This window comes from Microcella sp. (assembly GCF_019739195.1).
In the GTDB taxonomy this organism is placed as follows: Bacteria; Actinomycetota; Actinomycetes; order Actinomycetales; family Microbacteriaceae; genus Microcella.
This window is the reverse complement of the sequence record NZ_JAHHDS010000003.1, coordinates 2,275,620-2,390,962: the sequence shown is the minus strand read 5'-3', so window position 1 is coordinate 2,390,962 and position 115,343 is coordinate 2,275,620. Positions and strand designations below refer to the sequence as shown.

Annotated in this window: 105 protein-coding genes and 1 tRNA gene (2 of these 106 cut by a window edge); 35 read left to right on the top strand and 71 right to left on the bottom strand. The window is 68.3% G+C overall.

From position 1 onward, the window contains the following. The 8 genes from KL788_RS13245 to rpsB form a co-directional block, all read right to left on the bottom strand. A protein-coding gene (locus tag KL788_RS13245; protein ID WP_293172654.1) for a DivIVA domain-containing protein crosses the window boundary here: on the bottom strand, positions 1-287 show its 5' portion. It extends 268 nt beyond the left edge of the window; the window shows 287 of its 555 coding nt (coding positions 1-287); the start codon lies at positions 285-287; the stop codon falls past the left edge of the window. 67 nt (positions 288-354) lie between these two features. Beyond that, a complete protein-coding gene (locus KL788_RS13240; RefSeq protein WP_293172651.1) occupies positions 355-1,392 on the bottom strand; it encodes a phosphatidate cytidylyltransferase in 1,038 nt (345 codons plus the stop codon). Further along, positions 1,393-1,947: a ribosome recycling factor gene (frr, locus tag KL788_RS13235; RefSeq protein WP_293172648.1), complete on the bottom strand. Its 555-nt coding sequence runs from the start codon at positions 1,945-1,947 to the stop codon at positions 1,393-1,395. A 100-nt stretch (positions 1,948-2,047) separates the two neighbouring features. After that, complete coding sequence (locus KL788_RS13230; RefSeq protein WP_293172645.1) at positions 2,048-3,910, bottom strand: choice-of-anchor Q domain-containing protein; 1,863 nt, start codon at positions 3,908-3,910, stop codon at positions 2,048-2,050. 157 nt (positions 3,911-4,067) lie between these two features. Next, positions 4,068-4,967 carry an EamA family transporter gene (locus KL788_RS13225; protein ID WP_293172643.1) on the bottom strand — a complete coding sequence of 300 codons (900 nt, stop codon included), beginning with the start codon at positions 4,965-4,967 and terminating at the stop codon, positions 4,068-4,070. A gap of 44 nt (positions 4,968-5,011) precedes the next feature. Next, positions 5,012-5,722, bottom strand: coding sequence for a UMP kinase (pyrH, locus tag KL788_RS13220; RefSeq protein WP_293172640.1), 711 nt, complete (start codon positions 5,720-5,722; stop codon positions 5,012-5,014). Between the two features lie 107 nt (positions 5,723-5,829). Next, the gene (gene tsf / locus KL788_RS13215; protein ID WP_293172637.1) at positions 5,830-6,657 is read right to left on the bottom strand and encodes a translation elongation factor Ts; all 828 of its coding nucleotides are present in this window, start codon (positions 6,655-6,657) and stop codon (positions 5,830-5,832) included. Between the two features lie 11 nt (positions 6,658-6,668). After that, on the bottom strand, positions 6,669-7,808 hold the full coding sequence (gene rpsB / locus KL788_RS13210) for a 30S ribosomal protein S2 (protein ID WP_293172634.1): 1,140 nt from the start codon (positions 7,806-7,808) through the stop codon (positions 6,669-6,671). A 277-nt stretch (positions 7,809-8,085) separates the two neighbouring features. Between rpsB and KL788_RS13205 the strand changes: the two genes are divergently transcribed. After that, complete coding sequence (locus tag KL788_RS13205; RefSeq protein ID WP_293172631.1) at positions 8,086-8,634, top strand: murein hydrolase activator EnvC family protein; 549 nt, start codon at positions 8,086-8,088, stop codon at positions 8,632-8,634. Positions 8,635-8,686: 52 nt separating this feature from the next. Here KL788_RS13205 and KL788_RS13200 read toward each other — a convergent pair whose 3' ends face one another. Continuing rightward, the gene (locus KL788_RS13200) at positions 8,687-9,610 is read right to left on the bottom strand and encodes a tyrosine recombinase (RefSeq protein ID WP_293172628.1); all 924 of its coding nucleotides are present in this window, start codon (positions 9,608-9,610) and stop codon (positions 8,687-8,689) included. 195 nt (positions 9,611-9,805) lie between these two features. Next, entirely contained in the window at positions 9,806-11,941 is a 2,136-nt protein-coding gene (locus KL788_RS13195; protein WP_293172625.1) for an MMPL family transporter, read from the bottom strand. Positions 11,942-12,070: 129 nt separating this feature from the next. Between KL788_RS13195 and KL788_RS13190 the strand changes: the two genes are divergently transcribed. Further along, on the top strand, positions 12,071-12,583 hold the full coding sequence (locus tag KL788_RS13190; protein ID WP_293172622.1) for a MarR family winged helix-turn-helix transcriptional regulator: 513 nt from the start codon (positions 12,071-12,073) through the stop codon (positions 12,581-12,583). On the opposite strand, the gene KL788_RS13185 is transcribed toward KL788_RS13190, so the two are convergent. The 9 genes from KL788_RS13185 to rplS form a co-directional block, all read right to left on the bottom strand. Beyond that, positions 12,580-13,515: a metallophosphoesterase gene (locus KL788_RS13185; protein WP_293172619.1), complete on the bottom strand. Its 936-nt coding sequence runs from the start codon at positions 13,513-13,515 to the stop codon at positions 12,580-12,582. The genes KL788_RS13190 and KL788_RS13185 overlap by 4 nt on opposite strands. 32 nt (positions 13,516-13,547) lie before the next feature. After that, the gene (gene dprA / locus KL788_RS13180) at positions 13,548-14,909 is read right to left on the bottom strand and encodes a DNA-processing protein DprA (protein ID WP_293172616.1); all 1,362 of its coding nucleotides are present in this window, start codon (positions 14,907-14,909) and stop codon (positions 13,548-13,550) included. Continuing rightward, the gene (locus KL788_RS13175) at positions 14,910-16,430 is read right to left on the bottom strand and encodes a YifB family Mg chelatase-like AAA ATPase (protein ID WP_293172613.1); all 1,521 of its coding nucleotides are present in this window, start codon (positions 16,428-16,430) and stop codon (positions 14,910-14,912) included. It lies immediately after the preceding gene. Next, the gene (locus tag KL788_RS13170) at positions 16,430-16,795 is read right to left on the bottom strand and encodes a YraN family protein (protein WP_293172610.1); all 366 of its coding nucleotides are present in this window, start codon (positions 16,793-16,795) and stop codon (positions 16,430-16,432) included. Before KL788_RS13170 ends, KL788_RS13175 begins: the two co-directional genes overlap by 1 nt. Before the next feature lie 107 nt (positions 16,796-16,902). Then, positions 16,903-20,358 carry a hypothetical protein gene (locus KL788_RS13165; protein ID WP_293172607.1) on the bottom strand — a complete coding sequence of 1,152 codons (3,456 nt, stop codon included), beginning with the start codon at positions 20,356-20,358 and terminating at the stop codon, positions 16,903-16,905. Positions 20,359-20,465: 107 nt separating this feature from the next. Beyond that, positions 20,466-20,789, bottom strand: a complete 324-nt coding sequence (locus KL788_RS13160; protein ID WP_293172604.1) for a DUF2469 family protein — start codon at positions 20,787-20,789, stop codon at positions 20,466-20,468. Positions 20,790-20,802: 13 nt separating this feature from the next. Beyond that, positions 20,803-21,483 (bottom strand): ribonuclease HII, encoded by a 681-nt coding sequence (locus tag KL788_RS13155; protein WP_293172601.1) that lies wholly within the window; start codon positions 21,481-21,483, stop codon positions 20,803-20,805. Positions 21,484-21,493: 10 nt separating this feature from the next. Beyond that, complete coding sequence (lepB, locus tag KL788_RS13150) at positions 21,494-22,228, bottom strand: signal peptidase I (protein WP_293172598.1); 735 nt, start codon at positions 22,226-22,228, stop codon at positions 21,494-21,496. Positions 22,229-22,333: 105 nt separating this feature from the next. Continuing rightward, the gene (rplS, locus tag KL788_RS13145; protein WP_293172595.1) at positions 22,334-22,681 is read right to left on the bottom strand and encodes a 50S ribosomal protein L19; all 348 of its coding nucleotides are present in this window, start codon (positions 22,679-22,681) and stop codon (positions 22,334-22,336) included. A gap of 203 nt (positions 22,682-22,884) precedes the next feature. Between rplS and KL788_RS13140 the strand changes: the two genes are divergently transcribed. Together KL788_RS13140 and map are read left to right on the top strand one after the other, a co-directional pair. Beyond that, the gene (locus KL788_RS13140) at positions 22,885-23,529 is read left to right on the top strand and encodes a TetR family transcriptional regulator (protein WP_293172592.1); all 645 of its coding nucleotides are present in this window, start codon (positions 22,885-22,887) and stop codon (positions 23,527-23,529) included. Further along, the gene (gene map / locus KL788_RS13135) at positions 23,530-24,297 is read left to right on the top strand and encodes a type I methionyl aminopeptidase (protein ID WP_293172589.1); all 768 of its coding nucleotides are present in this window, start codon (positions 23,530-23,532) and stop codon (positions 24,295-24,297) included. Here map and KL788_RS13130 read toward each other — a convergent pair. The 9 genes from KL788_RS13130 to ffh all read right to left on the bottom strand — a co-directional run bounded on the left by KL788_RS13130 (position 24,281) and on the right by ffh (position 31,522). Continuing rightward, the gene (locus tag KL788_RS13130; RefSeq protein WP_293172586.1) at positions 24,281-24,928 is read right to left on the bottom strand and encodes a hypothetical protein; all 648 of its coding nucleotides are present in this window, start codon (positions 24,926-24,928) and stop codon (positions 24,281-24,283) included. The genes map and KL788_RS13130 overlap by 17 nt on opposite strands. 39 nt (positions 24,929-24,967) lie before the next feature. Beyond that, positions 24,968-25,423, bottom strand: a complete 456-nt coding sequence (locus KL788_RS13125) for a hypothetical protein (RefSeq protein WP_293172583.1) — start codon at positions 25,421-25,423, stop codon at positions 24,968-24,970. After that, on the bottom strand, positions 25,420-26,103 hold the full coding sequence (gene trmD / locus KL788_RS13120; protein WP_293172580.1) for a tRNA (guanosine(37)-N1)-methyltransferase TrmD: 684 nt from the start codon (positions 26,101-26,103) through the stop codon (positions 25,420-25,422). Before trmD ends, KL788_RS13125 begins: the two co-directional genes overlap by 4 nt. Before the next feature lie 10 nt (positions 26,104-26,113). Then, a complete protein-coding gene (rimM, locus tag KL788_RS13115; RefSeq protein ID WP_293172577.1) occupies positions 26,114-26,695 on the bottom strand; it encodes a ribosome maturation factor RimM in 582 nt (193 codons plus the stop codon). After that, a complete protein-coding gene (locus tag KL788_RS13110; RefSeq protein ID WP_293172574.1) occupies positions 26,692-26,931 on the bottom strand; it encodes an RNA-binding protein in 240 nt (79 codons plus the stop codon). The genes rimM and KL788_RS13110 overlap by 4 nt, the downstream gene beginning before the upstream one ends. 5 nt (positions 26,932-26,936) lie before the next feature. After that, a complete protein-coding gene (gene rpsP / locus KL788_RS13105; protein ID WP_293172571.1) occupies positions 26,937-27,515 on the bottom strand; it encodes a 30S ribosomal protein S16 in 579 nt (192 codons plus the stop codon). 187 nt (positions 27,516-27,702) lie between these two features. Then, complete coding sequence (locus KL788_RS13100; protein ID WP_293172568.1) at positions 27,703-28,494, bottom strand: LLM class F420-dependent oxidoreductase; 792 nt, start codon at positions 28,492-28,494, stop codon at positions 27,703-27,705. A gap of 5 nt (positions 28,495-28,499) precedes the next feature. Continuing rightward, positions 28,500-29,891: an amidase gene (locus KL788_RS13095; RefSeq protein ID WP_293172565.1), complete on the bottom strand. Its 1,392-nt coding sequence runs from the start codon at positions 29,889-29,891 to the stop codon at positions 28,500-28,502. A 38-nt stretch (positions 29,892-29,929) separates the two neighbouring features. Then, positions 29,930-31,522, bottom strand: a complete 1,593-nt coding sequence (gene ffh, locus KL788_RS13090; protein ID WP_293172562.1) for a signal recognition particle protein — start codon at positions 31,520-31,522, stop codon at positions 29,930-29,932. A gap of 62 nt (positions 31,523-31,584) precedes the next feature. On the opposite strand from ffh, the gene KL788_RS13085 reads away from it, so the two are divergent. Beyond that, entirely contained in the window at positions 31,585-32,100 is a 516-nt protein-coding gene (locus tag KL788_RS13085) for a gamma carbonic anhydrase family protein (RefSeq protein WP_293172559.1), read from the top strand. A 6-nt stretch (positions 32,101-32,106) separates the two neighbouring features. On the opposite strand, the gene KL788_RS13080 is transcribed toward KL788_RS13085, so the two are convergent. The 8 genes from KL788_RS13080 to KL788_RS13045 form a co-directional block, all read right to left on the bottom strand. After that, a complete protein-coding gene (locus KL788_RS13080; protein ID WP_367120437.1) occupies positions 32,107-33,309 on the bottom strand; it encodes a Dyp-type peroxidase in 1,203 nt (400 codons plus the stop codon). Between the two features lie 58 nt (positions 33,310-33,367). Further along, positions 33,368-33,934, bottom strand: a complete 567-nt coding sequence (locus KL788_RS13075) for a copper chaperone PCu(A)C (RefSeq protein WP_293172553.1) — start codon at positions 33,932-33,934, stop codon at positions 33,368-33,370. A gap of 146 nt (positions 33,935-34,080) precedes the next feature. Beyond that, positions 34,081-34,665: a hypothetical protein gene (locus KL788_RS13070; protein WP_293172550.1), complete on the bottom strand. Its 585-nt coding sequence runs from the start codon at positions 34,663-34,665 to the stop codon at positions 34,081-34,083. Between the two features lie 71 nt (positions 34,666-34,736). Then, complete coding sequence (gene ftsY / locus KL788_RS13065; protein ID WP_293172547.1) at positions 34,737-35,606, bottom strand: signal recognition particle-docking protein FtsY; 870 nt, start codon at positions 35,604-35,606, stop codon at positions 34,737-34,739. Positions 35,607-35,770: 164 nt separating this feature from the next. After that, positions 35,771-36,745, bottom strand: coding sequence for a hypothetical protein (locus KL788_RS13060; protein ID WP_293172544.1), 975 nt, complete (start codon positions 36,743-36,745; stop codon positions 35,771-35,773). A 129-nt stretch (positions 36,746-36,874) separates the two neighbouring features. Next, positions 36,875-37,153 (bottom strand): DUF3039 domain-containing protein, encoded by a 279-nt coding sequence (locus KL788_RS13055; protein ID WP_293172541.1) that lies wholly within the window; start codon positions 37,151-37,153, stop codon positions 36,875-36,877. A 65-nt stretch (positions 37,154-37,218) separates the two neighbouring features. After that, positions 37,219-38,775 (bottom strand): hypothetical protein, encoded by a 1,557-nt coding sequence (locus tag KL788_RS13050; protein ID WP_293172538.1) that lies wholly within the window; start codon positions 38,773-38,775, stop codon positions 37,219-37,221. Beyond that, entirely contained in the window at positions 38,751-39,647 is an 897-nt protein-coding gene (locus KL788_RS13045; protein ID WP_367120436.1) for an ABC transporter ATP-binding protein, read from the bottom strand. Before KL788_RS13045 ends, KL788_RS13050 begins: the two co-directional genes overlap by 25 nt. Before the next feature lie 181 nt (positions 39,648-39,828). On the opposite strand from KL788_RS13045, the gene KL788_RS13040 reads away from it, so the two are divergent. From KL788_RS13040 to KL788_RS13025, 4 genes are all read left to right on the top strand, one after another. Beyond that, entirely contained in the window at positions 39,829-40,521 is a 693-nt protein-coding gene (locus KL788_RS13040) for a phosphocholine cytidylyltransferase family protein (RefSeq protein WP_293172535.1), read from the top strand. An 80-nt stretch (positions 40,522-40,601) separates the two neighbouring features. Continuing rightward, positions 40,602-41,399 (top strand): ABC transporter permease, encoded by a 798-nt coding sequence (locus KL788_RS13035; protein WP_293172532.1) that lies wholly within the window; start codon positions 40,602-40,604, stop codon positions 41,397-41,399. Beyond that, positions 41,399-42,178, top strand: a complete 780-nt coding sequence (locus KL788_RS13030) for an ABC transporter ATP-binding protein (protein WP_293172529.1) — start codon at positions 41,399-41,401, stop codon at positions 42,176-42,178. The genes KL788_RS13035 and KL788_RS13030 overlap by 1 nt, the downstream gene beginning before the upstream one ends. After that, positions 42,178-42,960 (top strand): hypothetical protein, encoded by a 783-nt coding sequence (locus KL788_RS13025; RefSeq protein ID WP_293172526.1) that lies wholly within the window; start codon positions 42,178-42,180, stop codon positions 42,958-42,960. Before KL788_RS13030 ends, KL788_RS13025 begins: the two co-directional genes overlap by 1 nt. Here the strand turns inward: KL788_RS13025 and KL788_RS13020 are convergent. After that, a complete protein-coding gene (locus KL788_RS13020; protein WP_293172522.1) occupies positions 42,896-44,194 on the bottom strand; it encodes a CDP-glycerol glycerophosphotransferase family protein in 1,299 nt (432 codons plus the stop codon). The two genes, KL788_RS13025 and KL788_RS13020, sit on opposite strands and share 65 nt — an antisense overlap. Positions 44,195-44,359: 165 nt before the next feature. On the opposite strand from KL788_RS13020, the gene KL788_RS13015 reads away from it, so the two are divergent. Continuing rightward, on the top strand, positions 44,360-47,194 hold the full coding sequence (locus KL788_RS13015) for a CDP-glycerol glycerophosphotransferase family protein (RefSeq protein WP_293172519.1): 2,835 nt from the start codon (positions 44,360-44,362) through the stop codon (positions 47,192-47,194). Between the two features lie 39 nt (positions 47,195-47,233). Here KL788_RS13015 and KL788_RS13010 read toward each other — a convergent pair whose 3' ends face one another. The 4 genes from KL788_RS13010 to KL788_RS12995 form a co-directional block, all read right to left on the bottom strand. After that, entirely contained in the window at positions 47,234-48,283 is a 1,050-nt protein-coding gene (locus KL788_RS13010) for a glycosyltransferase (protein ID WP_293172516.1), read from the bottom strand. 43 nt (positions 48,284-48,326) lie between these two features. Continuing rightward, complete coding sequence (locus KL788_RS13005; protein WP_293172513.1) at positions 48,327-49,697, bottom strand: S1C family serine protease; 1,371 nt, start codon at positions 49,695-49,697, stop codon at positions 48,327-48,329. A gap of 97 nt (positions 49,698-49,794) precedes the next feature. After that, the gene (locus tag KL788_RS13000) at positions 49,795-50,496 is read right to left on the bottom strand and encodes a hypothetical protein (RefSeq protein WP_293172510.1); all 702 of its coding nucleotides are present in this window, start codon (positions 50,494-50,496) and stop codon (positions 49,795-49,797) included. 83 nt (positions 50,497-50,579) lie between these two features. Then, on the bottom strand, positions 50,580-51,143 hold the full coding sequence (locus KL788_RS12995; RefSeq protein ID WP_293172507.1) for a hypothetical protein: 564 nt from the start codon (positions 51,141-51,143) through the stop codon (positions 50,580-50,582). A gap of 153 nt (positions 51,144-51,296) precedes the next feature. On the opposite strand from KL788_RS12995, the gene KL788_RS12990 reads away from it, so the two are divergent. Further along, complete coding sequence (locus tag KL788_RS12990) at positions 51,297-51,944, top strand: TetR/AcrR family transcriptional regulator (protein WP_293172504.1); 648 nt, start codon at positions 51,297-51,299, stop codon at positions 51,942-51,944. Here KL788_RS12990 and KL788_RS12985 read toward each other — a convergent pair. Beyond that, entirely contained in the window at positions 51,941-52,393 is a 453-nt protein-coding gene (locus KL788_RS12985) for a hypothetical protein (protein ID WP_293172501.1), read from the bottom strand. The genes KL788_RS12990 and KL788_RS12985 overlap by 4 nt on opposite strands. A gap of 309 nt (positions 52,394-52,702) precedes the next feature. Between KL788_RS12985 and KL788_RS12980 the strand changes: the two genes are divergently transcribed. Continuing rightward, on the top strand, positions 52,703-54,958 hold the full coding sequence (locus tag KL788_RS12980) for a glycosyltransferase family 2 protein (RefSeq protein WP_293172498.1): 2,256 nt from the start codon (positions 52,703-52,705) through the stop codon (positions 54,956-54,958). Here the strand turns inward: KL788_RS12980 and KL788_RS12975 are convergent. From KL788_RS12975 to KL788_RS12955, 5 genes are read right to left on the bottom strand one after another with little or no spacing between them, the layout of a single operon-like run. Continuing rightward, positions 54,945-57,281: a putative bifunctional diguanylate cyclase/phosphodiesterase gene (locus KL788_RS12975; RefSeq protein ID WP_293172495.1), complete on the bottom strand. Its 2,337-nt coding sequence runs from the start codon at positions 57,279-57,281 to the stop codon at positions 54,945-54,947. The genes KL788_RS12980 and KL788_RS12975 overlap by 14 nt on opposite strands. Positions 57,282-57,290: 9 nt before the next feature. Next, positions 57,291-57,851, bottom strand: a complete 561-nt coding sequence (locus KL788_RS12970) for a molybdopterin-dependent oxidoreductase (RefSeq protein ID WP_293172492.1) — start codon at positions 57,849-57,851, stop codon at positions 57,291-57,293. Beyond that, positions 57,848-59,503 (bottom strand): GGDEF domain-containing protein, encoded by a 1,656-nt coding sequence (locus KL788_RS12965; protein ID WP_293172489.1) that lies wholly within the window; start codon positions 59,501-59,503, stop codon positions 57,848-57,850. Before KL788_RS12965 ends, KL788_RS12970 begins: the two co-directional genes overlap by 4 nt. After that, complete coding sequence (locus tag KL788_RS12960) at positions 59,493-60,179, bottom strand: response regulator (protein WP_293172486.1); 687 nt, start codon at positions 60,177-60,179, stop codon at positions 59,493-59,495. Before KL788_RS12960 ends, KL788_RS12965 begins: the two co-directional genes overlap by 11 nt. After that, positions 60,176-62,857: a hybrid sensor histidine kinase/response regulator gene (locus KL788_RS12955; RefSeq protein WP_293172483.1), complete on the bottom strand. Its 2,682-nt coding sequence runs from the start codon at positions 62,855-62,857 to the stop codon at positions 60,176-60,178. Before KL788_RS12955 ends, KL788_RS12960 begins: the two co-directional genes overlap by 4 nt. A gap of 236 nt (positions 62,858-63,093) precedes the next feature. Between KL788_RS12955 and KL788_RS12950 the strand changes: the two genes are divergently transcribed. Then, a complete protein-coding gene (locus tag KL788_RS12950; RefSeq protein WP_293172480.1) occupies positions 63,094-64,296 on the top strand; it encodes an aminotransferase class I/II-fold pyridoxal phosphate-dependent enzyme in 1,203 nt (400 codons plus the stop codon). On the opposite strand, the gene KL788_RS12945 is transcribed toward KL788_RS12950, so the two are convergent. Then, entirely contained in the window at positions 64,293-65,096 is an 804-nt protein-coding gene (locus tag KL788_RS12945) for a carbon-nitrogen hydrolase family protein (protein ID WP_367120435.1), read from the bottom strand. The two genes, KL788_RS12950 and KL788_RS12945, sit on opposite strands and share 4 nt — an antisense overlap. Positions 65,097-65,139: 43 nt before the next feature. Between KL788_RS12945 and KL788_RS12940 the strand changes: the two genes are divergently transcribed. Continuing rightward, positions 65,140-65,613, top strand: coding sequence for a DoxX family protein (locus KL788_RS12940; RefSeq protein WP_293172477.1), 474 nt, complete (start codon positions 65,140-65,142; stop codon positions 65,611-65,613). Further along, the gene (locus KL788_RS12935; protein WP_293172474.1) at positions 65,610-66,497 is read left to right on the top strand and encodes a ribokinase; all 888 of its coding nucleotides are present in this window, start codon (positions 65,610-65,612) and stop codon (positions 66,495-66,497) included. Before KL788_RS12940 ends, KL788_RS12935 begins: the two co-directional genes overlap by 4 nt. Position 66,498: 1 nt before the next feature. On the opposite strand, the gene KL788_RS12930 is transcribed toward KL788_RS12935, so the two are convergent. Next, positions 66,499-66,792, bottom strand: coding sequence for a DUF998 domain-containing protein (locus tag KL788_RS12930; protein ID WP_293172471.1), 294 nt, complete (start codon positions 66,790-66,792; stop codon positions 66,499-66,501). Positions 66,793-66,921: 129 nt separating this feature from the next. Between KL788_RS12930 and heR the strand changes: the two genes are divergently transcribed. Then, on the top strand, positions 66,922-67,725 hold the full coding sequence (gene heR / locus KL788_RS12925) for a heliorhodopsin HeR (RefSeq protein WP_293172468.1): 804 nt from the start codon (positions 66,922-66,924) through the stop codon (positions 67,723-67,725). Between the two features lie 142 nt (positions 67,726-67,867). Continuing rightward, positions 67,868-68,869, top strand: a complete 1,002-nt coding sequence (locus KL788_RS12920; protein ID WP_293172465.1) for a hypothetical protein — start codon at positions 67,868-67,870, stop codon at positions 68,867-68,869. 72 nt (positions 68,870-68,941) lie between these two features. On the opposite strand, the gene KL788_RS12915 is transcribed toward KL788_RS12920, so the two are convergent. Then, a complete protein-coding gene (locus KL788_RS12915; protein ID WP_293172462.1) occupies positions 68,942-70,618 on the bottom strand; it encodes a hypothetical protein in 1,677 nt (558 codons plus the stop codon). 50 nt (positions 70,619-70,668) lie between these two features. Beyond that, positions 70,669-71,304: a response regulator gene (locus tag KL788_RS12910; protein ID WP_293172459.1), complete on the bottom strand. Its 636-nt coding sequence runs from the start codon at positions 71,302-71,304 to the stop codon at positions 70,669-70,671. A 456-nt stretch (positions 71,305-71,760) separates the two neighbouring features. On the opposite strand from KL788_RS12910, the gene KL788_RS12905 reads away from it, so the two are divergent. Further along, complete coding sequence (locus KL788_RS12905) at positions 71,761-72,957, top strand: IS481 family transposase (protein WP_293172456.1); 1,197 nt, start codon at positions 71,761-71,763, stop codon at positions 72,955-72,957. 34 nt (positions 72,958-72,991) lie between these two features. On the opposite strand, the gene KL788_RS12900 is transcribed toward KL788_RS12905, so the two are convergent. From KL788_RS12900 to KL788_RS12880, 5 genes are all read right to left on the bottom strand, one after another. Continuing rightward, a tRNA-Met gene (locus tag KL788_RS12900) sits at positions 72,992-73,068 on the bottom strand. A 41-nt stretch (positions 73,069-73,109) separates the two neighbouring features. Further along, complete coding sequence (locus KL788_RS12895) at positions 73,110-74,438, bottom strand: GAF domain-containing protein (RefSeq protein ID WP_293172453.1); 1,329 nt, start codon at positions 74,436-74,438, stop codon at positions 73,110-73,112. Positions 74,439-74,565: 127 nt separating this feature from the next. Beyond that, positions 74,566-75,444, bottom strand: a complete 879-nt coding sequence (locus KL788_RS12890; RefSeq protein WP_293172450.1) for a class I SAM-dependent methyltransferase — start codon at positions 75,442-75,444, stop codon at positions 74,566-74,568. A 7-nt stretch (positions 75,445-75,451) separates the two neighbouring features. Beyond that, positions 75,452-78,328, bottom strand: a complete 2,877-nt coding sequence (locus KL788_RS12885; protein WP_293172447.1) for a UPF0182 family protein — start codon at positions 78,326-78,328, stop codon at positions 75,452-75,454. A 99-nt stretch (positions 78,329-78,427) separates the two neighbouring features. Next, a complete protein-coding gene (locus KL788_RS12880; protein WP_293172444.1) occupies positions 78,428-79,537 on the bottom strand; it encodes a YlbL family protein in 1,110 nt (369 codons plus the stop codon). A gap of 113 nt (positions 79,538-79,650) precedes the next feature. Here KL788_RS12880 and KL788_RS12875 point away from each other — a divergent pair, with 113 nt between their 5' ends. Together KL788_RS12875 and KL788_RS12870 are read left to right on the top strand one after the other, a co-directional pair. Next, a complete protein-coding gene (locus KL788_RS12875; protein WP_293172441.1) occupies positions 79,651-81,054 on the top strand; it encodes a zinc-dependent metalloprotease in 1,404 nt (467 codons plus the stop codon). A gap of 56 nt (positions 81,055-81,110) precedes the next feature. Next, positions 81,111-82,001, top strand: a complete 891-nt coding sequence (locus KL788_RS12870) for a hypothetical protein (RefSeq protein WP_293172438.1) — start codon at positions 81,111-81,113, stop codon at positions 81,999-82,001. Here KL788_RS12870 and KL788_RS12865 read toward each other — a convergent pair. Both KL788_RS12865 and nudC read right to left on the bottom strand, forming a co-directional pair. Further along, positions 81,886-83,634 carry an ATP-dependent helicase gene (locus tag KL788_RS12865; protein ID WP_293172435.1) on the bottom strand — a complete coding sequence of 583 codons (1,749 nt, stop codon included), beginning with the start codon at positions 83,632-83,634 and terminating at the stop codon, positions 81,886-81,888. The genes KL788_RS12870 and KL788_RS12865 overlap by 116 nt on opposite strands. Further along, positions 83,634-84,599, bottom strand: a complete 966-nt coding sequence (nudC, locus tag KL788_RS12860) for an NAD(+) diphosphatase (RefSeq protein WP_293172432.1) — start codon at positions 84,597-84,599, stop codon at positions 83,634-83,636. Before nudC ends, KL788_RS12865 begins: the two co-directional genes overlap by 1 nt. Positions 84,600-84,718: 119 nt before the next feature. On the opposite strand from nudC, the gene KL788_RS12855 reads away from it, so the two are divergent. Continuing rightward, a complete protein-coding gene (locus tag KL788_RS12855; RefSeq protein ID WP_293172429.1) occupies positions 84,719-85,726 on the top strand; it encodes a phosphotransferase in 1,008 nt (335 codons plus the stop codon). Positions 85,727-85,797: 71 nt separating this feature from the next. On the opposite strand, the gene KL788_RS12850 is transcribed toward KL788_RS12855, so the two are convergent. The 4 genes from KL788_RS12850 to KL788_RS12835 form a co-directional block, all read right to left on the bottom strand. Beyond that, positions 85,798-87,024, bottom strand: a complete 1,227-nt coding sequence (locus KL788_RS12850; RefSeq protein WP_293172426.1) for a nidogen-like domain-containing protein — start codon at positions 87,022-87,024, stop codon at positions 85,798-85,800. 173 nt (positions 87,025-87,197) lie between these two features. After that, entirely contained in the window at positions 87,198-87,905 is a 708-nt protein-coding gene (locus KL788_RS12845) for a gamma-glutamyl-gamma-aminobutyrate hydrolase family protein (RefSeq protein WP_293172423.1), read from the bottom strand. Next, positions 87,902-88,183 (bottom strand): hypothetical protein, encoded by a 282-nt coding sequence (locus KL788_RS12840; RefSeq protein ID WP_293172420.1) that lies wholly within the window; start codon positions 88,181-88,183, stop codon positions 87,902-87,904. The genes KL788_RS12845 and KL788_RS12840 overlap by 4 nt, the downstream gene beginning before the upstream one ends. Positions 88,184-88,249: 66 nt before the next feature. After that, positions 88,250-89,737: an APC family permease gene (locus KL788_RS12835; protein WP_293172417.1), complete on the bottom strand. Its 1,488-nt coding sequence runs from the start codon at positions 89,735-89,737 to the stop codon at positions 88,250-88,252. Between the two features lie 195 nt (positions 89,738-89,932). Here KL788_RS12835 and KL788_RS12830 point away from each other — a divergent pair, with 195 nt between their 5' ends. Further along, positions 89,933-90,745 (top strand): acetoacetate decarboxylase family protein, encoded by an 813-nt coding sequence (locus KL788_RS12830; protein WP_293172414.1) that lies wholly within the window; start codon positions 89,933-89,935, stop codon positions 90,743-90,745. A gap of 226 nt (positions 90,746-90,971) precedes the next feature. Here the strand turns inward: KL788_RS12830 and KL788_RS12825 are convergent, their stop codons facing one another. Continuing rightward, the gene (locus KL788_RS12825) at positions 90,972-91,283 is read right to left on the bottom strand and encodes a hypothetical protein (RefSeq protein WP_293172411.1); all 312 of its coding nucleotides are present in this window, start codon (positions 91,281-91,283) and stop codon (positions 90,972-90,974) included. 71 nt (positions 91,284-91,354) lie between these two features. Then, positions 91,355-92,704, bottom strand: a complete 1,350-nt coding sequence (locus KL788_RS12820; protein ID WP_293172408.1) for a glutamine synthetase family protein — start codon at positions 92,702-92,704, stop codon at positions 91,355-91,357. A 96-nt stretch (positions 92,705-92,800) separates the two neighbouring features. Between KL788_RS12820 and KL788_RS12815 the strand changes: the two genes are divergently transcribed. Beyond that, complete coding sequence (locus tag KL788_RS12815; protein WP_293172405.1) at positions 92,801-93,514, top strand: type 1 glutamine amidotransferase; 714 nt, start codon at positions 92,801-92,803, stop codon at positions 93,512-93,514. A gap of 243 nt (positions 93,515-93,757) precedes the next feature. Here KL788_RS12815 and KL788_RS12810 read toward each other — a convergent pair whose 3' ends face one another. Continuing rightward, positions 93,758-94,999 (bottom strand): cytochrome P450, encoded by a 1,242-nt coding sequence (locus tag KL788_RS12810; protein WP_293172402.1) that lies wholly within the window; start codon positions 94,997-94,999, stop codon positions 93,758-93,760. Positions 95,000-95,168: 169 nt separating this feature from the next. On the opposite strand from KL788_RS12810, the gene KL788_RS12805 reads away from it, so the two are divergent. From KL788_RS12805 to KL788_RS12780, 6 genes are all read left to right on the top strand, one after another. After that, the gene (locus KL788_RS12805) at positions 95,169-95,669 is read left to right on the top strand and encodes a MarR family winged helix-turn-helix transcriptional regulator (RefSeq protein ID WP_293172399.1); all 501 of its coding nucleotides are present in this window, start codon (positions 95,169-95,171) and stop codon (positions 95,667-95,669) included. Positions 95,670-95,759: 90 nt separating this feature from the next. Then, positions 95,760-97,235: an aldehyde dehydrogenase gene (locus KL788_RS12800; protein WP_293172396.1), complete on the top strand. Its 1,476-nt coding sequence runs from the start codon at positions 95,760-95,762 to the stop codon at positions 97,233-97,235. Between the two features lie 3 nt (positions 97,236-97,238). Further along, entirely contained in the window at positions 97,239-98,189 is a 951-nt protein-coding gene (locus KL788_RS12795; RefSeq protein WP_293172393.1) for a catechol 1,2-dioxygenase, read from the top strand. Beyond that, complete coding sequence (locus KL788_RS12790; protein WP_293172390.1) at positions 98,186-99,070, top strand: fumarylacetoacetate hydrolase family protein; 885 nt, start codon at positions 98,186-98,188, stop codon at positions 99,068-99,070. The genes KL788_RS12795 and KL788_RS12790 overlap by 4 nt, the downstream gene beginning before the upstream one ends. Next, positions 99,067-99,261, top strand: a complete 195-nt coding sequence (locus KL788_RS12785; protein ID WP_293172387.1) for a ferredoxin — start codon at positions 99,067-99,069, stop codon at positions 99,259-99,261. Before KL788_RS12790 ends, KL788_RS12785 begins: the two co-directional genes overlap by 4 nt. A gap of 6 nt (positions 99,262-99,267) precedes the next feature. Continuing rightward, positions 99,268-100,536, top strand: coding sequence for an NAD(P)/FAD-dependent oxidoreductase (locus KL788_RS12780; protein WP_293172385.1), 1,269 nt, complete (start codon positions 99,268-99,270; stop codon positions 100,534-100,536). Between the two features lie 408 nt (positions 100,537-100,944). Here the strand turns inward: KL788_RS12780 and KL788_RS12775 are convergent, their stop codons facing one another. Continuing rightward, positions 100,945-104,316, bottom strand: a complete 3,372-nt coding sequence (locus KL788_RS12775; RefSeq protein ID WP_293172382.1) for an ATP-dependent DNA helicase — start codon at positions 104,314-104,316, stop codon at positions 100,945-100,947. Next, on the bottom strand, positions 104,309-107,653 hold the full coding sequence (locus tag KL788_RS12770) for a UrvD/REP family ATP-dependent DNA helicase (RefSeq protein WP_293172379.1): 3,345 nt from the start codon (positions 107,651-107,653) through the stop codon (positions 104,309-104,311). The genes KL788_RS12775 and KL788_RS12770 overlap by 8 nt, the downstream gene beginning before the upstream one ends. Positions 107,654-107,766: 113 nt before the next feature. Here KL788_RS12770 and KL788_RS12765 point away from each other — a divergent pair, with 113 nt between their 5' ends. Together KL788_RS12765 and KL788_RS12760 are read left to right on the top strand one after the other, a co-directional pair. Then, complete coding sequence (locus KL788_RS12765; RefSeq protein ID WP_293172376.1) at positions 107,767-107,991, top strand: DUF3107 domain-containing protein; 225 nt, start codon at positions 107,767-107,769, stop codon at positions 107,989-107,991. A 31-nt stretch (positions 107,992-108,022) separates the two neighbouring features. Then, a complete protein-coding gene (locus KL788_RS12760) occupies positions 108,023-108,331 on the top strand; it encodes a hypothetical protein (RefSeq protein WP_293172373.1) in 309 nt (102 codons plus the stop codon). A 7-nt stretch (positions 108,332-108,338) separates the two neighbouring features. On the opposite strand, the gene KL788_RS12755 is transcribed toward KL788_RS12760, so the two are convergent. Next, entirely contained in the window at positions 108,339-109,055 is a 717-nt protein-coding gene (locus KL788_RS12755) for a ferritin-like fold-containing protein (RefSeq protein WP_293172370.1), read from the bottom strand. Positions 109,056-109,177: 122 nt separating this feature from the next. Between KL788_RS12755 and KL788_RS12750 the strand changes: the two genes are divergently transcribed. The 4 genes from KL788_RS12750 (at position 109,178) to KL788_RS12735 (ending at position 113,994) form a co-directional block, all read left to right on the top strand. Then, positions 109,178-110,599, top strand: a complete 1,422-nt coding sequence (locus KL788_RS12750; RefSeq protein WP_428846140.1) for a DEAD/DEAH box helicase — start codon at positions 109,178-109,180, stop codon at positions 110,597-110,599. Between the two features lie 88 nt (positions 110,600-110,687). Then, positions 110,688-111,299, top strand: a complete 612-nt coding sequence (locus KL788_RS12745; protein WP_293172364.1) for a hypothetical protein — start codon at positions 110,688-110,690, stop codon at positions 111,297-111,299. Positions 111,300-111,355: 56 nt separating this feature from the next. Further along, entirely contained in the window at positions 111,356-112,867 is a 1,512-nt protein-coding gene (locus tag KL788_RS12740; RefSeq protein WP_293172361.1) for a DHA2 family efflux MFS transporter permease subunit, read from the top strand. Next, a complete protein-coding gene (locus tag KL788_RS12735; RefSeq protein WP_293172358.1) occupies positions 112,864-113,994 on the top strand; it encodes a serine hydrolase domain-containing protein in 1,131 nt (376 codons plus the stop codon). Before KL788_RS12740 ends, KL788_RS12735 begins: the two co-directional genes overlap by 4 nt. A 24-nt stretch (positions 113,995-114,018) precedes the next feature. Here the strand turns inward: KL788_RS12735 and KL788_RS12730 are convergent, their stop codons facing one another. The 3 genes from KL788_RS12730 to KL788_RS12720 all read right to left on the bottom strand — a co-directional run. Further along, the gene (locus KL788_RS12730; protein WP_293172355.1) at positions 114,019-114,336 is read right to left on the bottom strand and encodes a hypothetical protein; all 318 of its coding nucleotides are present in this window, start codon (positions 114,334-114,336) and stop codon (positions 114,019-114,021) included. 138 nt (positions 114,337-114,474) lie between these two features. Continuing rightward, entirely contained in the window at positions 114,475-114,891 is a 417-nt protein-coding gene (locus KL788_RS12725) for a hypothetical protein (protein ID WP_293172352.1), read from the bottom strand. A gap of 304 nt (positions 114,892-115,195) precedes the next feature. Beyond that, a protein-coding gene (locus KL788_RS12720) for a DUF2283 domain-containing protein (protein WP_293172349.1) crosses the window boundary here: on the bottom strand, positions 115,196-115,343 show its 3' portion. 86 nt of this gene lie beyond the right edge of the window; only the last 148 of its 234 coding nucleotides appear in the window; its start codon lies beyond the right edge, outside the window; it ends in the stop codon at positions 115,196-115,198.

The window sequence follows — 115,343 nt, the reverse complement described above, 5'->3', positions numbered from 1 at the left end:
ATTCCGGCGTAGTAGGCCTCCGAGCCCTGCTGCGCGATCGCGTGCTCGCGTTCTCGCGCGGCGAAGGCCTCGTCGAGGCGCTCGAGCGCAGCATCCACGTGCCGGGCCGAATAGCCTTTCGAGCGCACGACCCGAAACGCCGTGCGTCTGATCTCACCGCTGCTGACGACGTCGTCGTGGCCGGGCGGCAGCGAATACGAGGCACGCGCGCGCTCGAGGAACGCATCGACCTCGGCAGTGTCATAGCCGGGAGACCCTTTGCGGGCGAGAGGAAAGGTCGACGTCACCGCCCTATTCTGCCCCAGGGCGGCGCATCGCGACGCCAATCCTTGCTCAGCCTCGCGGTGAGCAAACTCAGCCCGCGACGATGCTGAAGATCAGGTATGCCACGACGGTCGAGGGCAGCATCGAGTCGAGCCGGTCGAGAAACCCGCCGTGGCCCGGCAACCAGGTCGAGATGTCTTTGATGCCCAGGTCGCGCTTGATGAGCGACTCGGTGAGGTCGCCGAGGGTGGCTGCCCCGACAAGCGCCACGGCGAGGATGAGCCCCACCCACCAGGTCGTGCCGATCATGAAGATCGCGAGCAGCACTCCGGCGACCGTCGCCGCGACGACCGAGCCCGCGAAGCCCTCCCAGGTCTTCTTGGGGCTGATCTTCGGCGCCATCGGGTGCTTGCCGAAGAGCACCCCGGCGGCATAGGCACCCGTGTCGATCGCGATGACGATGATGAGGTAGGCCAGCACCCACCACTCGCCGCCCGGCTGGGCGCTCATGACGACCGCGAAGCCGGCGAGCAGCGGCACGTAGGCGAGCACGAACACGCCCGCGGCGAGGTCGGTCGGCAACGACACGCCCTCGGCCCGCATGGCAGGCCGTACGGTCTCGACGGTGCGCCACAGGCTGATGACGACGACGCCCGCGACGAAGGCCCACCAGAGGCCCGCGGCGCCGCCGTAGAAGGCCGCAGGCACCATCGCGACCGCCGCGACGACGAGCGGGATGCGCGGAATGTCGCGCCCGGCGAACCGCAGCGCGCTCGCGAGCTCGTAGACGGTGAATGCGACCAGTGCGGCCGCGAACAGCATGAAGACCTCTTTGACCACGATGAGGCTGAACAGCAGGGCGAACCCGAGCACGAGGCCGAAGAAGATGGCTTTGGGCAGGTTGCGACCGGCGCGCGCCTCGATGCGAGCATCCATCTCGCGCGCCTTCACCTCGAGATCGTGCACCTTCGACTCGATGTCGTGGAAGGCAGCTTCGACCTCTTCGCGGGCGGTGCCGGTGCGACGGCGCCGGAAGAAGCCCGAGCGTGCGGGCGCGGCGTCGACGTCGTCGACTGAGACGGTGTCGTCAGCGACGGCGTCGGCGGTGGGTTCGACTGGCTCGGCCATCTAGACCTCGAGCAGCTCGGCTTCCTTCTTCTTGAACGCGTCTTCAGCGGCGTCGGTAGCGCGCTTCGTGATCGCCTCGAGCTCTTTCTCGGCGCGCGCGACCTCGTCGTCGCCGACCTCGCTCTTGAGGGCGTCAAGGTCATCCTTGGCCTTGCGTCGCACGTTGCGAATCGCGATCTTGCAGTCTTCGGCCTTCTGCTTCACGATCTTGACGTACTCTTTGCGACGGTCTTCGGTCAGCTCGGGCATCGTCACGCGAATGATCTCGCCGTCGTTGTTGGGGCTCGCACCGAGGTTCGGAAAGTTCACGATCGCCCGCTCGATCTCTTTCAGCGCGCTCTTGTCGTAGGGCGTGATGAGAATCGTGCGGGCCTCGGGGTTCTGCAGACTCGCAAGCTGAGCGAGGGGCGTCGGCGTGCCGTAATACTCGACGAGGATCTTCTGGAACAGCTGCGGGTTGGCCCGCCCCGTGCGCACGGTCGCGAAGTCTTCTTTCGCGACCTCGACGGCCTTGGTCATCTTCTCGGTGGCTTCAGCCAGAACGTCGGCGATCACTTACGGCTCCTTCGGTGGGTCGCCCCCGAGTCTAGTGGGCCAGGTTCAGGGAGCGAGGGCGGCGCGAGCGCGCGGTCGAGCTGCAGAGCGGTGTGACAGCTCAGTGCGTGCGTCGGCGAGCGGGACGGGCCACGACGGCGGCTGTACCTAGCAGCAGCAACAGCACTCCCCCCACCAATGGGATCACCACAGAGAACTCGGCTCCGGTTGCGGCCAGCTCCGGGGTCGCCTCCACCGCACCGACGTCGATGCGCCCGCCGATCACCCGCGGGAAACCGGTGAAGCGCTGATCGAAGGTCGGCGGCGTACCACCCGGAAGCCCGCTGTCGATCGCCGGGCTGCCCGCGAGCGGCAGACGGGTGAGCGTGGGTCCACCATTGTTCTGAAGTGGGCCGAGCTTCGTGTCGGCTACCGAGAACTGGTTGCCACCCAGATCGTTCACATTGGCCGGAACCAGGGGCGACGTCATGATCGAGTACCAGACATCGGCCGGATCGCCGGCATCGACCACGAGAGCGGGGTCGAACCCGCCATCGAGGATGCTGCTGACGACCTCACTGGTGCCTGCGTTGCTGTCGATGAAGATCATGCCGTAGACCGTCGAATAGTGCACTCGGAGCTGACCCCCGCTCTCGGTCGCCGCATACACCGCGAAGTCAACGAGCTCGCGCTCGTCGAGGGTGCTGTTGATCACAGTGACCTCGCCGGCGATCGAGGGGATGGCCAGCGAAGCTCCGACGTCTCCGGCAAAGTTACCGAAGAACGCGGAGGAGTCGATCGTGACCGAGCCGTCTGACTCGACCTCGTCGACATAGATGGCGCCGCCGTCATCATCGGTCTCATTACCGTCGAAGGTGGTGCGCTCGATCGTCAGCGACCCGTCGGTTCCGAACTGACGGATCGCACCCCCGACGCCGCTCGACGTGTTCTCTCGGAACGTCGAGTCGGTGATCAGTACCTCGTTGCCCCCGTCGATCAGAAGACCGCCTGCGTCCAGTGCAGCGTTGAACGTGAACTGCACGGAGTCGAGGGAGACGGGCTGCAGGCTTTGCGCCACGTACAGGCCACCGCCCTCGTTGGCGGTCACCGTGTTGCGGGAGAACAGCGTGTCGGTCACCGTGAGGGAGGTGACGGAGAAGACGACCAGCCCACCGCCAGCGTTGTACGAGGTGTTCTCCTGGAAAGTGACGTCACCAACCGTCAAGTGGGTCGCAAACAAGACGAAAACTGCTCCGCCGGCGCCGCCGAAACCCGCCACATTCGACAAGAACTCGCTTCCCGAGATGTTCACGAACGCCGTGGGGCTGTTGATGTAGATCGCGCCCCCATCGGTGGTCGACGCATTGGCGGTGAAGAGACTGTCAGTGACGAAGATCGCGGTGCCGACATTCGTGGCAGAGATCGCACCGCCCGGCCCCGCGCCCGAGTTGTCAGCAAACTCAGAATCGGTGATGTTGAGCACACCGGTCATGCCGTCCACAATCACGGCGGGCCCGCCGATCGCACTCGTCACCATGTCTTCGATGGTGACGTCGTCGAGTGTCACGCTGCGCGGAGTGGCGACGTTGTCATTGATGACGACTCCGCTGCCGGTCTTGACGAGGTCGCCCGAAATCGTCAAGCCAGAGATCGTCAGGTCTTGGTCAGCCGCAGTGGGCTGGAACGCGAAGAAGTCGGAGGTGGGGTTGCCGCCCGAGCGCTCGATCGAGAGGTTCGCCGACCCCAGACCATCGATCACGAGACCTTCTGTGATCAGCAGAACCGAGTCGATGACGAGGGTGCCCCCCGAGAGGCCGGGCGCGAAGGCAATGGTGTCGACTCCTGCGCTGCCGTTGGCCGAGACGATGGCCTCGCGCAGAGTGACGCCCGCGCCGTCGTCAGTGAGGCTGTCGACGGTGAAGGTGGCGGCGTAGGCAGGCGCAGCGACAACGACCGCACCAGTGCCGCCAAACACCAGGCTCATGGCGGCCGCGAGTGCAACACGGCGGCGAGACGATGGTGCTGGTGGCATGCTGACTCTCCGGGTGCTTGAGTCACCGCTAAGGCGACAGCCGTTCAACTAGCCAGATAGTAGTGGACGGTGGGCATCCTGGATATAGTGCGCGGCACGCAGAGTGTTGTCAGCTGAGAGCCAGTAGCGCGATGCCGACGAGCACGACCACGCTGCCGAGAAGGCGGCGAACCGGGTGCGGCTCTCGGAAGAGCATCCACCCCGCCAGCGCGATGAGCACGACGCTCACCTCGCGTGCCGGTGCCACGATCGCGACGGGAGCCAGCTGGTAGGCGTAGAGCACGGCGATGTACGCGAGTGGCGAGAGCACTCCGACGAGCAATGCCGCGACGGGATGCGCCCGCACGGTCTCGGCCGCGATCGCTGGCGTACGCAGGGCGATGGCGCCGAGCACGAGCAGCTGCACCACCATGCTGGCCCAGTAGTACCCGACCGGATCGAGGTCGGCGAGTGTCACCGCAGCGGCATCCCAGAGCGTGTACGCCGCGATCACGACGCCGACGAGCGCTCCGTAGCGGATGCCCCGCGCGCGTCGGGCGGAAGCTGCCCGCTGCGCCGTGCCGTCACTGGTTGAGTCGTCGGTGCGCTGCTGCCGGGCGCCCGCGAGCCCGATGACCACCACCCCTGCGACGACGAGCAGCGCCCCCGCGAGCGCCACGGGGCCGGGCCGCTCGGCGAGCAGCACGATCGCGGCGATGACGCTCAACACGGGCCCGACTCCGCGCGCGACGGGGTAGACGACCCCGACATCGGCCAGACGGTAGCCGCGCTGCAGCAGCAAGAAGTAGGCGAGCTGCAGAGCGGCGCTGCCGATGATGAGCGCAAGCCATGCGGGTGCCGCGGGCGGTGCCGCCACGAGCGAGGCGATGCCGAATGGCGCGAAGGCTACGACGCCGATCATCAGCGTTGCGGCGATGAAGGGGGTGCCGCTCGTGCCAGCGCGCTTCATCGCGATGTTCCACGTCGCGTGCGCGATCGCGGCAGCGCCGATGAGCAGTGCGGCGATCACAAGGCGCGTCTCAACCGGTGCGCCGTCTCAGCCCGCCGCACCGGTCAGTTCGAGACGCGTGTGCCGATGTGCTCGCCGCGGATGGCCTTGGCGATGTTGCCGCTCGGCTCCATGCCGAACACGACCATCGGCATGCTGTTATCCATGCACAGCGAGAACGCGGTGGAATCGACCACCTTGAGCCCCTTGACCAGGGCTTCTTGATACGTGATCGTGTCGAGCTTTCGGGCGTCGGGGTTGTGCCGAGGGTCATCGCTGTAGACGCCGTCGACGCCGTTCTTCGCGACGAGCACCTCGAGGGCCCCGATCTCAAGCGCACGCTGCGCTGCAACGGTATCGGTCGAGAAGTAGGGCAGCCCTGCGCCGGCGCCGAAGATGACGACGCGGCCCTTCTCGAGGTGCCGCTCGGCGCGCAGCGGAATGTACGGTTCGGCGACCTGCGTCATCTGGATGGCCGATTGCACCCGTACACCTGCGCCGGCCTGTTCGAGGAAGTCTTGCAGCGCGAGTGCATTCATCACGGTGCCGAGCATGCCCATGTAGTCGGCGCGGCCGCGGTCCATGCCGCGCTGGCTGAGCTCGGCGCCGCGGAAGAAGTTGCCGCCGCCGACGACGATCGCGACCTCGACGTCTTTCGCGGCCTCGGCGATCTCGCGAGCGATCTCGCTGACGATGTCGGGGTTGACGCCGAGCGAACCACCCCCGAAGGCTTCACCCGAGAGCTTGAGCAGTACCCGACGCTTCTTCTCGACCACAACGTGCTCCTTCTCTCGTACGGCGACTCCAGCGTATTGCGTGGCGGCCGCCTCGACGACGAAAGCCCCGGGCCTGATGCAGACCCGGGGCTCTCGTGATGATGCGGCTAGGCGCCGACCTTGAAGCGGGCGAAGCCCGTCACGGTGAGGCCGGCATCTTTGAGCACGTTCGCGACCGTGAGCTTGTTGTCACGTGCGTAGTCCTGCTCGAGCAGGGCGACCTGCTTGAAGAACGCGCCCACACGACCTTCGACGATCTTCGGCAGGGCAGCCTCGGGCTTGCCCTCGTTGCGCGAGATCTCTTCGACGATGCGACGTTCGTTCTCGACCGTCTCGGCCGGAACCTCGTCGCGCGTCAAGAACTGCGGGTCGGCGAACGAGATGTGCTGCGCGATGCTGCGCGCCGTCTCAGCGTCAGAACCCTCGTAGGCCACGACCACACCGACCTGCGGAGGCAGGTCTTTGTTCGTGCGGTGCAGGTAGACGGCGAACTGCGAGCCGTCGATGCGCGCCACGCGGCGCAGCTCGAACTTCTCGCCGATGATCGCGGCTTCGGCGTCGATCGCCTCGGCGACCGTCGACCCGTCGAGCGGCGCGGCCAGAGCGGCCTCGACCGTCGCCGCGCCGGAAGCCACGACAGCGGCCAGCACGCGCTCGCCGAGGGCGACGAACTTGTCGCCCTTGGCCACGAAGTCGGTCTCGCAGGCGAGCTCGATCATCGTTGCGGCGTCGCTGCCCTCGTGCGCGGCGATGAGGCCCTCGCTCGTTGAGCGGTCGGCACGCTTCGCGTTGCCCTTCGCACCCTTGAGTCGCAGAATCTCGGTGGCCTTCTCGAGGTCACCCTCCGCCTCGACAAGCGCGTTCTTGGTGTCGACCATGCCCGTACCGAGACGGTCGCGCAGGGTCTTGATGTCTTCCAGGCTGACGTTCGCCATAGAGGGGTTCCTTACTCGGTCTCGGCAGCCGGGGCGTCAGCCTCGGCGGCGGTCTTCGTGGCGGCGGGCTTCTTCGCCGCCGGCTTCTTGGCCGCGGGAGCCTTCGCAGGCTCGTCGCCAGCGTCAGCGGCGTCCTTCTTGGGGGCAGCCTTCTTGGCGGGAGCTTTCTTCGCGGCGGGCGCCTTCTCGTCAGCGCTCGCCTCGGCCTCGATCTTCTCCTCGACGGCGGCCTTCGACTCCGGAGCGTGCTCGGGCTCGGCGTCGGTGGTCGGCTCGGTTGCGGCGACCTCGGCGTCAGCGTCGTTCTCTTCGACCGTCGCGCCCACACCCTCGGTCTGACCGGCCGGCGTCTCCGCCGACTCGGTCTTTGCCTCGGCCTCGGCCTGACCCTGCTCGAGCAGCTCGCGCTCCCACTCGGCGAGGGGCTCGACGGCAGAGACGTTGCCCTCTGCTTCGGGCTTCTGGTGCTTCTGGATAAGACCCTCGGCAGCAGCATCCGCGATGATGCGCGTCAACAGCGCGACCGAGCGGATCGCGTCGTCGTTGCCCGGAATCGGGTACGCGAGCTCGTCGGGGTCGGCGTTCGTGTCGAGGATTCCGATGACGGGAATGCCGAGCTTGCGGGCCTCGTCGATGGCGAGGTGCTCGCGCTTGGGGTCGACGACCCACATGGCGCTCGGGGTCTTCGTGAGGTTGCGGATTCCGCCGAGCGACTTGTGCAGCTTCGTCAGCTCGCGCTTCTTGATCAGCAGCTCTTTCTTGGTGAAGCCCTGCGTCGTGTCGTCGAAGTCGATCTCTTCGAGTTCTTTCATGCGCTGCAGTCGCTTCGACACCGTCTGGAAGTTGGTCAGCAGACCACCGAGCCAGCGCTGGTTGACGTAGGGCTGGCCGACGCGCGTGGCCTGCTCGGCGATCGACTCTTGCGCCTGCTTCTTGGTGCCGACGAAGAGAATGGTGCCGCCGTGGGCGACCGTCTCTTTGGCGAAGTCGTAGGCCTTGTCGATGTAGGCGAGCGACTGCTGCAGGTCGATGATGTGAATGCCGCTGCGCTCGGTGAGGATGAAGCGCTTGACTTTCGGGTTCCACCGGCGGGTCTGGTGCCCGAAGTGCACGCCGCTGTCGAGCAGCTGGCGAATAGTGACGACGGCCATGGCCGTACTCCTTTGTTCTCAGTTGTCGCCCCGCCCGACGGGAGGGGCCCTGGTGCCCGGCGCTGGCCCCGACCCGCTCGACTGCCGATTGCTCGGGAGACATGCGGGACTGACGGGGATATGCGCCACGAATGTGGACACGCGAAGTCAGCCGTGACGCGCACGACTGCGTCGGCCAGCATATCACCGCTCCTTCACTGCGCGGTCGCGCGGGCTGCGTCTCCCCCGTCTGACGCATTCGCGATCGGGATGCTGCGCCCTCGTCGATGCTGGAGCGATGCTGCTGCCCTCTCGAGTCGCCCTGGTCGCCCTGCTTGTGCTCGGTGGCGGAGGCAGCGCCGCACCGCTCCCGTCGGCGACCACCGCGGCGGCGGGCTGGGTCTGGCCGGTCGAGGGTCAGCGTCACGTCGTGCGCCCCTTTCTCGCGCCGCCGACCCCCTACGGCGTCGGGCACCGCGGGGTCGACCTCGCGGCGAGTGGCGCGGGGGTCGAGGTTCGCGCCGTGACGAGCGGCGTCGTGCACTTCGCCGGGGTCGTCGTCGATCGACCCGTCATCACGGTGCGGCACGGGCAGCTGCTCGCGACCGTCGAGCCGGTCGAGCCGCTCGTCGCGGCGGGCGATGTCGTGCAGGCCGGTGAGGTCATCGGCGTGCTGCTGCCGGGCCACTGCGCCCACCCGTGCGTGCATCTGGGCGTGCGCATCGCGGGCGAATACGTCTCGCCGCTCCTGTGGCTCGGGGGGCTGCAGCGCGCCGTGCTCCTGCCCATGGGCGTCTCTGCAGGCGGTGCGTACCGCGGCCCGCCACCGCATGTTGAGGTGTTCTGACGCGAACCCGCGCGGGCGTCGGTCGTGAGCGTGGCGTGCGCACGCGGGCGGCTCAGGCGCGGGGGTGAGCTGTGCGATACACCGAGGCGAGGCGCTCGGCGCTCACGTGCGTGTAGATCTGGGTCGTACCGAGGCTCGCGTGCCCCAGAATCTCTTGCACCGCCCGCAGATCGGCACCGCCGTCGAGCAAGTGGGTCGCGGCCGTGTGCCGCAGCGTGTGCGGGCCAGAAGGCCCGGTGCCCGGCAGCTCGGCGAGCAGCCCGGCGACGAGACCGTACACCGCGCGCGTCGAGAGGCGACGACCGCGAGGGCCCAGCAGCAGTGCCGAGGCCGACTCGGCCGCGACCAGTGCGGGTCGACCGCGCTCCAGATAGGCGCGCACCGCCCGTTGCGCCGGCAGGCCGAATGGCACGATGCGCTCTTTCGATCCTTTGCCCAGCACGCGCACGACGCGCCGCTGGTCGTCGACGTCGTTGACGTCGAGACCCACCAGCTCGCTCACGCGCAGGGCGCTCGCGTAGAGCAGCTCGATCGCCACGCGGTCACGAAGGGCGCTCGGGGCATCGCTCACGGCGCGCGCGTCGAGGTCGTCGAGCACCTCGTCGATCTGCGAGCGGGTGAGCACGCGCGGCAGGCGCCGCTCGCCGCGCGGAGCCCGCAGGCGCACGCCGATGTCGGCCGGCGTGCGGCCCGTGCGGGCCAGCCACGCCGTGAATCCGCGCACACTAGACGTGCGACGCGCGAGCGTCGAGGCGGCAAGCCCCTGCTCGTTCTGCTGCCAGACCCAGTCGCGCAGCAGCTCGAGATCCCACGCGTCGGGGTCGTCGGCAGCACCACGGGCCTCGGCAAAGTCGACGACCGTGTCGAGGTCGCCCGCGTAGGCGCGCAGCGTGTGCGCGCTCGCGCCGCGCTCGAGCTCGAGCGCGCGCAAGTGCAGCGTCACCGCCTCCCGCATCGCCGATGCCCGCTCGTGCATGCACCCAGCATGAGCCTTAGCGCTGGAGAATGCCGAGTTGACAGGCCGCGCGCTCGTGAGGTCGTAGTGACAGGCCGACCGCACGATACCCACGTGTTGCAGACCGCGCTCCGCAGGCGCACGGCACACACACGACCCGTCGGCGCGGGATGCGCGCCGACGGGTCGCGGGTGACTTCCCTAGAAGTCGAGCTCGTTAGGCAGCCGGAGCCGGCTCGGGCATCCGCTCGGTCACCTCGTCGGGCATGCGCTCGGCTTGGCCGTTCGCGCCGCGAGCGGCCGCGTCGGCGTCGGTGAGCTCGGGGCGGCGGGGCCACCAGAAGCGATCTTTCGCGATGAAGGTCATCGCCGGCACGATCACGGTGCGCACGAGCAGGGTGTCGATGAGCACACCGATGCAGACGATCACCCCGATCTGGGTCAGAGCGATGAGCGGCAAAACACCGAGCACCGCGAACACCGCCGCGAGCAGAATGCCCGCGCTCGTGATCACGCCACCCGTCGCGGCCAGCGCCCGGATCATGCCCTCTGAGGTGCCCAAGAGCGGCACCTCCTCTTTCGCGCGCGTGACGAGGAAGATCGAGTAGTCGACTCCGAGCGCGACGAGGAACAAGAAGCTAAAGAGCAGCACTGTGGTGTCGACGCCGGGGAATCCGAAGACCGTCGCGAAGATGATCGATCCGATGCCCACAGCGCTGAAGTAGCTCGCCACGACGGCGATGAGCAGCAGCACCGGCGCGAGCAGCGCTCGCAGCAGCACCACGAGCACGACGAACACCAGCACGAGGATCAACGGGATCACGAGGCTCTGGTCGCGCTGCTGAGCGTCGCGCAGATCGAGGCCTTCGGCGTCGATGCCGCCGACGAGACCGGTGCCGTCGCCGAGATCATCGAGCGCGAGGCGCAGCTCGGCCACGATCTCGAAGGCGCGCTCACTCTCGGGGTCGGCATCGAGCACGACGTTGATCTGCGCGATGTCATCGTTCGCGGGGCCGGGCACGGCGTCGTCGACGCCGTCGACGACGAGCAGCCCGTCGAGCACCTCGTCGACGTCGCGTGCCGGCACGACCACGGTCGCGGGTGCCGAGCTTCCGGCCGAGAAGGCCTCGGCGAGGCGCTCCTGACCGAGCACTGCCTCGGGTTTCACGATGAAGCGATCGTTCTGCGAAAGACCGACGTTCAGGGTCGTGAGACCGGTCGCCATCGCCCCGAGCACGACGAAGCCGACGATCGCGACGAGCACGGGCTTCTTGCTCACCGCGCGCCCGAGCTTGCCCCACGGGCTGCGCGAAATCGCATCGGGTGAGCCGTACTTCGGCACGATGGGCCAGAAGATCCAGCGACCAAAGACGACGAGAGCCGCCGGCAGCACGAGCAGGGCGTAGGCCATGGCGACGACGATGCCGACGGCACCGGCAAGGCCGAGCGACCGGTTGCCCGACAGCTCGCCGAACAGCAGCGTCGCGAGTGCGAGCGCCACGGTCGAGCCGCTCGCGATGATCGCGGGGCCGGCGCCGCGCAGGGCGATGGCCATCGCTTCGCGCCGATCGAGGTGCAGCCGCAGCTCGTCGCGGTAGCGAGCGATGAGCAGCAGGGCATAGTTCGTGCCCGCACCGAAGACGAGCACCGACAGGATTCCCGTGACCGAGCCGTCGAGCGTGATGTCGAGCGACTCAGCGACGAGGCGCGCGGCGATGCCGGCGATGAAGTCGGCGACGCCGACGACGGCGAGCGGCACGATCCAGAGCACCGGACTGCGGTAGGTGATGATGAGTAGCAGGGCTACGACGAGGGCCGTGATGCTCAGCAGCACGAAGTTGGCACCCTCGAACACGGCCGCGATGTCGACCGCGAAGCCTTCGGCACCCGTGAACCAGACAATGATGCCGTCGGGCAAACCGTCGGCGGCGATCGTGCGAATCTCGTCGGCTCGCTCGGCCTGCACCGAGACGCGCTCTTCGATCTCGAGCGGCACGACCACGAGGGCAGTCGTCCCGTCGTCGGAGACCGTGGGAGGCGGCACGAATCCGTCGAGCGAGAGGTCGGCGAGTTCTGCCGTGCGCTCGGTGATCGCGGCGAGGTCGTCGTCGCTCAGATCACCGCTCTCGCGTCCGAAGACGAGCAGGCCGCTCGTCGACTCGTCATCGGCGAACTGCTCGAGCAGCTCAGCGGCCTGCACCGACTCGGCAGACTCGGGAAGACCGACCGGCGGCGCGGCATCGGCGGTCTGATACCCCGCCGCGACGAAGAGTGCGACGGTCGCCGCGATGCCGACAACAAGCACGATCCACGAGGTCTTCGCGGCGGTGATGAAGCGCGTGAGCGCGATCATGAGTCTCCTAGGTACTGAGGGACGGGAGGGTGCAGTTCGAAAGGTCAGAACTCAGAAGAGCTGCTGTGAGTATCTATCTTGATGATCGAGATACATGACCTTCGAAGAAACTAGCGGTACTCTGGCCCCGTGAGCCAATCGGATCAGCAGACTCCCAGCTTCGGGGATACCCACCCCGCCACGCTGCTGCTACGCGAATTTCTCGACGTGACCTCCGACTTCGAGCGCGGACTCGGTTCTGAGCTCAACGTCAACGCCACAGATCTGACCGCTATGCAGCACCTCATCGTGGCCGGTTCACTGACGCCGACGGGTTTGGCCCAGCGACTCGGGCTCTCGTCGGGGGCCGTCACGACCGTCATCGACCGCCTCGAGAACCTTGGTCACGTGCATCGCACCCCGAACCCGGACGATCGACGTGGCACGCTCGTCGTGCCCGAGCCCGCATCGGTCGGCCGCGCCATGAGCCGCATCATCCCGATGGTCACCGAGGTCGACCGGGCGATCACCGACTTCGACGAGGACGAGCAGTCGGTCATCACGCGCTATCTGACGCGGGTCGTCGAGGCGTACCGCGGGCACTCCGAGGCTTCGGATCGACCGCGCACCTGGCGCGCGGATGCTCCTGCAGAGTCCACCTAGACGTCGCTCGCCGCAGCCTCATTGAGGTTGAGGTGCGAGGTCTTGCTCGAGAGCTGCTCGAGGCGGGCATCCGCCGGCATCGCCTCGATCATGGGGCGGTAGTCGGAGGAGAAGCCGGTGACCTCGGCAAAGCCCTCGAGCGGAATGGTCGACGTCACGACGCGATCGTCGTAGACGTGCACGAAGTCGAACGACTGCCCGCCGTCGACGCCGCTCAACAGTCGGGCGGCATCGGCACCGAGGTCGAGCGTGTAGCACGTGGCCGCCGCGACCGATACGGGGATGCCGGCGAACATGCTGTGCGTCGAGTAGTGCAGGTGGCCGCCCAGGATCATGCGCACATCAGTGCCCTGTAGCACCTCGGCGAGCGCCGGCTGATCGAGCAGCTCGAGCACCGCCATGACCTCAAGTGGCGTCGGCACCGGAGGGTGGTGCACTGCGATGATCGTGCCGTGCGGTGCGGGCTCGGCAAGCACCCCCGCGAGCCACTCGAGCTGCGCTGCGGTGAGCTCTCCGTGGTGGTAGCCCGGCACCGTCGTGTCGAGCGAGATGACCCGCAGGCCGCGAATGTCGTAGACGCGGTCTTGCGTGGCATCGGTCTCCGGCTCGTCGAACAGCAGCGAGGCGTAGGGCGCCCTTTCGTCGTGGTTGCCCATGACCCAGATCAACTCAGCACCGAGGCGCGCGGCGACCGGCTCAACGATGGCGCGCAACCGCACATACGCGTCGGGTTCTCCGAGGTCGGCGAGGTCGCCCGTGAAGACGAGAGCATCGGGCTTCACGGGGCCGGCTTCGAGGCGCGCGAGCGCGGCGGCGAGCCGTTCGTCGACGGGTACCTTGCCGTACAACGAGCGCCCCTGCCCGAGCAGGTGGGTGTCAGAGATGTGCACGAGCACGTGGCCGGCCGGTGGATACTGCCCCATCTGCGTCATGCGTTCAGGGTACCGGGCGCCCTGAACAGCCGTCAGGATGCTGCTGCCGCGTTCGTGCTGCCCACGGCACCCGCGATCCGGCGCCAGCGACCGTCGGCGCCGCGAGCCGCCTGACCGTCGAGGTCGAGACGGCCCAGCACCGATCGGATGCGTTCAGTGCCCTCGCCCACCGCTCGAGCTAGTTCGTCGACGGTCTGCCCTCGACGCGGTCGGAGGGCGTCGACGACTCTGATCACGAACGGATCCGTCGGTCGGGTGTCGGCAACGCTGCTCTCGACTCCGCTCTCATCGAACTCGAGAGCCATCGGGATGTCGAGCACGCCGTCGGCCTCGAACGCGAGTTGCATGACCTCCGCGGCACTCGTGACGCAGGTGACGGGCTCTGCGCGCAGGCTCGCGTGACAGCCGGCGCTCGCTGCGCTCGTGATCGGGCCCGGCACGATGCCGACCGGTCTCCCCATTCCCAGGGCGAGTCTTGCCGTGTTGAGCGCGCCGGAGCGTCGGCCCGCTTCGACAACGACGGTCGCGGCCGCGAGCGCGGCGATGAGCCTGTTGCGCTGCAAGAACCTCCACTTCGTGGGAGGGGTTCCGCACGGCACTTCGGAGAGCAGCAGCCCCTGCTCGGCCACCCGGGTGAGCAACGCTTCGTGCCCACTGGGGTAGAGGCGGTCGATGCCTCCAGCGAGCACGGCGATCGTCGCGCCGCCGCTCGCCAGGGCGGCACGATGCGCCATGCCGTCGATGCCATACGCGCCGCCCGATACGACCACGACGTCGCGCGCGCACAGCCCGGCGGCGAACTCCATGGCCACGTGCTCGCCGTAGCCGGTAGCCGCCCGCGCGCCGACGATCGCGATGCCCGGTCGCCTCAGCAGCTCGAGGTCGCCTTTCGCCCAGAGCAGCACGGGCTGGCTGTCGCCGAGCGCGGCGACCGCCTCGTGGGGCCAGTGGGCGTCGCCCGGCACGACCATGTGCGCGCCGCACCGGCCCGCGCTCTCCAGGCTGCGCAGCACATCCGACGCGCGCAACCGCTCTGTCCAGCGCTTCAGCCCCGACGTGGCATCCTCAGCGGTGACCTCACCCGCTGCCGCATCGCTCAGCACCGTTGCCGGCGCCCGGTCGAGGACGAGTTGAGCGGCGGTGACGACTCCGACTCGGCGAATGAGTATGCCGGCGACCGAGTCGCCCGGCTCGACGAGCACGCTCCAGATCGCTCGCGCGAACAGTTCATCGAGCACTCCGGGTTCATCGTGACCCACACCCTCGATCCCGTGTGAATGGTCGCCCCCTGGTGCATTCACAGAGTCGTCGAGCTCCCATTCCGCGGCGCCTCGTGGGCGCACGAGTGCCATCACCGATGCGATGCGGTGCTGATCGATAGCCCAGCGGCTCATTCAGATTCCCTTTCTCAAATACAGCGCCCGACCCACGTGGTCGGCCGAGGGTCGTTCGTCGCCATCGAGGTCGCACAAAGTCCAGGCGACGCGCAGCACACGGTCGTAGCCGCGCATGGTGAGAGCGCCGCGCTCGAGTGCACGATCGAGTGCGCCGCGATCGGCGGCTGGCAGCCGCCATCGGGGGCTCCGCAGGGCCGCACCCGGCACGTGGGCGGTCAGACCCCACCCTTCCGACCCCCAGCGAGCTCGAGCTCGGGCGCGGGCCGCGACGACCCGAGCGCGCGCCTCGACCGTGGTGACTGGCCCGGTTGCGCCTTCGGTCATCTGCGCAACGCTGACGCGGCGCACCGTGAGGTGCAGGTCGATGCGGTCGAGGAGCGGGCCGGAGAGCCGACCGAGGTAGCGCCGGCGCATCATGGGCGTGCACGTGCAGTCGTCACCACCACCCTGGCCGCACGGGCACGGGTTGGCGGCCAGCACGAGCTGAAACCGTGCGGGAAACCGCGCGACCGTGCGCGCACGGTGGATCGTGATCTCGCCCGTCTCGAGCGGCTGGCGCAAAGCGTCGAGCACCGCGCCAGAGAATTCGGGCGCCTCGTCGAGAAAGAGAACCCCGTGAGCGGCTCGCGAGATCGCGCCCGGTCGCACGAGGCCGCTGCCGCCCCCGACGAGCGAGGCCATCGTCGCGCTGTGATGCGGCGCCTCGAGCGGAGGGCGAGTGACGAGCGAGGCGCCGAGCGGCAGCCCGGCGAGAGAACGCACCGACGACACCTCGACGGCGGCGTCGGGCTCGAGGTCGGGCAATAGCCCGGGCAGGCGCGAAGCGAGCAGCGTCTTGCCCGCGCCCGGCGGGCCGAGCATGAGCATGTGGTGCCCGCCCGCTGCGGCCACCTGCAACGCTTCCACTGCCTCGGGGTGACCCACGACGTCAGCCAGATCACCGCTCTCGGGGCGAGGCCCGTCGACCTCGGAGGCGACGAGCGCCTCAACGGGCACAGAATCGAGCGCGGCCCCGTGACCGATGAGCACGTCACGCAGCGAGGCTGCAGCGATGATGCGGATGCCCGGCACGAGCCGCGCTTCGTCGGCATTGCCACTCGGCACGACGACGGCACGCGCACCGCCTCGACGAGCCGCGAGCACGGCGGGCAGTACGCCCGCGACGGGACGCAGCCGGCCGTCGAGCGACAGCTCGCCCAGATGAACTACCGACTCGATGGCCGCGTGGCTGACGATGCCGGTCGTGGCGAGCGCTGCGACAGCGATGCCGAGGTCGAACCCCGAACCGTGCTTGGGCACCGACGCGGGCGACAGATTGACGGTGACCTTGCGCGAGGGCAGATCGCAACCCGAATTCGCCGCGGCCGACCGAACCCGGTCTTTCGCCTCACCGAGGGCCGCGTCGGGCAGACCAATGATCGTGAAGGCCGGCAGCCCGTTGGCGAGGTCGGCCTCGATCTCGACGAGGGCGCCGTCGACGCCGCGCAGGGCTACCGACAGGGTGCGTGCAACAGGCATCAGCACACCTGCTGAAGGTGGTCGATCGCAATACCGTCGCGCCCGGCGACGACCCCGATGACATCGATGCGCAGATCTCGAGCGCCCCGGTCTGGGGCTGCCGACTGCGCCGCGCACCAGGCACCGGCGAGCCGACGCAGTCTCGCCAGCTTGCGCGGCGTGACGGCGTCGAGCGGGTGGCCGAAGCCCACACCCGATCTCGTCTTCACCTCGACCACGACGGTCGTGCGGCCCTGCTGCGCGACGATGTCGATCTCGCCGATCGCGCAGCGCCAGTTGCGCTCAAGGATCGTGTACCCCGCCGCGGACAGGTGCTCAGCGGCGAGCCTTTCGCCAGCCCGGCCGAGCTCGTCTTTGCGTGCCATGTCGCCTCCCGCAGAGCAGGATGGCGCGCGAGCACCGCGCGCAGAGCCAGAGGCCCGATCGGTGTGCGATCGGGCCCCTCACTCGCGACTGTGAGGGAGTGACGCGATCAGCGCGCGGCCGACGCCGGCTGCTCGACGAGCTCGTCGTCGTCGCTCTCGCCGCGGGCGGTGAAGTGCAGGATCGCCCAGAGCGTGAGGGTGACGGCGGCGAAGATCACCATGACGAGCATCCAGAACCCGACATTGGCGACGTCGTCCGTCTCGCCCGCCGCCGTGGGCAGCACGATGAGCGAGAACACGGTCGCGACGGCCGCGAACGACCCCGCCCACAGCAGCTTCGAGCGGCGGAACACCTCGTGGCCGTCGAGGAACCCGAGCGGCAGCAGCGCGGCGAGCGCTGCCGTGAGACCCTCGGCGGTGGTCGCCACGAGCGCGTCACTGACCAGCAGACCGACCACGGTCGGTTCGCCCGTCATGACCGCAGACATGATCGAGAAACCGATCCACGACGCCACGGCCAGCCCGACGATCACGCCAATGTTGGTGAGAATCGCCCGCACCCGGTGAGGCGCACCGACGCGGGTGACGAGGTCGAGACCGATCACGAGCCCGATCAGGAAGCCCGGCGAGAACTCGAGAATGCGGGCGACCACCACACCGATCACGGCGAACACCAGCGCTGCGGGTTGCAGGCTCACGCGGGTCTCGATGCTCCAGACCCGGCGAATAATCGCGCCGCTGATCCACGACGACACGTAGGTCACGATGAAGAGGCCGATCGCGAGCGATACCGTCATGCGCACCGACACCGGGTCGAACCCGTACTCAGGATCGACGAAGCCGAAGATCAGGCTCGTGAGCACGACCAGCAGTGCCGCAGCGAGAGCGCGCGTACGGGTCACCGAGGCGAACCATTCCGTCGCCCGATCGACACCGTTCTCGATAGCGGCGTACCAGCGCCCGAGCCGGCGTGAGTTCGATGCGAGCGTGCTGTTGAGCAGCTCGGCCGGGAAGGCGACGAGCAGCAGAATCGCGAGCGCGAGACCCCCCGAGACGATGATCGTCAGCGGCGAGCTGAAGATGCGCTCGATAGTCGGGATGCTGTCGCTGATGGCCGACGGTGTGGCAGGTTGCGACCGGTCGCCGGCACCGCCGGCACCGCCCGCCCCGCTCGAGCCGTCGTCGATCTCGGCCGCTTCGGGTTCTTCTGCCAGCGGCGCTTCGTCGATCGGCTGCACGGGCTCGAGCACGATGACGGGTATCGCGACGGCGGAGTCAACCCCGCCCGGCGGTGTCGCGATCGCGACAAGCGTGTGCTCACCCGGCTCCAGGTCATCGGGCACGACGACATCGAGCGCGAAGACGCCGGTGTCGCCCACCACCGTCGACCCGAGAACCTGCGGCGTCGAGCGGATCTCGACGACGACGACGGTGCCGACCGGAAGGCCGGTGGCCGACAGGCTCAACTGCTGACCCGGCGTGAGCGGCGAGCCGTCGTAACCCTCGAGCACCCACGGCAACGGGGTGGGCTCAGCGACGGGAGGGGCCGCGGGCGGTGGAGGTGCAGGAACGGCGGCAACGAACACGGTCGGCGTGAACGCCGAATAGCCGTCGAACGACTCGGTGAGCCCGAAGTAGACCGGCGGAGTAGCTTCGAAACCCTGCGACTGCTGCTGGGCGCGCAACAGCGTGTCGCCAGCAACGCCAGAGACAGCGCAACTCCAGTCTCCTCCGGTGTCGACGACGGCCGTGCACGAACCGGCGCCGCCGAGTTGTCGCACGTGCACGCGGTGGCCCGGCTCACCCGTTCCGCTCGCGGTGACCTGCCCGATGCCCGCCCGCGTCGCCACCAGCGTGGGGCTCGGGGGGATGAGAACGTAGTCGTCGCGATACTCGCTCTCTTCGAAGTAGTAGTTCTGCGAGGAGTACACGTTCCAGATGCCGGGAGCGAGGTTGCTGAAGAGGCAGTCGTCGACGAGCGAGGGCGTGGTGACGATGGAGCCGAACCCTTCGCCCTCGCCCTCGATGACGGCACCGCACGACGCGACCGCTTGGCCGTACTGGTAACCCTCGCCAGAGATCTCTTCAACCTGGTAAAGCCGCACGCCGACCGCGGAATTCTCGATGCCCTGCGCCGTGACGTCGATCGACGCGGCGCCGAGGCCGTAAGTCATGGTCGGCGCTGGGGGCGTGACGCTGGCCTGGATGGTCGCATCGACGGCCGGTGAGAGCGTCGCCCCCGTGCCGTAGCTGCCGTTCACCGCGCCTGCGACGTCGGGATCATCGCCGAAGCCCTGGACGAAGGTGTACGCGGCGAAGCTGTAATCACCTGGCTCGAGCGGAGCATCGCACGACCACGCGCCCGTGGTCAGGTCAACAGCACCGCCGCACACTTCGTTCACGCCCTCTTGAACGACGGCGAAGAGGTCACTCACGACGGTGCCGGATGCCGCGAGCTCGTTGGCGAGCGTGTCGACCGTTCCCGAGAACGTCGCGCCCCCGGGAAAGAGGTCGATCGCCAGCGTCGGCGCGGCAGCGACGTAGATCACATCGTCGCGGATGCTCGATGCTGCGCCGTTGAGGAACTGGGTCGAGCGAACGAGGTGGATGCCCGGCGTCACGTCGCTGACGACGCAGTTGACGCTCGGACCGTCGGCAGGAGGCCCGGCGGGGTTGCCGTCCCACGCCACAGGGCAGAAGCCACCGCTAGTCGGCGCGACGTACGCGTCGAGCACCACCGCGGCACCGACGTTCGAGCCCGCGAGCCCGGTGAGCTCGGCCGAGATCACCGAGAACGAGGTCGAGATGTCGACCGTCGGCGTTGGCGGGAAGACCTCGAGGCGCAGAGTGCTCTCGACGGCTTCAGGTTCGACAGCGAAACCGCCCTCAACATCTTGTGCAATGACCCGCACCTCCCAGATGCCGTACGACGGGAAGATCGCGGGGCACGAGAACGCGCCCGACGTCGGAACGCTCACGAGACAGAGGCTCGACTCGGTGCCGACGCCAAGATCGCTGCGGTAGCCGAGCACCTCAACGGTGCCCAGGGCGGGCGCGGTGCCTGAGATAGCCGGCTCCAGGGTTCCGATGCGGATAGGAAAATCTGGAACGTTCAACGGCGGCCCGAGCTCTAGGCTGCTGGGCGTCGCGGCGGCGCCGTAGCGCACTGACGAGATGGTGTTGCTCGGCGGGCTGTCGCCGTCGACATCGGTCGAGACGGCGACGAGGTCGTAGAAGCCGTACTGCCCGTCGGGCACGACCGCATCGCAGGGAAAGGTTGTGCCGTCAAGCGTGTCGGCGGGAACCACGACCTGGCACCCGACACCCACAGCGCCTGTCTCCTGAAGCTCCCACGAGACGGTGACGGTCTGCTCGAGAGCGCTCGGTGCGGGATCAACCTCGACCGTGAGCTGGTTGATCGTGCTGTCGAGCGGACCGAAGATCACCGGTGCATCGGGAACGGCCTGCGCGGCAGTCGTCGCCACCAGAGCGCCGGAGACTCCGAAAACGCCGACGACGGCGACCGCAAGCGCACGGCGAAGTCGGGAACGGGCAGCAGACACGGGAGACCGCCTTGGTCACGGGTTCGCGCGAGCGGGGGCATCGCACGTTGCGTCAGCATAACCCGACACTGTTTCGTACGTATGATGAATACGTCGAGGTGCCCGGCCTACTCGTCGAGCGCGAGCTCTTTCGGCAGCTTGAGCTCTTTCTTGCCGAGCTCTTCGACGTTGACGTCTTTGAAGGTCAGCACCTTGACGCTCTTGACGAAGCGGTCGGCCCGGTAGACGTCCCACACCCAGACATCGGTGAGGGTGAGCTCGAAGTAGAAGTCGCCGCCCATCTCGCGCACGACCTGCTCGACCTCGTTGGCAAGGTAGAAGCGGCGCTCGGTCTCGACTACGTACTGGAACTGCGACACCACATCGCGATACTCGCGGTAGAGAGCGAGCTCGACCTCGCGGTCGTAGTCCTCGAATTCGTCGTCGTCCATAGCGGTGTTGAGTCTAGACCGTCGAGCCGGGGCCCACATCGTCGGGGTCGAGCAGCGCGGGCTGGCGCAGCCAGGTCAGCCGATGCCGCGGCGACGCACCGTGGGCAGCGACAGCCGCCAGGTGACTGCTGCTGCCATAGCCCTTGTTGCCCGCCCACTCGTAGGCCGGCCAGCGGTCGTGATCGGCGACCATGAGCGCGTCGCGATGCTGCTTCGCGACCACGGAGGCGCCCGCCACCGAGGCGCAGTCGCGATCGGCTTTCACCCGGGTCAGGATGCGCGGTGGCGAGCTCAGCGCCGGCGTGAGCCAGTCGTGGCTGCCGTCGAGCACTACCGCGGCCCGCGCGACATCGATACCTGCCTCGTGCAGCAGGATGAGCGCGCGGCGCGCGGCGAGCCCGAGCGCCACGATGATGCCGTGCTCGTCGATCTCGTCGGGCCCCGCCTCCCCCACTGCCACGGCGGCCGCCCAGGCTCGCACCTGCGGTTCGACCTCGGCACGCCGCGCGGGCGAGAGCAGCTTCGAGTCGCGCAAGCGCCCGGGCGGAGCATCCACCGTCGGAAGCACGGCGCATGCACCGACCGCGACGATGCCCGCGATCGCGCCGCGACCGACCTCGTCGCACCCGATGACGACGGGGGCTCCGGCGGCGAACAGAGAGCGCTCGACCTCGAGCGTCGGTGCCGTGCTCATGGTCGCGCCGTCACTCGATGCGCTCGACCCCGTCGAACGTGAGCGGCGGGTTGTCGAGCCAGCGCCAGCGATCGATCGGCCAGCTGATGACAAAAGCGCGGCCGACGACGTCGTCGATCGGCACGACACCGTTGAAGCGCGAGTCTGACGAGTCGTAGCGGTTGTCGCCCATCACCCAGATGGTGCCCTCAGGAATGTCTTCTTGAAAGTCGCGCGAGCTGACATCGGTCGTGTCGGGCGGCAGCTGCACGTAGCGCTCGTCGATCGGCACTCCGTTGACGCTCAACTGACCGAGATCGTTGCAGCACACGACGCGGTCGCCCGGTAGGCCGATGACGCGCTTCACGAGGTGCTCGTCGCTATCAGATGTGCTGAGCCCGATGACCTGCAGTACCCAGTCACCGACGACGTCGATCGGTGCCTGCGGCTGCTCGATGCGCGGCGGCAACCAGCCGCCCGGGTCGCGGAAGACCACGATGTCGCCGCGCGAGATCGGCACGACGTCGGGTACGAGCTGGTTGACGATGATGCGGTCGTTGACCTGCAAGGTCGACTGCATCGACTCGCTCGGAATATAGAACGAGCGGATCAGGAACGTCTTGATGAGGAACGAGATGACGAGTGCCGCGGCCACGATGACGACGACGTCACGCAGGAACAGCAGCACGCTGCGGCCGGGCGATCGTGCCGGTCGCGACGCCGCGGTGGATGCTCCGCCGACGGCGGTCGCGTTCTGCTCAGTCATGACTCCCCTGGTGTTCTGAGCCAGTCTAGGCGGCGGCAGACCCGCGGACCGCGAAGGGCCCCGCCGAGAAATCGACGGGGCCCTTCGTGATGAGTGGCAGAGAGCTCAGCTCTCGCGCTTCTCCTTGATCTTGGCCTTCTTGCCGCGCAGATTGCGCAGGTAGTAGAGCTTGGCGCGGCGCACGTCACCACGGGTGACGATCTCGATGTGGTCGATGACCGGCGAGTGCACCGGGAAGGTGCGCTCGACGCCGACCTGGAAGCTCACCTTGCGCACGGTGAACGACTCGCGGATGCCCTCGTTCGAGCGGCCGATGACGACACCCTGAAAGACCTGGATGCGCGAGCGGGTGCCCTCGACGATGTTGACGTGAACCTTGACGGTGTCACCGGGGCGGAAGTCGGGAATGTCGCTGCGCAGTGAGGCGGCGTCGACGTGGTCGAGGATGTGCATGAGGATTCGCTCTCTGCGACCGCCACAGGTCGACCGCGGCTCAGGAAGATGATGAGTCGAGACGATGCGTCTCGCAGTAGCGCGGCTCCCCTGTGGCAGAACCGTGCCGAGACACAAAGGGAAATGATGCCATACTGTGCGGCTTGCCACCAACCAGTGGCACGATGGTACTGACACACAATGTTGAATCCGGGGGGATATCCATGAACGCACCGACCGCACTCGCCACCGACAAAGTGGCCATGCGCACTGAGCCCATCCAGCAGCGCAGCAGTGAGCGCATCACGCGCCTGCTCGACGCCGCCGCCTCGCTCATCGATGACGACGGCATCGACGGCGTCACCACGAGCGCGGTCGCGCAGCGCTCGTCGTCGTCAGTGGGCGTCGTCTACCGCTACTTTCCGAACATCCAGTCGCTGTTGCGCGCCCTCGCGGCCCGCAACATGGAGCGCTACCTCGAGATCGTCTGGAAGGGCGTCGAAGAGTCAGGCCCCGAGCCGTGGTCGTCGTTCGACAGCACGCTCAACGCCTTCATCACCATGACGCGCGATGAGCCCGGCTTTCGCGCTCTGCGTTTCGGTGACGTCATCGACCAGCGCTTCATCAGCCCCGAGCTCAGCAACAACGCCATTCTCGCCCGCGAGTTCGCCGCGCAGATCGGGCGCACCTACGACTTCGAGCCCGATGACGAGATCGTGTTTCATGTCGAGGTCGCCGTCGAGATTGCGAGCGGGCTGCTCTATCGCGCTTTTCAGCTCGACAAGCAGGGCGACGAGCGCTTCATCGAGACCACCCGGAAGCTCTGCGGCGACTACCTGCGCACCCACATTCCCCTGCCGAGGAGCTAGATGATCGAGTTGCTGAGCCCGGCCGAGATCGAGCAGATGCGACCGGCGGGCCGCTTCGTCGCGAGCGTGCTCACCGCCACGAGCACCGCCGCCGACGTCGGGGTCAACCTGCTCGAGCTCGACGCGCTCGCGCACGACATGATCAGAGCCGAGGGCGCGACCAGCTGCTACATCGACTACCACCCCTCGTTCGGCGGCTCGCCGTTCGGCAAGGTCATCTGCACCTCGGTGAACGACGCGGCCCTGCACGGGCTACCGCACGACTACCGCCTGCGCGATGGCGACTTGCTCACCCTCGACTTTGCGGCCTCGGTCGACGGCTGGGTGTGCGACTCGGCGGTATCGATCATCGTCGGCACGCCTCGACCCGACGACGTGCGGCTGATCGACTCAGTGGAGCGGGCGCTCGCGGCGGGCATCCGTCAGGCCACGGTCGGCAATCGCATGGGCGACATCTCTGCCGCGATCGGCGATGTCGCGGCCGACGACGGGTACCCCGTCAACCTCGACTTCGGCGGTCACGGCGTCGGGCGCACCATGCACGGCGACCCGCACGTGCCGAATGACGGCAGGCCCGGTCGCGGTCTCAAGCTGAAGGCCGGCCTCGTCATCGCGATCGAGCCGTGGTTCGTGCTCGACACCGACGAGATCTACACCGACGACGACGGCTGGACCCTGCGCAGCCGCACGGGCGCGCGCGCGGCCCATGCTGAGCACACGATCGCCCTGACGCCTCAGGGGCCGATCGTGCTCACGGCGCGGGAGTAGCGCCGCTCGGTTCTGACGGGGCCGCGGCGTTCCAGTCGATGACGATGTCACCCTGACCATCGCCGCGCTTGGCACTCAACCGGGAGCCTGGAAAGAGCACGGGCAGAGAGGCCGCGGGCACGGCATTGCCGACCTGAGTCTGGTACGGCGCCGCGGTTCCGTCGATGACGGTGAGCGTCAGCAGGTAGACATCGTCACCCGAGGGCGCCTTCATGCCCAAGGGCTGGGCCTGCACGAGCACGACCTCGACGGGTCGACCCGTCGCCAGAATCTCCTCGGCGCTCGACTGGCCCTCGACGGGCTTCACCTGCACCTCGGGCGGCGCCGTGGCGAAGTCGAGCGCGATGCGCGTCGGATTCGCGGGGTCGACGCGCACGGCCACCCAGGCGCGCCCTGAGGCGAACTGGGGAAGGTAGACCTCTTGCACTCTCTGCACCGCCGTGGCCTGGTAGGGCTCGTGCCCTTCGCGGTAGACCTGCACCGTGAAGGTGCACTTGCGCTCGCGCAGCCCGTTCATGACGCTCATCGACATCGAACTCGCAGCGACCCCGAGAATGTGACCCCGCGCGAGCTCACCGTGCGTGAGCAGGGCATCATCGGGCGAGCCGATCAGATCTGACAACCAGCGCATGAGCACAGCATCCCTTCTGCCGATTCGCCCCCGCGAGGGCTACACCCCGCTCACAGAGTCGTGGGCGACGAGCTCGTCGTGATGACCGTCGTGCGCCTCGCCGCGTCGAGAGCGGATCGTGTTCGAGGCCATTGAGGCGAACGCCGTCGCCGCGATCGCGATGAGCAGCGGCCACAGCAGGTAGCCGAGAACGAGCGCGTCGGGGCTCAACGAGATGGCGAGTATGGCGACGACCACGGTGTATTCGATGACGAGCAGCAGACGTTCGCCGATCGTGAGTCTCGGCGGGCGCCGCAGCATCACCGTCGCGTGGTTGATCGCGAGCGAGAGGGCCAGGCCCGGCAGCACGAACGACCCGGTGACGAGCGCCTGCAGCGTCGGTAGCGCGCTCACCTGACCACTCAGTTGAAGAAACCATGCGATCGCACCGGCCGCGGCGGCGAGCACCGCGATGACGGGCTGCGACCACAGCCAGAGGCGGTCAGCGGTCGTCATGAGCCGCTCAGCAGGTCGGGGCGGATGCGGCGCGTGCGGTCGACCTGCTGCTCGTGGCGCCATGCCGCGACGGCTCCGTGGTCGCCACTCAGCAGCACGGGCGGCACAGCGAGCTCTCGCCAAACGGCGGGCTTCGTGTAGGCGGGGTACTCGAGCAGACCGCTCTCATGGCTCTCTTCGACGAGGCTCTCGGGGTTGCCCACGACGCCGGGCACGAGGCGGCCGATCGCTTCGATCATCGCCATCGCCGCCACCTCTCCCCCGTTGAGCACATAGTCGCCGAGGCTCAGTGCGCGAACCTCGTAGCGCTCAGAGTAGTGCTCGATCACGCGGTGGTCGATGCCCTCGTAGCGACCGCACGCGATGACGAGGTGCGGGCGGGCGGCGAGCTCACGAGCGATGGACTGCGTGAACGGATGCCCAGCCGGGCTCGGCACGATGAGCACACTCTCAGGCCGCATCAGCTCGTCAAGCGCCTCGCCCCAGGGCTCGGGTTTCATGACCATGCCCGCGCCGCCGCCGTAGGGGGTGTCGTCGACCGTGCGGTGCCGGTCGTGCGTGTGCTCGCGCAGGTCGTGCACGGCGACGTCGACCAGGCCGGACTGGCGAGCCTTGCCCAGCAGCGAGATGTCGAGCCCGCCGAAGTACTCGGGAAAGATCGAGACGACATCGATGCGCACGGCTTCGAGTCTAGGCAGGGGCGGTGCCTGTCTGCGCAGGGTCAGCCGCTGCATCGTCGTCGAGGTCTTCGAAGAGGCCGGGGGGAGGAGTGAGAGTCACGGTTCCGGCGGTCATGTCGACAGCGGGCACCATGGCCGCGACGAAGGGCACGAGCACCTCGCGGTCGGCCGTGCGGATGACGAGCAGATCTTGCGCCGGAAAGTGCTCGACGCGCGCGATCGTGCCGACCTCGACGCCGTCGCGCAGCGCTCGCAGGCCCACCAGCTGAAAGTCGTACCAGGCGTCGGGCTCATCGGGCTCGTCGGCGACCGGCTCGATCCACAGAATCGCCTTCACGAGGCTCTCGGCGCCGGTGCGGTCGACGACGCCCTCGAAGAAGGCGACCGGCTGGCCGTTGTACCAGCGCAGCTCGACGAGCGTGAGTGTCTTGCCATGCCAGGGTGAGCTCGTCGGCACCTGCAGGGTGAAGACGGCGCCAGGGGTGAAGCGCCGGTCGGGCGCGTCGGTGTAGAGCTCGACCTTGAGGGCGCCCTTGAGGCCGTGGGCCTTGATGAGGCGACCGACCCGCAGCTGCTGTGGCGCAGGGCTCACAGTTGGTCAGTGTCGACGACGTCGACGCGCACGCGCTTACCATCGGCGAGCGACGAGATGACCGTGCGAAGGGCCTTGGCAGTGCGCCCGCCACGGCCGATCACGCGGCCGAGGTCCTCGGGGTGCACGCGCACCTCGAGGACCTCGCCGCGAGCAGAGCTCTGCGCGACGACGACGACATCGTCAGGGTGATCGACGATTCCCTTGACGAGATGTTCGAGCGTGTCAGCGAGCACTGTCGTCAGGCCTTCTCGGCCTCGGTGTCGTCAGCAGCCTCGTCAGCAGCGGGTGCCTCATCGGCAGCAGCCTCGGCAGCGGGTGCCTCGTCGGCCGGAGCCTCGGCAGCGGGTGCCTCGTCGGCCGGAGCCTCGGCAGCAGCCTCGACGGGGGCCTCGGCGGGAGCATCCTCAGCAGGCGCCTCGGCGGCAGGCGCTTCAGCGGCGGGGGCCTTCTCGGCCTCGGCGGGCTTCTCGGCCTTGGGCTTGAGCACCGGCTTCTTCTTCTCGTCCATGACGAAAGCGGCCTTGGGCTCGGCGGTGCGCACCGTGCTCACGGCGTTCTTGTCGCCCTTGAACTGGCCCCAGTCGCCCGTGAGCTTGAGAATGGCGAGCACCTGCGGGCTCGGCTGTGCGCCGACGCCGAGCCAGTACTGCGCGCGAGCCGAGTCGACCTCGATGAACGAGGGCTCTTCGGTGGGGTGGTACTTGCCGATCTCCTCGATGACACGACCATCGCGCTTGGTACGCGAGTCGGCGACGACGATGCGGTAGTACGGTGCACGGATCTTGCCCATGCGCTTGAGACGAATCTTGACAGCCACGTTTCTCCGAAATGTGTGAAGGAAGTGAGTCGCAGCCGGTTGCGTGGGGCACACTCGGCGCGAAAGCTCGTGAGGGATGCTGGCAACGCCTGATTAGAGGGTCGGGCGCGCAAGCTCTCGACCGCCTATTCTGGCAGACTTTCGCGGGCCGTGCCGCCGGGGCCGCCTCGGGAGGCCCTTCCGGGTCTCAGCCGTTGGCGCGATCGCGCCACGCGAGCCACTCGCGCACGACGCCCATGTCGAACTCGGGGCCGTCGAGGCCGAGGGTGAAGAGGGTCGCGCCGGCCTCGTGCAGCTCGTCGGCCTGCTGCATCGTGCGGTCGCGCAGCTCGACCGAGACCTCGATCTCGCTCACGTTGCGGCCCACCGCCTCGCCATGCTCGGCGAGGATGCCGAGCTTGCGGTGCAGCGTAGGCACGTCGGCAAACGAGTGCCAGATGTCGGCGTGCTCGGCGACGATGCGCAGCGTCTTCTTCTCGCCGCCGCCACCGATGAGGATGGGGATGCGGCGGGTCGGCGCGGGGTTCAGCTCGTCCCAGCGCGAGCGGATGATCGGCAGGTCGCGAGCCAGGTCGTTGAGCCTGCTGCCAACGGTGCCGAACTCGTAGCCGTACTCGACGTAGTCGCGCTCGAACCAGCCCGACCCCGTGCCGAAGACGAACCGGCCCGTACCGCCCTTTGCGCTGATGTGGTCGATCGTGCGGGCCATGTCGGCCTGCAGGTTCGGGTTGCGGTAGCTGTTGCAGTTGACGAGAGCGGCGAGCTCGGCGTGCGTGGTCTGCTCGGCAATCGCGGCGAGCATGGTCCACGACTCGAAGTGCAGGCCATCGGGCTCGCCGTAGAGCGGAAAGAAGTGATCCCAGTTGAAGATCACGTCGACGCCGAGAGCATCGAGCTCACCAGCCGCGTGCCGGATGCGGTCGTAGGGGCTGTGCTGGGGCCGCAGCTGCACACCGAGGCGCACGGGTCGAGTCGTCATGCCTCTCAGCCTACGTCGGCGGCCGTGCGCCGCCAGGGCGCGGCCGCCTCGAGCTGCGCGGCGACGCTCAGCAGCAGCGCTTCACCGGCTCCATTGGCGGTGGGATTCGCCACGAGCTGCACGGCGAGCGGCACCCGCGCGCCATCGTGCCACCCGGCAGGTACCACGGCGGCCGGCCACCCGAGCAGGTTCCACAGTGCCGCGTAGGGCGCATAGCCGATGTTGGCGCGAAGGTTCGCGACCCAGCCGCGACGGTGCCAGCCCTCGGCGAGCGGCCCGGCTTGGGCGAGCCCGGGGGTGAGGATCACATCGACGTCGGCCGTCGCGGCCTCGACGCGCGCGCGCAACTTCTCGACCGGACCGGGCCGCAGAGCGCCGACTCGCCGCAGCCGTCGCCCCGCCCGCACGTGAGCGCGCACGCGCGGCTCGAGGTCACGATCGGCGAGGCCTTCGTGCGCAGCATCGTCGGCCGCGCCAGCGAACCAGCGCGCGAGCACGGGCAGAGGGTCAGCCGGGTAGGGAATACGCAGCTCGACAACCTCGTGGCCAGCGGCCCGCAGTGTGTCGGCAGCGCGATCGGCGGCGGCCTTCCACTGCGGATCGAGCGTCGCGAGAGGGGTCGGGATGCCCGTCGCGAGTCCGACGCGCAGCACACGTTCGGGCATGCGCACCTCGGCGAGCTCGGGGCGGCCTGCCATGACCGAGAGCACGAGCGCAGCATCCGCCACGGTGGTCGCCAGCGGGCCGTTCTCGCTCATGCCGAACCAGCTGTGCGCGCCCATGCAGGCGGGCACGAGCCCCGAGCCAGGCTTCAGTCCCACGAGGCCGCAGTTGGCGGCGGGGATGCGGATCGACCCCATGCCGTCGGCGGCATGCGCGACCGCGACCATGCCGCTCGCGACCGCGGCGGCCGAGCCGCCTGACGAGCCGCCCGAGGTGCGCTCGGGGTTGTGCGGGTTGCGGGTCGTGCCGTAGACCGAGTCGGTCGTGCCGAAGACGCACAGCTCGGGCACGCGCGTGAGGCCGACGACCACGGCGCCCGCGGTGCGCAGGCGTGCGACCACCTCGTGGTCGGCCGGTCGCGGCTCAGCGCTCGTGGCCGCACTGCCCTCGCGCATGGGCTCGCCGGCGACGGGAATGTTGTCTTTGATGGCGATCGGCACGCCCGCGAGCGCGAGGTGCTCGCCCGCGGCAACCCGGGCATCCACCGCAGCAGCCTCGGCGAGCGCTTTCTCGGCCCGGACCAGTTGGAACGCCCCGAGTGCAGGGTCGAGAGCCTCGATGCGGGCGAGCGCTGCCCGGGTCTCGGCGACCGCGGTCGTCGTGCCGGCCCGCACGGCGGCGGCGGTCTCGACGGCGGTCTGGGTCAAGGCGGGCACGGCGTCGGGCGAGCTCATGGGCTCACCATACGGCCGCACACCGTGCGACAGCAGGCTCAGCGACCGAGGAACTTCTGCAGGGCTTCGAGCTCTTCGGCGGTCGGCTGCTTGTCGCCGGCCGGAGACGCTCCCCCACCGAGCCCGAAACCGCTACCGGATGCGCCCGATGCCGCCGGACGCACACCTTGCGCGCGAGCGGCTTCCTCTGCCGCGCGCTTCGCCGGGTTGCCCGACTTCGAGGCGCCCTTGCCCTTCTTCTTGGCCGCGGCCTTGCGGGCCGACGCGGCTCCCCCGCCTCCGCCCATGCCGGGCATCGGGCCCATGCCCGGAATCTGCGGCATGCCGCCCTTGGCCATGGTCTTCATCATCTTGGCGGCCTGCTCGAAGCGCGTGACGAGGGCGTTGACCTCGGTTACCGTGGTGCCCGATCCCTTCGCGATGCGCAGTCGGCGCGAGCCATTGAGCAGCTTCGGCACGCGGCGCTCGGCGACCGTCATCGACTGGATGATCGCCTCGGTGCGCACGAGCTCGCGCTCATCGAAGTTGTCGAGCTGCTCGCGCATGCCCCGCGCGCCCGGCAGCATGCCGAGCATGCCCTTGATCGAGCCCATGTTCTTGAGCTGCTGCATCTGCGCGAGAAAGTCTTCGAGGGTGAAGCTGTCGCTCGCGAACTTCTCGGCGGTCGCGCGCGCTTCTTCTTCAGTGAACGACTTCTGCGCCTGCTCGATGAGCGTGAGAATGTCGCCAAGATCGAGTATGCGGCTCGCCATGCGGTCGGGGTGAAAGGGCTCGAAGTCGTCGAGGCCCTCGCCGGTCGACGCGAACATGATGGGGCGCCCCGTAATGCTCGCAACGCTGAGCGCGGCACCACCGCGCGCGTCGCCGTCGAGCTTCGAGAGCACGACGCCCGTAAAGTCGACGCCCTCTTGGAAGGCCTTGGCGGTCGACACGGCGTCTTGACCGATCATCGCGTCGATGACGAACAACACCTCGTCGGGGTCGACGGCCTTGCGGATATCGGCAGCCTGCTTCATGAGCTCGGCATCGACACCGAGACGGCCGGCGGTGTCGACAATCACCACGTCGTGCTGCCGATCACGGGCATGCTTGATCGCGTCTTTGGCGACCTTCACGGGGTTGCCCACGCCGTTGCCCGGCTCGGGCGCGAACACCGCGACCCCGGCCTGCTCAGCCACGACCTGCAGCTGCTGCACGGCGTTGGGGCGCTGCAGGTCGGCGGCCACGAGCAGCGGAGTGTGGCCATCCGCCTTCAGCCACTTCGCCAGCTTGCCCGCGAGAGTCGTCTTTCCGGCACCCTGCAGGCCCGCGAGCATGATGACCGTCGGCGGGCTCTTCGCGAACTCGAGCCGGCGCTGCTGCCCGCCCAGAATGGCGATGAGCTCGTCGTTGACGATCTGCACGACCTGCTGCGCCGGGTTGAGCGCCTTGTTGACCTCGTCGCCGAGGGCCCGCTCGCGCACCGCGGCGGTGAAGTCTTTGACGACCGGCAGGGCGACGTCGGCGTCGAGCAGCGCGCGGCGGATCTCGCGCACCGTGCCGTCGACATCGGCGGGGCTGAGCTTGCCCTTCGTGCGCAGAGCGCTGAAGGTCGCGGTAAGCCGATCAGAGAGAGTGCCGAACGTCGCCATAGTGGCCCCATTCTAGGCGGGGCGGTCTGATTGACTGGGCGCACCGGCTTCGAGGAGGAACCATGCGACGCGCGATCTTCGGTCACGAACCCCACGTGGATGCTGCTGCCTGGGTCGCACCCAACGCCACGCTCATCGGGCAGGTGCGCATTCACCCGCGCGCCTCGGTGTTCTACGGGGCCGTGCTGCGCGGCGACCGCGACCTCATCGAGCTCGGCGAAGGCTCAAACCTGCAAGACAACGTGACCGTGCACGGCGACCCCGGCAAGCCGACCATCGTCGGTCGCGGTGTGAGCGTCGGCCACGCCGCGATGCTGCACGGCTGCGTCATCGACGACGACTGCCTCATCGGCATGAGCGCGACGGTGCTCAACGGGGCTGTGATTGGGCGCGAGTCACTCGTGGCCGCGGGCGCGGTCGTGCTCGAAGGCACCATCGTGCCGCCCCGGTCGCTCGTGGCCGGCGTGCCCGCGAAGGTGCGGCGCGAGTTGACAGACGACGAAGTGGAGGGCATCCGTCGCAATGCCGAGACGTACCTGATGCTCTCGGCCGAGCACGCGGCCCTCGACGCCAACTGAGCCGAGCTACACGAGGGTCTCTCCGAGATAGCCACCCGGTGCGCATCCGGGCGGAACGGCGAACACCGCCGAACCGATCGGCGTCGTCCAGATGTTGAGCAGGTCGACGTCGGCGAGGCGCTGCTGGATCGGCACGAACTGTCTCACCGGATCAGCTTGCAGCGAGCCGAAGATCAACCCGGCATCAGTGCCCTGCTGCGCCGTGAGATCGTAGTTGTAGCCGCGGCGAAAGATCTGCGGCGCTCCGTCGCCTGACCGCGCCCGTGCGACATGGGCGATCGGAGAGATGACCGGCAGCCCGTTCGAAGCGCGTGCCGCGAGGTCGGGAGCATCGAACTCGCTCACGCCCGAGAGCGGTGCCCCCGTATCGAGCCGACGACCGACCGCTTGCTCACGACTGCCACGGTCGAGTTCGTCCCACGTGTCGAGGTTCATGGCGATGCGCCTGATCACGTAGCTGGTGCCGCCCCTGAGCCATGCCGGCGACGAGGTCTCTCGCCAGACCACGCGGGCGAACGACTCAGAGGCGAAGGCTGGATTCGCCGTGCCATCGAGCTGGCCGAACAGGTTTCTCTGTGTCGAGCCGTGAGGCACGCTGCCAGCGGCATGACGAAAGCCGTCTTGTCGCCAGCGCACGGCGGCATAGCGACGGATGTCCTTCACGAGCATGCGCGATGCATGAGCGATCGTGATCGGGTCGTCGGCGGCCACTTCGAGCAGCAGATCGCCGCCCGACCAACGTGGCTCGAGCTGATCAATCGTGAACGCCGGCAGCGGGGCCAGCCAGTCAGGTCGCTGCACCGGGTCGACTCGGTCGACGAGATCTGGGCCGAAGGCCACCGTCACGGTGAGTCGGGCGGGTGTGAGGGCCAGCTCGGGCTCGGTATCGGCGAGCGCCGGTCGCCCCGCCGTCAATCGCTCGGCGTCGCTCGTGATGAGGCGGAGCATCCGTCGAATGCCGTCTCGATCGGCGCTCGGCGTCAGATCGAAGGCGATCATCGAGCTGTGGGCCTGAGGCTCGAGCTCGATGCCCGCTTGGTGCCGACCGTGAAAGGGAATGGTGAGCGAGCCGACCTCAGACGGGGTCTCGAGCGGTGTGACCGGAGCATCAGGGGCGGGCGCGGGACCGAGCGCGTAGCCCCCGACGGCTCCCAGCCCGGCAGCGCCGAGGCCAGCGGCGCCACCGAGGAGGAGGCGCCGCCGACTCACGCCCGCATCGTTACTGGTCGCGGCATCGGATGCCGCTGACGAGTGCGCGGGCATCGCTCTACTCGTCTTCCGTGTCGCCCACGTATTGCTCGTCGGCGCCCGTGAACTCTTTGACCGTGAACGCGTGCTCGAGAACCGAGCCGTCAGAGAACTCGAGCGTGATGACGACCTCGTCGCCGGGCATCAGCGGCTCGGCGACACCCATCATCATGAGGTGATCGTTTCCGGGGGCGAGCTCGTGACGGCTGCCCGCCGCGACGACGATGCCACCCTGCTTCTGCTGCATGACCATGACGCCGTCGCTCATGACGACCTCGTGCAGCTCGATCATGGGTGAGACGTCGGCACTCGCGGCGATCAGCGTGACGTCGGCGTCGCCCGCGTTCTCGAGCACACCGAAGGCGGCGGTCATGCCCTCGTCGACGGCTTTGACCCAGCCGTCGACGACCTGGATCGATTCGGCGGCCGTCGACGTGACCTCGGCGGAGGGGGAGGCGCCATCGACAGGAGCGCCGGCGCACGCGGTGAGCGCCAGCGCAGTTGCGAGGGCGAGGCCGCCGGCCACGCTCGTGCGGCGTCGCGTACGGCGAGTGATGGCGGTGCTGGTGGTCGTGGTGAAGGTCATGGACTTACTCCTTGCTGAGATGCTCAATCAGGTGGTCCGTGCTGCGGTGGGCAGGCGGACGGCTCCCGTGCCGTGCGGGCACACGGGGGAGGTCGAGGCGCGCGAGGGCGCCTCGACAACGCAGAGCGGCAGACGCCGCGGCGTGATCAGCCGAACGAGATCAGAGCAGGGGGCCCGCGTCGTAGCGGCGGCGGAAGACTCGAACGCCCGCGGGGGCGCACCGCGTCACGGTCGAGCGGCGCTGCGGCGCGCACGGCGCGAACCGGAGTGCTCACGAACGGACGCAGCCTGCGCAGCACGCGCGCGGTCAGGGCTACCAGGCCGTCGACGACTCGCTGCTCGACGAGAAGCACGACGAGGGCGAGCAGCCCTGCGACCACGTGGGCGAGAAGCATGGTCTCGGCGCCGTGCGCGTGCAGAGCATCCGCTGATGCCACGGTCACAGCGGCGTGGAGGTGAGGATCCACCGGCACTATTGCGGTGCCACCCCACGTGAAGACCGTATGGAAGACGAGCTGGCCTCCCGCGATGGTCGCCGCCGTTCGCCAGGGGGTGAGGCGTCCGTTCGACAGCAGAGCCGTGCCGAGCATTGAGCCCAGCACGATAGCCGTGACGAGGCCGATGAGACCCGGCGCGGCGCCGCCCGCCGCCATATGCGCAGCCGACGCGAGAGCGACAGCCGAGACAGTCACGGCGGTGGCCCGCAGCAGTCGCGCGGCCCGGGGGTTCATACCCCTCAGGGTATCGCTCCCTCGGGGGTGAGAGCTGACAGACGCGGGTCGTGCATCGACGGCGGTGTAGGTCAGGGCACCAGGCTCGCTGCGAAGACGTGGGGCGTGAAGCCCGTCAGGTCGCCGATGCCCTCGCCCTGCCCGATGAGCTTGATTGGGATGCCCGTCTGCTGCTGCACGCGCAGCACGAAGCCGCCCTTGGCCGAGCCGTCGAGCTTCGTCACGACGAGCCCGGTGACCCCCGCGCTCTCGATGAACGCCTCGGCCTGCGCGAGGCCGTTCTGGCCCGTCGTGCCGTCGAGTACGAGCAGCACTTCAGCGATCGGAGCGAGCTTCTCGATGACGCGCGTGACCTTGCCGAGCTCGTCCATGAGGCCCGACTTTGTCTGCAGGCGGCCGGCCGTGTCGACGATGGCGATGTCGACGTTGTTGTCGATGGCGAACTGCACCGTCTGGTAGGCGACGCTCGCGGGGTCTTGTCCCTGGTGCTGCGGGCGTACGACCTGCGCGCCCGCGCGCTCGGCCCAGGTCGCGAGCTGGTCGACCGCCGCGGCGCGGAACGTGTCGGCCGCGCCGACGACGACGGAGCGCCCGTATCCGGTCAAGAATTTTGCGAACTTGCCGATCGTGGTGGTCTTGCCGACGCCGTTGACGCCCACCACGAGCACGACCGCGGGCCGATTGCTGAGCGTCAAAGTCGGGTCGTGGGCCGCGAGGCGCTCTTCGAGAGACTCGCGCAGCATGCGCTTGAGGTCGCGCGGGTCGGTCGTCTTGTACTTGGCGACCTTTGCCCGCAGCTCGTCGAGCAGCGCCTCGGTGATGTCGGGGCCGAAGTCGGCGCCGAGCAGAGCGGTCTCGAGGTCGTCCCAGGTGTCGTCGTCGATCGTCGGGCTCGTGAACAGCCCTTTGAGTGCTCCCCCGAGTCTCCACCCCTCAGCCATGCCTCCAGCCTAGTTGCGCGCACCCCTCACGCGACCTGCGTCAGATCTGGGGCAAACAGGCGCATCGCGGCAGGAGTATCGCCGATCTGGGGCGAATCTGGGACCCACTGCGTCGGCTGGGGCGAGCAAGGCCAGCACTCGGGGCGAGCGCAGCGCGCGCGTACTCACGGCTTCGCCAGGGGTGGGATGCTCGACCTGAGTCGCGACCGCGTACGCCAGCCACGCGCGCGCAAGCGCCGCGCCGCCGAGCCGAGCACTCGGCTGGGGTCTGAGTACAACTCCTCCCGCGTGCACCGGATCGCGCTCCACTCGGCATCGGCGAATGCGTCGAAGCGACTCAAATCACGCGCGAACACTCGAGGGTTGGTGCGATGTCCGTCGCCCTCATACTCGACCAGCACCCGATAGGAGGGCCAGGCGAGATCGGGGTGGAGCGGACCGATCGGCGTCGAAACCTCGGGCGCTACCTCCGGCTCGGGCAAGCCGGCGCGCGTGAGCAGCAATCTCAGGTGCGATTCTGGTCGGGAGCGCACGCCGGCTCGCGAGAGAGCAGTTGCACGGCGAAGTGCCGCAGCCCCGGCGCGTCGCGAGCTGCGCGCGAGCATCCGTTCGATTTCGGCGAGTGCGGAAAGGTCGTCTGCGAATCGCGCCGCGTCAACGAGGGCGACGAGATCGGGCAACCCGAGATCGGTCGCCGCGGTGAGCAGCGTCGTGCCGATGGTCGCCACCCGCAAAGGCACGAGCTCACCTGTTGAGCAAGGCAGCAGCAACTGCTCGAAGGTGGGATCGGCGAGATCGCGCTGGTGACCGATGACGCCCGTCGCGCGAGGCGTGTGGGCGCCGCGAGGGACCGTGACGTGCAGGGGGCCTTGCTCGAGCGCGGACGGAAGCGGCAGCCCCCGAAGCGCCGCGGCAGTCGTGTTCGAGAACCACGCGAGCTGCGACATGACCTGCGCATAGGCCCACGCGCGGTCGGCAAGCGTCTCGAGCGGGGCGCAGAAGGCGGCGACCCCGTGGAACGGATGGAGGACATCCGCGCGCCGCTGTCGATCCGGCAGCACTCCGAGTCGGCGGGCTTCGGCGGTGGAGAGCACCTCACCGTGAACCGCGAGCGGGAGTTGGCTGGGAGCACGGGACATGCCCGAGAGGATCTCGCTAACGACGAGTTGAGAGCCCTGGCCGTTCGAAATCGGTCAGATTCACCTAAAAACAGTTGAACTGTGAGGGAGAAGCGCCCGTTTGCCCCAGATCTGGGGAAGGACAGCGGGTTACTCGTCGCGCATGCGCTCGTAGATCTTCTTGCAGTCGGGGCAAATCGGAAACTTCTCGGGGTCGCGCCCCGGAGTCCACTTCTTGCCGCACAGGGCGCGCACGGGCTTACCCGTGAGGGCGCTCTCGATGATCTTGTTCTTGGGCACGTAGTGCGAGAAGCGTTCGTGGTCGCCGTCTTCGAGCTGCTCTTCGTTGAGCAGCTTCTCGAGCTCGCGGTCGAGCACATCGGTGCCGCCGCCCTGCCCCGCACCGCCCGGTTCGTCCAGTGTCGCCATGCGGCCAGTCTACGACCGGTCGCTTCGCAGGACTCCGGATGCTGCGCCGCAGCCGCGCGCCCGCCTCAGGTGCGCAGCATGAGGTCAAGCAGTTCGGGCGCTCGACGTCGAAACGCGCGCCCGCCAGCGGCGATGCCGAGCACGAGCATGCCGACGCCGGTCGCGATGCCCGCGATGCCTGCCACCGTGAACCACTGGGCATCGCTGAACCCCCACCACACCAGCAGCAGGGTGGGAGCCATGAAAGCGATGATGGCGAGTAGCGACAGCGCCTGACTCCAGCCGGCGCGGGCCTCGAGGCTCGGTGGCTGGTCGAACGGCCCGGCGCCGGGCCGCGCGGCGGGGTATGCGCCGATCGCCGACGAGACGCTTGAGATGCCGAGGCCCGTGAGCAGCAGACCGATGCTCGTGCCGATGAGCGCCGGCAGCACCTCGTCGACACCCGACCAGACGGCGAGCAGCGGCGATAGGGCGAGGATGATCGGCACGCCGAGCAGCAGGGGCGGCACGGCGCGGCCCCAACGGTCGGACGAGCCCCGGAACGACGCGGCGACGTGCAGCCAGATCGCACTGTGGTCGTAGGCGACATCGTTGTGGCTGAACCATCCGAGGAAGAGCGCGAGCACCGGCAGCGGCAGAAGCCACAGCGGGGGCAGAGGCGCTCCCGCCACGGCGAAAGCCAGCATCATGATGACGGGAGCGAGGGGAAGGCCGAGCAGCACGAAGCGGTAGCGCGGATCGCGAGTCCAGTAGAGCAGGCTGCGAGCAGCGATGACCCCAGAGGGAGTCGCCGGCACGAGATCGAACCAGCCGAGGCTCGACCTCGGGGCATCGGCTCGCGCGCGTTGCGGCGACTCGAGCAGGCGAGCAACGATGACTCCCCAGCCGAGCGCGAGCACCACCACCATGACGACGCCCGCGACAAGGCGAGCCGCCATTGGCGCGAGCTCGCTGCCCGGCGCCGCCCACAGCATGCCCATCGGAGTGTGGGCGAGCACGCCAGCCGTCGCCACGAGCTGCTGCGCCGCGCTGTCGCTCGAGTCGACGACCACGACGGCGACAGTCACGATCGCACTCGCGAGGGCGACGACGATCACGGTGCGAGCGATGGCGGTGACCGTGCGACGCGCCGCGGTCGACACCGAGAGCTGGTCGCCCACGACGACCAGGTATTGCGACACGATGACGATCGAGATAGCACCGAGCACCGCGGCGACGACCGCGGCCACCGCCGCCGTTTCACCGGCCCAGGCGCGCTCGAGAGAGATTCCGAGCAGGGCGGCGAGTACGGCAGGCAGGCCGATGGCGGCCGCGGCTCCGAGTGCGAGCGCCAGCTCTCGCGGGGCGATCGGGAAGGCGGCGAAGCGCCGCGGTTCGAGCGCTGATCCGAGCCCGGCACTGAGCGGCGCCACGGCGATACCGATCGACACCGCCGTCGCGACGATCACGAGGGCGGCGCGATGGGTCTCGAGCGACACATCGACCTGCGTCGAGAGCCAGATGAGACCAGTGCCGACCGATCCGGCGAGCAGCAGCACACCGATCGTGCGGGCGAGTGCGACTCCAGGGCGGAAGGCCGAGGCGAGCAGGGCGAGCTTCAGTCGGAGAACGTGGTCAACCACTCCAGCCCCTCCACCGCTACGCGGCCGCCGGCGAGCTCGACGAAACGCTCTTCGAGGCTCTGAGCCCCGCGCACGTCGTCGAGAGTGCCCGAGGCGAGAATACGACCGCCGACGATGACGGCCACCGCGTCGCAGACCCGCTCGACGAGGTTCATGTTGTGGCTCGAGAGCACGACGGTGCCGCCCGCGGCGGCGAAGCGCTTGAGCAGCTCGACAGCCTGCGCGGTCGAGACGGGGTCGACAGACTCGAAAGGCTCGTCGAGCACGAGAACGGCGGGCGAGTGGATGAGCGCGGCGGCGAGCGAGACCTTCTTGACCATGCCGATCGAGTAGTCGCGCACCGGGCGATCGAGCGAGCCGTCGAGGCCCAGCGCCACGGCGAGGTCGTCGGTGCGGCTGCGCGCCGTCTCGCGGTCGAGGCCGTGCAGCACTGCGCAGTAGTAGAGTATCTGCGCACCGGTGAGGCGATCGAACAAGCGCATGCGGTCAGGTAGCACGCCGATCGAGCGCTTGGCGGTGGTCGGGTCTCGCCACACATCGGCGCCCGCGACGACCACCGTGCCCGCGTCGGGCCGCAGAAGCCCCGTGATCATCGACAGCGTGGTCGTCTTGCCCGCTCCGTTCGGCCCGACGAACCCGAAGATCGAGCCTTTGCGCACCTCGAGATCGACGGAGTCGACGGCACGGCTCTGACCGAAGCTCTTGCTGAGCGCCGAGACCGTGAGCACGACCGGCGGGGGCGGGGGCGTCGCTGCGGGGCGCTTCGCCCGGGGCTTCTTGGCTGTGGGGCGGGCCGTCGGCTTGCTCACCCGCCCGGTCGCCGTCTGTCGAGCGGGCTTGGCCGGGCGATTCGACGACGGCGAGGATTCCACGGTTCAACGCTACCAACCCTGGCGCGTGCCGTGAGTCGCTCTGGGTCCGCGCGCGGTGCCGCATCACGTTTGGGAAACGATGGGTGAACAGCGCATGGCCATTCGACTGACGAGCCGGTAAACTTCGATGACACGACGATGTGTTCTTCTTTGCACGCAACGACACATCAGGAGCCTTCACATGACCACTCAGGTTGTCATTCTCGCCGCTGGCATGGGCAGTCGCCTCGGCCGCGAGCTGCCGAAGCCGCTGACCGAGCTCAGCGACGGTCGCACCATCATGCAGCAGCAGCACGACAACATCGCTGCTGCGTTCGGCAAGGCCGTCACCATCACGACCGTCGTCGGCTACAAGCTCGAGCACATCGTCGACACCTTCCCCGAGGTCGAGTATGTCTACAACGAGCAGTACGACCAGACCAACACCTCGAAGAGCCTGCTGCGCGCCCTCAAGGCGACCGGCAAGCACGGCGTGCTGTGGATGAACGGCGACGTCGTCTTCGACCCGCAGGTGCTCGTGCGCGTCGCGAGCCTCGTGCACGCCGACCGCTCGTTCGTGAGCGTCAACACCGCCACCGTGAGCGATGAAGAGGTCAAGTACACCGTCGACGCCGAGGGCTTTATCGCCTCGCTGTCGAAGACGGTCAAGGGCGGTCTCGGCGAAGCCGTCGGCATCAACTACATCTCGAGCCGCGACAAGGCCGCCGTCGTGCGCCACTTGACCCGCTGCGCCGACCAAGACTACTTCGAGCGCGGCCTCGAACTCGCCATCGAGCACGACGGCATCCGCATTGAGCCAGTCGACATCAGCGACCTCTACGCGGTCGAGGTTGACTTCGCCGAAGACCTCGAGCGCGCGAACTTGCACGTCTAGCGATTGCCTCGGCCGGGCATCCGCTGAAGGAGGCCCGATTCGCGGGCGAAGCGGTGCGCGTGCCGCTAGCGTTGTCGTTCGTGACCTCCGCCCCGCCGCCGCGCCCTGCACGCAGCCCTGCGCAGGTCTATCGGCAGTCGCTCTGGCTGCTGACGAGCCGCGACCTACGGGTGCGCTACACGACCTCAGTGTTGGGCTACTTCTGGTCAGTGCTCGACCCGCTCGTGATGGCGGTCATCTACTGGTTCGTCTTCACGCAGATCGTCGAGCGCACGATCGGCGAAGCGCCCTACATCGTCTTTCTGATCGCCGGGTTACTGCCGTGGATGTGGTTCAACGGCGCCGTCGGCGACATGACGCGGGCGTTCATCAAAGACGCGAAACTCGTGCGCTCGACCCGCATTCCTCGCACCGTGTGGGTGACGCGCATCGCACTCTCGAAGGGCATCGAGTTCGTCGCCGCGATTCCGGTCATCATCATCTTCGCGGTGATCTTCGGCGCGCAGCTCACCGCCGGAGTGCTGTGGCTGCCGGTCGCGATCGCGCTGCAGGCTGTGCTGACGGTCGGGCTCGGCCTCATCATCGCCCCGCTCGTCGTGTTCTTCCGCGACCTCGAGCGCGCAGTCAAGCTCGTTCTGCGGTTCTTGTTCTACGCATCGCCGATCATCTACGGGCTCAGCGACCTGCCCGATGGGCTCGAACTCTGGGCGGCCTTCAACCCGCTCGCGGGCATCATCTCGCTTTACCGGGCCAGCTTCTTTCCCGGTCAGGTGGATGCTCTCCCGGTGATCATCTCCGCCGCCATGAGCCTGCTCATCTTCGGTGTCGGCGTGCTCGTCTTCCGTCGCATGATCAGCGCCGTGCTGAAGGAGGTCTGATGAGCTCGGAGCAGACGGCAGCCGCCCGGCCCGCGCACGATGACGTGGTGATTCGCGTGCGCGGTGCGGGCATCCGTTTTCGCCGCAATCGGCGCGGGCGCCGCTCGTTCAAAGACCTCTTCGCCGGCCGCAACCGCAGGTCGCGTCCCGATGAGTTCTGGGCCCTGCGCGGCATCGATGTCGAGGTGCGTGCGGGCGAAGCGATCGGGGTCGTGGGCCGCAACGGTCAAGGCAAGTCGACGCTGCTCAAGCTCGTCGCCGGCGTCATGCTGCCCGACGAGGGCGCCGTCGAGGTGAACGGCGGCGTCGCCCCGCTCATCGAGATCACGGGCGGCTTCGTCGACGACCTCACCGTGCACGAGAACCTCTACCTCACCGCGGGTCTGCACGGCATGTCGAAGCGCGAGATCGACGCGCGCTACGACGAGATCATCGACTTCGCCGAGCTGCGCGACTTCACGCAGACGCCCTACAAGCACCTGTCGAGCGGCATGAAGGTGCGGCTGGCGTTCTCGGTGATCTCGCGCCTTGAAGAGCCGATTCTGCTGGTCGACGAGGTGCTCGCGGTGGGCGACAAGCCCTTTCGCGACAAGTGCTACCGCCGCATCGACGAGTTGCTGGCCGGCGGCCGCACGTTGTTCTTCGTCTCGCACAACGAGCGCGATCTCAAGCGCTTCTGCACGCGGGGCCTCTACCTCGACGGCGGCGCGCTGAAGCTCGACGCTCCGATCGCCGAGGTGCTCGCCGCGTACAACCGCGAGCACGGCGACGGTGCGTGATGACTGACGACTCCACGGCGATCACGCCGGCCACTCCCCCGGTCGACCCGATGCTCATCCGCGGCCTGCGTGCCGCGATGTCGGCGCAACGGCCAGCGGTGCTGCTGCACATCCGCTCCATTCGGCGGCAGTACCCCGCGGCAACGCCCGAGCAGGTCGTGCGCATTCTCGAGCGCCGCTTCTTGAACTCGATCACGCTCACGGGTGCCGGCAGTGGTGCGGCCACGCTGATTCCGGGCGTCGGCACCGCGATCGGCATCACCGTGATCGGCGTCGAGACGGTGGCGTTCTTCGAGATGACCGCCCTCTTCGCGCAGTCGGTCGCCGAGATTCACGGCATCGTCGTCGACGACGAAGAACGCGCCCACAATCTCGTCATGGCGCTCATGCTGGGCGGGCCGGGCAAAGACCTTGTGCAGCAGTTCGTCGGGCAGGCGACCGGCGTCGGCCCCGACCGAACGCAGTACTGGGGTGAATCAATCACCGCGGGCATGCCCAAGGCGCTCGTCGGCATGCTCAACAAGAGACTGCGCGATGAGCTCGCCAAGCGCATGGCGCTGCAGCAGGGCGGCAGCATGGTCGGCCGCTTGATCCCCTTCGGCATCGGAGCGATCATCGGCGGCGCGGGCAACCGCATCATCGGCGGCAAGGTCGTGCGGGCGGCGCAGCAGGCCTTCGGCCCCGCTCCCGCGTGGTGGCCGGCCGAGCTCGAGCAGCTCAGTCCTCCGAAGGAGCCTCGTCTTCGTCGTCGTCTGCGTCGAAAGGGCTCGACTCCGACGTGACCGGGTCGAGGGCGTGCATTGCCGCCACCCGGTCCCACTCGGCGTAGAGCGTGTCGACGGCGGCGTGGAAGCGCGCCGTCGCCGCGCCGGGCGTCGTGTCGCCGAAGTAGCGCTGCACCCAGTGCGTGAGGGCCTCGTGCGCCTCGGTGCTCGTGAGCACCCGGTCGACCGCGGGCACGACGGCGGCCGCCTCGTCGGCGGTGAGCCACTCGCACGCACTCAAGTAGCCCGACTCGTCGATCTCGGCCTCGGGTGATGCGGGCCGGGCGACAATGATCGGTTTGCCCGTCGCGAGCCGGTCGTAGACCATCGCCGAGATGTCGGTGATGGCGACGTCGGCGGCGGCGAGCTGCCAGCCGAGCGCCGAGCCGGTGTCGTGCACGTGCTGGGCCGAGGGGTCGGCGGCGTTGGCGCGCTCCAGGGCCTCGATGATGCGCCGGTTGGCCTGGCCGTAGGCAGAATCGACGACCCCGCTACGCGGGTGCGGCCGGTAGATCACGCGGTGGCGGCCGGTCGCGAGCAGAGCATCCACCAGCGTCATACCGTGGCTCGCGATCGAGCCGTACGCTGCCGACGGCCGGTCGCCCTCCCAGGTGGGTGCATAGAGCACGACGGTGCGGTCGTCGGGCGTGTAAGGGGTGTCGCCCGCGAAGTGGTCGGCCTGGGGGCGACCGATCTGCAGCGTGTGCCGGTCGAGGTCGTACGACCACAGCTTGCGCTCGAGCCGCTCGCGCGCGGCCTCGCCCGCGATGAACGCGTAGTCGTAGGCCTTGTACTGATTCGTGGTCATGTACATCTTGTCTGACTCGCCGTGGTTGATGAACACGTGCCACATGCGGCCGTAGCGGAACATCTGAAAGTTCTTGGTGTTCTGATTGACGTAAAACACGATACGCAGCGGCTGCTGGGCGACGAACGTCTCGAGGTCGGTCACCTTGCGCAGGTAGACGACGGGCACGGGGGCCTCGTCGAGCAGCGTCATCATGGTGCCCGGGCTGCGGCTGATGATGGCGACCGGATGCTCGCGCGCGAGCTCGGCGAGCGGCGCGTACCACTGGCGAATCTGGTAGAGGTTCACGCGGGTGTCGGCGAAGTAGACGGCGATCTCGATCGAGCCGGGGGCCGGAGGCGTCTCGCGCTCGAGGCGCTTCGCGAGCTCGTTGCGATTGCGGCGCGAGCGCAGCAAGTTGCGCACGATACGGCGCGCGGTCTTGAACTGCCCCACGATCTTCACGCTCACGATTCTCCCAGCGGGCCCCGCAGGCGCCCGACCATTCGGCCACACCGTTACCCACTTGTTCGCAATTCAGGCTCAGCGGCCCGATGTGCCCGACTATTCGCTCGATTCGGCCTCTCAGCCTGAGTTGCGAACGACGACGGCGTGACAGAATCGGGCGCGATGGCCCGCTTCACGTTCAGCGCCGGCAACGCGCGCGTACTCGCTCGCGCCCCGCTCTATGCGCTCGGGGCGCTCGTTGCCGTGCTCGTGCCGCGCAGCCCCCGCCGCTGGGTGTTCGCGTCGGGCATCGGGTTGGGCGAGGGCGCGCTCGCGCTGCACGACCACGCACGCGAGGTCGACCCCGCGCGGCACCTGACGTGGCTCGCCTCGAGTGACGCCGAGCTCGCCGAGGCGCGGGCGCGCGGCATGCGGGCTCTGCCCAAGCGCGGGCCGCGTGGCCTGTGGGCGACGCTGCGCGCGAGCGTCGTGGTCGTGACGCACGGGTTCGGCGACGTCAACCGCTTCGGCACGAGCGGGGCCCGCGTCGTGCAGCTCTGGCATGGCATCCCGCTCAAGCGCCTTCACCTCGACACGGGAGCCACGCTGCGATTGCCCCTCATCGGTTCGCTGCCGGGGGTCGGCCGCCTCATGACGGGGCTCTACCGGCGGGCGGCGGCGCAGATCGCGCTGTTCCCGGTGGCGTCTGAGCTCGTGGCGGCGCGCATCCGCTCGGCGTTCGCCCTGCCCGCGTCGCGCGTGATCGTCACCGGAGACCCGCGCGACGACGTGCTGCTCGCGGGCACGCCCGCGGCGCGGCGCGACACGGCACGCGAGCTCGTCTCGGCCTCGCTCGTCGCGGCAGGCAATACGGCCCTGCCCGACGACGGACCGGTCGCCCTCTACGCCCCCACCTGGCGCGATGGGGCGGTGGATGCAGCGATCCCGTCCGCAGACGAGTGGCGGTCGATCGCCGCTTGGGCAGACCGCACGGGGTCGACGCTGCTGATTCGCTCGCACCCGCTCGGCGCGGGCTCGTATGCGGAGGGCGCCGCGGGCTCCCCGCGCATCCGGCTGCTCGGCCGCGATGTGCTCACCGACGTGACCCCGGCGCTACCAGCGCTCGATGTGCTCGTCACCGACTACAGCTCGATCGCCTTCGACGCCTCCATCGCCGGGGTGCCGAGCGTCTTCTTCGCTCCTGACCTGGCGACCTATCTTGCAACCCGCGGGCTGTACCAGCCCTACCGCGAGTTCGCCGGCGGCGAGCCCACGACGACGTGGGCCGAAACACTGCAGCGGCTCGACGCTGTGCTCGACGGCCCGGCCCGCGAGGCCGCGCTCTCGCACGCCGCGTGGCTGCGCGACGAGGTCGTCGACCATCTCGACGGTCGAGCGACTGAGCGCGTGCACGCTGCCGTGCTGCACCTGCTCGGCGAACCCGCGCCCTCCGCTGACCCGTCTGCCCGCGCTGTCATCAGTTCGCGTCGCATCGTCGTGGAGGAAGCGAAGGTGAGTGACGACAGCGCGGGGGTCAGCAGTGTGCGCGTCGCGGGCCGCGCAGAGGGCACACTGTTGAGGCTCGCGCTCGTCGGTGCACGCAGCACGATCGCCGGTGAGATCGACCAGCAGGGCGACTCGTACACGGCAACGTTTTCGCTCGTCGGCGAGCGGTGGGGCAGCGGCCGCCTTGCGCCGCCGAGCGGCGACTACCGGCTCGAAACCCGGTTCGAGGGTGCCGTGCACGCGACGGCCCGCGCGGTCGTGACGGCGGCACCGGCCCTCGAGGTGCGCGGCGACCTGATGCGCGTCGAGCTGCGAGCCGACGCCGGAACCCTCGTGCTGCGCGTCGCGGCCCCGCTCGCCGATGACGAGCGCGGAGCATCCGCCCAGAAGCGCCTCGAGAAGCAGTACCGCGCGCGCGCCGCGAATGCGCAGAACGCGGTGTTCTTCGAGAGCTTCTACAGCCAGACCGTGGCGTGCAACCCGCTCGCGATCGACCGCGAGCTCGCCCGCGTGCGGCCCGACGTGACGCGGTACTGGTCGGTCGTCGACCGCTCGATCGCGGTGCCCGAGGGGGCGATCGCGATCGTCGAGGGCTCAACCGAGTGGTGGCGCGTGCGTGCGGACGCCCGGCTGCTGGTCGTCAATGACTGGCTACGCAAACGGTGGATGCCCCGCCCCCACCAGACCGTGCTGCAGACGTGGCACGGCACGATGCTCAAGCGTCTCGCGCTCGACCGTGATGGCGTGGGCCTGCGCACGCGCATTGCCGTGCGGCGCGAGAGCAGCCGCTGGAACGTGCTTCTGGCGCAGAACGACTACGCCGCCGAAATTTTGCAGCGCGCCTACGCTTTTCGCGGTCCGGTCTGGGTCGAGGGCTACCCGCGCAACGACATGCTCGTCGGCACCGACCCCACAGTGCGCGCAGCGGTGCGCGCCCGCCTCGGCTTGCGCCCCGACCAGCGCGCGGTGCTCTACGCCCCGACCTGGCGCGATGACGCGACCGAGATCGTCGACTACCTCGACCTGCCGAGCCTGCCTGCAGCTCTCGCCGAGCTGCCCGGCGAGCACGTCGTGCTCGTGCGCGGCCACAGCCGTACCCTGCGTCACGGCCGCAACCTCGACGCCCCCGGGCTCATCGACGTCACGACCTACCCCGACATGGCCGACCTGCTGCTCGCGGCCGACATCGTCATCACCGACTACAGCTCGCTCATGTTCGACATCACCGCGACCGACATTCCGCTGGTGCTCTTCGCGCCCGACCGCGCGCACTACGAGCGCGAGCTGCGAGGCTTCTACTTCGACCTGCTTGACGAGGCGCCCGTGACGGTCACCGAGAGCCGTGAGGCACTTCTGCGCGAGCTCGCGCGGCTGGCCGAGGCGGGCGGCGAGGGCGCAACATCCGCTGCTCTGCTCGCCTGGCGGCAGCGCTTCAACAGCCTCGATGACGCACACGCGGCCGAACGCGTGGTCGCCCGCATTCTCGAGAGCGGGATGCTCGCACCGGGTTGAGCCGACCCGCTACGACCCTGCCCGCCGCGACCAAGCCCGCTACGACTCGATGCGCGAGCGGTCGACGGCGTCACGTGCGCCGAGCAGCACTCCGCGCAGAAAGCCGGCGCCCCAGCTGAAGTGCATGACGGCGATCACCCGCGCGAACGTCGCCCGGTCGGCGAGCGCCTCGCCGCTCGACCGCACGAACAGCAGCGAGATCAGCAGCGCCGCGTAGAGCACCGGCCCGAGGTAGACCACCGACAGCAGCCAGGCCGCGAGCCCCGTGATGACGCCGGTCAGCTCGAGCACGAGCAGCACGAGGCTCAGGGCGCTCGCGAGCACGAGCGCAGGCGGCGCGAAGTAGCGCAACGAGTTGCGGCCGCCGAGACGCCGCACGAGCTCGCCGCGCCAAATGCCCGTCGCCGTGAACTGACGTGCGAGCTTGCCCCAGGTGTCGCGCGGCCAGTAGGTGACACGCAGCGCAGGGTCGAGCCAGACCAGGTGGCCGGCTTCGCGCAGGCGCAGGTTGAGCTCCCAGTCTTCTCCGCGGTTGAGGCCCTCGTCGTAGAGGCCGACTGCCAGCAGGTGCTCGCGCCGCATGATGCCGAGATACGCGCTCTCGGCGGGGCCTTCGGATGCTCCTCCGTGGTACGCGCCGCCCCCGAGCCCGAGCCTGCTGTTGTAGGCGCGCGCCACCGCCGACTGCAGTCGCCCGCGGCCGGTCGCGACCATGAGGCCGCCGACGCTCGCGGCGCGGGTGCGCTGCAGGGTCGCCACCCCGAGGGTGGTGTAGTCGGCGGTCAGCTCGGTGTGAGCATCCACCCGAACGATCACATCGTGAGTCGCAGCGCGGATGCCCAGATTGAGGCTCAGCGGAATCGACAGGGCGTCATTCGTCACGACGCGGATGCGGGGGTCGGCCTCGGCCCGCGCGGTGACGAGCTCAGTCGTGCCGTCGGTCGAGGGGCCGAGCACCACGACGAGTTCACGCTCTCCCTCGTACTGCTGCGCGAGCACGCTGTCGATGGCATCGTCGATGTAGGCGGACTCGTTGTACACGGGCATGACGTAGCTGACGCCGGGGAGCGTCGCTGCGGGCGGGGCCATACCTCCCGAGGCTAGTGCCTCGCCCGCAGCGACGGAGCAGGTGTTACCGCAGTTCGCCGAGGGTCACGGTGACCTCTTGCGCGTTGCCGCCGCGCACGTAGGTGAGGGTCGTGCTGTCGCCGCCGGCCAGCACCCGCACCTGCGCGGTGAGGTCGACGCTGCCGCCGATCGGCACCCCGTTGAACACCGTGATGACGTCGCCCGAGCGCAGGCCGACGACATCAGCCGCGCCACCCGGCGTGACGGAGTCGATGAGTGCCCCGACGACCGTGCTCTCGGCGTCGTTGATCGAGTCGGTGACGGTCGCGCCGAGCAGACCGTGGCTGGCGGTGCCATCGGCGATGAGCTCGTCGGCGACGCGCTGCGCGAAGTTCGACGGAATCGAGAAGCCCACGCCGATGCTGCCGGCCTGGCCGTTGCCGCCGCCGGCGGTGGCGAGAGCCACGACGATGCCGATGAGCTGACCCTGGTCGTTGAGCAGGGCTCCGCCCGAGTTGCCGGGGTTGATCGCAGCATCGGTCTGGATCACCGGCAGTGAGATCGTCGCCTGCGGGGCCTGCGGCGACGCGGGCTCGTCGTCACCGGGGGTGTCGAAGTTCCAGAAGTCGAACGGTGCGTCGACGTCGTTCTCGGGCAACGGCTGCTCGAGCGACTGCTCGGGCACGGCCGATGACCGCACGGTGATCGAGCGGTTGAGGGCCGACACGATGCCGTTGGTCACGGTGCCCGTGAGGCCGAGCGGCGAGCCGATGACGATCGCCCGGTCGCCGACGTTGAGCGCGTCAGAGTCGGCAAACTCGATGACGGGCAGGTTCTCGGCGCCTTCGAGCTTGACGACGGCGAGGTCGGCGAGCGGGTCAGAGCCGACGAGCTCGGCGTCGAAGATGCGGCCGTCGGCGAGCGAGACGCGAATGCTCGGCGTGATGGTGGCGCCCTCGAGCGTGGCGACGTGGTTGTTGGTGAGCACGTAGCCGTCTTCGCTCAAGATGACGCCCGAGCCACCGCCGGCCGTGCCGCCGCCGGCGACGCTCAAGCTCACGACGGAGGGCATGGCGGTAGCCACAACGCCGGTGACGAGCGTGGCGTCGTCGGGGTCGTTGACGGTGATCGCGGTCGGACCTTGCGGAGTGTTGACGACGGCGGTCTGCGTGCCGGCGAGCACGGCGGCCGTCACCCCACCTCCGGCGACGCCGCCGATGAGGGCACCGACGGCGAGCATGGCGACGAGCGGGCCGACCGCCATGGGCGAACGGGTCGAGGTCTCGGTGGTCGGGGCGGTGTGCGCGGGCGCCTGTGTCGTCGGGGGCTCTGCTGCGGGCATCACGGGCGCAGCCGTGTCGCTCGGGGTGCGCTCGACCTCGGGCCGCTGCGCCTCGCCGCTCGTGTCGGGCGTGTTGTCGGGCGTCGTGGTCATGGGGAGGGCTCCTTTCGCCGGTGTCAGCGTCCTCCGCAAACCTGTGCATTCTATTTGCCCTGCCTGAACGCCTCCCGCCGCTTCCCTCAGTCGCTCCTCAGCAGCCGGGCCCGGCGGGCGGCTGCGCGCAGTGGCGGTCGACGAGCACGGTGACGGCGTCGCCGGCGGTGGCGACGAGCCGGTTGGCGGGTAGCACGATCGTGCCGCTCAAGGGCACCCAGCCGCCGCCCGCGAACCGGTATTCGGCGGTGTATTCGACGTCGAGATCGATGAAGTATGTGCCGGATGCTCGATACACGTGACTCGTCGCCGTCGGGTCGAACTCGCTCAGGCCCTGCGCCTGCCACGAGGCGCCTTTGGTCGTGAGTCGTGCGGTGCTGCCGTCGCCGTAGCTCCACCGGTAAGCGACCGGGGTGAACCGTACGTCGGCAGGTGCGCCGAGTAGCGAGCCCGCGACGACATGGCGCTCGATGAGCGCGTAGAAGTTGGTGTCGAGCCCGACCACCATCCAGCCGTCGGGCTGCATGCGCTGCGTCGCCGGCTGGGGGCGGAAGTGCGCGATGTCGCTGAGCGTTATCGGCGGGATACCCGGCGCCAGCTCTTCTCCCGGCTTGTCTTGCCCGTCGCCGTAGCAGAGCCCGGCGAAGACTTCTTCGCATGGTCGCGGCGGCTCTGCGCTGCCGCCGGAGCCGCCCGAGCCGCCCCCAGTCCCACCCGGTGAGCCCGGCGTCGTCTGATTGCCAGACAGGGTCGCCCCGCCGCCGCCGACCTCACCGCCGACCTGCGGGCAGCCGACCACAGCCGATGTCTCTGTGCACGTTCCTGACTGCAGTAGCCCGGTGCCCGCCAAGGTTGTGCTGAGAACCGCGACCGTCCAGAAAGTTACTCCTCGCATATCGAACCCTCAGGCCAGGACTCGCTGCGAGCCACCGCGAAGCTCGGGGTGACCCTCCCGGCAGCCCAAATTTCGACTTCCAGAGGGACCAGCTCCTGTCGTTCTGCTGGCGTTCGGTCCGTACCCGACTGGTCTACAACGCGAACTGACGACACATCGATACAGGCGTAAATGATGATGGTCGCGTCGGAAGGCGTCTCGGAGACGTATTGCTGAAGGGAAGCAGATCGTAGCCCGATAACGCCTTCAGTTCGCAAACCCTCCGCATGTAAGGCGTCAATAGAAGCGACCACTTCGTCGAAGTAGCGCACGTCAGCCATTCGCAGAAGTTCGCTTCTGTCGAAGTTCGGATCCGCAGAGGCTGCGCTTGATAGGACCAGGTACTCCTCGTACGCCGCAGTGGCCGCGGCGAGCGCCTCTTCGTCTGAGGCGAAGAGCGGGGCGACCTCCGAACTCGGCTCCGATTCAGGCAGGCGCGTGGCCTGAGTGCAGGCGGCGATCGGCACGACGAGGGCGATGGCGAGGCCGACGAGGGCGGGGCGTCTCAGCATGGCGCCCACGGTAGAGCGCGAGCGAGCATCCCGAGCGGTCTCTCCACATCGCCGCCCCCCAACTGGGGTGCACAGACTCGTCTATCGGCACCTTATGCTCAGTGTCAGAGCTCGACCACCACCCGTACACCGAACTCTTGGGACATCTCCACCATGTCGCAATCCAGCCTTGATCTCGTTGACTCCGTGCTCGACGCCGCCGCCGACCTCATCACGAACGACGGCTACGGCGCGGTGACGCTCGCCTCAATCGCCTCGCGCGCGGGCCTCAGCATCGACGAGGTCACTGAGACCTTCCCGACCGCGAACGACGCGATGGTCGCGATGCTCAACCGCGAGTTTCAGGGCATGTACGGCAACATCGTCGAGAACATCGAGCGCGACCCACGAGGCGGGCTGCTGTCGCGCATGTACACCTACATTCTCAGCTCGGTCTACGAGCGTCCGCTCGCGAAGACGCTCTTCGTCATCGACCGCGAGGCGCTCAACTCGATCATGCGCAACGCGCACAGCTTCGTCTACGTGCCCAACGTGGGCATTCGCAGCGAGCTCATCGAGGGTCTGCAGGCGGCTGGCATGGTGCGCTCTGATGTGGATGCCCGCATCATCTCGAGCGTGCTCTCAGCCTGCTCGGCCGGAATGGCCCTGACGGCGCCGCACGACGACCTCGACCTCATCATCGACGGTCTCTCGACGCTCATCTCGCGCGGCGTCGACGCCGACGTCGACGACACCTCGCCCGGCAAGGCCGTGTTCTTCGACTGGGCGACGAGCCTGGTTGCCCGCTCGAAAGACGACTAAGCGGCGGCGCTCAGGCTCTCGCCGCGCGCGTCGGCATCGACGATCACCACGAGTGCGCCGACGATGAAGTCTTCGTCGGTCAAGACGTCGCGGATGGGGTGCAGCTCGATCGAGCGCATGGCGACTCGAGCTCGCCCGCCCTGCCACGGCCACACGGCCTGAGCGCGACCATTGAGCACGTGGCGCCATGCTTGCTCGATCGACTCGGCAGCGGCACCACCGGCGATCTTCGCGAGCGGAGCGCCGATGAGGCCCGAGGCACCCAGGTCGTCGGCACGGCAATCGATCAGTCGACCCGACCGGTCGACGAGAAACCAGTCGCTGCCGTTGTCGAGAACGCGCTCGAGCAGACCGTTGAGCACTGCGCCGAAACGTAGCACGAGAGCGTCGACCGACGTCGAGTTGCCTGCGCTGACCCAGTCAAGTGCGGTGGTGTTGGCGGTGATCACGTTGTTCTCCTCATAGGCGCGGTGCTCGATGGTGGCCGGTCATCGAGTGACCGGCCACCATCGGCGCACGCTCCGCGCTTGGGGGGGGATAGAGCGGCCGGACGGCCATGAAGGCCATCCGCAGTGCGTGCCGGGTCAAGCCTGACCGACCCGTCTTGGTGCCGCAAATAGAGGGCAGCGCCCATTGACGCATTGCGACAGTGATTCACGACCGGCACGAACGTTCGAATTCTCACCGGGGCAAAATCATGACGGCTCTTCACGCTCCGCCCTCTGGGCGGGGTCTCCCGTCGCAGAAACGAGCAGTACATGATCCCCCGAGCTACAACGGTCAGCGGCCCCTACGCTCCTATCCCCTCGACTTTCGCACGCACGTCGATCCGCGCGGGCAGTTGGTTTCAGGTCCGACCCCGGCGCGCCCGCACACTCGCTGCTATCGCGGTGCTGGTGGGGGCGAGCTATCTGATCTGGCGAGTCGTAGCCACCTCGACGGGGGTAAACCCGTGGCTCTTCTGGCCACTCTTCGCCGCCGAGCTCTTCGGTTATCTGAGCTTCGTCATCATGGTCATCGAGACGTGGAGCCTGCCACCGACACCCCGACCACCCGCTCTCGACCTTGCCGTCGACATCGTGATCGTCACCTACGACGAAGACGTCGACGTCGTCGAGCCCACGGTCATCGGGGCGCTCGCCGTGCGCGGTCGCACGAGCCTCTACCTCTGCGACGACGGTCGGCGACCCGAGATGCGCGCTCTCGCCGAGCACTACGGCGTCACCTATGTCACGCGCAGCGACAATGCGCACGCGAAGGCCGGCAACATCAACGCGGTGCTCCCGCGCCTCACCGGCGACCTGCTGCTGGTGCTCGACGCCGACCATGTCGCGGCTCCCGACCTGCTCGAGGCGATGACCGGGTACTTCGACGACGACCAGGTGGCCCTCGTGCAGTCGGCGCACTCATTTCGCAATCACAACTCGGTCATGCACCACGAGTCGGGTCGTCACGAGCAGTCGTTGTTCTTCGACGTGCTGCTGCCTGGGCGCAATCGCCTGGGGTCGGTGTTCTGGTGCGGCTCGGCGGCGGTGATCAGGCTCAGCGCTCTTCGCGACGTCGGAGGCATCGCGACCGTGACCTCGACTGAAGACTTCGAGACCTCATTGCTGCTTCAGCGAGCCGGCTATCGCATCCGCTACCACAATGAGCACCTCATTCAAGGGCTCGCACCCGACAACCTCGCGTCGTACACGGTGCAGCGGGCCCGGTGGGCAGAAGGAACCCTCTCCGCGTTCCACTGGCGCCTGCGCATGCCCTTCGGTCGCGGGCTTCGATTCTCGCAGCAGGTCTCGTACGTCGGCACGCTGCTGCACTATCTGACCCCTGTGCAGCGGCTGGTGTTCGCAGGCTATGTGGTGGCCGTCGGCGTCTTCGCCCTCATTCCCGTCGCCATGCCGGGCCCGGCTGGCGTCGCGTTCTGGGCGTTCTGGATGCTCATCTCGGCCTTCAGCGCCACCGCACTGCATCGTGGGGTCAGCGGTCGAGTAGAGGGCATCCGCACCCTGCACCTCACCTTCGAGGCGCACCTGCGCGCGCTACCTGCTCTCGTCACGCGCAGGCCCATGCGCTTTCACGTCACGCCCAAGAACGAACCCGATCTCGGGGGCTGGGCATCCGTTCGCTTTGTGCGACTGCCGATCGTCATGGCGGGGGCACTGGCCGCCGTTCTGCTTGCTCGCGCCGCAGACACGGTCATGCGCAGCCTCGGTGCCGACGCAGCTCTGCCGCCCCTCGAGCTCGGTGCGTTCGCGGTCATCAGCTTCTTCAGCGTGCTCGACATCACTGTCGCGCTGCAGCTGGCCGTGCGAGCGCATCGACGTCGACAGTATCGGCGGCTGTGGCGGTTTCCGGTCGTGTTGAGCGCGCGCACCGCCTCGACAACGGTGCAGTGTGTCGACCTTCATCAGTCGGGAGCGGCGCTCGTCGTGCCCCGCGACCTGGTCGAGCTGGCCAGCACCCTCCCCTTCTCGGTGAAGTGCCGAACCCTGGGGGGCTCGATCGAGGCGGCCACGGGAGTGCTCACGATCACGTCGCGCAGCGCGATCGGGCCGTCGGGCGCGATGACACGTGTCGGAGGGTCGGTCAGGTGGAACGACAGCGCGTCACGCACTCGGGTGATCACGCACTGCTACGTGGTCGAGCCCTACCGTGCGCGCAACCGTGCATGGACTCGAGCTGCAGCGCGTGTGCCGGTCATGATCACGGCGAGCCTCGGCGAGACGACGTCGACCTGCGTCGACGTGAGCATCGGCGGGGCGGCCTTCATCACCACTGAGCCGGCGTGGAATCTGCATGACCGCTTGCCGGTCGAGTTGCAGCTGTCGAGCGGTGAACGCGTCACGGGCGAGTTTCGCGTGCGCAACATCGTGCCGTCGAACGCTGGGCTCACGCGCATCGGCGGCACGGCAGAGTGGCACCAGACGGCGTGGCTCGCCCGCTACGGAGCAGTCGTGCACACGCCGAGCCGACCCGCTCGGCGCCAGCGCTCGGCGCAGCTCACGTCGCCGTGATGCGCACCGCGTCATGCTCATCGAGCCACGAAGCGAACTCGGCGATCGGCATCGGCCGTGCATAGTGCCAGCCTTGGCCGAAGTCGACCCCCAGCTCGCGCAGGTCGTGCGCTACCGCAGCCGTCTCAATGCCCTCGGCCGTCACCGCGAGCTGGAGCGTCGTCGCGATCGACAGAATGTCGCCAATCAGTGAGAGCTGCTGCTGGTCGAGGCGAGGCGAAGGCAAGAATGAGCGATCGATCTTGAGAATGTCGAGAGGCAGCGAGCTCGCCTGCGACAAGCTCGAATAACCCGTGCCGAAGTCGTCGAGGGCGATGCGCACACCTTGGTCGCGCAAGGTCTCGAGCTGGCCGATGGCCACGTCGCCGACGAGCAGCGCATGTTCGGTGACCTCGAGCACGACACAGCGTGCCGGCACTCCGCTGCGCTCGGCCGCGGTGAGGATGTAGTCGGCCAGCGTCGGAATCGCCAACTGTGCCGCGTCGAGATTGATCGACAAATAGGTGTCGTCGAGCCGGCCGCGCGCGATTGCGCGCTGCACCCCCCACGCATCGAGCGATTGCTCAATGATCTGCCATCCGAGGTCGACCGTCAGGCCGGCTCGAGCGACCGCGGGCAAGAAGTCGTTCGGGCCGACGACGCCCACGCCTGGCCGGTTCCACCGCACGAGCGCCTCGCACGCGGCGATCGCACCCGTCTCGAGCGCGACGATGGGCTGGTAGTGCATGACGAATTCGCCCGAGTGCAGTGCCGAGCGCAGCGCCGACTCTTCGCGCATGACGCCCATGAGATGCCCATCGTGCTCTTTCGTGAAGTACCGTACAGTGCGGCGAGGCGCGTCGCTCTGCGCCGCCGCTAACGCAGTTGCCGCCTGCTGAATCAGAGTCTCGGCTCCGTCGTGGCCCGAAGAAGAGATCACTGCTCCGACGGTGACGGCGATGGCGACCGACTGGCCCGAGACCGTGGTCGTGATCGACACGGCATCGGAAATGCTGTCGATCGCTGCACGGGCCGCCGACTCGCTGACGAACGACCCCACCAGGGCGAACTCATCTGCCGAGAGACGCAGCACACGGTGCGAAGAGCCGCAGTGCGACTGCAACCGCTGGGCAACCTCGATGAGCAGCTGGTCGCCCTCGGCGTGCCCGAACGAGCTGTTGAAGTCGGCAAAGCGATTGATGTCGACGAGGGCCAGCGCGACGACAGTCTCGCGGCGTCGACGAGCGCGCGCAGTCGCATCCGTGACGCTGCTGGGCAGCAGTTCGCGAGTGGGTAGGCCCGTGAGCGGGTCGTGCTGGCGCTCGATCTCGAAGCGGCGCTGATCGAGGTCGCGAATCTCTGCCAGCGCAACACTCTCGTTCGCCCGCTCGAGCGCTGCAGAGACGTCGTCGTCATCAACCTCGAGGTCGACGGGGTCGTCGCCCACGCCCACCGGCGCATGGTCAGCGACGACGAATCGCACGCCGCCACGCGCGTGCTCGATCACGTCGAGCGGCACGGTGGGCAAGAGCCGACCGAGATCGGCTCGAGCGGTCGTGAGGATCTCAGACAGTGGCAGACCACTCGCGATGGCGTCGCTCCAGGTGCGGGCGAGCCCATCGAGCTCGTGCCGCAGCGCCAGACTGCGGCGCGCCGAGTCGAGTCGGCGTGTCTCGGCCGTCAACCGCTGCGAGGCCTGCAGGTACGACTGCCGCAGGTCTACTGAGAGCCACACCGCGAGCAGCACGCCCATGAGCACGATGACCCCCGCCATGATCGCCTGCAGCTGCTCTACCGAGGCACGACGTTCGATCGCGGCGACAGAGTTGTCGCGCGTAATCTGCTGGAATACCGCGCTGAGTTCACGCGACTGCGTCGCGAAGTTGTCAACCGTGGCTGCGATGGCGCGGCGCTCGACGAGGCGCTCAGCCAGAGCATCATTCTGCAGTGAACGGATGACGGCGTCGAGATCGAGCAGGCTGTCTCGGTAATCGGGGCCGGTGAGCTCGAACGTAGTCGAGCCCGACTCGGTCACCACCTGCAGGCGCTGCCCCAGACCTGCTCGAGCGATCTGCACTTCGCGCACGGTCGCGTCGTCGCGCGCCCATGAGTCGATGGCGACGATGACCCCGAAAGATTCTCGCTGCACGAGCGTCATGGCTGTGCCATCGCCCTCCTGGCTGAAGATGCCCTCGAGCTCGCTCTCGTGCGCCGCGACCGAGAACACCGATGACACGAGCAGCGCGCCGACAGCGGTCAGCAGCCCGGCGATCAGCATCCATTGTCCGCCTCGCAGTGAGAGCAAGCCCTGCCAGGTGCGCGGTTCAGTCCCCCCCGGGGTCATCGCCGGCCCCTACTCGACCACGGCGATGGTGCGAAGGCTCCAGTTCCAGGCATCGAGCTGGCCGTAGGCCGCAGAGTCTTCGGCGAAGACGATGCGAATGGGGCCACCCTGGTCCATCGGAATCAACGCTCCGTCGCGGTAGACAGCAAGCAGCGCATCGGCGTCTGCCCACTGCGAGGCGCTGTCGGCGAAACGGTAGTCGTTGAGGGCGATGGTCTCGATGCGGTCGCTCGCCGTGATGCCGGCGAGACCCAGCAGATCAGCGAGCGGTACTCCACTGAACGATTGCCTCTGATTCACGAACGGCTCCAGAATGCTGATCTCCACGGTTGCCAGTTGCTGAAGCTCGCTGTAGGTAAAGTCACGGTCGGCAGCTGCCTCGATCGTCAGCACGATCTCATCATCGGCGGGCGGGTCGATAGCGAAACCGCCGTAGGCGCTCGCGTCTGCATCGGTTTCCGTGCTCGTATTGCTCGAGACAGGAGCCGGCGTGTCGTCGACGGGCGCGCATCCTGCCAGTATCAGGGCCGAGGCCAGGGCAAGCGTGGCGTGCAAGGGCGACATGGTCATGCGTTTCTCTTTTCGGGATGCGGATCAGCGATCGGGGTAATCGCGAGGTTCAGGCCCCAATCGGCCAGGCGGTGGGGCTCGAGCGAGCTCGGCATCGCGGGCATGATCAGGGCGGCTCCGAGCGCCTGGGCGAGCGCTCCGGCAAGAATCGCAGCGATACCGGGCGGCTGGGTGCGACCAAGATTCAACGCGGTCTCGCGATCGAGCGCGAGGGCGTCGGGCGAGGTCTGGGCGATCATGCGCACGTCTCCGCCCGACGCTGCGCCGATGCCGCCGAGCACCAGCCCCACTCCGAGCCGCGCACGAATCTCTTCGACAACGAGGCGCAATTCGACCGACGATGGCTGACTGTCAACCATGAGCAGAAGCTCGGTGCCCGGGTAGTGCGCGAGCAATCTCTCGACGAGGTCAAGCAAGAGGCCTTCGCGCGACCAACCCCGGCCGCGAGGCTCGATCACCAATCGCGACATCGAGCCTCGATCGACCAGCGGAGCGAGTGATGCTTCGATGAGCGAGATCGAGTGATCGATCGGTTCAGTGCAGAGCTCGCCTCGCAGCAGCAGGTGGCCGCCCCACATCTCATCACCGAGCACCTCGAGCACTGCAGCCGCGAGCACCGCGGCCCGGCCTCGTTCGACCTCTTCGGGCTCGGCATCGCCGCCGAGCGGGTCACGAACGAGCACCCGGCCCGTGGCATCCTGCACGGCGATTCCGCCGCCGATCCGTTTGGCCTCGTACATGAGAGCGTCGGCTGAGGCGACGGCATCGGCGAACGACATCTCGGGGGGCCACACGGCGACTCCTCCGCTCGCGGCGATTGAGGCGACCGCACCGCTCGCGACTACCGTGTCGCGCGACAACGCGGCGACGAGTCGCTGAGCGAGTGTCACGGCCGCCATCTCGTCGAGCACCGAGGTTGCCACGACCACGAACTCATCGCCGCCGACGCGCCCCACAAGATCGGTGGGGCGCACCAGTCGCTGCAGATGGCGGGCAGTCTCGACGATCAGATGATCACCAGCCGCGTGGCCGTGCGAGTCGTTGACCTCTTTGAAGCCATCGAGATCGATGTAGATGACTGCTCGTGCTTGTGTGCCGGCTGGCACGCGCTGCGCCAATTCTTCAAGGCCCGAACGATTGAGCAGTCGTGTCATGGGGTCGTGCATCGAGCCGAACCGCAGTTCTTCGCGCTCGACCTCTTGCCTAAACACCGTCGGTAGCAACGCTGCGCTCGTGCGCAAAGCCTCGAGCACTTCGGGTGCGGCCGCGTGCTCAGGAGGCGCCGCGAAGACGAGACGCACGTCGAAGTCGAGCATGCCCGCGACGTCGACCACGGTTAGCTGGGTGACACCGGCGGTGTCGAACGCGCTTGTCGCGCCCCGCGTGCATTGCACATCGGCGACGCCGACGAGTATCGGATCAGGAAACCGTGCGGCCCCAGGATCGATCGGCTGCGCCGGGTTCTGCAAGTGAGGCAGGGCATCAAGTGCGCGCGGCGCGCTCGGGTTCACCCTCCAGGGCTCGACGACCATGCCCTCTTCGCTCACCCAGGCCGCCCGGGCTGCCCACCACCCGTGCCTGGTGATGAACTGATCGAGAAAATCGGCAACGAGTTCGCGCGAACGGTTCTGCCGCAGCAGCTCACGATACAAGGGTTGCCTCCCGGCGAGCCGAGTGCCGCACGCGCACGCGCCCGGTCTGCCACATGCGAATCGCCTCAACCCGAGGATTCGATTCGCGCGAGGTGTCGAGCCCGAGCGTGCCGTAGAGACGCACCAAGAGGCTCTCGACCGCCCGGATAGAAGTGCCGCGCTTCTCAGCGAGGGCGCGCGTCGACGCGCCGCTCGCCAGAATGCGCAAGACCTCGGCCTGCACCGCGGTCACGGTGACCGTGCCTTTATCTGCCGCGTGGACCACCGAGGGGAGTGCGCGACCCGTCATCGCTGCCTCGACCGCCTCGACGATGTGCGCCACCGAGCGCACGGTCGACTTCACCATGTAGACGACGTCGGCGGGCAACAGATGCGCGTCAGGCACCGCGAGTTCGGGCGATCGATGGCTCGACAGCACGACGCACGCGACCCAGGGTCGCGCTTCGCGCACGCTCGAGACGAACTCGGCACCCGACTCGCCACTGACGAAATTCAAATCGCACATGAGAATGTGAGGGTCGACGTCGTCGAGCATCGAGCGAGCATCCTGAGGCGACGACGCCACGGTCACGACGTGCCCGTGCGATCGCAGACCATCGGCGACCAGTGTCGCGATGAGCGGGTCGTCGTCGACGGCGAGGATGCGCCACAGTCCCTCTTGCGGGGTAGCAGTCATGACATGGCTCTCTCTCGTGAGTGGTGCGTGAGTGCGTCGTGCACGGCGTGCAGCAGCGTGGGCGTCGAGAGCGGCTTGACCAAGAAGCCACGCGCCCGACGACCGACCGGCTGCGAGACCGTGGCTCGGTCTTCGAGGCCGCTCATGAGAATGATCGGAACAGTCGACTCATCGTCGATCAACTGCTCGACCAGCTCGATTCCGTCGCCGTGGGGCATGGTGACGTCGCTGAGCACGAGGTCGGGCATCACGCGTCCGGAGTCGATGAGAAGCCGGGCCTCACGGCCGCTCGACGCCACGAACACCTCGTAGCCGTGCGCCGCGAGTACCTGGCGCACCACAGAGCGGATGGCCTGCTCATCATCGACCACGAGTACCAGCTCGCCGTGGCCGCGGGGCATCGGTGAGCTGGGCACTTCTCCCGTTGGCGTCGACACCACGGCAGAGGCGGCTGCGGGAAGCCGCAGGGTGAAGCACGAGCCCGACTCTCCGTCGCTGTGCGCACTGATGGATCCGCCGTGGCTGCGCATAATCGCTGCGGCCATCGGCAGGCCGAGTCCGGTGCCCTCGCCGACAGGCTTGGTCGTGAAGAACGGCTCCCAGAGGCGAGCGATGACCTCGGGACTGATGCCGTGACCGTCGTCGATCACGTCGATGACCACGCAGTTGTCTGAGGCGTCGTCGTCGATTTCCAGCCGCGACTTAATGGTGACGGCGCCGGGCCCCTCGATCGCATCGTTGGCGTTCGACACCAGATTGGCCAGCACCTGTAGCAGTTGCGTCGCGTCGCCTGAGAACGTCACCGGTTGGCTGGGTGACTCGACGACGAGCTCGATCGACGGTCGCAGAGATTCGCGCACCATCGCCTGCAACTCGTCGAGCAGCGCGGCGAGCTCGATGCTCTCAATGCGGCTCTCGACGCCCCGTGTGAAAGCGAGCACTTGACGTACCATGTCGGCTCCGCGCCGAGCAGCGGTCTCGATCATGGCGACGACGTCGCGGTCAGGGGTGCCCTCGAGCGACGAGCCCAGCAACTGCGACGCCATGAGTATCGGAGTCAGCACATTGTTAAGGTCGTGCGCAATTCCGCCCGCGAAGGTGCCGAGCGACTCGAGACGTTCGGTGCGGCGCAGCGACTCTTCACGCGACACCTCGTCGGTGACGTCTGCCGACACGGAGAGCACGGCTTCGGGCTCGCCGCGATCGTCACGCATGAGTTGCCAACGGCTCGACACCACGATGTCGCGGCCATCGCCCGTGCGCACCTCGAAGCGACCCGACCAGTGTTCTTCGGCCAGCACCGTGGCCATGGCATGCTCGGCGAGGTCGGGGTCGATCGTGAGCAGGTCGCGCGAATCTGATCCGATGATGCTGTCGGCCTGCCAGCCGTAGAGGTCCAGAGCGCCGGCGTTGGCGTAGCGGATGCGATGCTGCGGATCGCGCACGACGATGGCGTCACGTGAGATGTCGAGCAGGCCTCCCAACGTCGCCAGCTGCTCTTGCGCATGGCGGTACCTCAGTGCGGCGACCTCGCTGTCGGTGATGTCGCGCAAGTGCACCGCGAGACCGCCACCGCTCGGGTAAGCGATCGCCTCGAGCCAGGCATCGCGCGCATCGATGCGGTCTCGCACGTGCACGGTCGAGGCGGTCTCGACAGCAGAGCGAAAGCCGATCTCGAACTCGGTGCCGCCGAGCTCGGGCACGACGGCCCATAGGGTCGAACCGATGACCGCATCGCGGTCGACCCCGATCATCTGCACCATGCGATCGTTGACGAAGGTGAAGCGCCAGTCGGCATCGATGATGCCCAGCCCGTCTGTCATGGCGTTCACGGTCGTCGACAGCAACTGCTCGACCTCGCGTCGCTGCTGCTGCTCGACCACGGCGTCGGTGACGTCGTGGGCTGCGCCGCTGAGCGCTGGTCGCATCGAGCCGGGCACAATTGCGGGCTCGCCGACCAGGCGCAGGTGCCGTTCTCCGGCAGACGTCGAAACCGAGAGGGTGATGTCGAGCAAGCGACTTTCACGTTCTGACTTCTCGAGCGCGCGAGCCAGCCGCGCGCCATCCGTCGTCGACAGCGCAGCCATGAACTGGTCGAGCGTCGACGGCAGCGCGCCGGGCACTGCCGGAAGCGCGCCCGACCAGACAAGGTCACCAGAATCGCGATCAAGACTGAACCCGACGAATCCGGCGACTCGCCCGGCCAGCGCGAGCAGGGCACCCTGCCGCTCACGGTCGCGCAGCACGTCAGCCGCCTCCGAGAGGTTCTGTGTGATGACGAGCGAGCCGAGCGCGTGGCTGTTGTGGTCGAAGAGCGGAACGAAGGTGATCGCCAGTTCACAGGTGTCGCCTGAGGCCTTGATTCCCGTAGCCCGCACTCGCACCCCGTCACCGCTCGCGGAATCGGCGAGAGCAGCGCGGATACGACGCTGGTGAGACGGCACGACGATCTCGACCATGGTGCGGCCGATCACTTCGTGACGCGAGTGGCCGGTGCGATGAGTCAGGGCCCGATTGCAGTCGATGATGCTTCCGTCACGGTCGACGATCAGTACGCCGTCGTCTTGGCTGTCGGCGAGAAAGCTGTCGAGTCTCGACTCACGCAGTGCCCGAAAGACCGGATGCGGAGCTCTATCTCCGGGGGTTCCGACCCACTTCTCGTAGGCCACCGAGATCATCGAGTCACCCACTTGGTCGACCAGTTCCGCAGCAAAATGACAATCCTCACAACAGGGCGGCTCGTGGAACGAGCAGGCTTCGCTCCAGTGTGCGGAATGCGTCAATGTCCTCCAAATGGCGGACACGGCGATGCATTCGCAATGCGAATGAAGGCGCGCCTGTTTCACGTTCTGCGGCCGAATTTCCTCGCATCCGACCCCCGAACGAGGCACGCCACGCCCGATACGCTGGCGGAATGGTCGACACCGCCGATGCCCCGTGGATGCGCGTCGCGCGCGCGGCGGGACTCGTCGACAGGTCGGGCCTCGTGCGCACGACGATCTTTGCCGAGATGTCGGCACTGGCCGCGCAGCACGGGGCGATCAACCTCGGCCAGGGCTTCCCTGACGACGACGCTCCCCCGATCGTGCTCGAGACCGCGATCGGGGCGATTCAGGCCGGCGTCAACCAGTACCCGCCGGGTCGCGGGTTCGCCGACCTGCGGCAGGCGATCGCCGAGCACCAGCAGCGGTTCTACGGGCTGAGCGTCGACCCCGGCACCGAGGTGCTCGTCACCGCGGGCGCGACCGAGGCGGTCGCCGCGAGCCTGCTCGCCCTCGCCGGCCCTGGTGACGAGGTCATCACACTCGAGCCGTTCTACGACGCCTATGCGGCCGTGATCGGCTTGAGCGGGGCGCGGCACGTCACCATTCCGCTCAGCGAGACAGGCTTTCAGCCGACCTCTGCCGCGATCGATGCAGCCTTCAGCGACCGCACGCGCGTCATCGTGCTCAACTCGCCCCACAACCCGACGGGCTCGATTCTTGCCGCCGAGCACATCGAGCGCATCGTCGCCCTGGCCGCGAAGCATGACGCCGTCATCGTGAGCGACGAGGTCTACGAGCACCTCGTCTTCGACGGTCGGCAGCACGTGCCTGTCGCGAGCACGCCCGGCGCCGCCGAGCGAACGCTCACCGTGTCGAGCGCGGCCAAGACCTTCTCGGTCACGGGTTGGAAGATCGGATGGGTCACCGGTCCGGCCGCCCTCATCGACGCGGTCATCGCCGTCAAGCAGTGGCTCACCTACGTCAACGGGGCGCCGTTCCAGGGCGCCGTGGCCGAAGGGCTGCGGCTGCCCGACAGCTTCTTCGACGAGCTGCGCGGCACGATGCAGCGCCGCCGCGACCTTCTCGCGACGGGTCTCACCGACGCCGGCTTCACGATCGAGCCGACGGCGGGCTCCTACTTCATCGTCGCCGACGGCGCGGCCCTCGGGCTCGGCGACGCGGCGACGAGCGCACGCGAGCTCGCGGTCGACCCGGGCGTCGTGGCGATTCCGCTCAGCTCGTTCGGCCAACCGGGCGGTCCGGTCAGCGCCACGGCTCTGCGCTTCGCCTTCTGCAAGGCCGACGAGGCGATCGCCGAAGCGGTGACGCGCCTGCAGAGCCTGCGCCGCTAGAGCGGCACGACGCCGAACCGGCGCAACTGCAGGGCGGGATTGATGCGGCGCACCTCGTCGAGGTGATCGCGCGAGACGGGGGCGACCACGGCATCCGTCGCCGTCTCGATCGAGGCAAGCATCTCGCCGCGCGCGTCGACGATCATGCTGTGCCCTACTCCGATCGGCGGAATGTGGTCGGCGGCCGCGAGGTAGACAGTGTTCTCGATGGCCCGCGCGGTGACGAGGGTGCTCCAGGCGTGCACCTTGCCGGGGCCCGCGACCCACTCGCTCGGCACGAGCACGAGCTCGGCTCCGGCGTCGACGAGGCGGCGCGTGACTTCAGGAAACCGCAGGTCGTAACAGGTCTGGATGCCCACGCGCACCCCGACAGCGTCAAAGAGTTGCGGCGGCTCGATGGAGCCCGCCTCGGCCCATTCCGACTCCCTCGCGCCGAACGCGTCGTAGAGGTGCAGCTTGCGCGAGACGCTCAGCAGCGAGCCGTCGGGGGCGATGGCGACGATGGTGTTGCGAAACTTATCGGGTACGGTCGCCGTCTCGACGAGCCCCGCGACGATGACCGCGCCGGTCTCACTCGCGAGGTCGCCCAGACCTTCGACGAACGGGCCGTCGAGCGGCTCGGCCGCCGAGACCCAGTCGGGGTCGAGCTTCGGCGTGAAGTACGACGAGTACTCGGGGAACACCACGAGGCCCGCACCCTGCTCTACCGCATGCAGCGCGAGGCTGCGCATGGCAGCCAGGTTGGCGTCGCGGTCGGCGACGGGGCCGAACTGGGCGACGGCGACGGATGCTGTGCTCACGATTCCCAGCCTAGGCCGGTGCTCGGCCCGCCACACTGCTGTCATGACCTCCGACGCCCCCTCCCCCGGCTCGACCTGGCCGCAGCGCATCGCCCGCTGGCTGCTCGGCGCGGCACTGCTCTTCGCTGGCATCGGGCATCTCACCTACGGGCGCGAAGAGTTTCTCGCGCAGGTGCCGCCGTGGCTGCCCCTCGACGGCGATTTCGTGGTGGTCGCCTCGGGCGTCGTCGAGATCGCGCTCGGGCTCTCGCTCCTCGTGCTGGGCCGCTGGCGGGTCTGGGTCGGGTGGGCGACTGCCCTGTTCTTTCTCGCGATCTTTCCCGGCAACATCGCGCAGTTCACCGAGGGTCGCGACGGCTTCGGCCTCGACACTGATCTGGCGCGGGGCATCCGTCTGCTGTTCCAACCGGTGCTCGTCGCGTGGGCGCTCTGGTCGACCGGGGCGTGGCGCGCCTGGCGCACGTGGCGAGCGCGGCGCTCCCCCGCGGCCGACACCTCTGCCACGATGGAGCCATGACCGCCTCGCTCATCGTTCTGGGCTCTGCCAACACCGACTACACCGTGCTCGTCGAGCGGCACCCGCAGCCGGGCGAGACGCTGCTCGGCGACGAGCTCGTCGTCGCCACGGGCGGCAAGGGCGCCAACCAGGCTCTCGCGGCGGCCCGATCAGGCGCGATGCCGGTGTTTCTCGGCGCGGTCGGCGACGACGGCAACGGTCGGCAGATGCTCGACGCGCTCGGCTCGGGCGGCGTCGACGTCTCGAGCGTCGCGGTCGTCGACGACGCACCGACGGGCATCGCGCTCATCACGGTGTCGCGCGACGGCGAGAACACGATCGTGGTGGCGGCGGGCGCCAATGCGCGGGTGAACTCGCACGAGGTCGAAGCGGCGATTCGCGCTGTCGCCGGGCCCGGCACGGTGCTGCTCGCGCAGCTCGAGATTCCGCTGCCGGTCGTGGCCGAAGCGGCCGCGATCATCGATGAACTGGGCGGACGCACGGTGCTGAATCTGTCGCCGAGTCGAGAGATTCCGGATGCTCTTCTCGCGCTCTGCGACCCCCTCGTCGTCAACGAATCCGAGGCACACGACCTCGCCGGTCTGCCGGTCGGCTCGGTCGACGAGGCCACGGCCGCCGCGCAGGCGTTGCTCGACCGCTGCCGCAGCGTCGTCATCACCCTCGGCGGTGACGGCGCCGTCTACGCGGCGCCGGGCGCGAGCGGTCACCTGCCCGCGCCGCGCGTCACCGTCGTCGACACCACCGGAGCCGGCGACGCCTTCGTGGGCGCGCTGTGCGCAGACCTTGCCGAGAACCGCGCCGACCTTCGCACCGCTGTAGAGAGCGGAGTCGCGGCCGGCGCCGCGGCCGTGCAGTGGCTCGGGGCTCAGCCGCCGCGCGACTGACTCACATCGCCGTGCGGGCGACGCCCGCAAGCCCGAGTGCGGTGCGGCCCGGCAGCCAGAGACCGGGGGCGTAGATCGCGGTCACGAGGTGGCAGACCCCGGTCAGCACGAACATGAAGGTCATGAAGAGCTGCGTGGGAGCATCCACTGCCGCAAGCTCGCTGATGGTCTGCAGAACCGGATCGAACCCCGGCGACAGCAGTTCGGCGACGATCGTGCCGCCGATGAAGAAGACGGGCGCGAGCGCCGACGAGACGAGGGCGGGCCTTCGGACGAGGATCGGGATGCCCTGCACGGGTCGAGGGTATCCACACGCCCTCGACGCCCGCCGTCGACTTACACGTGAACCATGTTCATCGGTGTCGACCGAGTGCTAGCGTCAAGACGACCGCTGACAATCGGCGTCTCACGAAGGAGTGCTTGCATGGCGAAGAAGGTCTACACCCCCGAGCAACAGATCGACCGGCTGCGCATCTACAACATCGTCGCGGGCAGCCTGCATCTCGCTCAGGCCATTGGCTTCGCCATCGTGTTGACGATGCTCAGCACTCAGGTGCTCTTCGCCGTCACGGCCGACTACCTCGCAGGCCCTCCCGGAGCGCCGCTGCCGCCCGAGCGCGTGACACTCTTCGAGGTCAACATCGGCATCGGCGTCGTAGCCTTCCTCGCGCTCAGCGCCTTCTTCCACTTCCTCATCTCGAGCCCGTGGTTCTTCGGCCGCTACAAGAACGGGCTGCTGCAGAATCGCAACTACTTCCGCTGGACCGAGTACTCGCTCAGCTCGTCGATCATGATCTGGCTCATTCTCGCCATCAACGGTGTGACCGACATCGGCGCCCTGTTCGCGATCTTCGCCGTGAACGCTGCCATGATCCTCTTCGGCGCGCTGCAGGAGAAGTACGAGCAGCCAGGCTCGGGTGGGCTGCTGCCCTTCATCTTCGGCTCGATGGTCGGCATCGTGCCCTGGATCTTGGTGCTCATCTACTTCTTGCGCCCCGGCAGCGAGAGCGAAGTCGCGCCCCCGGCCTTCGTCGTCGGCATCGTCATCTCACTCTTCGTATTCTTCAACACCTTCGCCATCAACCAGTGGCTGCAGTACAAGCAGGTCGGCAAGTGGAAGAGCTACCTGCAGGGCGAGCGCAGCTACATCACGCTGAGCCTCGTGGCCAAGACGGCCCTCGCCTGGCAGGTCTTCTCAGGCGCGATCATTCCGGCGATCGCGAGCTGACACCGGGGGCTTCGGGCCCGGATGCTGAGCAATTGACCCCCTAGGGTGACAGGTTCTGGCGCGACCGCCGCGAGCGGGCGAGTCAGGCTAGAAGCGCGCGTCGCACTCGGCGCGGCATCGCTTCTAGGAGGTTCACCTACTCATGACTCGCACCCCGCGGATCATCGCCGCCACCGGCATCGCTGCCGTGGCCCTGCTGGGGTCGGCGCTCGTCGCCACCCCTGCCCACTCCGAGCCAGCCCCTGCGATCGGGGTGACCGACGGTACCACGCCGGATTCAGACGCCTACCCGAGCGGAGCTAATCTCAGCCTGCTGGTGAACGGAGCCTCAACCGGCGACTTCACCTTCACGGGATGCTGGGGGGTCTTCTCCAGCGAAGACGATGACCCGCTGTTCATGTCATCGGCACCCGCCGCGACAACGTGGACGGGGGGAACCGCAATCAGCACACTGTTCCCGTCGATCGACCTCACTCCTGAGGCCTCGATCGCGTACTACGTCGAGGTTTTCGAGCCGGTCTCAGAGGAGCCGCTGTTCGTGGAGCCGCAAGGCAGCGTTGAGCCCGCCGACGCGTCAACCGCTTGTGCCGATCTGTATGTGACGGGTCCTTACCTCGACATCGCGTTTATCCAGTTTGGGGTCTTCGTGCCGCAGTCGATGACCCTGACGGGCACGCCCAGGCTCGGCGAGACTGTGACCGTCGCCGCGAAGGTGGCCGGCTCGCTTGTCGGTCAAGACTTCGATCTGTGGGCCTGCCCCGATCGGACCATCTACCCGGATGACAACGCGGCCGAGGGCGCGAACGGTGAGTGCTACGGCCCGATCATCCAGGTTCGCAACGGTGACACCACACAGTTCCTGCTCGGCTACGACCCCGAGCGCGACGGCACCGGCGCCGATGACAAGGCAGCAGCCGAAGCGGAGTGGGCAGAGTTCTGCGGCAAGAGCTTCATCGTGCACGACTACCCGGGCGGTGGCCACAGCAACTGGATAGGCCCGATCGACTGCACCACGGCAGCCGAACTCGCTGAGACCGGCGCGGGCGACTTCGCGGGCGCGATCAGCATTGGTGCGCTCGTCGCCATGCTGCTCGGCGCCGTCTTGCTCGTCACCCGCCGCACGCGCGAAGCGAGCATCCGCTAGCGGCCACCACCTCGAGGGGCCCGTCTGATGCAGACGGGCCCTTCATCGTTCGTCGCCTTCTCGCCGAATGCGTCAGCGCAGCGCGACAGCGAGCCGGGTGAGACCCATGCGATCGACCTCGCGGCTCCAGCGGCCCGGTGCCAGTTGGTCGAGCAGTGCTGTACCCAGGCCCGCCGGAGCGTGCGGGTCGATAGGCTCGCCGTCGTTCGTCAGACTCAGGTCGATCCCCGCCGCCGCACTGCGCACCTCGATCTGCAGATGCGAGCAGTCGCCGTGCCGCATCGCGTCTGAGATTCCCTCGACCACAACAGTGTGCACAGCGGGCAGCAGCGCCGCGGGCACGTGGTGCCAGCTGCCCAGCACGTCGATGGTGCAGAGGCTGCGCCACCCGTCGATGACCTCCTCGATATCCGAGACCGCGATGGGGCGAGGGCGCGCATCGATCGAGCGCTCTGCGTCGAAAATGGTTGCGCGCACTTCTTCGACGAGCGCGATTGCGGCGGCCCGATCACCGCGGTCTAGGGCTGCTTCGAGCCGAAGCGCCTCGGCCATGAAAGCCGTGCGAGACGCGCCGTGCAGAGTGGCTGCCAGCTCGTGGGCGGTTCCCAGCAGCCGCGACTCCAGCTGCAGCTGCTGCACCGAGGTACGGTCGCGTCGGCGACGCAGAGACGACAGCACGGCGTCGCGGTTGAGGGCGATCGCCGGAGACGCGCCGGCCAGAACCATGACGGCCAAGACATGCAGATTGATCACGCCGATGCGGATGATCAGCTCGGCGTCGTCAGCACGCACAACGCCTAGCAGCACGAGCCAGAGAGGGTAGCTCGCGAGGACAGCGAACGCCGCGATCACGGTGTTGAGTGCCGCCCGTGGTGCCCTCGTCACCAGAGAGTTGGCGATGACCGCCACGACGACCGTACCTACCAGCCAGACGGCGAGGGAGGCCGCGCCCTGACTCAGCGCTTGAGTGCGCGCGAAGACGAAGAAGGTGAGTGCTCCTGCTCCGAGGAGCATGGAGGTCAGAGAGAAGGGTCGCGTGAGAGAGTACGCCCACGCGAACTCACGAAAGCCAACTTGGTTGAGTTCAGGGGTGAATCGCTTCCAGGCTTCAGCACTGATGGCTCGCCATCGGGCATCGGTGACAGAGGTGAGCCGCTCGAGTTCTGGCCGACCGTCTTCGCCCGAGAGCAGAGCCTGCTTCAGCGCCTCGAGCTTGTATGAGATCGCGGGCCGAGCCTCGGCGAGTCGACTGCGGATCGTCTCTCGCAGCATCGATGACATCGCGGCGACGGCCGCTTCGTGCCCCTCTGCCCGATGGGTGGCCCGCAGCAAAGACAGCACGAGCCGGTCGCGCTCTAATCGGTATGACGCCCAGGCAGAGTGGGCGACACCGGCGTAGCCGAATGCGGCCACCCCCAGAAGGGCTGAACTGATCGCCCGTACGGCCAGCGGAACGTCGTCGGGCAGCCCATTGAGCTCGAATCCGACGAGCACGATCGCTAGTCGAGCTTCGGTCGCCACAGCGATGACGACGATGACGATGATGGATGCTCGCAGCCCCGTCAATCGACGCACGACGGGCAGGCGATCGGCAGTCAGCATGATCAAGGCCATGGCGAGGTATCCGAGCGTTGCGATCGCGAATGTCTGCGCCAAGGCGGTCGGGCCGCGGAAGGCCGCTGGTTCATTGACCACGAGCCCGGTGATCCACAGCGGGGCCGAGGCGACGACGCTGAGGGGCGACAGCATCCACTGAGCGCCCGATCGCGAGTATGGGCCTCGGGGTTGCTCCCGCGCGCTCACGAGGGTCGGCGGTTGCCCACCAGCGCGAAATAGCGGCTCGTGAGTGCTCCGCGGATGTTGGTGTCGGGCGACTTGGTGATGTCGAGTCGCTTGGCGATGCGATTGACACTCTTGGCCACCGAATCTTCGGTGATGTGCAGTCGATCAGCGATTGCGCCGTTCGAATACCCTTGGGCGATCAGGCCGAGCACGTCGACTTGCGAGCGAGACAGCTCGACGGCGGGCACACTCGCCGCCGTTCCGGCCCACGCGCGCTCAACGGCGTCGCGCACCGCGGTCACTACCGACGCGACATCGGCAACCTGCTGCTTGACGAGGTAGACCGAACCCCGGGGCGCAGGCGGCAGGGTCGCCGACAGCAACCGCGGGTCAGCGTACCCCGAGAGGATCACGACGCCCAGTTGAGGAAACCGCTTGCGCAGGCTGACGGCGATATGCATTCCTGTGGGCCCTGGCCCCAGATCAAGGTCGATCACCAGTGCATCGGGCTGATGTCTCACGACCGCGTCGACGGCGTCGCGAGCGGTTGCGGCACGGGCCTCGACGACGAGACCGTTGACGCGCAGCGAGTCGGAGACCGCCGACAGGGTGAGCCCGTGATCGTCGACCACGACGACCCGTAAACCGCTCACCACACGAGCGTAAATCGCCCGCGGGCGCCGGGCCGCGGTGGTGGGTGAAAACTATTCGTTCGACGAATACGCCCGCGCACTCTGCTCGCACACGTATCCGGCGAGAGTGGTCGATGCCCGGAGCCAACCCGAATGGCTCGGGGCATCGACCGTGCCGAGCGGCGTGCTCTCACAAACCTGAAGGGGGGCGATCGCACACCAGAGCGGGTCTCTGAACCCGGCGATGTCAATGCTGTCGAGTGCGCGTCACCTCGGCAAACTCGCGACACGCCCAGGCTTCGCATACCGAATGCGCACCAGAATTCGAGGGCTGACGCCTGAGCCGAGGGCACGAAAAAGGCCCGGTCACAATGACCGGGCCTTCAGCACTTGGTTGCGGGGGCAGTGTTGAGTCTCATGACTTAAGCAACGGATGTCTCACGACATAGGCAACACTCTTCTGCGGCAGGCTCGCGAGTGTCTCGAGCCCACCTCATCGTCACCGCGATCACCGTCCAAGGCCTCACTCAAGCCCAAGCAGCCCGCACCTACGGCTTGTCTCCGAGCCGCGTCAGCCGCATCATGGCCCGCTGGCGCCGAGAGGGCGAGGCCGGACTCGAACAACGATCGCGACGGCCGAAGACCTCTCCCAACGCCACCCCTGCCGCCACGGTCGAGGTGATCGTGAACCTACGAGCGAACCTACAAACTCGAGGCCTGGATCACGGCCCCGCGACGATCGCCTGGCACCTTCAGCACCACCACGGCATCACCGTTTCCCGGGCCACCATCGCGCGCATCCTCAGCCGCGAAGGTCTCGTGACTCCCGAACCAAAGAAACGACCGAAGTCCTCCTACATTCGCTTCCAAGCCGACCTGCCCAACGAGTGCTGGCAATCCGACTTCACCCACTTTTCTCTCGCCGACGGCACCGGCACGGAGATCCTCACCTTCCTCGACGACTGCACACGACTGGCCATCTCAGTCACCGCCCACACTCGCGTGACCACACCCCACGTGCTGGCTGCCTTCCGGGCCGCGATCACCGAGCACGGCCCTCCGCAGGCAACCTTGACCGATAACGGCATGGTCTTCACCGTCCGCCTGGCCGGCTGGGGGCGCCAGGGAGGCCGCAACGCTTTCGAAGCAGAACTCCACAGTCGCGGCATCGAGCAGCGCAACGGCTCCCCCTCGCACCCGCAAACGCAAGGCAAAGTCGAGCGGTTTCAGCAGACGCTGAAGAAATGGCTTCGAGCTCAACCGCCAGCCGAAACGCTGCAGCAGCTGCAAGAGCAACTCGATGAGTTCGTCAGCTACTACAACCAGCACCGCCCTCACCGATCGCTCCCGCACCACTCAACCCCAGCAGCCCGCTACCGGGCACTACCGAAGGCGACACCCCGAGGAGCACAGCACCGGGTAGCTGACTCGCACGACCGCATCCGACATGACCGCGTCGACAAGAACGGCACCGTTTGCTTACGCGTACACAGCGGCATGCGACACATCAGCCTGGGCCGACCGCACGTCGGCACCCGCGTGCTGATCCTCGCCCAAGACCTCAACGTCACCGTCATCAACGCCACCACAGGAGAAGTGATCCGCGAGCTCGTGATCGACCTCGAACGGAACTATCAGCCCCTAGAAAAGGCCAACGGCCGAACCCAAAAATAGGTTCGGCCGTTGCAGATGTCTTGAGACATCACATTGGTTGCGGGGGCAGGATTTGAACCTACGACCTCTGGGTTATGAGCCCAGCGAGCTACCGAACTGCTCCACCCCGCGGCGTGGCTTCAGGATAGCAGGCTCGAACGGCCCCGGTCGAATCAGCCGGCCGTCGCAACCGCCGCCAGCGGGCGTGGCAGCAACCGCACGGCGGCCGCCGGTGCTGGGCGGCGTCGGTCGTCGAGAGGCTCGTGGCCAGCATCCGTCTGCCGCTGCATCGACGTCCAGATGATCTGCTGAACGCGCTCGGCGAGGCCGCGCAGCAGGCTGAGCTCGGCCTCGGTCGTGAGGTTGCGCGGGGCGTTGTCGACCACGCACAACGCGCCGACACGGCGGCCGTGCGGGTCTTCGATGGGAATGCCCGCGTAGTAGCGCACGGCGTTGCTCTTCACGAGCGGGTTGGCCGAGAACCGAGGATCGTGGGTCGCGTCGGGTACCACCATTCCGTCGTCGTTACGCACCGCGACGGCGCAGAACGACTGCTCGATCGGTAGCGATTCGAGGTCGATACCGTAGCGCGCGACGTGCCACTGCGTGTTAGGGCCGAGCACGGTGACGAGCGCCGAGGGGGCGTGCAGACCGGCCGCCGCCATCGTGACGATGTGCTCGAGACGCGCCGAGTCTTCGGCGAGCATCGAGACGAACTGCTCGCCGTCTTCGATGCCTGATGTCATGCGCTCGGCGGTGATGCGCGGGCGACCGCCGTATCGCACGACGTCGTTGAGGTGCGGCACGAGCTCAGCCGCGATCTCGCCGGCCCAGATGGCGTAATCGTCGGGCGTTCGGCGGCCGAGCGACGTGAGTGACTCAGGCCCGAGCGCGGGCAGCAGCGTCGTGCGCACGGTGTCGAGCGGTGCGACAAGCTCGTCGGTGACCTCGTTGAGCTGATTCGCGAGGCTGTCGGCGAACCTGCCCGCGAGGCCGTCGAAGGTCGAGATCGAGCGGATCGGCTGAATGCCCACCATGAGCAGTAGCGCACCCGGGCTGACCCGCAGGTTCCAGGTGTCGAGGGCACGGCCGATGCGGCGACGCCATTCGACGGGAGTCGTGAAACGAATCGCGTCGTTCGTGCCCACCGTGGTGACGACCGCGTCGTAGCGGTCGAGACGCGCACCCCCGAGCACAGCCGCGAGCCCAGCAGCCGTCATCGCCGGATCGACGATGAGGTCGACGATGGCGCCGCGACCCGTGCGGGAGCGCAGCGCGCGGGCCAGAGCACCGGGAAGGGCGAGGTCGTGGGAGGCGACGCCCCAGCCCGCCGCGGGACCGGAACCGATCAGCAGAATGCGATCGGCGGTGGGGCCGTCGGCGACAGCGCGCGGCAACCCGTGCGGGCGCGGCATCGCCGAGAGCTCGTCTTCTTTCCACGCAGCCCAGGCAGACATTGCCGGTCGTGCGATGTGCAGTGCAGCGGCGACTAGTGCCGACACGAGGCTTCCTTCCAAGCCCCCCTTCGCCCTCGACGATAGGTGTAAGCGGTTTCTGCGGTCAGCCCCCGTCAGGGTCACTCCCGAATAGGGGACAGACCGAGCTGTCTGCGTGCGCTGAATTGGGTCGTCAGCGGCGCGTGGCCGCGAGGCTCATACCGAGAGGCAGCCATGCTGTGCGGGGCCACGCCCAGAGCCCATCGCCGCGGCGCTCGAGCACCGAGAACATCTGCCAGGGCACCGCGTCGTGCTCGTGCAGAAAGTCGATCGACAGGCCGGCGTCGATGAGCGCGGTGACCGTCGACCCCAGTGGATGCATGAACTCGATCGTGCGCGAGTTCGCGACCCGGGCATCCGGATCGGCGTAGTCGCCGTCTTCGTCGATATCGAGAGGCGTCTCGTCGAAGTAGCCGTAGCGGGCTGGAGGAAACAGTGCCGGTCCGTCGTCGAGCAGCGCAGCTGGCGCATTGGGCAGGGGTTCGTCGAACACGAAAGCGGCCGGGTGCCCGTCGGCGAAGTACAGCCGCCCGCCCGGCTTGAGAAACCACGCGATGATGCGTGCCCACTCAACGATGTCGGGCAGCCAGCCGATCGTGCCCCACGACGTGTAGACCACGTCGAAGCTTTCGGGCTCGGGCAGAGCGTGGCGGGCGTCGTAGAGGTTGGCGCAGACAAAGCGCGCTCGCTCGCCGAGCCCGAGCTCATCGGCGAGCGCGCGGGCCTGCTTCACCGCGGGCATCGAGAAGTCGAGGCCCACCACGTCGGCCCCGCGCTGCGCGAACACGAGCGAGTCGGCGCCGAAGTGGCACTGAAGGTGCAGCACGCGCAGGCCCTGCCAGCCCTCGGGGGCGACGCGGGGCAGCTCGACCTCGTCGATCGCGACGAGCTTTCCGCCACCCGAGCGAAGGTCGACAAGGTCGTACATCTCGCTCGCGAGGTGCACGTCGACGAGTTCGTCCCAGCGGGCCCGGTTGACCCGGGCCCACTCGGGAAGCTCGTCGTGCGCCATGCTGCGGCTAGTCGCTCAGAGCCAGCGCCCGCTCGAGGGCCTCTTGCAGGCGCTCGTCGGCCTCGGCTGCCGCCACCAGATCGTTCGCGGCGTAGGCGGCCTCGCGGTCGAGCAGAGCGTCGCGCGCGTCGCGCAGTGCCTGCGCGAGCTCGGCCGAAATCTCAACACCGGGCTCGGTCGGGTCAGTCGGGTCTGTCGGGTCGGTCGGAGCCTCCGGCAGGCTCGGGTCGACATCGCCGTCACCGGCCTCGGCGCCCGAGTCTCCGCCGAAGAGGGCGTCGAGCGCCTCGTCGAGGGTGTCTTCGAACGCAATCGAGTCACCGAACGCCACGAGAATCTTGCGCAGCAGCGGGAAGCTCGTCTCACCCGTCGACTGCACGTAGACCGGCTGCACGTAGAGGAACCCGCCGCCGATCGGCAGCGTCAGCAGGTTGCCGCGCAGCACCTCGGTCTCGCCGCGCTCGAGCAGCGCGAGCTGGTTCGCCACCTCGGGGTCAGAACTGAACTGGTTCTGCACGAGGCCGGGGCCGGGAATCGTCTGCGAGGGCAGAGTCAGCAGCGTGAGCTTGCCGTAGTCGGGCCCCGGGTCGGCGTTGGCCGCCAGATAGCCGGTGAGCACGTTGCGCTCGTTGTCGCTCGCCGTGCGGGGAATGAACGTCGAGTAGAGCGTGAAGCCCGGCTCGCCCGCACCCGGCACCTGCATGGTGAGGTAGTACGGCGGCTGCAGGGTCGGGGCCGCTGCCGATGAGGTCGGGTCGTTCGGTGTGCGCCACTCGTCGTCGGTCGAGAAGAACGAGCCGGGGTCGGTCACGTGGTACGCGCCGAGAATGTTGCGCTGCACCTTGAACAGGTCGGCCGGGTAGCGCACGTGCGACAGCAGCTGCTCGCTCATGCCTTCGGCCGACTCCAGCGTGTTCGGGAACACCTTCTGCCAGGTCTGCAGAATCGGATCTTCGGTATCCCACGCGTACAGCGTGACCGAGCCGTCGTAGGCGTCGACAGTGGCCTTGACCGAGTTGCGGATGTAGTTGATCTGGTCAAGCGGGAAGGCGGGCGCCGGCGTGTAGGTGTCAGCGATGGCCTCGCTCAGTGCGACGGTCGTGGAGTACGGGTAGCTCGCGCTCGTGGTGTAGCCGTCGACGATCCAGACGATGCGCCCGTCGACGATCGCCGGGTAGGGGTCGTTGTCGAGCGTCAGGTAGGGCGCCGCCTTCTGCACGCGCTCGAGCGGGTTGCGGTCGTAGAGAATCTGCGACTCGTCGGTGACCGCCTCCGACAGGAAGATCTGCTCCGACTGGAACTTGATCGCGTACAGCAGTCGCTTGAACACGTTGTCGAGCGCCGGGCCGCCCTCACCCGTGAAGGTGTAGGTCGCGTTGCCGTCTTGGTCGTCATTGCCCTCGGAGGGGAAGTCGAGCTCGAGGTTGTCGCCGCCACCGACGATCGAGTACAGCGGCGAGAACTCGCCGAAGTAGACGCGGGGCTCGTACTCGCCGAGCTCGTTCGTCAACTGCCCGTCGGTCGGAATGCCGCTCTCGAGGAACTGCGGCCGCCCGTCGTCGGTGCGCTGGTTACCGTAGGCCGCGACGACGCCGTAGCCGTGCGTGAACACGATGGTGTTGTTGACCCAGTTCTGCGAGGTCTGGCCGTCAGGGTTCAGCTCACGCAGCGAGATGACCGTGTCTTGCGTGCGGCCGTCGATCTCGTAGCGGTCAACGTCGAGGAAGTCGGGGAACTGGTAGTACTGGCGGAACTGCTCGAGCTGCGCGAATGCGGTGCTGACGAGAGCAGGATCGATAATGCGGATGTTCGCCGTGGTCTCGGCGTCTTCACGCAGCGCCCCGGCCTCGGCGTCGGTGGTCGCGTCGTACGAGATCTCTTCGAGCCCCGACACCCCGTAGGCGTCTCGGGTGGCCTCGATGTTGCGCTCGATGTACTGCGCCTCGAACTCACGGGCGTTCGGCTCGACCTGGAAGCGCTGCACGATCCACGGGTAGACGCTGCCGATGAGCAGCCCGCTGATGATGAGCAGGGCGGTGCCGACGATGGGCAGGCGCCAGCGGCCGATGACGGCCGTGACGACGAAGAGCACGGCCACGAGCAGGGCGATACCGGCAAGAATGCCGCGGCTCGGGATCGTCGCGTTGGCCTCGGTGAAGCCTGCACCGATCGCGAGGAAGCCGTCGCTCGGCTGAATCACCGTGGCGTACTGGTCGAACCAGATGCTCACACCCTGCAGGGCGATGTAGACGGCGGCAGTGAGGGCGAGCTGGATGCGCGCGGTGCGCGAGATGCGAATCTCACGGCCGTTGACGCGGATCGCGCCGTAGAGGTAGCTCGTCGCGACCGCGGCGAGCGCCGACAGCAGCACGACTGCTGAGGCGAAGGCGATGACCCCGCGGATGACCGGCAGTTCGTAGATGAAGAACGAGATGTCGAGCCCGAACTGCGGGTCGACCTGGCCGAACGGCGTGCGGTTGAGCCACTGCAGCACCATCTGCCACTGGCCCGCCGCCGTGACACCGGCGAAGAGGCCGAGCACGGCAGGAATGCCGAGCATCGCCACACGGCGCAACGGTTCGACAACCTCTTGGTAGCGGTCGAGCTGCGAGTTGAGCTTCGCGTAGACCGGGCGCCAGCGGTACGCGATCTGCAGGCTCGCCCAGACCGGAAGGAACATGGCCACGAAGCCGATGAGGAACATGGCGCCCGTGGCGATCCACTGTGTCGTGAGCACGTTGAGGAAGCCCAGCTGGTCGAACCAGAGGATGTCGGTGTAGACGTTCGCGAACACGAAGAACAGCACGACGATCACGCCGAGAACGGCAGCAGAGATCGCGAGCGTCGCGCGTGACCGGTTGGCGGGGGGTGCGGTGGTCGTCACAGAGGTACTCCCAGGGTCTGGAGGGCGATCGACTCAAGACTAGTGGGAGCAACCTGGCAGGCGCCCTGCTCGACCCCCTGCGTTCGCCGCAAGCGTGCGCTACGACTCGCAGCGGGCGAGCTCGCTCAGATCACCGTCATCGGCGATGGTCTGCAGAACCCCAATCGCCTCGTCGAGGGTGCCGACCGAGAAGACCTGTAGGTCGGCGGGCACATTGCCGACCACGTCGTCGCAATTGTCGGCCGGAGCCAAAAACCAGTCGGCGCCGGCTGCCACCGCGCCGTGCATCTTCTGCACGATGCCGCCGATCGGACCGACCGAGCCGTCTGCCGAGATCGTGCCGGTGCCCGCGACTTCTTCGCCGCCCGCGAGCGACTCGCGCGTCAGAGTGTCGATGATGCCGAGTGCGAACATGAGACCCGCGCTGGGCCCGCCGATGTTCTCGAGTTCGATCTCGACCTCGAACGGAAAGACGTACTGCCCGGCGACGAGTACACCGATGACGGGCACGCGCGGCTCGTTCTCGCTGAGCACGGGCGTGACCTGCACCTCGAGATCCGACCCCGAACGCTGGATGCCGAGGTCGACAGGGCGGTCAGTGCCGTTGTCGGCGATCGCGGCACGCAGTGCCGTGACATCCCGAACCGGCTCGCCGTTCACCGTGAGAATCAGGTCGTCGGCCTCGACGAGTGATTCGACAGGGCTGCCCTCGAGGGTCTGCACGATCAGCAGTTGGCTTTCGTACGGTTCGCCGATCGAGCGCAGGGCCGCCGCGATGGCCTCTTGCTGCGAGTTTTCCATGTCGATGCGGCTCTGCTCACGACGGTCTTCGGTGCTGACGCCCTCAGGAAAGACGGCGTCGACCGGCACCACTGACTGCGTCGGGTCGAGCCACGCGCGCATGACCTCGAACCACGAAGGCGCCTGGTCGCGGTTGCCGAAGACGTTGACGGTCGTCAGGCTCAGCGAGCCCGGAGTCTCGTAGGTGGGCTCGGTCGGAATCTGAATGAGCGGCACCTCTTCGCCGTCGATCGTCACTGTGCCGAGGGTGTCGATGACGGGGCCCGGTCGCTCGATGACGTAGGGCGAAGGCAGCACGGCCAGGCCGAACACGCCGAACAGTGTGAGCGCCAGCAGCAGCCAACCGACCCGGCGACCGCGCAGCCGAGCGTCGTCGACGGCATTGCGCTCATCGGTGAACAGGCTCACCGGGCTCCTCTCGAGTTGGCCGAGGCGGGATGTTCGCCCACGGCGCAGTCATGCCGGGTCAGCCTAGGCGAAATCCCACCGGCCACCGAGGCGCGGCCACTAGCGTAGGCATCATGGCTGACGATTCGCTTGGCGGCGCCGAAGAAGAGTTTCGCGAGATGATCGCCAAGTTCTTGGCGGGCGAGGGTGAGATCGACCCCTCGAAGCTCGCGGGCGCGGCTGGCCTGCCCACCGACCCGCTCATGGTTGCGCGCCTCATGAGCCAGCTGCAAAAAGCAATGAGCGCGAACGCCGACGGCATCGACTGGCAGCTCGCTCGCGATGAAGCAGGCCGCATCGCCGCTGAGGGCTCGATGCGGTCGAGCAACGACGACCTCGAGCAGCTGCGTCAGGCGCTCAATGTGGCCGCGCTCTGGCTCGACGAGGCGACGTCGATCACGCAGCTCACCTCCGAGCCGACGCTCATCACCCGCGCCGACTGGGCGCGATTGACGATGCCGGTCTGGACGCAGCTCGCCGAGCCGGTCGCCACCTCGATCGCCGACTCGCTCACGTCAGTACTCGATGAGCAGATGCCCGAAGAACTCAAGGGCATGATGGGCAACGCCGCGCAAATGATGCGCTCGCTCGGCGGCACTCTGTTCTCGCTGCAGCTCGGCCACGTGGTCGGGCAGCTCTCGGCCGAAGTGGTGTCAGGTGGCGACATCGGCATTCCGCTGCTGCCGGGGCGCGACGACCACGACGTTCAGGCCGCCCTGCTGCCGCAGAACCTCGCCGTGTTCGGCGCTGGTCTCGACATTCCTGCCGATCAGGTGCAGCTCTATCTGGCCGTGCGCGAATTGGCGCACGCCCGGCTCTTCCGGCACGCGCGCTGGCTGCGACTGCACCTCATCAGCGCGATCACCGACTACGCCCGCGGCATTCGCATCGACACCGACCGAATCGAGTCGCTCGCGGCCGAGTTCGACCCAGCCAACCCCGAGAGTCTGCGCGAGGCGCTCACGAGCGGCGCGCTCATCCCTCCGAAGTCAGAGTCACAGATCGCCGCCCTCGCGCGTCTCGAAACCACGCTGGCGCTCATCGAAGGCTGGGTCGAAGTCGTGACTGCGAGTGCCACGAGCCGCCTGCCGCGCGCCGACGCGATCGCCGAGACCGTGCGCCGTCGCCGCGCATCGGGCGGGCCGGCCGAGAGCGCCTTCTCGACCCTCGTCGGCCTCGAGCTGCGCCCACGACGCCTGCGCGAAGCCGCTGCGTTCTGGCAGGCCGTCGAGGCGGCGGTCGGCGCCGAGCAGCGCGACGCCCTGTGGGCCCACCCCGACCTGCTGCCCACTGCCGACGACATCGACGACCCGAGCCGTGTCATCGCGGGGCTGCAGGGGGCGGGCACTGCCGAGCCCGACGCGCTCGACCAGGCGCTGAGCGACCTGCTGAGCGACGACGGCGCCTCGCGCCCCATCGAGGGCGCGCCCGGAGAGGCCCCCGACGAGCCGAACGGCCCGAGCGAGCCCACCGCCTGATCGGCGGCTGTGGAGGCCGCGCCCGCGCGCGGCCATGTCACCGCATCATGTGCGGCATGATTCTTCGACTCGACTCTCGCCGCCCGATCGTCTGGCGCTCGCCGCGCTGCCTGCAGCTTGGTGTCGACCCACGCCTCGCAGTTCTCGACGAGGTGACCGAGGGGGATGCTCGCCTCATCGACGCCCTCACTGCGGGCATCTCGCGCGCAGGCCTGAGCACCCTCGCGGCTCAGGCCGGCGTGCCCCCGAGCCGTGTCGACGAGGTGCTGCGAGCGGTCGATCCGGCACTCGAGCGTGGGGGCGAGCGGGTGCGCGCCGCGTCGAGAGCGCCGCTCGCCATCGTGGGCCACGGGGATTCGGCAGCACGGGTCGCGGGAGTGCTCGGTGAGGCGGGGCATCCGGTGGCCGTCGGCGCTTCGATCACGCGCGTCGGCGGTCGGCGCCCCGCCGCCGCGGTGCTCGTGAGCAGCCACGTCGTCAACCCGATCGAGCATCAGCGATGGCTGCGCCGCGACATCGCGCACCTGCCCATCGTGTTCGGCGAGGTGGCGCTGACGGTCGGCCCGCTCGTCGTGCCGGGAGTGACCGCGTGCCTCACCTGCATCGAGCGCCAGCGGGCTGCCCGCGATGACGCGTGGTCGGCCGTGGCCGCTCAGCTCTGGGGTCGCACGGCGCCGACCGAGACCCTCGCTCGCGCGACCGAGGCCGCGATCGAGACGCGTCGCTTGCTGCTTCGCGCAGCTGACGGGTGGGCCGTGCGACTCGACGTCGACACCGGCGAGCGCAGCGAGCAGGTCTGGTTGCCGAGCGAGCTGTGCGGTTGCCGCGGGCTCAGCCCGCGGCCGGAGCCCGCACTTCGTCGAGAAAACGGCTCGGAGCCCGCTCGGCGCGCGCCGACGTCTGCCGCTGCGCCCACGAGAGCTCGAGCACTCGCCGCGCACGCGTGATGCCCACGTAGAACAGCCGCCGCTCTTCATCGACGGCCTCGAGCCCCTGCGCGAAGGTGATCGGCACGAGGCCCTCGCTGAGTCCGGCGATGTAGACCACATCCCACTCGAGGCCCTTGGCGGCGTGCAGCGTCGCGAGCGTCACCGCCGAGCGAGTCGGGGCGTGCTGCTGCTGCTGCCGGCGCTGCAGCTCGCGCACGAAGTCGGCGAGCGTCGTGCCTGCCGGAGCCTCTTCGGCGAGGGTCAGCAGCGCGTTCAGGTTCTCCCAAGCGGCACGTTCGGCGCCACCGCCCTCGGGCGGGTCTTGCCGCCAGCCGAGCCCGCGAATGACGTCGCTCACACTCTTGAAGAGCGGCTCGTCGCCGATCGAGATCGAGGCGCCGCGCAGCAGCATGATGGCCTGCTTGACTTCGACCTGGTCGAAGTAGCGGCTGTCGGCGCGCGACTGCACGGGCACGCCGAAGCGGCTGAGCGCCGACTCGAGCGCGATCGACTGCGTGTTGATGCGGTAGAGAACGGCGATCGATTCGGGCGGGGTGCCGTCGTCGATGCGGCGGGCGATCGACTGGGCGATGGATGCGGCTTCGGCGGCATCGTCGACGTGCCGCGTGACCGAGGGCGTCGCCCCCCGATCACTGCCATCGCCCGCGGCGTGCAGAGTAAGGGCGCCGGGCCGCCCGCGCATGAGCCGGTTGGCGAGGGTCACGATCTGGGTCGTCGAGCGATAATTCTCTTCGAGCCGCACGACGCGGGCATCGGGGTATTCGCTGCCGAAGCGCACGAGGTAGTCGCTCGTCGCGCCGGCGAACGAGTAGATGGTCTGCGAGGCGTCGCCGACGACGCACAACTCGCGCCGACCGCCGAGCCAGAGCGACAGCAGGTCATGCTGCAGCGGCGAGACGTCTTGATACTCGTCGACGACGAAGAACCGATACTGCGACCGCACCTGGTCGGCGACGCGCGGCTCGGCCTCGATCATGCCCGCCGTGGCGAGCAGCACGTCTTCGAAGTCGATCTGCCGCCGCTCGTCTTTGATCTGCTCATAGAGCTGCTGCAGGGCGACCATCGAGTCGACGGTCAGGCGCGAGGGCAGCACGCGAGTTTGCGCGGCGCGCGCGTAGTCGTCAATCGAGAGCTTGTTGACCTTGCGCCACTCGATCTCGGCCGCGGTGTCGCGCAGCGAGGCGGTATCGAGGTTGAGCTTGAGCGCACCGGCCGCCTGCCCGAGCAGGGGGCCCTTGCCGTCGAGAATGCGCGGCGGGGTGCCTCCAGCAACGATCGGCCAGAAGTAGTGCAGCTGCCGCAGCGCCGCCGAGTGGAACGTGCGCGCGGCCACGCCCTCTGCGCCGAGCGCGCGCAGGCGCCCGAGCAACTCGCCCGCTGCCCGAGTCGTGAAGGTGAGCGCCATGACGCGCGACGGGTCGTAGGCGCCCGTCGCCACGCCGTAGGCGATGCGGTGGGTGATGGCGCGAGTCTTGCCCGTGCCGGCGCCAGCGAGCACGCAGACGGGGCCGAGCAGTGTCTCGGCGACCTCGCGCTGCCGCTCGTCGAGCGCCGCCAAAAGCCGGTCAGGACCACTCGCCGAGTCGCCCCCGCCCGCGCTGCCGTCGCGCTGCACCACCGACTCGCTCATCACGGGGCCTCGAGCGAGCCGCCGTACCAGTCTTCGATGATGGCCCGCGCGATCGACGTGCGCCCGGGCAGCAGCACGTCGCCCAGGCTCGCTGCGAGTTCGTCGCGGCTGAACCAGCGCAGGTCGAGAATTTCGGTGCCGTCGGGGCGCAGCTCGTCGCTGTGCTCGGGGTCGAGCGTCGCGCGAAAGCCGAGCATGAGCGAGGCTGGAAACGGCCACGGCTGCGAGCCGACGTAGACGGGGTCGATGATGCGCAGCCCGGTCTCTTCGTAGACCTCACGCACGACGGCGGCTTCGAGCGACTCCCCCGGCTCGACGAAGCCGGCGAGCAGCGAGAAGCGGTTCGTCTCCCACAGAGCATTGCTGCCGAGCACGAGCCGGTCGTCGCCGTCGGTGATGCCCACGATGATCGCGGCGTCGGTGCGCGGGTAGAGCTCGGTGCCGTCGCCCGAGTCGATGCGCACCCAGCCGCCCTTGGCCGACTCGGTCGGGTTACCGGTGCGCGGCGAGAAGCCATGCGTCGCGTGCCAGTTGGCGATGCCAAGGGCTTCGATCACGAGCCCCGCGTCGCGGTCGCCAAGCCGGTGCCCGAGCGTGCGCGGCGAGCCCCACAGCGCCACGTCGGGCTCGAGCGCGGGGCCCGCGTCGTCGTCGAGCACGACAGCGACCACGGCAGTGCCCGCTGCGAGGTCGGGCTCGTCGTCGAGAGTGCGTCCGAGGTAGATGCGCAGGGCGTCGGCAGGCAGGGGCGAGTACGGCAAGAACCGCAGGGCGGGGCCTGCGGCCGCATCCGTCGCCGACGTCGCGGGGCTCGCCAGCAGTACTTCGCCTCGCCAGAGCGCGATGACGCGCGTCTGCGCATCAGCGGCGAGCTCGTCGAACAAGTGCGGGCGCTCGCGACTGAGGTGGTCGCGATCGATGCGGTAGCGCGAGAGCGGCAGCCGAGCGGTGAGCGAACGATGCATCGACGACCTCTCAGCAACTCAGAACCATGGCGGCGCAACCCGGCGGTGACAGCGCTTCAGCACCCGCGCGAGGTGTGGCGAACCTGCTCGCCCGGCACGGGGCAACCTACCCTGTCGGTATGTCACGCCGCTCACCGTTAACCCTAGCCGCGCTCGCCACCTCGGCCGTTCCGGGTCTCGACGTAGTTCACGCAGCAGCCTTGGGCGGCACGGGCGGCGAGGTCGACTCGGCGCTGCTGAGCACGCGCGACGGCCGCACGCTAACGATTCGCGTGCCGCGCACGGCCGCGGCCGAGAGCGAGCAGTCGGCTGATCTGGTGGCCATTCGCGCGCTGAGCGATGGCGTGCGGGCGCGCCTGCCGTTCGGGGTACCACGGCTGCTCGGCCAGGCGCCCCTCGACGGCACGCGGGCGATCGTGTCGGAGTTCGTCGACGGCACTCCCCTGACACTTGACCGCGTCACACCCGGCACCGCCGCGTCGATCGGCCAGGCGATCGCCGCGATCCACGGCCTGCCGACGAGCGTCGTCGCCGACGTGGGCCTGCCCCAGCTGCGGGCGATCGACGTCATGCGCGAGGCCGTCACGACCCTCGACCGTGCGGCCGCGACCGGCCTCGTGCCCGCTGCGCTGCTGCGCCGCTGGGAGCTCGCGGTCGAAGACTCGACCCTCTGGCAATTCACCCCCACCGTCATCAACGGGTCGCTGAGCGCCGCCTCGTTCCTCGTCGTGGGCGAGTCGGTCACGGGGCTGCTGGGGTGGGCCAGACTGCAGGTCGGCGACCCCGCCCGCGATCTGTTCTGGATGCTCGGCTCGAGCGACCCGTCGGTGCCCGAGACGGGCTTCGACGCGTATCACCAGGCTCGCGGAATCCACGACCGTCAAGTCGGCCGACGCGCGGTGCTCGCCGCCGAGCTCGAGCTCGCCCGCTGGCTGCTGCACGGCACCGAGCGGCGCTCGACCGAGATCGTCGACGACGCGGTCGAGATGCTGCACGCCCTGCTCGATCGCGTGAGCGGCGACCTCACGAACCCGCTCGCGGTCGAGCAGCAGCCCGCCGTCGGGCTCGATGAGGTCGACGAGCTACTCGAGAGGGGCACGCCGCGCTCCCCTGCCTCGGGGTACTAGAGCCGCTCTGCCCTGAGACGACCAACGCTCCGGGTTCGCGTCAGCGAACCCGGAGCGTTGTGGATCGTGCGTTAGACGTTCGACGCGACGCGTCGAGCGGGGCGACGCACCATCGTGGCGCCCGTCACCATGACGGCGAGCGCAAGCACCATCGCCGCAGCGACGAGTGCGATGGTGCTCTCATCGGCTCCGGTCTCGGCAAGCTCGGCGCCAGGAGCCTGCATCGACACAGGGTCGCAACCTACGGCCGCGCCATTGACCATTCCGCAGGTGTAGCGGCCGAGCACGTCGGTGCCGAGGCTGTTAGCAATGAGCGGCGTGGCGCCTTCATCCATCATGTTGAGAACCTCGGTCGGTGCGAAGAACTCATAGCCGACTGCACTCGCGGCGGCCTCGAACGTCGAGGCCTCGGTGACGGCAGCCTGCGTCATTGACGAGTCGGTGGTAGATGCCTCTGGCGTGGCGGGCTCGGTCGCCTCAGGCTCCGGCTCGGTGGCCGGCTCCTCGGTCTCTGCCGGAGGGTTCGTGGACACGACGCCCGAGTCGTAGCTCGCGATGCCGATGCCCCAACGGCAGTCCGGATTGCCCTCGGGCAACGGGATGCAGCCCCCGGTGGGGTCGGCAGCCGAGTAGCCGTCGTCGAAGTCGGTGACGGTGCCGTAGTTGAACTCGAGGTCGAAGTCAAAACCGTTCGTGGCCCCATCGGTCGTGGGCAGCTTGATGAGAGCCAACTGGAACGTGTTCTCGAGCAGTGGGTCGTTCTGGTCTTCGTGGTTCGAGACGCGGTACCAGGTCACCACCACCGCTTCGCGGCCGTCAATGGTGGCGGCTGTGTCGAGGTACATCTCGCACGGACGACCGAATCCATCACCTGCGCCCGAGCGCTGCGTTGCGCGGGCAGAGTCGCACCTCGAGAGGTTGATGTCAGCCGCGAGTACGGCGATCATCGGGGCCTCTGAGTCGATGGCAAGGTTCTCGAGATCCAGGTCGTACGCGTCTGAGCAGGTGGACGTGCTGGTTGCCACCGGGTAGACGCCGCCGTTCGTCGTGATGCAGATTCCGTCGAACTTGTCGCCGAAGAAGTTCAGGGGCCACGGCGCCGCGATCGTGTGCGTGTCGTCGTCCTGACCGGAAAGCTCAGAGATCACGGAGCCAAGGGGAGCACTAGCGCCGTACCGCATCGCGTCGCTCTCGTCGCGGGTGTTGACCGACGCCATGGCGGGGGCGGCAGTGGTGACGAGGATGGCGGCAGCGATCAGCGCCGCGGCTCCTCGTCGAACGAGGGTGAGTTTGTGCATCGGGTGTCCTTTACGCGTGTCTACGGCAGGCACAGGTGTGCCCTCAGCACCATTTGCCCACATCTCAATTCCCCGCTCAACGCGCACTGATACGCCAATGACGCATTGCGACGAGCTGTCACCCTAGGGGGACAGATATGTCACGACAGATGCGGTCGGCGCCCGAGCAATCGTCAGTGACGTGAGGCCGCGGCGACGAGCGCGGAGAAAAGCCTGAGGTCGTCGGGAGTCTCTTCGGGGTGCCACTGCACCGCGATACCGAAGGTCATCGCGTCGATGTCGACGGCCTGCACGATGCCGTCGTCGCCGTGCGCACTGACCGTCAGGCCTGCGGCCACGCGGTCGAGCGCCTGGTGGTGGTAGCTCTTCACGGTCAAGCCCTCGCCCAGAATCGAGGCGGCGTGCGTGCCGGGCACCGTGATCACCGGGTTGTCGGCGAACTCGGCGTTGCCGTAGCTGTAGCGGTTAGAGCCGATGACGTCAGGCAGGTGCTGGATGAGGGTGCCGCCGAGGGCGACGTTGAGCACCTGCAGGCCTCGGCAGATGCCGAGCACGGGCAGGTCGCGCTCGATGGCCGCGCGCACGAGGGCGATCTCCCACGCGTCGCGGTCGGGCCGCGGGTCATCGTTCTCGGGGTGCGGTTCTTGGCCGTAGAGCGTGGCGTCGACGTCTTTGCCGCCCGTCAACATGAGGCCATCGATGCCGTCGAGCACGCGCGCGACGACGTCAGCGGTCGGCGGCTGAGGCGGCAGCGTCATGACGGCAGCGCCCGCGTTGATGACGCAATCGCTGTAGACGCGGGGCAGCATGCTGCCGGGTCGGTTCCACAAACCCATGACGACGGGCTCGAGGTACGTCGTGACCCCGATCGCGATGGTCACGCGGCGTCGCCCTCGGGCGGCCCGGCGTGGCGGCGCACGATGATGGCGCGAGCGCGGTGGATAGCGCGCACGAGTTCGGGCTGACGGATGCCCAGCTCTTGACTCACGTCGCTGTAGGTGCGGCCCTGCACAAGCACGCCGGTCGCGGCGGCCTGCAGGTCGTGCGGCAGACGGGCGATCGACTGCTCGAGGTCGGCGCGATCGAGTGCGGCGACGAGCTGCTCGTGGCGAGCATCCGTCTCGTCAATCACGTCGAGGTCGAAGTCGTCGGCGCGCATGCGGTTCTCCTTGCGTAGCGGGTGTACCGGGCGGCCGGATCGGCGACCGCCCGGTACAGCATCAGGTTAGGACGCGAAGTCTTTCACCAGCTGCTCGTTCTCTTTCTTGTTGATGAGTGCCACGATGAAGCCCACCGCGAGCGCGATGAACGGCAGCAGCACCAAGAACCAGCCGAGCGGGTCGAGCAGCCACGCGCTCTCGGGCAGCGACGGGTCGACGCCCTCGGGCACCGTGCCCGCGAGCAGATTGAACCGCGACATCAGCAGGTACAGGCCCAGCGCGAGAATGATCGCCGACAGGGCCGGAGCGATCGTCGTCGTCCAGATGTTTCCGCCGCCGTTCTTGCGGAAGTACACGATCACCGCGATGCTCACGAGAATCTCGACGATGACGATCGCGATGACCGTGATCGAGCTCATCCAGAAGAACAGGTTGCCGACCGGGTCGAAGCCGACGAGCGCGAAGATGATGATCACGAGCGCGGCGATCGCCGAGACGATGATCACGCCGTTCTGCGGGGCACCGGCCTTGTTGGTCGTGCCGATGCGGGCCGGCAGCACCCCACCGCGCCCGAGAGCGAAGAAGTAGCGCGCCGCCGCGTTCTGGAACGCGAGCAGACCGGCGAACAGGCTCGTGATGATGAGCACCGTCATGATGACGACGGCCCAGCCGCCCGCATATTGGTCGGCGAGGCTGAAGAGCACGCCCTCCGGTGCCGCGAGCCCGTCGGAGCGACCGAGAACCTCGTCGATGAGGGTCGTGCGGCCGAGGCCGGTGACCATGGCGAACGAGACGATCGCGAAGAGCAGTGTGATGACGCCGATAGCCGCGTAGGTCGCGATCGGCACCGTGCGCTTGGGGTCGCGCGACTCTTCGCCGTAGATGGCCGTGGCCTCGAAGCCGATGAAGCTCGCGAAGGCGAAGGCCAGGGCGATGCCCGCGGTGCCGGTGAAGCCGCCCGCGAAGATCTCTGTCGGGCTGAACGAGGCACCGAAGTCAACACCCTCGGGGCCGCCGACGACAAAGATGGCGAAGCCGACGATGAGCAGAATCAGCACCTCAAGCGTCAGCAGCACACCGAGCACCTTGGCGCCGATGTCGACGCTCAGCAGGGAGAGCCCGCTGACGATCAGCCACGCCAGCAGCGACCAGACGTACCACGGCAGGTCGAAGCCGAAGCTCGCGAAGGTGCCGCCGACGACGGCGCCGAAGAAGCCGTAGATCGCGAGCTGAATGGTGATGTAGGCAGTCAGCGCCGTGAAGGCGCTCGCCACACCGGCGTTGACGCCGAGGCCCTTGCCGACGTAGGCGAAGAAGGCGCCCGAGTTGGTCATGGTGCGGCTCATCGCCGCATAGCCGACCGTGAAGAGCAGCAGGGTGAGGCCGACAGCGAGGTAGGCACCGGGAACGGCCGCGCCGTTGCCGAGCACCATGGCGACGGGCACTGCACCGGTCATGCCGATGAGGGGCGCTGAGGCGGCGACAACGAAGAAGACGATGCCGAGAACGCCGAGCTTGCCCGACTTGAGAGTCGATTGGGGGGTGTCAGTCATGAATCCATAACTCCTCTTTGAGTTGGGGTGGATCGTTCGTATCAAAACGACCTGGCGCCATAGTGGTGCACGCGCGGGCGCGCGTCAAGCAGAACCGCCCGTCTGCCCGGCGAGTTTGCGTACACGAGCGGCGTCCGGGAGGGCATCCGGAATTGCCTATCGTTTGTTTACGAATGATTCGGTAGCCTGGGCCGCATGGCCTCGCTCAATGGATTCCTCGCGCCCCAGACGCCCACCGGCAAGAGCGCGATCGTGCCCGACATGCCCTGGTACTACTCGGGCACGCTGCTCACCGCCGAGTACCGCACCGACCCGGCCAACGTCGCCGCGCTGCTGCCCGAGGGCCTCGAGCTCGCTGACGACGACCCGGGAGCAGTGGCGCTCATCTGGGCCGACTGGCAGTCGTGCTCGACCGGCGGCGCCGAGCTTCTCGACCCCGTGCGGTCGCAGTACCTCGAGACCTTCGCCGTTGTGCGCTGCAAGAAAGACGGCGTCACCTACACGCGCTGCGTCGCCATCTGGGTGACGAAAGACTTCGCGATCGGGCGCGGCTGGTTTCAGGGGTACCCGAAAAAGCTCGGCTCGATGGCCGTCACGCGGGTGTTCAACGTCGGCAAAGCATCCCCCCGCCTCACGCCCGGCGCGCGCCTTGGGGCCTCGCTCGCGGCGTACGATCACCGCCTCGCCTCGCTCGTCGTGACGCTGCGTGAGCCGTCGGAATCGAACGGCTTCGTGAACGGCCACCCCATGCTGCATTCGCGGTGGATGCCCTCCATCACCCCCGGCGCCGGCAACAGCCTCGACCAGCTCATCACCATGAGCACGACCGACGCCGAGATCGGCGAGACCTGGGTGGGCGACTTCGAGCTCGAGCTGCACGACTCCCCCTGGGACGAGCTCGCGTCGATCCTGCCCGTGCACGAGAAGATCGCGGCCTACTACCGCGAGGTCGGCGTGACGTTCAACGGGGGGAAGCTCGTGGAAGACCGGTCGAACCCGAGCGTTTAGAGGTCGTGCGGCGAGGTGCGGGGGGGCTCCCTCTCGCCAGACTCCGGAATTGTAGGAGCGCGGCCCGGCCCCCGCGCGGCGTCACACATCACGCGTGTGACAAATCACGGAACTTTGGCGGCACGTCCCCGACACTGGGGCGTCACTGACCCGTCAGGGGCCAGAAACTCCGTGATTCGTGACGCGCGAGAGGACGGAGGATGGTGGTGCCACCGAAAACGCCCCATCACGCTAGCCACGACTCGACCGCAAGAACCACGAATCCCGCAAGAATCAGCAGGGCGCCAACTGCGCTCCACGCGATTCCATAGAATCTGGCGATCTTTCTGAAGCGACCATCGGGCGTGAGCCGAGAGGCGCACAGCCACGACATTCCCTTTCGTTCAAAGTCCTGGCGCACAGTTGCGGCCCAGATGTCGCGCTGCCACCACGTGTAGCCGCCAACTGCTAGGGCTGCCACCCCCAGGAATACGAACGCCACCCACGTGTCGACGGTATACCGAGCCGCGTCAACGACCGCGTGTGTGACCATGGCCATATCTTGACAGCCTGGCCGCTTCAACGGACGGCGCGCCGACTACTTCTCGCGCAGCGCCTGAAGCTTCTGAACTACAAGTCGAGGAAGTACTCCTTGACCTCCCAGTCGGTGACGTCGCGCGTCGTGGGGTCGTCGACCGCCTCGGTGTAGCGCTCGATTTCGTCGCGCTTCATCACGGCGAAGACCTTCACGAGGTCGCCGCCGATGATGTCGGTCAAGACGGTGTCGGTTTCGAGGGCATCCAGAGCATCGCCCAGGGTCATGGGCAGAATGCCGAAGCGGTCGTCCTCGTAGGCGTAGCCCACCGAGGGGTCGGGGCACTCGAGCTTGCGCTGAATGCCGTCGAGTCCGGCCGCGAGGAGCGCCGCGGTCATGAGATACGCGTTCGCGGCACCGTCGCCGAGGCGCATCTCGAGGCGCGTGCCCTGGCCACGCTCCGGCGGAATGCGCAGCATGGCGCTGCGGTTGTCGTAGCCCCAGTTGCCGCGGTAGGGCGCGAGGGTGTCGGGGCCGAGGCGCTTGAAGGCGTTGACGGTCGGGTTGCAGATGGCCGTGAGTGCCGGGGCATGCTCCACGATGCCGGCGATCATGTGCTTCGCCAGGTCGCTGAGTTCGCCGCCGGTGTGCATGAGGTTCTCGCCCTGCGGGTCAATGAGCGACATGTGCAGGTGAAAGCCGCTGCCGCCCTCGTCGCTCCAGGGCTTGCCGGCGAAGGTCGCCGCCTGGCCGAGCCGGGCGATGACGTCCTTGACGCCCGACTTCAGCATGAAGATGCGGTCGCAGGCGTCGAGCGCCTCGCCGTGCCAGATGTTGATCTCGTACTGGCTCGGGCTGAACTCGTGGTTGCCCGCGAAGACACCGATGCGCATCTGGTCGAGCATGCGCAGCAGGTGCAAGAAGGTGCCCTTGGGGTCGACGGTCGCGCCGGACGTGTAGACGCGGCCGGTCGCCTCGAGGGCGCGCTTGAAGCCGCCGTTCTCATCGCGGTCGGCGATGTAGAACTCGAGCTCGGGGCCCACGACGGGCACATAGCCCAGGTCGGCGAACTTGCCGACGACGCGGCCGAGCAGCTCGCGCGGTGAGAGTGGGCTCGGCTGGCCATCCGGATTGTTGGCGCCGGCGATGACGTACGCGACGCCCGGTTCCCACGGCAGCGCGCGCCAGCCGTCGGGAACGATCTGGCTGATGAAGTCTTCGAGCCCGTTGCTGAGCACGTCGGCGCCGTCGAGCACGCCGCCCTGGGTGGTCGTGACCCACACGCCCTGGCAGAACGTCGGGCCGCCGTGGCTGACCTTGTCGAGCTCGCGCACCAGCATGTCTTTCGACCGCACGGTGCCGATGATGTCGGCGTAGATCACCCGCAGCACGTCGATGTCGGCGGCGAGCAGTTCGCTCTGCAGGTTGGCCAGGCTGTGACTCATGTGCGACTCCTTCGTGGCACTGGGCGGGTCGTCCAAGAAAATCGTTCGGACTCAAACGAGATAGTAGACTACCCGCACACTCGATGGGGAGGCCCGATGCGCGTTCTGTTCGTGCAACACGATCATGTCAGCCCGCTCGGGCCGGTTGGCGAGCGATTCGCCCAGCACGGCTTCGAGATCGACACGCATCTGGTCGTGCCCGAGTCGTCGTTCGAGGCGCCGAACATCGCGACGGCCTTTCCGTCCGCCGCCGACTACGACGTGCTCGTGCCGCTCGGCGCCCCGTGGGGCGCGTGGGACGACGCCTGCATCGGCCGCTGGCTGCTTCCTGAAATCTCGTGGTTGCGTGACGCAGTTTCGAGCGGGATGCCCGTGCTGGGCATCTGCTTCGGTGGCCAGCTCGTCGCGCGCGCCATGGGCGGCTCGGTGGCGCCCGCACCGCGAGCAGAGATCGGCTGGACCTCGGTGTGGAGTGACCAGCCAACGCTCGTCGGTGAGGGGCCGTGGTTCCAGTTCCACTACGACCGGTGGACCGTGCCGCCCGGTGCCGTCGAGCTCGCGCGCACCCCCGCCGCCTCGCAGGCGTTCACGATCGAGCGCACGCTCGCCGTGCAGTTTCACCCCGAACTTGATGCGGCCGGGCTGCAGGGGTGGCTCGACTGGGGCGGAGCATCCAAGATTCGCGACGACGGGCTCGACCCTGACGTCATGATGGCGCAGACGGTCGCGACCGCCGACGCCGCCCGCGATCGCACCCACGCGCTCGTCGACGCTTTTCTGACAGACGTCGCGGGGTTGCTCCCCCGCTAAGCGCGCGCAGCTGCGCGCCCGCTACGCGCTCTCTGGTGCCCAGATCTGGGGCAAAACGGCGCAACCGTTCAACCGAAGCGCCCTTCTGGCCCAGATCTGGATGACGGGGCGGGGATGCTCGCGTGACGTCGCGGCGTGCTGCGAGCATCCTGCTGCCTCCAGATTGGTGGCAAAACGGCGCAACCCAGCAGCCTCAGCGCCCTTTTGGCCCAGATCTGGGGGAAAAGGGCGCGCGGCGCGGGGCTAGGCGACGCGCACGGGCATGCGCTTGATGCCGTGCACGAAGTTGCTGCGCAGGTAGTCGATGTCGCCGGTGCGCTCGAGGGTCACGTCGCGCGACAGCAGCTCTTCGAACATGATGCGCAGCTCGATGCGGGCGAGCGCGTTGCCGAGGCACATGTGCGGGCCGCCGCGACCGAACGACATGTGCTCGTTCGGGTTGCGCGTGACATCGAAGCGGTAGGGGTCGTCGAAGATCGTGTCGTCGCGGTTGCCCGAAGCGAACCAGACCACGAGCTTCTCGCCCTCGCTGAGCTGGGTGTCAGAGAACTCCGTGTCGCGCGTGACCGTGCGGCGGAAGTGGTACACCGGCGAAGCGAACCGCAAGAACTCTTCGACCGCCCACGGAATGAGCGAGGGGTCGTTCTTGAGCAAGGCCATCTGGTCGGGGTTGTTGAGCAGGTTGCTCATCGAATGCGTGATCGTGTGCCGCGTGGTCTCGTTGCCCGCCACGACCAGCAGCAAGAAGTTGGTGTTGAACTCGTGCTCGCTGAGCGGCACCCCGTCACTCGGCACGCCGTCGGCGAGCAGCGTGATCAGGTCGGTGCCGCCCTTACCGCGCCTCTCGGCGGCGAGGTGCCGGCCGTACTCGTAGACCTCGATCGCCGCAGGCGAGCGGAACGGCACGTGCCGGTACTCATCGCTGTCGGCCGAGCCGATGAGCACGTCGGCGTGCTCGGGGTCAGTGTTGCCGACCATGCGGTTGCCCCACTCGATGAGCTGGCCCGTGTCACTGTCGGGTACGCCGAGCAGTCGCGCGAGCACCCGAATCGGGAAGTCGGCGCTCACCTCGTCGACGAAATCGAACTCTTTCTTCGCGAGCGCAGCATCCACGGTCTTGGCGGTGATGCCGCGCAAGAACGTCTCGTACTTCGCGACCGCCTGCGGCGTGAACTCGCCCTGCAGCATGCGGCGCAGCGCGCGGTGGCGCAGCCCGTCGGTCTCGAGCAGCGACCGGCGCTGGTCTTGCAGCTCGGGGTCGACCTCTTCGAGGTTCGTGAACTTGGTCGACGTGAAGGTCTCGGTGTCGCGCAAGATGCGCACGATGTCGTGGTACCGCGTCGCCGACCAGAAGCCGCTGTTGGGCGCCTCTTCGGTCGAGTAGTGCAGGCCGGGGGTCGCGCGCAGCTCGTCGAACACGCCCCAGGGCGCTCCGTTCGCGAACAGATCGAGGTCGGCGAGAGTGAGATCAGTCGTGGTCGACATGAGCGCCTGCTTTCGTAGGAAGCGATTTGTTCGGATGCTAACGAACTTCGGCGCGCACGTCGAGTCCTGAGGTGGAGTCGCGCGATTGCGCGGCATTCAGTACCCGCCACCGACGCGGCGTGACGCCCACGTCGAGCCGCGCCGGTGATAATGAGCGCAGGAGGTTTCGATGCCCAGCGCACACACGCTCGCCGAGACAGAAGAGCAGGTCGTCACGAAGCTCGGCACCCTGCCCCTCGACTTCGAGGCGATGGCGGTGGTGTCGAACCTGTTCCGCGCCGCGAACGCCACGCGCAACTACCTCGAGCGCAGCGTGCTCGCCGAGAGCGGCCTCTCATGGACAGCCTTCGTCGTGCTCTGGGTCACGTGGATCTGGGAGCCCATCGAGACCCGCCAGATCGCCGAAGAGGGCGGCTTCTCGAAAGCGACGCTCACGGGGGTGCTCGGCACGCTCGAGGCGAAGGGCTACCTCGTGCGCGAGCGCAGCGAGCGCGACGGGCGACTGGTCAACGTCACCATGACGCCCGCGGGCCGCACCCTCATGACCACACTCTTCCCGACCTTCAACAGCCACGAGCAGACCATCTCGAGCACGATCGACCCCGAGCGCCGCCGCGAACTCGCCGAGATGCTGCGGGCCGTCACGCTCGTCACCGAAGGTCAGCGGTAGCGCCTTCCTCTTGCGCGACGGCCGCGCTCGGCTAGACTCCTCGGAAACGTTCGTGCCCGAACGAATCGCGACAGCAAGGGAGCCGCCCGCGTGCAGACAGCAGAACATCAGGTCGAACTGGCCGGACTGACCGTCGACACGCGGCACTACATCGGTGGCGAGCGCGTCGCGAGCGCCGAGCAGTTCGAGAGCGTGTCGCCCATCGACGGTGCCGTCATCGCGCACGTCGCGCGCGGCGGTCAGACCGAGGCGGATGCAGCTGTCGCCGCGGCGCAGCGGGCCTTCCCCGCCTGGCGCGACCTCGGCCCCACTGGTCGCGGCGAGATCTTGCACCGCCTCGCTGACCTCGTCGAGGCCAACGTCGAGCAGCTCGCTCAGCTCGAGACCCTCGACAACGGCTCGCTGCTGCGCAGCCACCGCCGCGGGGTCATGCCGCGCGTGGCCATGAACATCCGCTTCTTCGCCGACTGGGCACTCAACGAGCTCAGCCACCCGGTCTGGCAGACCCGCGGCCACGACAACGTCGTCAGCTGGGACCCGAGCGGCGTCGCAGCGATCATCACGCCCTGGAACGCTCCGCTCATGCTCGCCACCTGGCGCATTGGTCCGGCCCTCGCCGCCGGCGACACCGTCGTGCTCAAGCCCGCCGAGTGGACGCCCCTGAGCGCGAGCTACTTCGCCGACCTGTGCGAGCAGGCTGGGATGCCCACCGGAGTCTTCAACGTCGTGCAGGGCTTCGGTGCCGAAGCGGGTGCGGCCCTCGTCGCGCATCCCGGTATCGCCCGCATCGCGTTCACCGGTTCGGTGCCGACCGCGAAGACGATCGCGCGCGCCGCCGCCGAGAACCTGACGCCGGTGAGCTTCGAGCTCGGCGGCAAGAGCCCGCTCATCGTCACCGACGACGCCGACCTCGCCCTCGCCGTCGAGATCGCGGTCGAGCAGTACGACAACGCCGGGCAGGTGTGCCTCTCGGGCACGCGGCTGCTCGTGCACGAAGACATTGCCGAAGCGTTCGCCGCCCGCTTCGCCGAGAAGGCCGCCCAGCTCGTGCAGGGCGACCCGCGCGATGAGGCGACGCAGATCGGCCCGCAGATTCACCGCGTGCACATCGACCGCGTGGCCGGCTTCGTCGAGCGCGCCAAGGCCGACGGGGCGCGCGTCGTTATCGGCGGCGGGCCCAACGACGAGCTCGGCGGGCTCTACTTCAGGCCCACCCTGCTCATGAACGCGAAGCCCGGTAGCGAGATTCTCACCGCCGAGGTCTTCGGGCCCGTGCTCACCATGCAGACCTTCTCGAGCGACGAAGAGGCCGTCGAGGTCGCCAACGCGACCGAATACGGCCTCGCCGCCGTCGTCGTCTGCGGCGACCGCGACCGCGCCGAGCGACTGACGAAGAATCTCGTCGCCGGCACCATCTGGGTCAACTGCTTCTTCGTGCGCGATCTCGCCGCGCCCTTCGGAGGCAGCAAGAAGAGCGGCATCGGCCGCGAAGGAGGCGTGTGGTCGTTCGACTTCTACGCCGACGTCAAGAACACCGTCTACGCACCCTCAGGGTGGAAGGAGTAAGTCATGGGAAAGGTCGTCGGCGCCGCGATTCTCGCGCACGTGCCCACCATCATGCTGCCGCAAGACGTGCGGTACGACATCAACGGCGGCAAGGAGATCACCCTTGTTCCCGGCCTGAAGCGCTTCCGCTCCGAAGTTATGGAAGTACTCGACTACGACACCGTCGTCGTGCTCGACTCGCACTGGGCCACAACGGTCGAGTTCGTCATCAGCGCGCAGGCAGAACGCAGCGGGCTCTTCACGAGCGAGGAACTGCCGCGAGGGATGTCGCAGATTCCCTACGCGTTCAAAGGTGACCCCGAACTCGCGAACGCCGTGGCGAACTACGACGAGAAGAACGGCACCTGGGTCACGCCCATCAGCGACCCCCATCTGCCCATCTTCTACGCCACGGTCAACCTGTGGCACTACCTCGGCCGCGGTCTCGACAAGCGCTGGGTGAGCCTCTCGGTCTGCCAGACGGCGCAGACCGACGACTTCGTGCGCGCAGGCCGCGCCCTCGGCGAGGCCATTCGCGACAGCGACCGCAAGGTGCTGCTGCTCGCCTCGGGCGCCCTCTCGCACACGTTCTACAAGCTGCGCGACCTGCGCAAGCACGAGGCGAGCGACCCGAGCCACATCTACAGCGAGGGCGCACTGCAGGCCGACCTCGAGCGCGTCGAGTGGATGAAGCAGGGCGACCACAAGCGCATCCTCGAGACGATGCCCGAGTTCAAGCAATACAAGCCCGAGGCCAACTTCAGCCACTGGCTGCAGATGGCAGGCGCGACGGGCGAAGAGGCCAACACCGCGAAGGGCGTCATGTACTCGGAGTACGAGAACTCGATCGGCACGGGCCAGGTGCACATCTACTTCCCCGAGCCCGAGGGCGGCTTCCCGCTGCCGAAAGACGTCACCCTCTCGCGCGACGACCCGACCGGTGACGTCGCCGCCACGCGTGGGAGTGCCGCATGACCGAGTACCGGCGCATTCTGCTCGACGGGGTGGCCGTGCAGGTCGAGCGGCACGGCGACGAGCTGCGAGCATCCGACGGCCGCGTGGTCGGTATCGACGAGGCTGTGCACCTGCCGCCCACCGAGCCGACCAAGATCATCGCCGTGCACTTGAACTACCCGAGCCGCAGCGATGAGTTCATGACGAAGCTGCCTCCCGCGCCGACCTACTTTCACAAGCCGATCACGGCGCTCAACAGCCACAAGGGCTCGGTCGTGCGGCCCGCGGGGCTCAAGTGGCTTAACTACGAGGGCGAGATCGTCATCGTCATCGGCCGCACGTGCCGCAACGTCTCGCCGGCCGAGGCGGGCGACTACATCGCCGGCTATTCGGTGGGCAACGACTACGGCCTGCACGATTTTCGCGATACGGATGCTGGCTCGATGCTGCGCGTTAAGGGCAGCGACACGCTCGCGCCCGTGGGGCCGGGCCTCGTCACCGATTGGGACTTCCGGGGCAAGACGATCCGCACCCTCGTCAACGGGAAGGTCGTGCAAGAAGACGCGACCGACACGATGGAGTGGGACATGCACTACCTCGTGGCCGACCTCGCCCGCACGATCACGCTCGTGCCCGGCGACATGATCTTCTCGGGCACGCCCGCGAACTCGCGGCCTGTTGAGCCCGGCGATGTCGTCGAGGTCGAGGTCGACGGCCTCGGTCGCCTCACGAACACGATCGTCGAGGGCCCGACTCCGATTCGCGCCGACGTCGGCGCGCAGCCCACGTCGAGCGAAGAGGTCGTCTCGACGGCGATGGGCGGCGACTGGGAGTATCGAGGAATCCGCACCCCGTCAAAAGACCTGTACCCGTCACGTATCGAAGAGAAGGAATCGGAATGATCAAGATCGACGTCGACATGGACAAGTGCCAGCACTACGGCCAGTGCGTGTTCGAGGCCCCCGAGGTGTTTCAGCTGAATGCCGACGACAAGCTCGAGTACCAGGCCGAGGCTCCCGACGAGATGCTCGCCGACCTCGAGGCCGCGGCCGACGTCTGCCCCATGCAGGCGATTCTCATCACCAAGGCGTGATCGCGCATGGCTGACAGCGCCGCCGTCGCGCCGTCGGCGCACGATGCGGGCGAGGCGACGGATGCTCCGCTGCTGATCGTCGGAGCCTCCATGGCGGGCCTCCGCACGGCCGAGGGCGCTCGCCGCGCCGGCTACACGGGGCCGATCACGTTCCTCGGTGCTGAGGCGCATGCGCCGTACAACCGCCCTCCGCTGTCGAAAGAACTACTACAGACCGAGGGGCAGGGTCACGCTGATGTGGCCTTCCCGATCCGCTCAGCGCTCGAAGAGGGCGTGACGTGGGTGCTCGGACGCTCGGCCGTCTCGCTCGACACCGCGCGCAAGGTGGTCGTCGATGATGCCGGAGACGAGCATCCGTACAGCGCGCTCGTGATCGCCACAGGCCTGCGACCCAAGCCGCTGCCGATCGACGATCACGGGCTAGGCGGCATCCACGTGCTGCGCACGCTCGACGACGCGGTCGCGCTGCGCGAGGTGCTGCGGCCCGGCGCGAACGTGGTGATTCTGGGGTCGGGGTTCGTCGGCTGCGAGATCGCGGCGACGGCTGCGAAGAACGGCGCGACGGTGTCGGTCGTGACGCAGAGCGCCGTGCCGTTGCAGCGCGCGATCGGAGTGCACCTCGGCGCTGAGTTGCGCCGTCGGCACGAGAGCCACGGAGTGCGCTTCTTCACGGGCGAGTCGCTGTTCGGGCTGGTGGGCGACCCTGCTGTCGAGCGCGTAATTCTCACAAGCGGCGTCATGCTCGAGTGCGACGTGCTCGTCGTCGCGGTCGGCAGCGACCCCAATACCGAGTGGCTGGCGTCGTCGGGGCTCGATGTTGCTGACGGAGTTCTCGTCGATGGCGGACTGCGTGCGGTCGGAGTCGACGGCGTCGTGCACCCTGACGTGTTCGCGGTCGGCGACGTGGCGCGCTACCCCAACCCTCTGTTCGATGACGTCGCCCGTCGCGTCGAGCACTGGAACTTGCCGACCGAGACCGGCAAACGCGCGGGGCAACTCATTGCCGCGCACTACGCGGGCGACGACTGCGAGACACTGGCCTCGGCCGGGTTCGCGCCGCTGCCCTCGTTTTGGAGCGACCAGTACGACGCCCACCTGCTCGCCTTCGGCATGACGTACTTGGCCGACCGCAGCGAGCTCGTCGCCGGGTCGCCCGACGACGAATGCGTCGTGGAGTTCTACCGTGGCGACGATCTCGTCGGCGTCTGCGGCATCGGCATGCGCAGTGCCGTGCAGGCGTACCGCGCGCGCTTCGCAGCCCCCGCTGCCCTCTAGCTCGGCACTCTCGCGCTGCGGCTACCGCTCCGCCCGCCGGGATCGACGACCAGCGCTCCGCCCGCCTAGGTCGGTGCCCTCCTCCCGCATCTCACTTCTTGCGACACTTCGTACGCAACGTGGCGTACGAAGTGTCGGAATCAGTAAGGGTTGAGGCGGGAGGATCCGCTGAAGCTATGTGCCGCTCGCGGCACTTGCCGCGCGAGGCACATTGCCTGAGCAGAACAACCGACGCCCCGCGTTGCGGACTGGCAAGGGTGCCGCAGGTTGCGGGCGCGGTCGAGAGTCGGCGCGTCGGCGCGGCGCGGCGGCGCGGTGGGGCGGCGCGGCGGGGCTGCGCGGCGGGGCTGGGAGCGGCGGGGCTGGGAGCGGCGGCGGCGGCGGCGCAGAGTGCAGGCGCGGGCGGGGTCAGCCGACGGCGGCGCGCCAGAAGGTGCGCAGTTCGGCCTCGTCGGGCAGCGACGGCGGGCGCAGCACGGCGTCGTCGGCGACAAAGTAGAAGGCGGCCGTCACGGCGTCGAGAGGCAGGCCCGCCCAACGCGCGTAGGCGACACGATAGAGCGCGAGCTGCAGCTCTTTCGCCGCGCGGTCGGCGTCGTCGCGCGGCGCCTTGCCCGTCTTCCAGTCGACGATTTCGACGCTGTGCGGCGCTCGGCCCGACCCGCGGTCGCGCACGGGATCGAAGTCGGGGTCGGTCGAGTAGACGGCGTCGAGCTTGCACACGAGAATGCGCCCGTCGAACGGCAGATGCAGCTCGCGTTCGACGTCGACGGGCGTGCGCGCCGCCCACTCCGACCGCTCGAACGTCGCCTGCAGCACGTCGAGCGCCTGCGGGTCGATGCCGTCGGTCGCGAGGTCGAACTCGGCGTCGAAGCCATCCACCGCGTCGGGCTGCGCCCCCACGCCGTAGCGCTGCTCGACCCAACGGTGAAACACCGTGCCGAGGCGGGTCGCCCGAAACGGCCGCTGCGGCATCGGGCGCCGCAACCGCTCGGCGACCTCGGCCGGCTCGGTGATGAAGTCTTTGAACGACGAGGCGGGCACGCGCAACGGCACCGTGACGCGACCGGTGGCCGCGAGGCGCTCCGCACGTTCGGCCAGCAGCAGGTCGATCTCGCGCTGCCAGCCGCGGCGATCATCCCCCCGCACCGACGGGTCGGCGGCCCGCACCCGCTCAGCCGCGGCGACCACGCTCGCACGGCGGGCGCCGAAAGGATCGACCGGCCACCAGGGGTCGTCGCTGTCGTCGTCGACGATTGGGTTGTCGGCGTTCTGCGGCTGGTCGGGCAGCACGCCGATGAGGCCGCGCTCCTCGAGCGGCAGCAGGAACGGGCTCGGCCCGCGAGAGCTCTTCTGCCCCGCCCACCACGACCCCGTCAACAGCAGTCTGTGCCGAGCGCGCGTGACCGCGACGTACGCGAGCCGGCGCTCTTCGCGCTCGAGGTGCGCGCCGACCTCCTCGCTGAACACCTCACGGCGCTGCAGCAGCTCTTTGCGCGTCTCGGCCCCGCGCCACGCGAAGACGGGCAGCTCTGCGGCATCGCCGCGCAACTCGTAGGGCAGCACCCCGAGCTTGAGCCAGCCGGTCGTGCCATCGCGGGGCTTGCTCGGCAACTCGTCGACGACGAGGCGCGGCACGACAACGTGATCCCACTCGAGGCCCTTCGAGCCGTGGATCGTGAGCACCTGCACGGTTCCGGGCTCGGGGTCTTCAGAACGGGGCGAGAGGTTATCGCGCCACTCGGCCTCGCGCAGCCAGCCGAGAAAACCCCCGAGGGTCGCGTGGTCGGCGAGTGCGAGGTAGCCGTCGAGCGCCTCAAAGAAGGCCTCGCGCGGGGCCTCGCCCATCGTGCGCGACGGGTTCGCCGCGACCTCGATGTCGAGCATGAGCTCGTGCTCGACCGTGAGCACCAGGTCGGGCAGATCGAGCGCCGTGCGGGTGCGCAGGGTGGCGAACAGGCGGCCAGCATTCTGCAGCCTCTCGAGGCCGGCCGGGCTCAACGCGGCCAGCTGCGAGTGACCGTCTGAGGCCGTCGCCACGAAGTCGAGCGCATCGACGAGCGAGACACCGTCGGTGCGGGCGACGGATGCGCGCAGTCGCGCCTTCACCTCGTCGCTGAAAGCGCGTTGCGCCAGGTCGCGGTCGCGCAGCCACGAGGCGATGCGGCTGAGGGCGTGCAGGTCGGCGACCCCGATGCGCCAGCGCGGGCCGGCGAGCAGGCGCACGAGCTCGGTGCCGGCAGCGGGGTCGTCGATGACCGCGAGCGCACTCACGAGGTCGGCGATCTCGGGCTGCTCGAGCAGACCGCCGATGCCGAGCACGTGCACGGGCACCTTCGCCTCGCGCAGGGCGGCGAGGAAGACGGGCTGAGTCGCGCGGTTGCGCATGAGCAGGGCGGCGCTCGCGCGCAGCGGGCGGCCCTCGGCGTCGACCGCTCCGGGCTTCGCGCCGAGCGGCGGCTCGGCCACCCGCTCGGCGAGCCAGGCCGCGACGACCCGCGCCTCGTCGTGCAGCGTCTCCTCGAAGGCGACGTCGATCGGTTCGGAGCTCGCGACCGGCGACGGCCGCAAGGTCTCGACGGCGACACCGCGCGCATTGAGGGGCTCACTCTGCTGGTTTGCGCGCGCCGCAATCGGCTCGACGATGACGTTCGCGGCCTGCAGAATCACGGTGCCGTTGCGCCACGAGGTGCTCAGCGAGTAGCGGCCGACGGGCTCGCCATCGGTGCCCGTGAAGCGCGCGGCGAAGTCGTCGAGGTTTGAGGCGCTCGCCCCGCGCCAGCCGTAGATCGACTGGTGCGGGTCGCCGACCGCCATGACGGGCGTGCCACCGAAGAGCTCGGCGAGCAGCCAGGTCTGCGCCACGTTGGTGTCTTGGTACTCGTCGAGCAGCACGACGCGGTACCGTTCGCGCAGTTGCTCGGCGACCGAGGCATGACGCCGCACGATCGACAGGGCGAGGCTCACCTGGTCGGCGAACTCGACATAGCCGTCGCGGTGCTTCACCTGCTGCAGTTGCTCGACGAGGTCGACGATCGGCAGAGTCGCACCGAGCTTCATGAGCGCATCGAACGCGGATTGGCGCGGGTACCGGTCGCCGAGCGGCAGATCGGCGACCTGCAGAAAGTCGGTGATGACACGACGCACGTCGGCGATGTCGGCGTCGTGCTCGGCGACGGCGTGCGCGAGCTGCAGCACCGACTGGGTGATCTTGTCGACGCTGAGGTCGAGCTCGGCGAGCCGATCGTCACGGGCGGTCGTGACGAGCTCGCGCGCAAGCTGCCAGGCGCTCGCCTCGCGCAACAGCACTCCGTCGGGGTCGCGGCCGATGAGCACGGCGTGGTCGCGGTAGAGGCTCGAGGCGAACGAGTTGTAGGTCGCGACGGTCGGCTGCGTGAACGCGTCGACGAGCGCGCGGGAGGCGCTCGAGACCTCGGCGGCACCAGCCGCATCCGTCGACCTCGGAGAAAAGGGCGCACCCAACAGGCCCGACGCGCCCAGCTGCACGAGGCGCTCGCGAATGCGCGCCGCGAGCTCGCCCGCCGCCTTGCGCGTGAACGTGAGGCCGAGCACCTCGTCGGGCGCGACGTGCCCGTTCGCGACGAGCCACAGCACCCGCGCGGCCATGGTCTCGGTCTTGCCTGAGCCGGCTCCGGCGACGACGAGCGCCGGGCCGAGGGGCGCTTCGATGATGGCGCGCTGCTCATCGGTCGGCCGATGTTGGCCGAGCTTCTCGGCGATCTCTACGGCGCTGAACGCGCGGCGGTTCGACTCACTCATCGCCCGTCACCGGCCCTACGCGGTGGATGCGGTGCGCGCCCAGCGCGAAATCGAACCGGTCGATCGTGCGCACGCCCGTGAGCTGCGCGACCGCGATGGCCTCGACGGCTTGGCGCAGCCGCTCGCGAAACCCGTCGAGCTGCTCGTCATCGAGCGGCTCTTGCACGGCCTCGCGATAATCGTCGCTGCCCTTGCCCTCGCGCACGTAGAGCAGGCGAGCACCGCCCGGGTGGTGCGGCAGCCCCTCCAGCACCTCGTCGAGCACCTCGTCGAAGGCTCCGTCGGCATAGGCCAGCTGGTACGCGCCGAGTTGCGCATGCTCGTCGATCTCGCTCTGCTTGGTCAGGGGCTTGCCGGTCTTGAGGTCGATGATGCGCACACCGCCGCCGCCGTCGACCTCGAGCCGGTCGACGATGCCGCTCACGCGGGCACGATCGACCGTCACCTCGAACCTCTGCTCGGCCGCGACGAGCCCGCGCGACTCGGCCTCGGCGTCGCGCAGGTAGGCCGCAACACCGAGGGCGTAGCGACGAGCGAGCCGGCGCTGCTGCTCGGCGAGCCACGGCGACTCGAAGACGAGTTCGTTCCAGCGGCTCTCGATCGCCGCCCAGATGGCGTCGACCGCAGGCTCGGTCGCGGTCTCCATGGCCCAGTGCACGATCGTGCCGATGCCCATCGCGGGGCTCGTCTCACTCGGAGCGACGCGGTCGAGAAACCAGTCGAGGGGCGACTTCTCGATCGCCTCGAGCTTCGACGGCGAGAGGCTCACGGTCTCGTCGCCCGCGAACAACTCGGCGTCGGTGCTCGGCGCGAGCAGCCCCCACCACGACGACGGGTTCGCCCCGGGCACGCGCTCGGCAGCGAGGCGGGAGAGCGCGAGCGCAGCCTCGGCACGGTCGCCGTCGCGCGCGAGTCGGCCGTCGTCGACGAGCTCGCGCCGCAGGCGCCCGACGAGTCGACGCAGCGACCGAGCTCGCACCGGCCGTGCGCCCGAGGCCGCGATGGCCGCGTCGAGTGCGGCGATGCTCTCGTCACCTGCGACAGTGTCGAAACCCAGGCACTGCGCCCGCTCGCGCCGCGCATGCTCGCGCACGAGCGCGAAAAGCGCGCTCGGCTGATCGTCATCGCCCGCCGTCGCCGTCACGACGAGCTGCCGCCGCGCGCGCGTCGCCGCGAGGGCGAACATGCGCAGCTCGTCGTCGAGCACGAGGCGCCGCTCGTCGAGGTCGTCGACCGGAAGCCCGCGCGCGACTCTGCTGATGAGCGGAGCCCCGAGAAGCGAGCCGCGCATGCGCGTGTTGGGCCACACCCCCTCGGTGAGGCCCGCGATGACGACGACATCGGCCTCGAGCCCCGCCACCGCCGACGGAGTCGCCACCAGAACGGCGTCACCCCCGCGCAGCGGCGCGAGCAGGTCGTCGCCGACGTCGCTGTCGAGCACGCGCGCGAGAAACGACTCGACCGTCGCATCGGGCACCGTATCGACGATCGTCGCCGCTGCGGTGAACAGGGCGACGACAGCGTCGAGCGCACGGTTCGCCTCGGCCGCAGCGACCCCGAACCCGGCCGCATCGCGGCGCCAGACCTCGGCGACGTGCGACTCGCTCCACGCGAGCCAGAGCAGCTCGTCGACGGTGGCTCCGGCCGCGTGCCGCTCGCCGATCGACTGCAGCGTGCGGGCGAGTCTCGCCGCGCGGCGGGCGATGCGGTGGTCGATGGTCGCCAGTCGGTCGGGCGCGGTGAGGGCATCCACGATCAGTTCGTCGGCCGAGCGGTCGCCCTCGCCCGCGAGCTCTTCGGCACGCAGCGCCCGGCGCAATCGGCGCAGGCTCACGCGGTCGAGCCCGCCGAGCGGGCCGAGCAGTAGCTCGGTCGCGGCCGCGGCGTCGAGGGCCGAACGCCCGACCCCGATATCGACGTGGCGAATGAGCGCCCGGGCCGCCGGATGCTCGCGCAGCGGCCGCCCGGCCGCCGTCGACTGCACCGGCACCTCGGCCTGGCCGAGCGCGCGCACGATGCCCGGAACCATGGTTCCGCTGCGCACGATCACGGCCATGCGGCCGTAGGGCACGCCGTCGAGCAGGTGACGCTCGCGCAGCAGGTCGGCCACGAGAGTGCGCTCGCGCGTGGGGTTGGGCGCTTCGAGCGCGACGAGCGGGCCGCCCCACTCGGGCGGGATTGCACGCGGGTCGGCCGCCGTGGGCTCGGCGAGCGCCGCGGCCTGGGTGCCGTTCTCGTGAGAGACCAGCAGTTCGCTCGCGACGGCACGCCGCTGCTTGCCTGCAGCGGCGGCACCGATGCGCTGCGTCACGTCGGCGGCGAGACCCCGCACCGCCGCGCTGTGACGATGCACGAGCGGCAGCACGATGGGCCGCGATTCGGGCCAGCCGAGCAGCGCCGGCAGGTGCGCGAGCGCCTCGGGCTCGGCGCCGCGGAAGGTGTTGGTCGCCAGGTCGGGGTCGCCGAGCGCGATGACCGTCGCCCCCTGCGCGGCGAGCGCCGCCACGAGGTCGAAGCCGCTCGGCGTCGCGTCGTGGGCGTCGTCGAGAACTACGAGCCTCGGTGCGGGCGGCATGCCTTCTACGGGGTCACGCACGAGCCCGACGGCAGCCCGCACGAGCTCAGCGGGGTCGAGCTGGCCCGGCCGCGACGACCCGAGGATGCGCCGGTACTCGTCGACGAAGTCGGCGATCGCGGCCCACTCGGGGCGGGATCGGTCGCGCGCGGCCGTCCGAAGCTGATCGGTGCTCCAGCCGTGCTCGCTCAGCCGAGCGATGGCGTCGCGCAGCTCGGTGCGGAAGGCGGGCAGCCGCCGCACCTCGGGGCCGAGGTGATCGGGCCAGGCCGGACCAGGGCCCGCAGCAGCGCCGAGCAGTTCGTCGACGAACGACCGGTCGAGCAGCTCGGCCAGGTCGGCGTCTTGATCGGCTCCGCTCAGCAGGCGAGGCTCGACGAGGCCGCCGAGCCGGTGCGCGGCCGTCACGATCGAGAAGGCATAGGCCGCGACCGAGCGCGCGAGCGGGCCGGGTAGCGCCCCGGGCGCGGGGTGCGCGAGCGCGTCGTTGCCTGAGTCGGCCAACCGCAGTGCCAGCCGGTCACGCAGCAGCGTCGCCGTGCGGCGCGAGGGCGTCAGCACGAGCACGTTCGACGGGTCGAGCCCGTCGTCAAGCACCGCGGCAGCCACGAGCTCGACCACCGCCGTGGTCTTGCCCGACCCGGGGGCGCCGAGCACGATCGCGCCGGGCGTGCGGCGAGCATCCACCACCCGCTGCTGCGCCTCATCGAGCACCACGGGCGCCGCAGCGACGAGCGGCAGCGCGGCGTCGAAGGTGGTCACGCGCCCACGCTACCGGCGTGCGGCGACAGTGCGGCGGGGGTCGTCGACAGCGCCCGGTGCGCCCTCAGTGAACAGGGCGGATGCTCACCATCGCGCCGGGTACGCTGGCGTTCGTGGACATTCGCATCGGTATTCTCAACAGCCCCCGTGAGCTCGCCATCGAGAGCTCGGAGACGGCCGCCGACGTCACGGCCGCGATCACGGCCGCCGTCGAGAAGGGCGCCCCGCTCGTGACGCTCGTCGACAACAAGGGCAAGCAGTTCCTCGTGCCGACCGCGGCGATCGGCTACGTCGAGATCGGCAGCGACTCGGCCCGTCGCGTCGGATTCGTCGGCTAGAAGCCGCCCACCAGCCGCTACGCTCGCAGTCATGGAACTGCTCTTCGTCACGGTCATTGGCGCCTCCCTCTCGCTCGGCGTGCGCTACCTCGTGCCCGGCCGCGAGACCCACGGCTTGCTGCTCGTGCCGCTCGTCGGCGCTGCGGCGACGGCCGGCGTGTGGGTGATCTGCGTCTGGCTCGGCCTGACCTTCGACGGCGGGTGGATCTGGGTGATCGCGCTCGTGCTCGGACCGCTCGCGGCCTTGGCGGTCGCTCTCGTGCTGCCGAAGCAACGCGCCGAGGCCGATGCCGCACTGCTCGAGCGGCTCATGAAGCCGAGCGCCCCGACCAAGGCCTGATCGCGCGTCAGGCTGTCAGCCCGAGGCGGTCCATGCGGCGCGTGTGCTCGGCGATCAACTCGGTGAACACGGGCTCGATCTGAGCCTCGTCTTTCGAGCGGTCGTCGTGCTGCACGAGAGCCGACCGGGCTTGCAGCATGGTGTCGCCCAAGAGTCGGCGGCACCACAGTGCGAGGCGCGACGAGAGCTTCGGGTTGGCCGCGATCGCCCGCTCGACGATGCGGTGCAGGGGCGCATGCGGGTCGCCTTTCGCGAGTGCTTGCGCGACACGATCGCCGGGCTCGCCCACGAGGCCGACCGACAAGGCGATCCAGAAGTCGGTGAGAAAGCCGATGGTCACGTGAGCGCTCGCGACCTGCTCGTACCACTCGCCGCCCATCGTGCGGCGCTTGAACTCTTCGACGCCCTCGAGGTGCGGCTGCATGACGTCGGTCTTGTCGAGGTGCAGGCGCTCGAGCTCGGCGGCGAGCGCACGATAGCGCTCGAACACGATGCCCGCCACGTGGGCCAGAGAGTCTTTGTCGGCCACACGAGGGGCGTTCGACATGGCCTCGGTGAGCTGCTCGATGAAGGTCAGATGCAGCGCCGCGCAGTGCCCGAGGAAGACATCGGAGGGCGGGGCGAGTTCGCCCAGGTCGACTCGCAGCGCAGCGACCGCGGTGTCGCGGGGAGTCAAGGTCGGCGCCTCGACACGGGGGCGCTGCCGTCTCAACCACGAAGCCACGCGCACAGCCTACGTGCTCGGGGCAGGCCCGACAGCATAGGCCCGCTAAACTGGCCTTCACTTCACTAGACGACAGGCGACACACACTCGTGACTTTCACTGACCTGGGCATCGAGCCCGACATGGTCGAAGCCCTGGCGGCGAAGGGCATTCTGAGCCCCTTCCCCATCCAAGAGCAGACCATTCCCCTGGCCCTCAGCGGCCAAGACATCATCGGCCAGGCCAAGACCGGCACCGGCAAGACCTTCGGCTTCGGGCTTCCGCTCATTCAGCACCTGGGCCTGCACCCCGAGCCGGGCGTCAAGGCGCTCGTCGTCGTGCCCACGCGCGAGCTCTGCGTGCAGGTCACGCAAGACCTCGAGCTCGCCTCGGCGAACCGCGACGTCAAGATCGTGTCGATCTACGGCGGCAAGGCCTATGAGGGCCAGATCGAGCAGCTCAAGGCCGGCGCGCAGATCGTCATCGGCACGCCCGGGCGTCTGCTCGACCTCGCGAGCCAGCGACTGCTCAGCCTCGCCAACGTCGAGGTCATGGTGCTCGACGAGGCCGACAAGATGCTCGACCTCGGCTTCTTGAGCGACATCGAGAAGCTCTTCTCGCAGACCAAGCCCACGCGCCACACCATGTTGTTCTCGGCGACCATGCCGGGCCCGATCGTGGCCCTGGCTCGCCGCTTCATGACGCGCCCCATCCACATTCGCGCGACCGACCCCGACGAGGGGCTCACGCAGGCGAACATCAAGCACGTCGTCTACCGCGCGCACGCGCTCGACAAAGACGAGGTCGTCGGCCGCATTCTGCAGGCCGAGGGGCGCGGAAAGACCATCATCTTCACGCGCACCAAGCGAGCGGCCGCCAAGCTCGTCGAAGAGCTCACTGATCGCGGCTACAACGCTGCCGCGGTGCACGGCGACCTGAACCAAGAGCAGCGCGAGCGCGCCATGGCCGCCTTCAAGGCGGGCAAGAAAGACATCTTGATCGCGACGGATGTCGCGGCTCGCGGCATCGACGTCAACGACGTCACGCACGTGATCAATCACACGGTTCCGGATGACCACGACACGTACCTCCACCGTGCAGGCCGCACGGGCCGCGCGGGCAAGACCGGCATCGCCGTCACGTTCGTCGACTGGGCCGACATGCACAAGTGGGCGCTCATCAACCGGGCGCTCGAAATGGGCCAGCCCGAGCCGGTCGAGACCTACAGCTCGTCGCCGCACCTCTACGACGACCTCGACATTCCGGCCGGCTCGAAGGGCCGCCTCAAGGCCACGCCCATCCCCCGCGTCGAGCGCGAAGCATCGCACCCTCCGCGCGAGCGCGGGCGCAGCGGCGGCCAGGGCGGCGGCTCGGGTTCGCGCACCTCGTCCCGTTCGGGCGGCGGCCAGCGCTCGGGCGACCGCCCGGCGGCGGGCGACGCTGCTGCGGCGGGCGAGCCCCGCGCCGAGGGCACGGGCACTCCGCGACGCCGGCGGCGTCGCCGCACGGGCGGCTCGAGCGGAGCATCCGGAGCCGGAAGCTCGTCGGGCACCGCCGCCGAGTGAATTGTTCCTCGCGCTGACCGCGCGAGAGGAGCACACTGGTCGCAGAGGCCGCGCAGCCGCGTAGCCGTGCTCGCGATCGGAGGTCGTCATGACCCGTTCCGCCGCTTCTGCCTCGCTGGTGCTCGTCGCGTCGATGGCGCTCGTGCTCGCCGGATGCACGCCCGACCCCTCGGGCGACAACCCCGAACCTCCCGCGCCTGAGGAGTCAGAGCCGCAGCAGCCAGCCGACGGTCTCGGCGACACCGCCTGCGTCGTGGGCACGTGGCAACTCGTCGTGCCCGACTACCGCCTGCAGTCGGAGGCCTACCTGCTGGGGCTCGGCGTGCCCATCACCGAGTTCGACATGACGGGCTCGCAGATCCTCCGCATCACGCAAGACGGACTACTCGATGTGCAGACCGACCTCACGACAAGCGGCGTGATCGTGGCGGGCGACTCGATCGTGCCGATCAGCGTCACGACAGTCGAGTCGGCGTCGGCCGAGTGGGGCTGGGATGCCACTGATTCGACCGGGGGTCTGCTCGAAGTCGCTCTGTGGGAGGTGCTCGAGACGAACACCTCGGGCGCTGGCACGGAGGGCCTCGAGGTACCGCCGCCGCGCTTCGATGGCGAGAACGCCACGCTGCTCGTCGACTGCGACGCCGAGACGATGCTGCTGCAGGGCGGCGGGCCGCTCAGCGCCCTGTTCGAACGGCAGTAGGCGGCGCATTCCGGCGCACCGGGAATGTCGGCATCGAGCGGTAGGTTCGTATTCCTATGCCTGCATCCACCACCGTTCCTGATGCGGCGGCGCCCTCCACGGGCCTGCCTGCCGCGACCAAGCTCATCATCGGCCTGCTGCTCGGGTCGACCTTCGTCGTGATCCTCAACGAGACGCTCATGGGCGTCGCGATTCCGACCCTCATCGAGTCGCTCGGCATCACCGCCTCGCTCGCGCAGTGGTTGACCACAGCCTTCATGCTGACGCTCGCCGTCGTCATTCCGATCACGGGCTACCTGCTGCAGCGCTTCCAGACGCGCCCGATGTTCCTGCTCGCGATGAGCCTGTTCACGATCGGTACCGTCATCGGCGCCATCGCCCCGGGCTTTGAGGTGCTGCTGCTCGCGCGCGTCGTGCAGGCCGCCGGCACGGGCATCATCTTCCCGTTGCTGTTCACGACCGTCTTCGGCCTCGTGCCGCCCGACCGCCGTGGTCGCGTCGTGGGTCTCATCTCGACGGTCATCGCCGTCGCGCCCGCGTTCGGGCCGAGCGTCTCGGGCCTCATTCTGAGCTTCGCCGACTGGCGATGGCTGTTCATCACGATGATTCCCTTCGCGGTGGCCGCGCTCGTCATCGGCGCTGCGAAAGTCGTCAACATCGGCGAACCGCGCCCGGGGCGACTGGATGTTCTCTCCGTGCTCCTCTCCATCCCCGGTTTCGGCGGCCTCGTGTACGGCCTCGCGCAGCTCGGCGACGTCGGTCGCGCGCCGGTCAGTGAACGAGCGGAGGCGACCACGGCCGCCATCACCGCCCTCGTCATCGGGCTCGTCGCGCTCGCGCTCTTCGTGTGGCGCCAGCTGCGCCTGCAGCGTCGGGATGCCGCGCTGCTCGACCTGCGCACCTTCCAGCAGCGTCAGTTCGCCGTCTCGATCGCGATCGTCATGGTCGCAGCGATGGCACTCTTCGGCGCGATCATCCTGATTCCGCTCTTCGTACAAGACGTGATCGGCGCGACGGCGCTCATCTCGGGGCTCATCATTCTGCCCGGTGCGCTGCTGCAGGGTCTCGCCGCCCCGTGGATCGGCCGCCGCTACGACGCCGTCGGCCCGACGAGTCTGGTGATTCCGGGCGCTGTGCTGCTGTCGGTCTCGATGTGGGGCATGGCCATGCTCACGGCCGCGACACCGCTCTGGCTCATCGCTTTCGCGAACATCGGGCTGAGCATGGGCCTCGCCCTGCTCTTCACCCCCCTGCTCACCAACGGGCTCTCGGCCTTGCCTCCGAAGCTCAACTCGCACGGCAGCGCGATCGTCGGCACCATGCAACAGGTCTCCGGTGCCGCGGGAATCGCCCTCTTCATCTCGATCGCCGCAGCCTTCGGTGGCGGCGGCCCTGACGAGGCCTCGGTCACGGCTGAGGGAGTTCGTGCGGCGTTCACGGTCGGCGCGATCATCGCGACTCTCGTGATCCCCGCCGTATTCTTCGTGCGGCGCACGCCGAACGGAGCGCCGACCGCCGCAGCAGAAGCCGCACCAGAAACCGCGCCGGAAGCCTCGCCGGTGGCATGACGGCTCCGCGGCCTCTGGTGCTGACGGTCACGGCTCTCGCCGCGATCGTCGCGCTGGCGGGCTGCGCTGTCGAACGCGAGCCCGTGCCCCAGCTGGCGAAGGTGCCGCTCTCGACCGACACCGGCGTGCAGCGCACGGCCAAGCTCGTGACGCTGAGCGACGAGCTGATGGCTACCTTTCTCGAGCCCGATCGACCCGGATGCTCCGCCGCGGTCGGCGTCACGGGCGAGGTCGTCTGGGCTGCGGCCGGCGGGCTCGCCGACCTCACGACGGGCGACCCGCTCACCACCGAGACGCGCTTCGATATGGCGTCGATCTCGAAGCAGTTCACCGCGACGTCGGTACTCGTTCTCGAGCGCGAAGGATCACTCTCACTCGACGACCCCCTGTCGGCGCACGTCGATGGCCTGCCGCAGTGGGCCGACGAGGTCACGCTCGAGCAACTCATGCACCACACGGCGCGCGTGCCCGACTTCTGGATCGAACTCGAGGCTGAGGGTGTCGGCTTCACCGATGCCGCCGAGCACGCGACCGTGCTCGCGGCGATCGCGCGAACAGACGAGCTCCTCCCCGGCGAGGGCTACGCCTACGCGAACAGCCACTACGTGCTGCTTGCCGAGGTCGTCGAGGCGGTGAGCGGTCAGTCGTTCCCGCAGTTCCTGGCCGAGCGCCTGACGAGCCCGCTCGCCCTCGACCTGAGCGTCGACCCCGGCCTCACGGCGCCCGACGTCGCGACGCCCTACGACACCGACGACACCCTGCTGCGCGGAGGCTGGGCCGCCTACGGGCACTCCGGCATCGTCACCACCCCGACCGAGCTCGTGCGCTGGGGTGACCAGTACCGACTCGGCGAGCTCGTGCAGGCAGACGTCGTGGCGGGCGCCGCCATCGTGCTCGACGACGAGCAGCCGAACGGCGAGCTGTACGCCGCAGGCATCCGCATCGAGCCCGACGGCAGCCTCTACCACTCGGGCCGCTGGGGCGGCTACATCTCAGACCTCACCATCACCCCCGACCGCGAGACGGTCATCGCCGTGGCGTGCAACGGACGAGGCGCCCCGCGCTTCGAGATTGCGGACGCATTACGCGAGCTGTGGGCGCCGGCTAGGCCGAGCGAAGACGACTAGGTCATCGCGCGCGACGCTGATCCGCTATGCCCGCACCGGCTCGAGCCTGCTGGTCGCGGCGATGATGCGCTCGAGCGCCTCGGGAGTCGTCGTGTTCTCGGCGAGGCGGTTGGGCTTGCCCTCGCCGTGGTAGTCGCTCGAGCCGGTCGTCACGAGGTCGAACCGCTCGGCGAGCTCGAGCAACCGCTCGCGCCCCTCGGGCGTGTTCTCGCGGTGGCCGACCTCGAGACCGACGAGTCCGGCCTCGACCAAGCGGGCGAGCGACCTCTCGTCGACGACGGCCTCGCGGCCGCGGGTGGCGGGATGAGCAAGCACGGGGGCTCCGCCGGCTGCGGCGATCATCGGTCAACCAAGTTCCACAATCGATTGCAAGACTCTCAATATGTGGGGCAACTGCGGCGGCTTCGCAGTGCCAGGGATCGTGGCTCGCAAGCGCCGCACTTAGTACCGGTTGCAAGCAGGAAGTCGCCGCGACGAGACCTATCGGAATCTCACGACAAGGCCAAGCATCTGCGCGAATGGTTCGCGATCAAACGCGATTCCTCTTCGCTTAGACCAGGCTTCCGCTTCCTCGACTGCACTGTCAAGTAGTGAGATGAGCTCTGCTCTGGGATCCGCCGGCGCTGACTCGACAAGTGCGACCTGAACCATGAGCGCCGCATCGGCCTTGTTGAAGGTGGCGGTTCTCACTCCCTCGAACTCTGGTTGGAGCAAGTTCCCGGCCACATGGAACACGACATTGAGATGCAGAGGCGATTCCACGCCAGCGCGAACTGCGATGACATCTTTGGTGAGCATGGCAATCTCGTGGGTCCACGCCAGGTTGCTCGGCGTGCGGCCGCCGACGACCAATCCGATTGAGAAGACCGGGGCTCGCTCACCCGTTTGCGGCGTCACGGTACGTCCTGAGCGAGCTGCCCAGCCCAACGCTCATAGCTCAACGGGCCAGGGTCACTCTCCACTAGGAACCGTTCAAAATTGAGCATCTCGCGGCGAGTGCCGGATTGGAGTACATCCATAGTCTTGTCATCCATGAAGGTTCGGCTATCTCGACTGAACGGGTTCTTGGAGATTCCGGTCTTCAAGTATGACCCGTCCGCGCTTTAGAGCCGGTAGAGGAAAGCCGTAAAGCCACATGGTGGCGTCGTCGAAGCAGTAGCGGACGCGGGCAGCAGAGGTATCGCTCAAGCCCATCGCTTTGCTACTCCACCACCGCCGCGCCTGATTCGAGGCCCTCGCTAAGCAGATCGGGATGCAGCAATCGCTTTGCACCGAGAACTTCAATCCCGAGCAACAGTCCCTCAGTGTCGTAGTCGAAGTTGATCATTCCGCCCGCTGCTTGAGGGTCT

Coding starts and splice junctions, on each gene's coding strand:
- KL788_RS13240 (WP_293172651.1), bottom strand. CDS start 1,392: ATGGCCGAGCCAGTCGAACCCACCGCCGACGCCGTCGCTGACGACACC.
- KL788_RS13230 (WP_293172645.1), bottom strand. CDS start 3,910: ATGAGCCTGGTGTTTGGCGGCACTGGTGCGGTCGTTGTCGCTGCGCCT.
- tsf (WP_293172637.1), bottom strand. CDS start 6,657: ATGGCGAACGTCAGCCTGGAAGACATCAAGACCCTGCGCGACCGTCTC.
- rpsB (WP_293172634.1), bottom strand. CDS start 7,808: ATGGCCGTCGTCACTATTCGCCAGCTGCTCGACAGCGGCGTGCACTTC.
- KL788_RS13205 (WP_293172631.1), top strand. CDS start 8,086: ATGCTGCTGCCCTCTCGAGTCGCCCTGGTCGCCCTGCTTGTGCTCGGT.
- KL788_RS13200 (WP_293172628.1), bottom strand. CDS start 9,610: ATGCACGAGCGGGCATCGGCGATGCGGGAGGCGGTGACGCTGCACTTG.
- KL788_RS13195 (WP_293172625.1), bottom strand. CDS start 11,941: ATGATCGCGCTCACGCGCTTCATCACCGCCGCGAAGACCTCGTGGATC.
- KL788_RS13185 (WP_293172619.1), bottom strand. CDS start 13,515: ATGACGCAGATGGGGCAGTATCCACCGGCCGGCCACGTGCTCGTGCAC.
- dprA (WP_293172616.1), bottom strand. CDS start 14,909: ATGAGCCGCTGGGCTATCGATCAGCACCGCATCGCATCGGTGATGGCA.
- KL788_RS13175 (WP_293172613.1), bottom strand. CDS start 16,430: ATGCCTGTTGCACGCACCCTGTCGGTAGCCCTGCGCGGCGTCGACGGC.
- KL788_RS13170 (WP_293172610.1), bottom strand. CDS start 16,795: ATGGCACGCAAAGACGAGCTCGGCCGGGCTGGCGAAAGGCTCGCCGCT.
- KL788_RS13160 (WP_293172604.1), bottom strand. CDS start 20,789: ATGGACGACGACGAATTCGAGGACTACGACCGCGAGGTCGAGCTCGCT.
- KL788_RS13155 (WP_293172601.1), bottom strand. CDS start 21,483: ATGAGCACGGCACCGACGCTCGAGGTCGAGCGCTCTCTGTTCGCCGCC.
- lepB (WP_293172598.1), bottom strand. CDS start 22,228: ATGACTGAGCAGAACGCGACCGCCGTCGGCGGAGCATCCACCGCGGCG.
- rplS (WP_293172595.1), bottom strand. CDS start 22,681: ATGCACATCCTCGACCACGTCGACGCCGCCTCACTGCGCAGCGACATT.
- KL788_RS13140 (WP_293172592.1), top strand. CDS start 22,885: ATGAACGCACCGACCGCACTCGCCACCGACAAAGTGGCCATGCGCACT.
- map (WP_293172589.1), top strand. CDS start 23,530: ATGATCGAGTTGCTGAGCCCGGCCGAGATCGAGCAGATGCGACCGGCG.
- KL788_RS13130 (WP_293172586.1), bottom strand. CDS start 24,928: ATGCGCTGGTTGTCAGATCTGATCGGCTCGCCCGATGATGCCCTGCTC.
- KL788_RS13125 (WP_293172583.1), bottom strand. CDS start 25,423: ATGACGACCGCTGACCGCCTCTGGCTGTGGTCGCAGCCCGTCATCGCG.
- KL788_RS13100 (WP_293172568.1), bottom strand. CDS start 28,494: ATGACGACTCGACCCGTGCGCCTCGGTGTGCAGCTGCGGCCCCAGCAC.
- KL788_RS13095 (WP_293172565.1), bottom strand. CDS start 29,891: ATGAGCTCGCCCGACGCCGTGCCCGCCTTGACCCAGACCGCCGTCGAG.
- ffh (WP_293172562.1), bottom strand. CDS start 31,522: ATGGCGACGTTCGGCACTCTCTCTGATCGGCTTACCGCGACCTTCAGC.
- KL788_RS13085 (WP_293172559.1), top strand. CDS start 31,585: ATGCGACGCGCGATCTTCGGTCACGAACCCCACGTGGATGCTGCTGCC.
- KL788_RS13075 (WP_293172553.1), bottom strand. CDS start 33,934: ATGACCTTCACCACGACCACCAGCACCGCCATCACTCGCCGTACGCGA.
- KL788_RS13070 (WP_293172550.1), bottom strand. CDS start 34,665: ATGAACCCCCGGGCCGCGCGACTGCTGCGGGCCACCGCCGTGACTGTC.
- ftsY (WP_293172547.1), bottom strand. CDS start 35,606: ATGGCTGAGGGGTGGAGACTCGGGGGAGCACTCAAAGGGCTGTTCACG.
- KL788_RS13060 (WP_293172544.1), bottom strand. CDS start 36,745: ATGTCCCGTGCTCCCAGCCAACTCCCGCTCGCGGTTCACGGTGAGGTG.
- KL788_RS13055 (WP_293172541.1), bottom strand. CDS start 37,153: ATGGCGACACTGGACGAACCGGGCGGTGCGGGGCAGGGCGGCGGCACC.
- KL788_RS13040 (WP_293172535.1), top strand. CDS start 39,829: ATGACCACTCAGGTTGTCATTCTCGCCGCTGGCATGGGCAGTCGCCTC.
- KL788_RS13030 (WP_293172529.1), top strand. CDS start 41,399: ATGAGCTCGGAGCAGACGGCAGCCGCCCGGCCCGCGCACGATGACGTG.
- KL788_RS13025 (WP_293172526.1), top strand. CDS start 42,178: ATGACTGACGACTCCACGGCGATCACGCCGGCCACTCCCCCGGTCGAC.
- KL788_RS13015 (WP_293172519.1), top strand. CDS start 44,360: ATGGCCCGCTTCACGTTCAGCGCCGGCAACGCGCGCGTACTCGCTCGC.
- KL788_RS13010 (WP_293172516.1), bottom strand. CDS start 48,283: ATGGCCCCGCCCGCAGCGACGCTCCCCGGCGTCAGCTACGTCATGCCC.
- KL788_RS13005 (WP_293172513.1), bottom strand. CDS start 49,697: ATGACCACGACGCCCGACAACACGCCCGACACGAGCGGCGAGGCGCAG.
- KL788_RS12995 (WP_293172507.1), bottom strand. CDS start 51,143: ATGCTGAGACGCCCCGCCCTCGTCGGCCTCGCCATCGCCCTCGTCGTG.
- KL788_RS12990 (WP_293172504.1), top strand. CDS start 51,297: ATGTCGCAATCCAGCCTTGATCTCGTTGACTCCGTGCTCGACGCCGCC.
- KL788_RS12980 (WP_293172498.1), top strand. CDS start 52,703: ATGATCCCCCGAGCTACAACGGTCAGCGGCCCCTACGCTCCTATCCCC.
- KL788_RS12975 (WP_293172495.1), bottom strand. CDS start 57,281: ATGACCCCGGGGGGGACTGAACCGCGCACCTGGCAGGGCTTGCTCTCA.
- KL788_RS12970 (WP_293172492.1), bottom strand. CDS start 57,851: ATGACCATGTCGCCCTTGCACGCCACGCTTGCCCTGGCCTCGGCCCTG.
- KL788_RS12960 (WP_293172486.1), bottom strand. CDS start 60,179: ATGACTGCTACCCCGCAAGAGGGACTGTGGCGCATCCTCGCCGTCGAC.
- KL788_RS12955 (WP_293172483.1), bottom strand. CDS start 62,857: ATGATCTCGGTGGCCTACGAGAAGTGGGTCGGAACCCCCGGAGATAGA.
- KL788_RS12950 (WP_293172480.1), top strand. CDS start 63,094: ATGGTCGACACCGCCGATGCCCCGTGGATGCGCGTCGCGCGCGCGGCG.
- KL788_RS12940 (WP_293172477.1), top strand. CDS start 65,140: ATGACCTCCGACGCCCCCTCCCCCGGCTCGACCTGGCCGCAGCGCATC.
- KL788_RS12935 (WP_293172474.1), top strand. CDS start 65,610: ATGACCGCCTCGCTCATCGTTCTGGGCTCTGCCAACACCGACTACACC.
- heR (WP_293172468.1), top strand. CDS start 66,922: ATGGCGAAGAAGGTCTACACCCCCGAGCAACAGATCGACCGGCTGCGC.
- KL788_RS12920 (WP_293172465.1), top strand. CDS start 67,868: ATGACTCGCACCCCGCGGATCATCGCCGCCACCGGCATCGCTGCCGTG.
- KL788_RS12915 (WP_293172462.1), bottom strand. CDS start 70,618: ATGCTGTCGCCCCTCAGCGTCGTCGCCTCGGCCCCGCTGTGGATCACC.
- KL788_RS12890 (WP_293172450.1), bottom strand. CDS start 75,444: ATGGCGCACGACGAGCTTCCCGAGTGGGCCCGGGTCAACCGGGCCCGC.
- KL788_RS12875 (WP_293172441.1), top strand. CDS start 79,651: ATGGCTGACGATTCGCTTGGCGGCGCCGAAGAAGAGTTTCGCGAGATG.
- KL788_RS12870 (WP_293172438.1), top strand. CDS start 81,111: ATGATTCTTCGACTCGACTCTCGCCGCCCGATCGTCTGGCGCTCGCCG.
- KL788_RS12865 (WP_293172435.1), bottom strand. CDS start 83,634: ATGAGCGAGTCGGTGGTGCAGCGCGACGGCAGCGCGGGCGGGGGCGAC.
- nudC (WP_293172432.1), bottom strand. CDS start 84,599: ATGCATCGTTCGCTCACCGCTCGGCTGCCGCTCTCGCGCTACCGCATC.
- KL788_RS12855 (WP_293172429.1), top strand. CDS start 84,719: ATGTCACGCCGCTCACCGTTAACCCTAGCCGCGCTCGCCACCTCGGCC.
- KL788_RS12850 (WP_293172426.1), bottom strand. CDS start 87,024: ATGCACAAACTCACCCTCGTTCGACGAGGAGCCGCGGCGCTGATCGCT.
- KL788_RS12840 (WP_293172420.1), bottom strand. CDS start 88,183: ATGCGCGCCGACGACTTCGACCTCGACGTGATTGACGAGACGGATGCT.
- KL788_RS12835 (WP_293172417.1), bottom strand. CDS start 89,737: ATGACTGACACCCCCCAATCGACTCTCAAGTCGGGCAAGCTCGGCGTT.
- KL788_RS12830 (WP_293172414.1), top strand. CDS start 89,933: ATGGCCTCGCTCAATGGATTCCTCGCGCCCCAGACGCCCACCGGCAAG.
- KL788_RS12825 (WP_293172411.1), bottom strand. CDS start 91,283: ATGGCCATGGTCACACACGCGGTCGTTGACGCGGCTCGGTATACCGTC.
- KL788_RS12820 (WP_293172408.1), bottom strand. CDS start 92,704: ATGAGTCACAGCCTGGCCAACCTGCAGAGCGAACTGCTCGCCGCCGAC.
- KL788_RS12815 (WP_293172405.1), top strand. CDS start 92,801: ATGCGCGTTCTGTTCGTGCAACACGATCATGTCAGCCCGCTCGGGCCG.
- KL788_RS12810 (WP_293172402.1), bottom strand. CDS start 94,999: ATGTCGACCACGACTGATCTCACTCTCGCCGACCTCGATCTGTTCGCG.
- KL788_RS12805 (WP_293172399.1), top strand. CDS start 95,169: ATGCCCAGCGCACACACGCTCGCCGAGACAGAAGAGCAGGTCGTCACG.
- KL788_RS12795 (WP_293172393.1), top strand. CDS start 97,239: ATGGGAAAGGTCGTCGGCGCCGCGATTCTCGCGCACGTGCCCACCATC.
- KL788_RS12790 (WP_293172390.1), top strand. CDS start 98,186: ATGACCGAGTACCGGCGCATTCTGCTCGACGGGGTGGCCGTGCAGGTC.
- KL788_RS12785 (WP_293172387.1), top strand. CDS start 99,067: ATGATCAAGATCGACGTCGACATGGACAAGTGCCAGCACTACGGCCAG.
- KL788_RS12780 (WP_293172385.1), top strand. CDS start 99,268: ATGGCTGACAGCGCCGCCGTCGCGCCGTCGGCGCACGATGCGGGCGAG.
- KL788_RS12775 (WP_293172382.1), bottom strand. CDS start 104,316: ATGAGTGAGTCGAACCGCCGCGCGTTCAGCGCCGTAGAGATCGCCGAG.
- KL788_RS12760 (WP_293172373.1), top strand. CDS start 108,023: ATGGAACTGCTCTTCGTCACGGTCATTGGCGCCTCCCTCTCGCTCGGC.
- KL788_RS12750 (WP_428846140.1), top strand. CDS start 109,178: ATGGTCGAAGCCCTGGCGGCGAAGGGCATTCTGAGCCCCTTCCCCATC.
- KL788_RS12745 (WP_293172364.1), top strand. CDS start 110,688: ATGACCCGTTCCGCCGCTTCTGCCTCGCTGGTGCTCGTCGCGTCGATG.
- KL788_RS12740 (WP_293172361.1), top strand. CDS start 111,356: ATGCCTGCATCCACCACCGTTCCTGATGCGGCGGCGCCCTCCACGGGC.
- KL788_RS12735 (WP_293172358.1), top strand. CDS start 112,864: ATGACGGCTCCGCGGCCTCTGGTGCTGACGGTCACGGCTCTCGCCGCG.
- KL788_RS12730 (WP_293172355.1), bottom strand. CDS start 114,336: ATGATCGCCGCAGCCGGCGGAGCCCCCGTGCTTGCTCATCCCGCCACC.